This window comes from Thioclava sp. F28-4 (assembly GCF_002020045.1).
Taxonomy (GTDB): domain Bacteria; phylum Pseudomonadota; class Alphaproteobacteria; order Rhodobacterales; family Rhodobacteraceae; genus Thioclava; species Thioclava sediminum.
This window is the reverse complement of sequence record NZ_MPZQ01000001.1, coordinates 783014-898356: the sequence shown is the minus strand read 5'-3', so window position 1 is coordinate 898356 and position 115343 is coordinate 783014. Positions and strand designations below refer to the sequence as shown.

Here is a 115343-nt window from a genome sequence, read left to right as displayed (position 1 = left end):
ATCGGTTCGGCGGTGCCGCCCGCCTTGCGGATTTCCTCGGCCACGGACTTGGCCGCGTCTGCGTTCTGATCGGCAAGCAGGACCGAGGCCCCGCGCGCCGCCAATTCCTTGGCGATTGCCGCGCCGATCCCTGATCCCGCGCCCGTAACGATAGCTGATTTACCTTCGAAATCCCGTGTCATAGCAGTCCCGGCCTCCGTTTTGGATGCGCAGAGGGTAACGATCTCGGTGCTTTAGGACTTTGATGGGGATCAAGCGGGGCGGGCGCGGTTGCGGCGTACACGAACTCGTGATTGCGGCGCGTGGTTCGCGGCGTCTGGCGGCCCGCGAAACGGAAACCGCCCGCGGCTCTGCGCGAGCCGCGGGCGGTAATCTTTCAGCGAAGAGGGCGCGCTTACATTGCCCAGGGGCCGTGGAAGTCGCCGCCCTCGAGATCGGTGCGCTCGAACCCATGCGCGCCGAAGAAATCGCGCTGGCCCTGAATCATGTTCGCGGTGCCACGCGCGGTGCGCATTGTGTCGAAATAGCTCAGCGCCATCGACAGGGCCGGAACCGCAAGCCCGTGGGCTGCGGCGATGCTGACGACCTTGCGCAGCGCGCCGTGATGCGCCTTCAACAGATCCGCGAAATAGGGCGCATACATCAGGTTGCGATCGGGCGACTCGCTCAGCGCGCTCGCCATGTCGTCGAGCATCGCCGAGCGGATGATGCAGCCGTCGCGCCAGACCAGCGCGATGTCGGGCAGCGGCAGATCCCAGTCGAAGGGCGCATTGGCCGAGCGCAGCAGCTCGAAGCCTTGCGCGTAGCACAGGATTTTGCCCGCGATCAGCGCGTTCTCCAGATCCTCCGCGCTCAACGCGCCCTCGGGCAGCGCCTCGGGAGCCGCGCCGAACATATCCTCGCCCTGCTTGCGCGCATCGAGCCGCGACGACAGGTTGCGCGCCATCACTGCCGCTTCGATCACCGGGACGGGGGCGGCCAGATGCTGCGCCTCGATCACGGTCCAGCGGCCGGTGCCTTTCTGGCCCGCGCGGTCGAGGATGATGTCGAGCATCGGCTCGCCGCTCTCGGGATCGGTGGCGCGGGCGACCTTGCCGGAAATCTCGATCAGGTAGGATTTCAGCGCGCCTTCGTCCCATTTCGCGAAGATCTCGCCGCAGGCCTTCGAGTCCAGCCCCATGCCGTCGCGCATCACGCCATAGGTCTCGGCGATCATCTGCATGTCGGCATATTCGATGCCGTTATGCACGGCTTTGACGAAATGGCCCGAGCCACCCTTGCCCATGAAGCCGGCGCAGGGCGTGCCGTCGAACTTGGCCGCGATCGCGTTGAGGATCGGGGCCACGCGGTCCCAGTCCTGCTGCTCGCCGCCGCCCATGATCGCGGGCCCGTGGCGCGCGCCTTCTTCACCGCCGGAAACGCCGATGCCGAGGAAACGGGGCCCCGCCTTCGCCGCTTCTTCCGCACGGCGCTCGGTGTCGTGGAAATTCGCATTGCCCGCGTCGATGATCAGATCATCGGGGTCGAGATGGGCGCGCAGCGCCGCGATCTGCTGATCGACCGGCTCGCCTGCGGGAACCATTAGGATGATCGCGCGCGGTTTCGCGATCGAGGCCACCAGATCTTCGAGATTTTCGCAGGGCGTGATCTTCGACGCCAGCTCGCCCGCGTTTTCATGGAAGGTCTTGGTGACGCTGGTGGTGCGGTTGAACACCGAAATGTCGAACCCTTTTTCCGCGATGTTGAGGGCGAGCATGCCGCCCATGGTGCCAAGGCCGATCAGCCCGATTTGCGATTGTGCCAAGATACGGCCTCCGAAATTGTTGCATGCGGGCCACTTCAGGCGCCCGGATCGTGTCTCTTTCGCTGCGCCGGACCGCCTGATTGCGCGGCGCTGCGAGGGCGACCCGCACGAATTGCCCCAAGATGGCGGAAGTTGCAAATCGCCCGCAACGGCAGGGGCGAAGAAATGCGATAGCAAGAAACCGAGCAATTTACTCGGAAAAGGGGTTGCGCCCGCCGATCTGCGCCACTAACGAATACCCAATCAATTTACTCGGGAATCGACGGGGTGCCCACAGCATGTTGGCAACATTCATCATCGGCCTGCGCGAAGGGCTCGAGGCGGCGCTGATCGTCGGGATCATTGCGGCCTTCCTGCGCGCCCGGGGCGAACGTTTGACCGAGATGTGGCTTGGCGTCGCTGCCGCCGTGGCGCTGGCCGTCGGCGTTGGCGCGGGGCTCGCGCTGGTCGAGGCCGCTTTGCCGCATAGCGCGCAGGAAAAGCTCGAATGCGTGATCGCGGCCGTTGCGGTCGTCTTCGTGACGCTGATGGTGCTCTGGATGACGCGCCACGCCGCAGGTCTGAAGGGCCAGATCGAGCGCGACGCCGATGCGGCGCTGGGGCAGGGGAGCCGGGTCGCACTGGCGGCGATGGCCTTCCTCGCCGTGCTCCGCGAAGGCTTCGAGACCGCCGTCTTCCTGCTCGCCACGATCTCGGGCGCGCAGACCGGGCATTGGGCGGGCCTCGGCGCGGCGCTTGGCCTCGCGGCATCTGTCGCGCTTGGCTGGGCGATCGCGCAGGGCGGGATGCGGCTCAATCTGGGGCGCTTCTTCCGCTGGACCGGCGTATTCCTGATCCTCGTCGCGGCGGGGCTGGTGTTGCAGACGCTGCGCTCGGCCCATGAGGCGGGCTGGCTGCTCGCCGGACAACAACGCATCGCCGATCTGAGCTGGCTCGTAGCCCCCGGCACCGTGCGCTCGGCGCTGATCACCGGCGTGCTGGGCATTCCCGCCGATCCGCGCCTGATCGAGGTGCTGGGCTGGATCGCCTATCTGATCCCGGTCGCGGCGCTGACCTATTGGCCGCGTGCACTGCGTCCCGATTCCCGCACGGCGCAATGGCTGCGCGGTGGGCTGGCGGTCGCCTTCGCGGCATTGGCCGTCGGTATCGCGGCGCTTTGGCCTCAGCCGCAGGTGACGCTGCCCGATCATGCGCCGCGTGTGCTGGAAGGCGATGTCGACACCTCCGCCGGGCCCGATCTGCGCTTGCGGGGACAGGTGCTGGAGATGGGTGCGACCCGCGTCGATCTGACGGGCGCCGAGGCCACGCCGGAGCGGCATCTGGGCCTTCCGAGCTTGCATCGCCAAGTGCAGAGCCAGACCGAGATCCCGGGTGCGCCCGGCCAGATCGATCTCGCCACGCTTGCGCAGCTCGCGGGTGGGCGGCTGCCGGTGGGCGTCAGTCCCGCGCGCAACCCCGGGCCTTTCGTGGCCGAATGGACGCGGCTCGAACAGGTGACCGTCTGGACCGCGGGCGATGCGCTTCTCGATGCGCAGGGCCGTAGTGCCGTTACGCTGCGCCTCTCGGGCGGCGGGCTGACCACGGCACGCACATTGCGCGTCGACATGGCCCCTGGTGGCATGGCGACCGGCGCCTGGGTCATGGCCCCCGCCGCCGCGCAAGACGCCGCCGATGCGCTGCGCGCCGTGCGCCGCGCCCGTATCGAGCATCAGTTCTGGGCCCGCGAATTGCCCGTCATCCTCTTCCTCATCGCGCTCGCACTGGCGGCCTCCGCGCTCGCCCGTGCGCGCCCCGCACCGTTTTTCCCCGCCAGGTCCCTCTGACCAAGCCAAAACCGCAGAGCAAATACAGGAGCCTGACAATGAACATGTCGTCCCGCGCGCGCCGCCGCGCTGTCCCCCTTCTCGCCGCAACCGCGTTCTTCGCGCAGCCCGCACTGGCCGATGCGCCCACGAATAATGGGGCCGCGCAGGTCGCGATCACGCTGACCGGCGAGAATGGCGGCGCATGCGTGCTCGATCACGACAGCGCGGCGGCCGGGCCGATTACCTTCACGGTGACCAATGAATCCGCTCCCGCGATCTCCGAGTTGGAGCTGCTGTCGGACAGCCGCATCCTCGGCGAGAAAGAGAACCTCGCCCCCGGTCTGCCCGCGTCGAGCTTCACCGTCACGCTCGACGGTGGCGACTATCGCATCTATTGCCCGGGCGCGGCCGAAGACACCGTGGCCTTCACCGTGACCGGCGAGAGCAAGCAGCGCGCCCAAAGCGCGATCGGCGATCTGCTGGACGAAGGCACCGCAGGCTACGCCAATTACGTCGAAGGCATGGTCGGCGCGATGGTGACCGCAAGCGAACGCCTCGCCGCGAAAGTGGACGAAGGCGACGTGGAGGGCGCGAAGGCGGCCTATGCGCAGGCCCGTCCGTTCTACGAGCGGATCGAGCCCGACGTCGAAGGCTTCGTTCTGCCCGGCACCGACCCGACCGACAACTCTGGCAACCTCGATTACCTGATCGACATGCGCGCCTCGAACCTCGACCCGGCGGTCGGCTGGCACGGCTTCCACGCGGTGGAGCGCGACCTGTTCGAAAAAGGTGAAATCACCGACGAGACCGAGGCCTATGCGGCGGAGCTGGTGAAGAACGTCAAGATGCTCGCCGATCTGTCCGGCGGGATCGAATATCGCCCGGAAGACCTCGCCAACGGCGCGGCGGCCCTTCTGGAAGAAGTCCAAAGCGGCAAGATCAGCGGTGAGGAAGAGGCCTATAGCCATATCGACCTCGTGGACTTCGCGGCCAATATCGAAGGCGCGCATCAGGCCTTCGCTTTCCTCGAGCCGGGGCTGAAGCGGATCGATCCGGACGTGGCCGAAACCATCGCGCAGCGCTTCGCGGATGTGCAGACGATGCTCGAAGACTACCGCGATCCCGACGCTCTGGGCGGCTACAAGATCTACGATGCCGAGCTGCGCAAATCCGACGCGGTGAAGCTGAGCCGCGCGATCCAGATGCTGCAGGAGCCGCTGTCGCGGATCGCTGAAAAAGTCGCGACGGCAAGCTGAAGACGAAGGAGGCCATGATGCGCGGGCAAGACGATAAACCGGCAGGACTGTCACGGCGTGGGCTGTTTCTGGGCGCGGCAGCGCTTGGGGGCACTATCGCCACGGCGGGGCAGGCGGCGGAGACCGGCAAGGTCGCGCCCGACGCCATGCCCGATCCGGACCAGAGGCGCTATGCCTTTTACGGCACCGGGCCGCAGGCCGGGATCGCCACGCCGCCGCAGCAGCATCTGATGGCCATGGCCTTCGACCTGACCGGGACCGATCCGCGCGCATTGCAAGTGCTGCTCGCGCGCTGGTCGGCCTCGATCGGGCTGATGATGGAAGGGCAGCCGGTCGGTCCGGCAGAGCCCGACCGCGAGACAGCCACCGCGCTCGAGACCGGCGAGGCGCTCGGGCTTGGTCCGGCAGGGCTGACGGTGACCGTGGGCCTTGGCCCGCGCGTCTTCTCCAAGGAGATGGGGCTGGCAGCGAAAGCCCCGCCGCATCTGCGTCCGCTGGCCGATTTGCCCTCGGATGCGCTGCGCCCCGAGATCAGCGGCGGCGATCTATCGCTGCAGGCCTGCGCCGACGATCCGCAGGTCGCCTATCACGCGGTGCGCATCCTCGCACGGATCGCGAAACGCACCGGCGCCGCGACGGTGCGCTGGACCCAGCTCGGCTTCGGGCGCGCCTCGGCCGGGGCAGGGCAGGAGACGCCGCGCAACCTCTTTGGCTATCGCGACGGTACCCGCAACATCACCACGCCCGAGCAGCTCGCGCAGCATGTCTGGGCCAATGACGGTCCCGAATGGCAGCATGGCGGGACCTATCAGGTCATGCGCCGGATCGAGATGCATATCGAGAATTGGGACAACGCGCAGGTTAGTCACCAGAACGACGTGTTCGGGCGGCACAAGCTGACCGGCGCGCCGCTGACCGGCACGGACGAATTCGACACGCCCGATTTCAAGGCGAAGAACGCGCAAGGCGAGCCGGTGATCCCGACGCATGCGCATATTCGGCTGTCGGCGCATGAAACCAATGACGGCATCCGTATCCTGCGGCGCGGCTACAACTTCACCGGCGGGCTGAACGCGGTCGGACGGCTCGATGCGGGGCTGTTCTTCATCAGCTACCAGAACGATCCCGCGCATTTCGAGGCGCTGCAACGGCGGCTTGGCGCGTCGGATCTGCTGAATGAATACATCTCCCACACCGGGTCGGGACTGTTCTGGGTGCCGCCTGCCGCGCCGAAAGGGTCCTATATCGGAGCACCGCTTTTCGCGGCGGTCTAAGCCTCCGGGGCTGAGCCTGAGTTGAGGCCGTTGCGCGCCGTCGTCGCGGAGAGACCAAGAAGCATCAGAAACCTCAGGAAGTCTGAGCTGTGCCGGGGGCATAGGTGACGGGGGCTGGCGGTTTACAGCAGTTGACTCGGTCGGGGGAAAGGTCACTGTGTCGGGCCGGGCCATTTGGCTCCGCGCCCCGCTCATCCTCCCCCGCACATCGTCAGTACCGAGGTTTCCCCAGCATGTCGCTTCCCCCCATCGGCCTCGAGGACGCATTCGGCATTGCCGGGATCGGCCGCTGGGAATTCTCGGTCGAGGCGCGCCGCTTGGTAATCGACGAGCCGTGTCGTCTGCTCTTCGACATCTCCGAAGGAGAGATGGACTTGCAGGACGCAGTGCGGACCCGGGTGATCGAGGAAGATCGCGAGCGCGTTTTCGAGGCGCTCGACAGTGCCGTGAGCGAGGGCGACCTCTATGACGAGGTCTTCCGGATCACCCTTCCTTCCGGCGAGCAGCGCTGGATTCGTGGCGTCGGAAAATACCGCGCGCAGGCGGGCCAGCGCAAAGTCATCGGGGTCAGCTTCGACATCACCTCCGAGCAGGAGTTGCTGGCCGAGCGCGAGCTGCACCTCGCCGAGATGAACCACCGCATCAAGAACCTCTTTGCGCTCGTCTCCGCAATGATTTCCAGCGCGGCTCGCGCGAGCGAAACCAAGGAGGAGATGTTGGATGAGCTGCGCGGCCGCGTGACCGCCCTCGATCGCGCGCATTCCCTGATGCTGCGCACCGACAGCACGCAGCCGGTCGCGCTCGGTGGGCTGTTGGAGCGGGTGCTTGCGCCTGCGCGCGCCGAACAGACCATTCTGCTGTCGGGCCCAGAGGTCATGATCCCCGCGCGGGCGCTGACCTCGCTGGCCTTGATCTTGCATGAATGGGTAACGAACTCCGCCAAATACGGCGCGCTGCGCTCTGTGGACGGCCAGATCAATGTGACATGGGAGCCCTATGAGAACGGCGTCCACCTCACCTGGAAAGAGCAGGTCCCGGATTACGACGCGGCCGCCGAACAGGGCTTCGGCTCGCGCCTGATCCTCGCCTCGGCGATGCAACTGCGCGCCGAGAAAGAGCGCCGCTATGAGGATGGCTGGCTCATCATCGACATGAAGCTGCCGCTCGACGGGTACTGAAGCGCGCGACCCCCGGGGGGGAAATCGGGCAACAGCCGAGACTTTCTGCATGATCGGCTCCGCGATGCAGGAACAAGCGTCGCACCCATTGGTTCCCCTACACGATACGATTGAAGTCCCATTACCGAAACAGCCCGTTCATCGCCCGGAGCCCATGCGTTTCCGGGAAGGGAGGCACATGCGCATCGCTATCATTTCCCCAATTCGTCACCCCATTTCGGCGCCCTTCATGGGTGGGATGGAGGCCCATTCCTATGCGCTCGCAGGCGCCCTCGTCGCGCGAGGGCATGAGGTGACACTGTTTGCGTCGGGCGACAGTCAGCCGCCCGAAGGGGTGGAGCTGTATCCGGTCACGGAACAGCATGTCGACAGTGCCTATCCGTCGAAAGGCGGCCGCGAGTCCGATGTGCCCGATACCCATCTCGACAGCGCCTTCGCGGGCATCCTGCAAAAGTTGGAGACGGGGGGCTTCGACATCATTCACAACAATTCACTGCACCGCTATCCGCCGCGGCTGGCACGGCGAGAGCGGATCGCGATGCTGACGTCCCTGCATGTGCCGCCCCTCGAGACGCTGCGCGACGCCGTCCACGATGCCAGAGCGCCATGGTGTCGTTTCACCGTCTGCACGGGGGCGCAGCGCGAGCGTTGGGCCAAGCCCGACTGCGATCTGTCCTTCCATGTCGTGCCGAACGGGATCGATACCGGCGTCTGGGGCTTCTGCCCTCATGCCGATGGCTCGGCGGTCTGGTTCGGGCGCATCACTCCCAACAAGGGCACCGCCGAGGCCGTGAAGGCCGCGCGGATCGCAGAGGTGCCGCTGCGGATTTACGGGCCAATCGAGGATCGTGCGTATTTCGACGACACCATCGCGCCCTATCTCGGATCGCAGATCACCTATGGTGGCAATCTGACGGCGGAGGACCTGAGCGCCGAGGTCGCCAGGGCGTCGGTCTGCTTCTTCACGCCGGTCTGGGATGAACCCTTCGGGCTCGCCGCAGCCGAGGCGATGTCCTGCGGTGTGCCCGTCGCTGCCTTCGATTCCGGCGCGGTGCGCGAGGTCGTGGGCGAGGCGGGCGTGATCGTGCCGACAGGCGACGTGGCCGCGCTTGCGAGCGCTGCGCGCAAGGCGATGACCTGCGACCGACAATTCGTGCGCGACCGGGCGATCGCCCGTTTCGGGGTGGAGCGGATGGTCGACCGCTACGAAGAGCTCTATCGCATGTGCATGGCGGGGCTCTCGGAGCCCGCGCCCGAGGTCGATTTCGCGCCGGACGATCTGCCGCCGGCAGAGGTCGGTGTCAGGCTGGCGGTGGAATAGCGCGGGACTGAAAAAGGCGCGGACCGCTGAAGGTCCGCGCCCGAAAGCGTCTCGGAATTGGTACCTAGTGCAGCCGCTCTCTGGAGCGGTCGACCATCGCCTGCGTGATCAAATTGGTGTCACCGCTGCGGCGGAACCAGCGCATATTCGTGCGCCCGATCCCTTCCACGATCGTTCCGGCTGGCAGCGAGACATCGGGTGCCAGCAGCGTATCGGTCAGGTGGCAATCGCGCGAGACGGCCCCTTTTGCCGTCAACGCGGAGCGCCGACCGACCCCGATGACGCCCGGCTGCGCCTCGAGATGAAGGCAGCTCAGCGGCGGGCTTCCCCGTGTCGTGCCACCTTGCGGCGCCGCGAAATCCAGAAGGGCTGAGCGATAGTCGTCGAGCGTGTCGATATCGCGCCAATAGGCTTCGCGGCCGGTGTCGCTGCGCGGCAGACGGTAGGCTTGCAGGGCCTTCTCGCGCAGCGCGGCTTCCAGCAGGTCGGCCTCGATCGAAATATCGAACCGGCCCCGCGACAGCTCCGGGAGTTCCTTGCGAAGCCACGCTGTCTTGAAGAGGTAGATCCCCGTCGCGACCAAACTGCGCCCTGAGCTTTCGCCGATCTCGGCGGGCGCGCTCGGGCGATGGGTAAGTGCGCTGACATGCCCGTCCCGCGCGACTTCAAGCACCGAATGATGCTCCGCATCTGACGATGAGAGCGTTGCAGCGACCAGCGTCGCGGGCGCGTCACTCAGGCGATGGCGCTGGATGAACGGACGCAGATCGATGTCGCATATCTGATCGGCGGGCATCACCAGAACGTCGTTAACGCCTTCGCGCTCGAGCAGGTCGAGATTGGCGAGAAGCGCATGGGCCGTGCCACGATAGCCGCCGCGCGAGAGTCGCGTCGCGTCGCGAATCCCCAGCCCTTCAGGAAACGCATCCGCCCATTTGTCGCGCAGGTGCCGGATCAGCGGCGCGGGACGATATTGCGTCGCGATGATCGCCCGTGTGAACCCGGCAGCACGCAGCGAAGCAAGAGTGAAATCCACCAATCGCTGGCCGCCAGCGCCGAAGGGCAGGGCAGGTTTGCAACTCTCCTCGGTCAGCTCGTACAGACGCTTCCCGCGCCCGCCGGCCAAGACCATGGGAAGACAGCCGTTCAATAAATTGGGTCTTTTCTGAGTCAGCATCAGAGCTCCTCCACCGTGACGCCGCGACATGAATAAGCTTAACGCTTTTCAAAAATGAAAGCCATGAAACGGGTCCGCGGTTCCCGGATTTCCGCCGGTTCGCGGTAAGATTTCCGCGTGTGTTTTTTGACCATTTCGAGAGCTGATCGATAACCCTTTGAGTCTAGGGGACGGTCTCGGACGATGTGTCAAAAAGCAGGTCGCGCTGATCCGCCGATCAATTAGGCAGGCGGCGGAAATGCGAGGCGGGCGGCAGTATCCTCCGCTGCCGAATCGCGAATCTCGAAGAGCGCGCCATCGCTCAGATCGCGCAGGTCACGACGGAAGCGCAGGGTGATTTCGCGCCCGCCCGCGCGACGGGTGAGCGTAAAGATACCGTCACGCTCTGCCGCCTCGGCGGTGCCTGCGCGGAACACGTCCTCCGCCTGTCGTCGCAGCTTCAGAAGGCGCCGGGTGGCGTCTGATTTCGCCTGCTCGAAGGACGTCAGGGTTTCCGGCAAAGCGAAAGGGCGGCGATTGTCGGGATCGGTCAATTCGTAGAGGGCGCGCTCCCCGCGCTGGTAGATGTCGGGCATGCCGGGCAGCATCATCTTCAGTGCCAGTTGCAGCAGCGAAAGCCGCTGTCCCGTCGCGATCAGGGGCGCGAGTTCGGCTGGCGGCTGCGCCTCCCATGCCGCGCAAATCCGCCGCGCCGCGTCCAAGGCGGCCTCCTCGGCCTCGATATCGGGGAAGGACCAGCGCGTGATCTCCCCGCCCTCGCGCAGCGCTTTGCGAAGATGCTCGGTCAGGCGCTCGCACAGGTCCGGACCGGGCGCTGGATCGTCCCAGATGCCCAGAAGGCTTTGCGTAGCATACCAGACGAAACCGGCATCCGAGAGTGCGGCGTCTTGCATCGCGGTATCGAACAAAGCGGCAAAGGTCTCGGGATGGTGCGAGATCGCAGCGATCCGCATCCGTGTATCCTCGGCGCGTTTCGTGTCGTGGCTCGAGGTCAGCGTCAGCGCCGTGTCCCGCTGGCCCTGCGCACTGGAGAACCACGCGTTCAACCCCTGCGCATCCAGGAGTGGTGTGTCGGGTTCGGCGCCAACCTCATTTGCGGCGAGGTAACGGGTGTGGCGGAAGAAGGCGGTGTCCTCCTGCGCCTTGGCGACCACCGCGCCCGTCACCTGCTGAAACCGGATGCGGAACTTAAGGCTCAGCTTATTCTTCCCGTCGAGCAGCAGCCCGGCGAGCAGATCGAGCGCCTCGCGCTGCGGCAAGGTCTCTGCCGCAGCTTCCACCGTCTCTTCGATGATCGCGCGGTCTTCGGGTGTCGCGGGCGGCGTGGTGATATAGGTGCGATAGCGCGGGAAGAAAATCAGCAGCGCCAGCATCGCCTCGCGCAGCGTCTCGGCATCGGGCGGGTCGAGCCGATCCACCACGAGCGCCGCCTGCGCAAGGTCGATCAGCTGGTGCAACTCGGCCGCGAGGTCTTCGGGGATCACCTGCGCGCGCGCTTCACGGCTCATCGTCTCGTAATCGTCGCAGCCGCCGGTGCGCTCGCGCCAAAGTGCATCGAGCCGCGCGAAGCCTTCGGGTTCGGTGAGCAGGCGGCAAATCTGCCGTCCGGCCTCGTATCCGGTCGTGCCGTCGGTTTGCCACTCGGCGGGCATCGCCTCATCGTCGGTCAGAATTTTCTCGACCCAGATCGGGACTGCATCGCCGACAGTCTGGCGCAGCCGCTCCAGATAGGTGGCGGGATCGGCGAGCCCGTCGATATGATCGATCCGTAGCGCGTGGGCGAGCCCCTCGCGAACCAGCCGCGCGGGCAGCTCGGTCATCGCGGCGAATACCGCCGGATCCTCGATGCGCATCCCGATCAGTCCGGTGATGTTGAAGAAGCGCCGATGCGAGAGCGCGCCGCGTTCGCGCGTCCAGTCGCGCAGCTGCCAGTGCTGGTGCGTCAGGACCGCAGCGATGTCTTCCAGCGCCTCCGTGCCGGGCGCGAGCGGCAGCCAGCCACCTTCCCATTCCACCGCGCCACCGTGATCCTCAGTCAGTCGCAGCTCACCCTTCGCCAGCATGTCGTCGAGCGGCTCCGGCAGGAAAGGCAGGATCAGTTTTTGCGACCAGTCGATCGCGAAGTAATCGGCATAGGCGCTGTCGGGGCCATGGCGCATCGCATCGCGCATCCACGGATTATCGAGCGAGAGTGCGGTGTGGTTCGGCACGAGGTCGAGCACGATGCAGAGCCCCAGCGCCTGCGCCGCCTCCGACAGCGCACGAAACCCGTCCTCGCCGCCAAGCGCCGGGTCGATCTCCTGCGGATTGGCCACGTCGTAGCCGTGGGTCGAGCCCTCGGTCGCCGTGAAGATCGGCGACAGGTAGAGATGGCTCACGCCAAGATCGGCGAGATAGGGCAGAAAGGTTTTCGCAGCCGCGAAGTCGATGCCGTTTCGCAATTGCAGCCGGTAAGTCGCGATCATGGGGTGGGCAGTGGCAGCGGGCATATCGGACGGCATTACTCAATCCTCACGTCGATGGCGAAGGCGTCCCGGCGCGGGTCGCCCATCGAGAATAGCGCAGGCTCGCGGCGTGCAGCATTGGAGGCGGGTGCCCCGAGGCTGACGAGAATATCGAGCGTCCCCGCCGCGAAAGGCCAGCGCGCGTGGAAGGCCTTCGCCCCGTGGCGCGTGACCTCGCCGGGCCCGGTCTTGCCGCTGCGCAAAAGCGGCAGCACATGCGCCCGGCGCAGGCTCAGAAGCTGGCGCGTCAGCCGCAGCCACTCCTGCGCGCGCCGCCCGGTGTCACCGTAAGGGTAGCACAGGCGCGGCGTGTCGGGAGAGGCGGGGTCGATCATCGCCCCCGTGTCATAGCCGATGCCTTGCAGCTCTTTCGTCCGGCCTGCGCGCAGCGCGGCGACGGCGTCCGGCGGCGGATCGGCGAAGAAGGGGAAGGGCGCGGTCGAGCCGACCTCTTCGCCCATGAACAGCATCGGCGTGAAGGGCATCAGCAACAACAGCGCATGGATCACCGCACCCGCCTCGTCGCCGATAAGGCTCAGGAGGCGTTCGCCCTCGGGACGGTTGCCCGCTTGGTCATGGGTGAGGTTGGCGTTCACGAAAGCGGACCACGGTAGATGGGCGGCGGGCGCGCCGCGCGCTTTCGTCCCGTCGGCCCGTGTCTGGCCTTCCTCGATCTGACCCCGCGCCATCGCCCGCGCCAGATCGCCGAACGGATCGGCGCCATGGGCCGCGTAATAACCCTGCGTCTCGCCGGTCAGCGCAACATGCAGCGCGTTATGCCAATCGTCGTTCCACTGCGCGTCATACCCGGCGTCGCGTAGATCGGGGAAGTTGCGCTCGTCCTCGAGGATCAGGTGGATCGGACGGCCTCGGTCCTGCGCGCGGATCGTTTGCAAAAGCTCGATCAGGAAATGCGGCTCGGACGGATCGCGGATCGCATGGACCGCATCGAGCCGCAGCCCGTCGAGACGGTATTCGTCGATCCATCCCGTCGCTGCCTCGCGCAGCAGGGTGCGCACTTCGGGTCGCGTAAAGTCAATCGCATCGCCCCAAGGCGTGGCCTCCCCGCCGAAGGTCTGGGGCGCATAGGCGTGCAGGTAGTTCCCGAAGGGACCGAAATGGTTCAGCACCAGATCGAGGATCACCATGATCCCGTGGCCCTGCGCTGTGCGAATGAAAGCGCGCATCTCGTCGGGACTGCCGTAGGTCGGATGCGGCGCGCGCAGCAAAACCCCGTCATAGCCCCAGCCATGAGCGCCGTGGAACTGCGAGACGGGCATGATCTCGATGGCCGTGATGCCAAGCTCTGCCAGTTGGGGCAGGCGTTCCGCGGCAGCGGTGAACGTGCCCTCGGGGGTGAAGGTGCCGATGTGGATTTCGAGGATCACCGCCTCGTCCCATGGCCGCCCTTGCCATGGGTCGCCCCAATCGAAAGTGGCCGGGTCGTGGGTCAGGGAGGGGCCGTGAACATCGCCTTGCTGGCGGCGTGCGGCCGGATCGGGGTAGTTGGTGCCGTCGAGGCGGAATGCGTAGGGCAGTCCGTCGCGGGCCGCGACTGAGGCCTGCCTGCCGCCGTCTCCGACCGGTGTCATGTCATGTGCCGCTCCGTCCAGCACCAACTCTGCGCGCTTCGCGGCAGGGGCCCAGATGGCGAAGTCCCAGTTACCCTCCGCCCCCGGATGCGCGCCCCAGCGAAGGGGCTGCCGATCGCCTGCCGCCGTCACGCGTCGCCCTCGTCGCTCGCAGCTTCACCCTCACGACAGAACGCGTGCAGCGATTGCCACGGCAGCGACTGCACTCCGTCGACTGCCTCGTCGCAGCGCGGATCGTCCCGGGTCGTGTCGAGGATATGGTGCCAGCCGTCGCCGGGCAGGGTGAATTCGCATGCATCGCCCGCATTGGCAACGATCAGCAGCTCGGGGTAGCCCGCCAACCGGTGCCGCAATCCGACGCAGCACAGCCCCGCTTCCTGCCAGTCGCCATCCTTCATCTGCCGTCCCGACGCGTGCCACCAGTCGCTGACCGGGGTCGCGGCGTTGGGTGCGAAGGCGGGCGGGGCGAGGTGGTAGCGCCAGTCCTGCCGGAATGCGACCATCGCGCTGAGGCTGTCGCGCAGATCGGTCCGCGCGCCCTCCCAGTCGATCCATGTCGTCTCGTTGTCCTGACAATAGGCGTTGTTGTTGCCGTTCTGGCTCTGGCCCATCTCGTCGCCTGCGAGGATCATCGGCACGCCGTGGCTGACCAGTAGCGAGCCCAGCATCGCGCGCGCCCTACGCAGGCGGGCGGCGTTGATCTCGGCGTCGTCGGTCGGTCCTTCGACGCCCATATTGTCGGACAGGTTATGGTCGTGGCCGTCGCGATTGCCCTCGCCATTGGCCTCGTTGTGTTTGTGGTTGTAGCTCAGCGTATCCCAGAGCGTGAAGCCGTCATGGGCGGCGAGAAAATTGATCGAGGAGGTCGCAGGGCGGTGCGTGTGGTCGAACTGCACCGGCGAGCCCATCAGCCGCTGGGAAATCTTCGGCAAGAGCCCCGGATCGCGCCGCCAGAACGCGCGGGTGTCATCGCGGAACTTGTCGTTCCATTCGCGGAAGGGCCAGGGAAAGCCGCCCACCTGATAGCCGCCTTCGCCGATATCCCACGGCTCGGCGATCAGCTTCACGCCGGACAGCACCGGGTCCTGCCGGATTGCGTTGAAGAAAGCCCCCTCGCGTTCGAAGCCGGCGGGTTCGCGACCAAGTGTCGAGGCGAGGTCGAAGCGGAAGCCGTCGACATGCACCGCCTCCACCCAGTAGCGCAGGCTGTCCATCACGAGGCGCAGCACCATCGGATGGGCGACGTTGAGCGTGTTGCCGGTGCCGGTCGTGTCGAAGCCGTGGCGTTTGTTTTCCGGCGACAGCAGGTAGTAGCTGCGATTGTCGATGCCCTTGAAGCTGAGCGTCGGGCCGAGCTCGTTACCCTCGGCGGTGTGGTTGTAGACCACGTCGAGGATCACTTCGATCCCGGCCTCGTGGAACCGTTTCACCGCGGCGCGCACCTCGCGCACGTCCTCGCCGGCGAGATAGCTGCGATTGGGTGCGAAGAACCCGATGGAGTTATATCCCCAGTAGTTCGACAGGCCGTTCTCGACCAGGTGGCGATCCTGCACGATGGCATGGATCGGCAGCAGTTCGATCGTGGTCACGCCGAGCGTCAGCAGGTGGTCGATGATCTGCGGAGAGGCGAGCGCGCGGAAGGTCCCGCGATCGGCCTGTACGACGCCCGGATGGCGCATCGTCAGGCCCTTCACATGGGCCTCGTAGATCACCGTCTCGGACCACGGGCGGTGCAGAACCTGATCCTGATCCCAGTCGAACTGCGTGTCGACGACGATGGCTTTCGGCATGAACGGGGCGGAGTCGCGGGTGTCCTGTTTCAGATCGGAGCCGCCAATGGGATAGCCGAACAGCGCGTCATCCCATTTCAGATAGCCCCGCATCGCCATCGCATAGGGGTCGAGAAGCAGTTTGTTCGGGTTGAAGCGCAGACCTTCCTCGGGGGCGAACCGCCCGTGGACGCGGTAACCATAGGCGAGGCCTTCCTGCGCGCCGGGCAAATGGCCGAACCAGATCCCGCCCTCCTGCTGCGGCATCTCCAGCCGCGCGAGTTCCTCCTGGCCCTCATCGTCGAAAAGGCACAGCTCCACCTTCTCGGCCTCTTCGGAGAAAATCGCGAAATTCACACCGTCTCCGGTGACGCGCGCGCCAAGAGTGTCGGGTCGCCCCGCATACGGATCGAAACGCAGCGAACTGGGGGGCATAGGGGAGGCTCCATGTGCGGAAGAAACGGCGATGCGCCAACGGGATCAATGCGCTGCAGTGGAATCGGTTCCCAAGCGTAAGTCGCTGAGGGCCGGATCGGGACGGGCTGCACCCATTTCGACCAACATATCGGAGCCGTGAATTCAGTCGTGGAAACTTCAAGGAACTGCGCCACGCCCCCTGCGTTTCCGAACCGATATTTTCCAAAATTAGAGGTTCCGACATGACGCACGACAAGCGCGGACGCCCCGCCACCACAGACGGGGGAGCCCCCGTCCAAAGTCTCGAACATTCGCTCACGGTCGGTTCCGACGGCCCGATCGTTCTGAACGATCACTACCTCATCGAGCAGATGGCGAATTTCAACCGCGAGCGCATCCCGGAGCGCCAGCCCCACGCCAAGGGCTCGGGCGCGTTCGGCCATTTCACCGTGACGGGCGACGTCTCGAAATACACCAAGGCGAAGGTGTTCCAGCCGGGTGCGAAGACCGACATCGTGGCGCGGTTCTCGACCGTCGCAGGCGAGCGCGGCAGCCCCGACACTTGGCGCGACCCGCGCGGCTTCTCGGTGAAGATGTATACCGAGGAAGGCAACTTCGACATGGTGGGCAACAACACCCCCATCTTCTTCGTGCGCGACCCGCTGAAGTTCCAGAGCTTCATCCGCAGCCAGAAGCGCCGTGCCGATAACGGTCTGCGCGACCACGACATGCAGTGGGACTTCTGGACCCTCTCGCCCGAGAGCGCGCATCAGGTCACCTATCTGATGGGCGATCGCGGCATCCCGCGTACCTGGCGTGAGATGAACGGCTATTCGAGCCACACCTATTCGCTCGTCAACGAAGCGGGCGAGATGTTCTGGGTGAAGTTCCACTTCAAGACCGATCAGGGCGACGGCAACGCGCATTTCACGCAGGAAGAAGCGGACGAGATGGCAGGCGCCGATAGCGACTATCACCGCCGCGACCTGTTCAACGCGATATCCGAGGGCAACAACCCGAGCTGGACGCTCTACTTCCAGATCATGCCCTTCGAGGATGCCAAGACCTATCGCATCAACCCGTTCGACCTGACGAAGGTCTGGCCGCACAAGGACTACCCGCTGATCGAGGTCGGCAAGATGGTGCTCGACCGCAACCCGACCGATTTCCACACCGAAATCGAGCAGGCGGCCTTCGAGCCCAACAACATGGTCCCCGGCGTCGGCCTCTCGCCCGACAAGATGCTGTTGGCACGTGGCTTCTCCTATGCCGATGCGCACCGCGCGCGGCTCGGGGTGAACTACAAGCAGATCCCGGTGAACAAGCCGCAGGCCGAAACCAACGCCTACACCAAGGACGGCGCGCTGCGGGTCAACAAGTCCGAAGACCCGGTCTATTTCCCGAACTCCTATGGCGGCCCGGAAGCGCATCCGCAGAAATCCGAAGCCGGTCTGTGGTACTCCGATGGCGAGATGGTCCGGCAGGCCTACACGCTGCGTGAGGATGACGACGACTGGAGCCAGGCAGGTTCGCTCGTGCGGGACGTGATGGACGACGCGGCGCGCGAGCGTCTCGTGAACAACGTCACCGGTCACCTCTGCGACGGTGTGAGCGAGAAGATTTTGCAGCGTGCGTTTGAGTACTGGCGCAACATCGACGGCGATATCGGCGCGCGCATCGAGAAAGCGGTCCGCGACAAGCTGGGCGGTGAATCGAAAGCGCCGGGCATGGCCTCGGCGAAAAGCATCGGCCGCTAAGCTGAACGTAAGACAGACCAAAGGAAAAGGCGGGGCCGCGGCCCCGCCTTTTTGCTATCCGCTTAGCTTAGAAAGGCGTCACTCCTCGCCATCGACATAGAGTGCGACGACATCCTCCTCCAGCACGCCGCCGATCGCTTCGAAGGCTTCGCCTGCGTCGCGGAATTCGGTCAGCGTCAAATCGGGGAAGACGAAATACTTCCCCGCGACATTCTCCTTCTGCGCGCCGAAGACGATCCGCTTGATCCCGGAGAACCGCGCCGCCGAGAGGCACATCTCGCAGGGCTGCAGGGTCGTCAAAAGCACGCAGCCCTCGAGCGACGGGTCGTCCTGCGCCCGTGTCGCCTTCGCGATCGCCACGATCTCGGCATGGCGGGTTGGGTCGCAGTTCAGATGCACCTCGTTCTCCCCCTCGGCGATGATCTCACCGTCGCGCAGGATCGCGGCGGCGATCCCCGCCTTGCCCGGCTCCTGCGCGGCCTCTTTCGCCTTGGCGATCAAGCGGGCCATCGCCTCGCGTTCGGTCGGGGTGGGGGGCTCGGGCATGGATGCGATCCTTTCGGCGGTCTGAGGAAGAGGGGTGGGCGCGGCGGGCGCGCAGGGACGAACGTCCACGGCTGCGCGCTGTTCCCCGCTTGCGGTTGCGACCAATCCCACACGCGCGCCGATTTTTTCGGGAACCCATGTCGACATTCGGCGTTGGACGAGACTTACAGGTGACCGAAAGGCGCGCCGCGAAGCTGCTGCGTCTTCGTGGGGTCCAAGTCTCCACGGGGCGAATCGGGTGGTGGTTTCAGGTGCGGTGACGTGTCCGGAAGCCAAAAACCGGCCTCTCCCGCGTGTGAGGCTGTCCTCGCGCTTCCTCGCGCCCGCGTGACCTGCAAGGGCTGCGCGGGTTTCAAGAGGTAACATCCGGTCAGATGACCTTGAGGTGAGGGCGTCTGTCGGCAACTCCCTGCTAAGCTCTCGGCATTTGGCTGCCGGTTCCATCGATGGAACCCAGTGCGGCCCTTTTGTTCGTCCCCGAAATTTCGAATTTGCGCCCTTCGACACGCATTCGAAGGGACAACAATCATGGCAAAGGCAACAGGACTGCTCCGTCGCGAGTTTCTCCTGGGCGCGGCGGGCGCCCTCGCAACCCCCTACATCGTCACCCCGGCACAGGCAGGCCAGACGGACGAGCGCCGCCTGCGCTTCCACAATCCGCATACCAACGAGAATTTCGACGCGGTCTATTTCGCGAAGGGGCAGTATGACGACGACGCGATGCGCGAGTTCTACCGGATCGCCCGCGATTGGCGTCAGGAAAAAGAGGTGAAGATCGACAACCGCACGGTCAACATCGCCTACAACATGCAGAACATGCTCGAGCAGAGCACGCCGCTGATGCTGGTGTCGGGCTATCGCACGCCCAAGACGAACCGTCTCGTGCATGGCGCGACGCATAGCTACCACATGCGGGGCGAGGCGCTCGATCTGACGCATCCGCATGTCTCGACCAGCACGCTGCACAAAGTGGCTCTGCGCATCCGTGGCGGCGGTGTGGGCTACTATCCGAGCGAGCATTTCGTGCATGTCGATTGCGGCCCGGTCCGCACCTGGCGCGGCTGAGCGCAGGCCTGCCAAAGACCATCGGCGCGGCGCGCGGTTTCCCTGCCTTCACGGGATCGACACGAGGGCAGGACGCCCCGCCGCGCTGACGCGCCGGCACCCCCGGCGGTTCCATCTTCTCGCGAAGTTTTCACGAAAATTTAGTGCCTCGCGCCACTCGTGCCCTAGGTGGAGAGCGGCCAACCAGCGCCGCGCGAGCGCTCACCGATGAAACGGCGAGGAGGAATTCATGAAATTGAAAATCAACGGCAAGTCCGTCGACGTGCAGTCCGGCCCGGATACCCCGCTCCTTTGGGTGATCCGCGACGAGCTCGGCATGACCGGCACGAAATTCGGCTGCGGGATCGCACAATGCGGCGCCTGTTCGGTGCTGCTTGACGGCACGGTTCAGCGCAGCTGTGTCCTGCCCGTCAGCGCCGTCGGCGACAGCGAAGTCACCACCATCGAAGAGATCGAGAACGACCCCGTCGGCAAGCGTGTCGTCGAAGCCTGGGTCGACAAGGAAGTGCCGCAATGCGGCTATTGCCAGTCGGGTCAGGTGATGGCGGCGACCTCGCTGCTGAAGTCGAACGACAAGCCCACCGAAGATGACATCACGGCAGCTATGACCAACCTGTGCCGCTGCGGCACCTATAACGCGATCAACGACACGATCGCCTCGATTGCCGGCACCGATGCAGAGAAAGCGGGGGATGCGCAATGAACGACCACGATCCCAAAATCTCCGATCCCGGCTATCCGACCGGCGCGCCCGAGAACGTCTCGCGCCGCCGCTTCCTGCTGGCCTCGGCCGGTATCACCGCAGGCTCGCTCGTGCTGGGCTTCGGCCTTAGCGTCGCGCCGAACAAGGCAGCCGCCGCCGCTGCGAAGGACATGCCGCCCGGCTCGAACGTCCCGGCCTTCCTCGAGCTGCGCAAAGACGGCAAGGTCCGCCTGCTGAGCCCGTTCAACGAGGGCGGCCAAGGTGTCTTCACCGCGATGGCGCAGATCGTGGGCGAGGAAATGGACGTGGCCCCCGAGAGCTTCATCGTCGAGAACGCGCCCGCGGGCAGCGATTACCTCGTGGTCTACGGCAAGATGCGGATCACCGGCGGCTCGATGTCGGTGCGCACCAGCTACGACACCATGCGCAAGCTCGGTGCGGCGGCGCGTCAGATGATGCTGGAAGCGGCGGCGAAGAAGCTCGACGCGCCGGTGTCTGACCTGTCGACCGAGCCGGGCAAGGTGGTCCACAAGGCCTCCGGCAAGTCGCTGGGCTATGGCGAGCTGGCGGGCGACGCGCTCGACCAGGAGGTGCCGAGCCCCGACTCCGTGACTCTGAAAGACCCGAAAGACTTCAAGTGGATCGGCGAGCCCGTGAAGCGCGTCGACGTCTATGAGAAATCGACCGGCAAGGCGATGTATGCGATGGATGCCAAGGTCGACGGAATGCTGCACGCCGCCGTCCAGCACGCCCCGCGTCTGGGTCTCAAGCCCGGCGACATCAGCAATCTCGAAGAGGTGAAGGGCATGGCCGGAGTCATGTCGGTGCACAAGCTCGACGGGGCGGTGGCTGTCGTGGCCGAGCGCTTCTGGGATGCGAAAACGGCGGTCGAAGCCGCCAAGGTCGACTGGCAGGAGCCGAGCGAGGACGAGAAGTCCAAGATCCGCTACATGCCCGCCGATTTCTCGACCGAGGAGTTCGCAAAGCAACTGGCCAACACCAAAGGCGACGGCACCGAGGCCGAGAACGAGGGCGACATCACGTCGGGCTTCGACGGCGCGGCCAAGACGGTCGATGCGACCTATCAGAGCCAATACCTGCACCACGCCCAGATCGAGCCTGCCTCGACGCTGGCGCGGTTCAACGAGGATGGTTCGCTCGACATCTGGCTGCCCAATCAGGCGCCCGAGCAGTTCCAGGCCCAGATCGCGGATGCGGCTGGCATCAAGCCCGAGCAGGTGAAGGTCAACTCGCCGATGCTCGGTGGTTTCTTCGGCCGGCATTTCCTGTACCCCTCGGCCAACCCCTTCCCGCAGGCGGTTCAGCTTGCGAAAGAGGTCGGCAAGCCGATCAAGGTGATCTGGACGCGCGAGCAGGAATTCCTGCGCGACCCGATGCGCCCGATGGCGGCGGTGCGTTTCCGTGGCGCGCTGGACGAGAACGGCATGCCGGTGGCGCTCGAGGCGATCTCCGCCTGCGAAGGTCCGACCGAGGCGCTCAACGGCCACAACCCTGACAAGGTCGATGCGATGGCCGTCGAAGGGCTGACCGGCAAGAGCTACGCGATCCCGAACCGCCGCATTGCGCAGAACTTTGTCGAGAACCCGACCTCGCTCGCCTATTGGCGTTCGGTCGGCCATTCGATGAACGACTTCTTCTATGAAGCCTTCCTCGATGAGATGGCCGATGCGGGCGGTCAGGACCCCTATGAGCTGCGCATGAAGCTGCTCGAAGGGAATGAGCGTCTGACTAATCTGCTCAAAGCCGTGGGCGATCTCTCGGGCGGCTGGAAGCGTGGCCCCTTCGACGCCGAGGACGGCACCCGCCGCGCCCGCGGTGTCGCGATGGCGTCGCCCTTCGGCAGCGAGGCGGCGGCGATTGCCGAGGTCTCGATACAGGACGGCCAGATCGTCGTGCATGACATCTGGGACGTGCTCGACCCGGGCAGCATCGTGAACCCGTCGATCATCAAGGCGCAGATCATGGGGGCGGCCACGCTCGGCACCTCCGAGGCGCTGATCGAAGAGGTCGCCTACAAGAACGGCGAGCCGACCGCGCGCAACTTCGACTACTACCCGATCCTCGGTGGGGCGCGGGCGCCGCGCATCCATGCGAAGGTGATCGAGAGCGGCGCGAAGATGGGCGGCGTGGGCGAGCCGCCGCTGCCCGCCGTGCCGCCGGCGATCGCCAATGCGGTCTCGGCGCTGACCGGGCAGCGCGTGCGTTCGATGCCGATGGACAAGCTCGACCTGAAGAAGGGCTGAGCTCGTCCGGACGGAAAGAATTGGGGGAGGCGGCGCGATCCGCCTCCCTTTTTCAGTCCTGCGGGGCGACCGCCTTGCGGGCAAGCGCAATGAACTGCGCGGCCTCTTCCTCGCTCAACCCTTCCAGAATCTCCGCCTGCAGCCGCGTCACTACGGGCCGCGCACCCTCCAGTGCCGCGGTCCCTTCCGGCGTCAGATGCAGGCTGCGGGCGCGCCGATCCGTCTCGCTGACGGCCCGCGCCACCAGCCCCTTCTGCACCAGCCGCTTCACCACGTCGCCGATCGTCGCGCGGTCATAGGCGATGCGCGCGGCCAGCTGCGCCTGATCCATTCCCGGCTCACGCGACAGAGCGTCGAGCGCCGCGAATTGCACCGAGGTCAGTTCCACCGGGGCGTGCTTGATCCGCTTCTGAAACACCGCCGTCGAGCGCTGATTGAGACGTCGGATCAGGTGGCCGGGCAGGGTTTCGAGATCGCGTTTCATCGAGGGCGCTCCGGTTTGGGGTTCTATTCGGTATGTATACTTACCATATTGACGTGACGCCAGCCTTTCCGCTAATGATAAGTATGCATATCAATTGGGAGGGCGCGCTATGCAGTTTCATCTGAACGGGTTCACTACCGGCGATCCGGCCATCGCGCCGCGTCATCCGCAGGCGGGGGAGACGCTCGACAAGGTCGATGTGCTGATCGTCGGATGCGGCCCGGCGGGGCTGACCCTTGCGGCGCAGCTTGCAGCCTTCCCCGAGATTTCCGTGCGCATCACCGAGCGCAAATCCGGCCCGCTCGAAGTCGGGCAGGCGGACGGCATCGCCTGCCGCTCGGTCGAGATGTTCGAGGCTTTCGGCTTCGCCGAGAAGGTGATGAAGGAAGGCTATTGGGTGAATGAGGTCGCCTTCTGGCGGCCCGGCGTGCAAGGCGAGGGGCTGCAGCGGGCCGACCGGATTCAGGACGTGGCCGATGACCTCTCAGAGATGCCGCATGTCATCCTCAATCAGGCGCGGGTCCATGATTTCTACCTCGAGAAGATGCAAAACGGTGCACGCCGTCTGACCCCGGATTACGATCGCGCGCTGACCACGCTCACCCGCGCCGACGACCCCGATTATCCGCTCGTCGCGATATTCGACTGCCTCGATGCGCCGGGCGAGACTGAGACGATCCGCGCGCGCTATGTCGTCGGCTGCGACGGGGCGCGCAGCACGGTGCGCAAATCTATCGGGCACGAATTGCACGGCGAATCCGCGCGCCAGCTTTGGGGCGTGATGGATGTGCTGCCGGTCACCGACTTCCCCGATATCCGGCTCAAGGCGGCGATCCAGTCGGCAACCGAGGGCAGCATCCTGATCATCCCGCGCGAAGGCGGCTATCTGGTGCGGCTCTATATCGAGCTCGACGCGCTGCATGGCGACGAGCGCGCCGCGGATCGCAATGTCAGCGCCGAGATGCTGATCGAGAAAGCGCAGGCGATCCTCTCCCCCTACAGTCTCGATGTGAAGGAGGTCGCATGGTGGTCGGCCTATGAGATCGGCCAGCGTGTCTGCGACGGGTTCGACGACAGCGACGGGGGCGGCGACGGCGTGACCGAGCCGCGCATCTTCATCGCGGGCGACGCCTGCCACACCCATAGCCCGAAGGCGGGGCAGGGTATGAACGTCTCGATGGCCGACACGTTCAACCTCGGCTGGAAACTGGCTGCCGTGCTGCGCGGACAGGCGCGGCCAGAGCTGTTGCGGACCTATTCGGCGGAGCGGCAGGCCAAGGCGCAGGAACTGATCGACTTCGACCGCGACATGGCGCGGCTGTTCAGCGCGAAGCCGCAGACTAAGGAGGAAGAGGCGCAGTTTCAGGCCTATTTCCAGAAACACGGGCGCTATACCGCCGGGGTCGAGACGCAATACGCGCCGGGGCTCCTGATCGGCGACGCCGCGCATCAGGCGCTGGCCGCCGGGCAGGTCGTGGGCAAGCGCTTCCACTCCGCTCCGGTGGTGCGTTTGGCGGATGCGAAGCCGGTGCAGCTGGGCCATGCGTTCAAGGCGGACGGGCGCTGGCGGCTTCTGGCGTTTGCGCCGACGGGCGACACAGGCGAGACGGGTGGGGCGATCGCGCAGCTATGCGACCGGCTCGATGGGCCGGAGGGACTACTTCACCGCTTCACGCCCGAGGGCGCGGATATCGACAGCGTCGTCGACCTGCGCGCGGTCTTCCAGACGCCCCATCGCGAGATGCGCATCGAGGCGCTGCCCGCGCTCCTGCGTCCCAAGAAGGGGCGTTACGGGCTGGTCGATTACGAGAAAGCCTTCTGCCCCGCCGTCCCCGGTCCCGACATTTTCGATCTGCGCGGCATCGACCGGGCGCAGGGCGCCTTGCTGGTGCTGCGGCCCGATCAATATGTCGCGCAGGTATTGCCGCTCGATGCGGTGGACGCGGTCGCGGATTTCTTCGACCGCATCCTGATCCCGCAATCGGCAGGCTGAGGGCGCCTCAGTCGCGGTTCACCTGCACGACGCCGGTCATGTTCTCAGCGCCATGACCGGCCTCGCTTGCCCGCGCAAAGAGACGTTTTGCGGCCTCGGTCATCGGCATCCGCGCTTCGCCGCCCTCGGCGATGGCATAGCGGAAGTCTTTCGAGATCAGGTCGACCGGGAATTGCGGCGTGAAATCCGAGCGCTGCATCGTGCCGGTGATATAGGGCGCGTTCGGCGTCCAGATCGGGGTGGAAGACAGCGCCTCCAGCGCAAGATCGACATCCATGCCGCCGCGCTCCAGCATCGGAATGATCTCCGCCCAAGCGGCGACCTGAACGCCCAGCATCGCATTCGTGGCGAGTTTCATCCGCGCGCCCATGCCCCAAGTGCCGACATGGTGCTGCGCCTTGGCCAGCGGGTCCAGCACGTCATGCACACGGCCTGCTGTCTCGGCCTGGCCGCCGAGGAAATAGACCAGCACACCGTTCTCCGCCTGCGGCAGCGTGCCGGAGACCGGCGCTTCGAGAAAGCGTCGCTGCTGCGCGGTGGCGTAGCTGCCAAGCTCCGCGGCCCCCTCTGGCGTGATAGTCGAGCTTTCGATCGCGATGGCATCCTCGGGCAGCCCGGCGAAAGCGCCGGTTTCCGGGTCGCACCAGACCTCGCGCGAGACCTCGGTGTCGCGCAGCATCGAGATCGTGAACTCGGCCTGTGCTGCTGCGTCGCGGGGGGTGTCGGCCTGCGTGGCCCCGGCCTCGACGAGCGGCGCGCAGCGCTCGGGCGTCCGGTTCCAGACGATCAGATCGTGGCCCGCATCCAGAAGGGTCCGCGCCATCCGCGAGCCCATCGCGCCCATGCCTAGAAATGCGATTTTTGCCATGCTCTGCTCCTGTTCGTGAGGGTGTTGCTGGCCGAATGCGACGTGCCTTCGCGGGGTTCCGGGCGTGGCGTGCACATCCCGGTGACCGGGCCGATTTCAGACGCGGCCGCGTTCGTTTGCGAGAAAACGTGAGGGCTTATCGAACGCGCATCCCGCGGCCTTTGTTCCTTGACGATAACGTGCGGTAGCGGGCGGTTGCTGGCCCCGACTGCGGCCCTACCGTCAACCTACGCCACCCCGAATGCGTGAAAGCGTCACGATTATGACGAAGGCAGCCACGATCCGACCGCTCCATCCGCGCGATTGCGCGGGGATTGAGGGTCGCTGCGCATGGCTGTTGCTTACGCTCCGTTTTTAGCCCCGGGAGGAGGATGCCATGAGCCTCGACCGCAGACGTTTCCTGATCGCCTTGGCAGGCACCGTGCCACTTGCAAGTTTGACACCCGGTTTCGCCCGCGCCGCCGATAGCACCGCGCCCAGCGATGCCTTTCTTTCCGTGAGCCGCGCGATCTGCGGCAATGACAGCCTCTCGAAGGAAACCGCCGCGCGGATCGAAAAGCTGCTGAGCAAGGACGATGCAGGTTTTGCCAGCAAGCTGGACGGGCTCGCAAAAGCGTTCGACGGCAAGGACCGCGCCGCCGCGATCGACGGGCTGAGCGACGAGCAGACCACGCTCGCGCTGAGCATCGCGAAGCCGTGGTATCTCGGATTCACCGGCTCGCCCTCGGCGCGCATTTTGAAAGACGACGCCGAATTCGCGACCTTCCTCGAGGCGCAGGCGCTGACGAAGGTGAGTGACATCGTGCCCCTGCAGACTTACCCCTCCGGCGGGGCGGGCTGGTGGCAGGAGGTGCCCAAAGGTGTGGATGCCTCGGACCTGCCCGAGGAGGCCACGAGCTGGGAGTACCAGCCGAAATCCAGCTACGAGCTGCAAGATCCCGATGCGGCATGGCTGGCCTATGCCAAGGGCGAGGTCGACAGCGTCGACGCCGCCCGCAAAGCGCAAGGCGCGGACAGCGGAGGCGGCTCCGGCGCGAAGGCAGGCGCCAGTGGCTCGCCCAACCCCGCATCCAATTCCGACTCCCAGCAGGAGGCACAGTAATGGCTGATTTCGATGCTGACGTGATCGTGGTCGGGTCGGGCTCGCTCGGCGGTCTGGCCGCGCAGCAGATCGCACAGGCGGGCCATTCGGTGATCGTGCTGGAGGCAGGCCCCGACATTCCCGACTGGAAAGTCACCGAGAACTGGCGCAACTCGCCGCGCAAGAACAACTTCAACGACCCCTTCGGCGATGTGCCCTATGCGCCCAACAGCTTCACGCCCGGCTATGTCGATCCGCATCTGACCGGCGGGCTGGAGGTGTTTCCCGGCACGCTGCGGGTGTTGGGCGGTACGTCGCGGCACTGGACGGCGGCGACGTGGCGGCTCTTGCCCGAGGACATGGCGATGCACTCGACCTATGGCATCGCCGAGGACTGGCCGATCAGCTACGACGATCTGGAGCCGTTCTACACGCAGGCCGAATACGAGATCGGCGTGAACGGGCAGAAAGGCTTCGACGAGAGCGGTCTGGGCAAGGGCGAGACCTACCCGCCGCGCTCGAAACCCTATCCGCTGCCGCCCGAGGCGAAACCCTATGCGACCCAGAGGTTGCAGCAGCAGGTGGCGTCGATGGGCTTTCGTGTCGATATTGCGCCCTCGTCACGGCTGTCGCAGCCCTACGACAACCGGCCTGCCTGTATCGGCAACAATATCTGCAACTGGAACTGCCCGATCGGTGCGAAACATTCTGGCTATCACGTGGTCCAGAAGATCCGCGATCTTGGCGTCGAGATCCGCACGCAGGCCATCGTCGACAAGATCGAGACCGGCGACAAGGGCAAGATCACGGCGCTGTCCTATATCAACCCCGAAGGCGACCGCACGCGACTGACCGCGAAGATGTTCGTGATCGCCGCGCATGGCTACGAGACGCCGAAGCTCTTGTTGATGAACGATCTCGCGAACAGCTCCGACATGGTCGGGCGGCGGTTGATGATCCACCCGACGATCGACATGACATGGCTTTCGCCCGAGCCCTATTGGACGGGGCGCGGCCAGAATATTCACGGTGCGATCATGCAGCGCCGAGCTTTGCCCGACCGGGACAAGGTGCCATCGACGCGCTACGACCTGCTCAATGCGCCACCCGAGAAAGGCATCGCGCAGGGGCTGTTGAAGGATGGCACGCTCGGCCCCGAGCTCGACGCGAAAATTCGCGACCACTCGGCCCGCGTCTTCACCGCCGAGGCGCTGACCGAAGACCTTCCCGATCCCGCGAACCGGATCGAGGTGAATCCCTCGTGGAAAGACGCCGTGGGCCTGCCCGGCATCAAACTGACCTACAAGCTCTCGGATTACACCAAGGCGAACCTGCCGCGGCTGATGGAGGATTACGCGCGCTTTTTGCAGGCGACTGGCGGCACCCGTGTCTCCGCGCCCGAGAAGTTTATTTGCCAGCAGCACGTGATGGGCACGACAGTCATGGGCAGCAAGGCCGAAGAGGCGGTCTGCGACGCCGATCTGCGCTGTTTCGACCACGAGAACCTGTTCCTTGTGACGACCGGCGTGATGCCGACGGCGGGCGGGGTGAACCCGACGCTGACCGGCATGGCGCTTGCGATCCGTGCGGGCCAGACCATCGCGAAGGAGCTTTGAGATGCGTGTTCTGATCCTGGCCACCGCCGCCTTCGCCGCGATCTCCCCGCTTGCGGCGAATGCGCAATCGGGCTCCGATGCTTCGGCAGGCGAGCTCGTGAAGCGCGGCAAATACCTCGCCATCGCGGGGGATTGCTCCTCCTGTCACGCGGAGAATTTCTCGGGCGGCGAGAAGATCGAAAGCCCTATCGGCGCGATCTATGCGCCCAACATCACGCCCGACCAGAAGACCGGGATCGGCGACATGACCGAGACCGAATTCGAAGGCGCCCTGCGTCGCGGCAAGTCCGACACGTGGCTTTATCCCGCGATGCCTTACACCCATTACACCGGCCTGACCGATGCCGATGTGAAAGCGCTCTGGGCCTATTTCAAGCAGGTCAAACCCGTCGAGAACGAGGTGCCCGAGACCGATCTGGGCTTTCCCTTCGTGCGTCCGGCGATGATGGGCTGGAACACGCTGTTCCTCGACAAGGGCCATCCGCCCGGCGCGGTGGATGTCGCGGGCGATCAGCTTCAGCGCGGGCGCTATCTGGTGGAGACGCTGGAGCATTGCTCCTCCTGCCACAGCCCGCGCGGGACGCTGATGCAGGAGGATACCAGCAAACACCTCGCCGGGGGGATGCTGAACGGTTGGTATGCGCCGAACCTCACGCCGTCTGACAAAGGCGGTCTGGGCGACTGGAGCGAGGCCGATATCGTGGCCTATCTCAGCAAGGGCCGAAATGCGCACGCCGTCGCGGGCGGCGAGATGGGGCTCGTGGTCTCGCGCTCCACCTCGAAGTTGTCGAGCGACGACCTCACGGCGATTGCGAAATACCTGGAGGCTGTGAAGCCGGTCGACACGCAGCCCGAGGCCAGCGGACCCGACGGTCAGGCGACGCTCGACCTTGCCGCGCTCGAGGTGCCCAACGGCGATTGGCAATCCGTGGTCGGCCACGACACGACAGACGGGGCGACGCTCTATCAAGGTGCTTGTGCGACCTGCCACGGGATGAATGGGCAGGGGACCGCCGCGCCACCGCTGTCCGAGATCTCCGACGTGCGCGCGGCGAATGCGGCAAATGTCGTGCAGGTGATCGCGCATGGGATCAACATGCCGGGCGATGCGCGCCACGTCGCCATGCCGGGGTTCCAGCGCACGATGAGCGACGCGCAGATCGCTTCGGTCGCGAGCTATGTGCGCACCAATTTCGGAGGTGTCGACGGCGAGGTGACCAAGGGCAGCGTCGCCACTATCCTGAGCGGCAAGCAGCAGGTCAGCTGGATCATCGCGAACGCCGCGCAGTTGGCTTGGGCGGCGATCGCCGTGGCGGTGCTTCTGGTACTGGCGCTGATCGGTTGGGCTGTGATGCGGACGCGGCGCAGGGCCTGACGCCGCGCCTCACGCAGCAGGCAGATCGACCCGGGTATGATGCCCGTCCGGGCGCATCTCGAAGCTGAGCGTACCGCCCAGACGGGTGAGCGCGTCGTGCGCGATTGAAAGGCCGAGGCCCGAGCCATTCGCATCCGCGCCCTTGCCCTTGACGAATTTCTGCCCCGCCTGCTGCGCGATCTCGGGCGGCAGGCCCGGTCCGTGGTCGTGAATGTCGACGAGGAGCGTATTGCCGGAGGTGGTCACGCTGACCTTGATCGCCTCGCCGTCCGGGCTCGCCTGCACCGCGTTCTCGATCAGGTTGCGCAGGGCGAGCGATAGAAGCAGCGGGTCGCCTTCTACCGTCGGCGCGTCCGGCGCGCTATCGAGTTCCAGCGTCACGCCGCGCCGCGTGGCCAGCCCCGCCAGATCGCCAAGCACCTGCCGCAGAAGCCCGTTCAGCTCCACCGACGTGGCACGCGCCTCGCGACTGTCCACCTGCGCCAGATCGAGAAGTTGGCGCACCATCCGATCGGTCCGGTCCACCGAGGTCGAGATCGCGGCGAGCGCGTGTTCGCGCGTATCGGTATCGGGCGCGTGGCGCGCGATATGGGCCTGCGTTTTCAACCCGGCGAGCGGCGTTTTCATCTCATGCGCGGCATAGGCGATGAATTCCCGTTCGCGCCCGCGCGCGGCCGCCAGACGTGCCAGAAGGTCGTCGAGCGCACCGGCGAGCGGGCGGATCTCGCGGGGTTGTCGCGCGGTGCCTGGCAGGGCGCGCAGATCCTCGCTGGGCCGCGCGTCCAGATCGCGGGCGAAGCGGTCGAGCGGCGCCAGACCGCGCGAGATCGCAAACCAGATCAGCCCCCACATCACCGGCAGGATCACCAGCGCGGGCCAGAGGAACCCTTCTATCACATCGCGCACAAGCCGGTTGCGCATCGCGAGACTGTCGCCCACCGTGACCTGCCCGCCCAGATCGGGATCGATGATCGTGTAGACCCGCAGGTCCTTGCCGTCGCGTGTCACATCGCGGAAGCCGGTCGCATCGGCGGGCACCAGCTGCGCGCTCGGCGCCCCGTTCGAGCGCCCGACGAGCCCTTGGGTGAAAGACCAGATCTGGCAGAATTGCTGATGCTCGTAACTCTCGTCATGCGACAGCGTGATCTGTGCGGGACCGTCCCGATTCAGCGAGATCTGGTTCTTCGACACCAGCGACGAGACCATGCGCGCGGCCTCCACTAGACGTGCGTCGAGCACTCGCGTCACCTCGTCGCGGGTGGAATTCTCGATCCAGAACACGGCGGACAGCCAGACGGCCAGAGTCGCACCCGTGAGGATCAGGAAGAGGCGGAGGCGGAGCGAGATGGCGAGGTCTCCTCTGGGCGCAGCCGGTAGCCGATGCCACGCAGGGTTTCGATGAAATCGCGCCCGAGTTTGGCGCGCAGGTGGTGGATATGGACTTCGACGGCGTTGCTCTCGACCTCCTCGTCCCAGCCGTAGAGCCGGTCTTCGAGGTCCGATTTCGCGAGCACCCGTCCGGGGCGTTCGGCCAGCGCCTGCAACACCGCGAATTCGCGGCGCGAGAGTTTCAGCGGCTGGCCGTTGAAGGCCGCGCTGCGGGTGCCGGGGTCGAGCTCCAGCCCGGCATGGGAAATCTGCGCCGCGGCCCGCCCATCCGACCGGCGTGAAAGGGCGCGCAGCCGCGCGGCCAGCTCGTCCAGGTCGAAAGGCTTCCCGAGATAATCGTCCGCGCCTGCATCCAATCCTGCGACCCGGTCCTCGACCTGATCGCGCGCGGTCAGTAGCAGGACCGGCAGCCCGGCGCGGCCCGCGCGCAATTCGCGTAGCAGTTCGAGGCCGGAGCCATCGGGCAGCATCAAATCCAGCACGAGCGCGCGATACTCCGCCCCGGCCAGCGCGGCGCGGGCATCTTCGAGGCAGGACACGACATCGGCGGTGAACCCCTCCATGCCGAGCCCGACCCGCAGGCCGTCCGCCAATATGCTGTCATCTTCGACGACGAGTATGCGCATCTTTTCTCCTTCGCGGCGGATACACCGCACGAATCTTAAGACTGACTTAAGCTTCGCCCGCGATCCGGCCAACATGAACGCAAAGGCTCTTTCCCGTCTATCGCTGCGCGCCCTCTGGGGCGTGTTTCTGGTCTCATTGCTACTGCCCGGCCTCGCTGCGGCGCAAAGCTTCGATCTTCTGAAGCCCAAGGGGGGCAGCGGTCCGCTGTCACCGGAAGAGGCGTTTCAGGTCGAGACCGCGTGGCAGGATGACGGGACGCTTGCGGTCTCCTTCTACATCGCGCCGGGCTATTACCTCTATCGCGACCATCTGACGGTGAGCGCCGAGGGCGGCGACGCGCCGGTGATCGAGACGCAGCCGGGCGAGATGAAGGACGATCCGAATTTCGGCACGGTCGAGGTCTGGCACGATCACACCGAGGCCGTGGTGAGCGACATCACCGGCCCGTTCACGCTGCACTGGCAGGGCTGCGAGGAAAAGGGTCTCTGCTACCCGCCCCAAAGCCGCGAGATCGTGCCGCCGGGCGGGGCTGCGACTGCGTCTGCATCCGGCGCGGCGCAATCGAACCAAGCCACCGGAGTGCCGGATTATGCGCAGAGCGCCGCGCCGTCCGAGCCTACCGCGACTTCCGAGGCTGATACTCCCACGCCTCCCGTAGCCGCCTCCAAGGGCGACGGAAACCGCCTGAACCTCTCTTCCGATGACGGTCTCGTCGCGGGGATCGCGGCGAAGGGCGGTTGGGCTCTGGTCGTGGCGTCCTTCTTCGGCTTCGGTCTGCTTCTGGCTTTCACGCCTTGCGTGCTGCCGATGGTGCCGATCGTCGCCGGGATGCTTGGCGCGCAAGGCAAAGACCTGACGCCCGCGCGCGGATTGGCGCTGACCGGGACCTATGTGCTGGCGATGGCCGTGGCCTTCGGGCTTCTCGGCATCGTGGCGGCGTGGTCGGGGCAGAACCTGCAATTCCTGATGCAGGCGCCTGCAACGGTGATCGCGCTGGCCCTGCTGTTCGCCGTCCTCGCGCTGTCCTCCTTCGGCCTGTTCGAGCTGCGTCTGCCGCAGGCGCTGACCAACAAGGTGAGCTCCGTGCAGGGGCCGCGCGGCACGCTGGCGGGGGCGGCGATCCTCGGCTTCACTTCGACGCTGATCGTCGGGCCGTGTGTGACGGCCCCGTTGGCAGGGGCCTTCCTCTATATCGCGCAGACGGGCGATGCGGGGCTCGGAGCTTCGGCGCTGTTTGCGCTGGGGCTGGGGCAGGGCGTGTTGCTGATGGCCGTCGGTCTTTTCGGCTCGGCGATCCTGCCGCGCATGGGCGAATGGATGGTCGGCGTGAACCGCGCCTTCGGCTTCGTCTTCCTTGGCGTCGCGATCTGGCTCTTGAGCCGCGTCGTCGCGGGACCTGCGATCCTCGCGCTCTGGGCGCTGCTGCTGATCGGCGCGGGCGTGGCCTTGGGCGGTCGCGACCGGTTGGGACCGGAAAGCTCGGGCCTGCGCCGTGTGGGCGGCGCGCTTGGCGTTGCGGCGCTGCTGGCCGGTGCGATCGAGGGTGTCGGTGCGGCGAGCGGGGCTGCCGATCCGCTGCGACCCCTCGCGCCCTTCACGGCAGGCCAGACCGTCATGGCCTCCACGTCTGACGTGCTGACGGAGGATGACTTCACCCATGTCGAGACGCCTGAGGCGCTCGATGCCGCACTGAACGCAGCGAAAGGCGAGCCGGTGATGCTCATCACCACGGCCGAGTGGTGCACCGAATGCGCCACCATTGCGCGCGAGGTGATCCCCGACCCGCAGGTGCAGGCCGCGCTGCGCCACGTCACGCCCATCGCGGTCGATGTGACCAAAACCGGCGCACCGCAGCAGGCGCTTCTCAAGCAGTTGGGCGTGATCGGCCCGCCGACGCTGATCTTCCTCAGCCCCGACCATTCGGAGGCGCAGGGCACCCGGCTGATCGGGGATGTGACCGCGCCGAAACTCACGACCTCGCTTTCGGAGATCGCTCAATGACCCTCACCCGCTTCGCCCCTCTCGCGCTGATCGCCCTCGCGGCCTGCGCGCCCGAGCCGCCCAGCCCGGCCCCGCAACCCGCGCCGCAAGCGCCGCAGTTGAGCGCGCGCGTGAAGGCGATCTACAGCCAGATGGAGGATGACGGCCGCACGATCCCGGCGGTGGACCCGAAACTGCTGAGCGAAGAGAAAGCCCGTCAGGAGGTCGATTACTGGACCGACGAGCCGCCCGGCACCATCATCGTCGATCCCTGGGCGCGCAAGCTCTACCTCGTGCAGAAGAACAACCGCGCGCTGCGCTACACGGTCGCCGTGGGCGAGGACGGGCGCGGCTTTTCCGGCGAGGGGCGTATCCCCTACCAGCGCGACTGGCCAAGCTGGACGCCGACGCAAAGCATGATCAAGGAAGACCCCGAGCTTTACGGGCCGGTCAAGAATGGGCTCGACGGCGGGTTGGACAATCCCTTGGGTGCGCGGGCGCTCTACATTCACCGCGGGAACAAGGATACGTTCTACCGCATTCATGGAACGATGGATGACAGTTCAATCGGCAAGGCGACCTCGGCAGGCTGCATCCGGCTGTTCAATCAGGACATCATCGATCTGGCCGATCGCGTGCGTTCCGGCACCGATGTCGTGGTGCTGACCCGCGCGGAAAGCGGCAAGGGCACCGTGCCGCCGGGCCAGCCGCTGCCGCCCGTTCCCTACTCCCCCGAAGATTTCCCCCAAACCACAGGAGACGACACATGATCGATCGCCGGAATTTCCTCACCCTCGCAGGCGTCGCGGCGGGCTCCACGCTGATCCTGCCGACGGCGAGCCTCGCGCAGGCCGACATTTCGCCCGAAGCCGTGTTCCACGACCCCAAAGCGCCCGCGCTCGGTAACCCGGATGGCGACATCACGCTGGTCGAGTATTTCGACTACCAGTGTCCCTACTGCAAATCGAACCACCCGGTGGTCGAAAAGGTGACGAAGGAAGACGGCAATCTGCGCGTCGTGATGAAGGACTGGCCGATCTTCGGCGCGCCGTCCGTCTACGCCTCGCAACTCGTGCTGGGCGCGCAGAGCATGGGCAAATACGAAGCGGGTCTCGAGGCGCTGATGGCGACACAAGGAAAGCTCTCGAACGACCTGATCGAGAAGACGCTCTCCGAAGCCGGAGTCGACCCGGAGAAAGCGATGGCGGGCTACAAGGCCAACCGCAAGGAGATCGACGCGCTGCTGTCGCGCAATGATGCGCAGGCGGTGGCGATCGGGCTGCGTGGCACGCCCGCCTATATCGTCGGGCGCGACGTCTATCCCGGCGCGGTGGATGCCGACACGCTGCGCAAGGCGATCAGCGACGCGCGCCAGGCCTGAGCCGAGCCACTTCGCCGGACAGACAAAAGGCCCCGGGGGTGAAGCGAACCCCGGGGCCTTTCACATCGCGGGCCTCCCCCAGACGGGGAAGACGCCTGCGATCAGCTGTTGTCGCCGTCTTTCCAGATGCGCAGCGTGCTGACCTTCGCGCCGCCGTTCAGGCCCGAGCTGTCGAAGACATAGACGCGCGGTTTGCCGGTCTCGACATTCGCGGTCGCATTGGCATTGACGACGGTGATGCCCGCGCCCGCGCCGACATGCCATTCGCCGCCATTCTCGACTTCACTGACCGATTTCTTGGTCGGGAAGACGTAGATCTGGCTCGCCTGTTTGGCGCCGAGCTGAAGGCCGACCGAGGCCTTGCCGATGTCGTAATAGCCCTGAACCTTGCCATTCTCGATCAGCGCGCCGGAGCCGCCCGAACCGCCAATGCCGAGATCGACCGTGGTCACTTCGGGGAAGACCAGAACGGCTGCGGAATTGGTCGCGACCTGCTGGCAGGTCTCCTGGAGGCTCGCGCATTGCTGCAGTGCTGCAGCGACGTGCTTGTCGAGATCCGGACGCGGCTTGACGCCTTTCGCGTGGTCCATCGCATTGGCGGGCGAGCCTGCGAGCGCCATGGTGCCCATCAGGGTTGCGGCGATACCAGCGGTGAGGGTGCGGGTCTTGGATTTCATGAGATGCCTCCTTTTGAAATTACGAAAATGAAACGGCCTCGCACGCTCAACGTTCCTTTTCGGATCAATCACATAGGGCAAAAAATCGTGTCGGAACCGAAGGCGCGATCCGTGAATTCGCGCGCCCGGAGGTAAGAGGCGAAATCGCCCGATTTTCGGTGCAGCTCAGAGGCTGTCCAGCACCGACCCCATGATCGCCGCTGTGTCGCGCCAATCCGGCAGGGCGGTGCCCGCCACCGCCGAGGCCGCGCCCATTCGCTCCCGCAGATCTGCGTCTTGGAGAAGCTGTCGCAGCGCCTCGGCGAAGTCGAGATGCGCATCCACCGGCACGAGGATCCCGGCATCGGGCGGCACCGTGTCGGGCACCGCGCCCGTGCGGCAGGTTACGATAGGCAGCCCGTGCAGCATCGCCTCGCCGAAGACGATCCCGTAGCCCTCGTAGCGCGTGGCAAGCGCAAAGATAGAGGCTTCGCTATAGGCTGCATTCAGAGCGTCGCGCTCCATCCGTCCGGCAAGCTGCACGCGCTCGCTCAGCCCGAGCCGTGCAATCCGCGCCGCGAGCGCATCGGCAACCTCCGGGTCGTGGGCGCTGCCCACGATCTGCGCGCGCCAGTCCAGATCGGCGATCTCGGCCAAGGCGTCGATCAGCACGTCATGGCCCTTGCGCGGCGTCAATAGCCCGACCGCGAGGATCAGCGGCGGGGTCGGTTTCGCGCCCTCAACGACCGGCGGACGGTCGAAGCCCGGAAGCGCGATCGAAATCCGTTCAGGGGCGACGCCGAACTCCTTTTGCAAAATGGCGCTGGTATGCGGGCTCGGCACGACGACATGGGCAGCGCGGCGCAGGTTCTCTGCCTCACGTGTCAGCAAGTGCTGCGCGCGGTCCTCGGTCAGCCCGGTCTCGAGCCCCAGCGGATGGTGCAGCATCGCCACCACGGGCGCTGACATCGCGTCGAGCACCTCCGGGTCGATCGAGCCGAAGACCGACCCGTCGAGGATCACCGGCACATCCGCGGGAATGGCGGTCAGTTGACGTCGCGCGGTCTTGGTCTCCTCGGGCGTCGCATCGGGAAAGCCGGGCGGCAGTTCCAGATGCTCCACGCGGCGACCCTCGGCCCGCAGCGCCTCGAGCAGCTTGCGCTCGTAGATGAACCCGCCGGTCAGTTGCGTGATATCCCCCGGAATGGCGAAAACGGCTGGCGTCATGTCATGTCTCTCCCGATCTTATCTGGCGCGTTGCTCTGCCCCGTAGCGGCGCAGCACCACGCGCTCGACCCGCTCAATTCCGAGATAGGCCGCGACCGCCACGAGGGCGAGGAGAACGACCGAACTCCACAGCATTCCGTATTCCGAGGTCGCGGCGGTCAGCGCCTTCAGCCCGCTTAGTGCCCGCGCGTGGATCGACGTTGCATGACCTGGAAGCCGAGGTCGACGACCTTTTCCTGCGCCGCACTCCCCGATAGCGCATCTAGGATCAGTTGCACCGCGCCTTCGCCCATTTCGCGGCGGAAGGTGCGCACCGAGGAAATCGAGGGCTCCGCGGCAGCCATCATCTCCATGTCGTTGAACCCGCAGATGCCCAGATCGTCGGGAATGCGCAGGTTGCGGCGCTGCGCTTCGAACATCGCGCCAAGGGCGAGGTCGTCATTGATGCAGAAGATCGCGTCGGTCTCGGGGGCGAGATCCATCAATTGCGCGAGCAGATGACTGCCCAGCGTCACAGAGGAGGGGCGAGTGGTCGTCTGGATGCGCTTGCCTTCCTCGATGCCATGCGCGCGCAGTTCGTCGCGAAAGCCGTGCAGGCGGCGCTGCGTGCGCGGGTCCATCCGCGCGCCCAAGAAGCCGGGGCGGCGATAGCCCTGCGCGATCAGATGCGCGGTGGCGGCGCGGGCGGCGTCGTAATGCGAGAACCCGATCATCCGGTCATAGGGATTGCTGCCGGTCTCCATGATCTGCACCACCGGGCAGCCCGCCTCGCGCAACAGCGCCTGCGCGGCCTCGGTCTGATCGACCCCGGCCACGATCAGCCCGGCGGGGCGCTGGCGCAGGAAGACGCGGATCAGGTTCTCTTCCGACAGCGGCGCGTAGCGCGAATAACCAAGCTGCACCGAATGATGCGTGCCCTCGACCGCGGAATAGATCCCGTCCATCACATCGGCAAAGACGTTGTTCGACACCGAGGGCAGGATCACCCCGATAATGTCCGACCGTGTCGACGCGAGGGCGCGGGCCGCAGGGTCCGGCAGGTAGCCGAGCGATTCGATTGCGGCGGCGATTTTGTCCCGCACCGCCGGCGAGACGACCTCGGGATTGCGCAGGGTGCGCGAAACAGTGGCAACGCTTACACCGACATGATCGGCGACGTCGCGCATCGTAACTGATTTGTTTACATTGTTTTTATTCATTGCCCCTCCCCGTGGCCGCACCCCTTTTTTAAAAGGGAGATTGACGAATGTAACCGCTTACATTACGCCTCTGTGTCCAAGAAACACCTGCGAACCCGGTAAGGCAAGATGGTAAACAGCAGCAGCGCAAACGCGACACCGGTCCTTGTGATGGGCGTTTGCGGCACCGGCAAGACGACGGTGGCGCAGCGCGTGGCGCAAGCGGTGGACGGCGTGTTCCTTGATGCTGATGATTTTCACCCGCCCGAGAATGTCGCGCATATGGCTGCTGGTCTGCCGCTCAACGACGAGATGCGCTGGGACTGGCTCGACCTCGTGGCGAAGGGCGTGATCGAGGCGGGGCGCGACGGCAGGACGGTCGTTTTCGCCTGTTCGGCGCTCAAGCACTCGTACCGGGATCGCCTGCGCCAGAGCCTCGGCGTGATGCATCTCGCGCATCTCACCGGGCCGCGCGACCTGATCGCCGAGCGGATGGCTGCGCGCGAAAACCACTATATGCCGATCGCGCTGCTCGACAGTCAGCTGGCCGATCTGGAAATGCCGGGGCCCGACGAGGCCCCGCTGAGCTGCGATATCCGCGAAGCGCCCGAGGCGCTTTGTGCGCAGATATTGAACGCCTGGGGCCTCACGGCTCCTCAAGTTTGATTTCGTCTTTTAAGGGAGGACACCATGACGAAACCGATCCGTAAAATCGCCCTCGCGAGCGTCGCCGTCGTGGCGCTGGCCAGCGCCGCGAATGCCGAAACCCACAAGTACAAGTTCCAGAGCTCGGACCCGGCGGGTAACCCGAACTTCGAACTGCAGCAGAACTGGGCGAAGGACCTCGCGGAGCGCACCGACAACCAGATTCAGGTCGAGATGATGCCCGTGGGCTCCGTCGTCGAGCATAACGAGACGCTCGACGCCACCGGCGCCGGCATCATCGACGGCATCGTCACCGACATCTCCTATTTCGCGGGGAAAGACCCGGCCTTCTCGCTGCTGGGTAACCCGGTCGGCGCATGGTCGAGCACCGATCAGCTTCTCGACTTCATGAACAATGGCGGTGGACAGCAACTCGCGAACGACCTGTTCCAGCCCTATGGCCTGCACTACGTCGGCTCGACCACGACGGGCCTCGAGTCGCTCGTCTCGAAAGTGCCGCTCGACGGCGTGGCGGACCTGAAGGGTCTGAAGATGCGCGCGCCGGAAGGTCTCGTGCAGGACGTCTTCGCAGCGGCTGGCGCGGCTCCGGTGAACCTGCCGGGTTCGGAAGTCTACACCGCGCTCGACAAGGGCGTGATCGACGCGGCCGACTACACCGTGTTCTCGACCAACCAGGCGCAGGGCCTCAACGACATCGCGCCGAACCCGGTCTATCCGGGCTTCCACTCGATGCCGCTCGTGGGCGTTGCGATGAACAAGAAGGAATGGGAGTCGCTCTCGCCCGAGCTGCAGAAAGCCTTCGAAGAGTCGGTGAAGCAATTCGCGGACAAGGAAGTCAGCGACCTCGCAGCGGCCGACAAGAAGGCCGTGGCCAAGGCTGAAGAAGGCGGCAAGATCCACATCCACGACTGGTCGGATGAAGAGCGCGCCAAGTTCCGCCGCATCGCGATCACCCAGTGGGAAAAGGTTGCCAAGAAGTCGGACAAGGCGCTGCACGTCTATGACGTCCTGACCGACTACCTGAAGAAGAACAACCTTCTCTGATCTCCTATCGGTGCGGGGCTGCGATCGCGGCCCCGCATCTTTTCCAGTTTTCTGACAGCAGCGGTTTTTGCAATGTCACAACCCGAGAATAACGGGGTGGATCACCCCGCACATGATCCGCACACGCCGGAACCGGTGCAGACCGAGGACGAGGCGGCGACCATCCCCGAAGCGGGCATCCTCGGCCGCGCGATCAACGCGGTGGGCATCGTCTTCGCGCTCGGCATCATCGCCTCCGCGCTGATCCTCCTGAACGAGGTCGTGCTGCGCTACGGCTTCGACAGCCCGACGATCTGGGCGCATGAGACGACGATCTTCCTCTGCGCGATGGCCTTCGTCTATGGCGGGCTCTACTGCGTCGTGCGCAACAGCCATATCCGCGTGGTGCTGATCTACGACATGGTCACCGGCCGGGCGAAGCGCATCCTCGACGCGATCATCTCGTTGATCTGCCTGTTCGCGGCCGGCTTCTTCGCCTGGGCCGCCTACGGCATGGTGATGAAGGCGACCTTCCGCCCCGGTGGCGATGTCCATTTCGAGACCTCGGGCAGCGCCTGGGATCCGCCATTCCCGGCCTATCTCAAGATTTTCCTTCTCGTGGTGCTCTGCCTCATGGTTGTGCAATTCATCATCATGGCGGTGAACTACCTGCGCGGCGCCTTCGCATCGGAGGCGGGTAAATGATCGAACATCTTCTGAGTTTCGACCTCTCTGCGCTGGGTATCGGCTATGGGACGGTTCTACTGTTCGCGCTGTTGATCGGTCTTCTGCTGACCGGCATGCCGCTGGCCTTCGTGACGCTGCTCGTCGCGCTGATCTTCGCGCTTGGCTGGTTCGGGCCGATGGCGGTGCCGCTGATCACCAGCCGCGTCTATTCCTTCGTCTCGAGTTTCGTCTTCGTCTCGGTGCCGATGTTCGTGATGATGGCGGCGTTGCTGGACCGATCGGGCATCGCGCGCGATCTGTTCGAGGCGATGAAACTCGTTGGCGGCCGGATGCGCGGCGCGGTGGCGGTGCAGACGATCTTCGTCTCGGTCATCCTCGCGGCAATGTCGGGTATCATCGGCGGCGAAATCGTGCTGCTGGGTCTTCTGGCCCTGCCACAGATGATCCGTCAGGGTTATGACCGCAAGCTCGCCATCGGCGTGATCTGCGCGGGCGGCTCGCTGGGCACGATGGTGCCGCCGTCGATCGTTCTGATCATCTATGGCCTGACCGCAAACGTCTCCATCGGTGACCTGTTCACCTCGGCCTTCATACCGGGCTTCATGCTCGCGGCCTTCTACGTGATCTTCGTGATCATCCGGGTGAAGCTGAACCCCGATCTGGCCCCCATGCCGGAGCCCGACGACCGTCCGTGGTCCGAAAAGATCAAGCTGCTGAAAGGCCTGATCCTGCCTGTGCTGGTGATCGGTTTCGTGCTGGGCTCGATCTATGGCGGGATCGCCTCGGTGACTGAGGCCTCGGCGCTCGGTGTGGCGGGCGTGATGCTCTCGACGATCATCCGAGGCGAGCTGACGCTCTCGATGCTCAAAGGGGCGGCGCTGCAGACGCTCGCGACCTGCGGGATGATCGTCTGGATCGGCATCGGCGCCTCGGCTCTGGTCGGCGTGTTCAACCTGATGGGCGGGATCGATTTCGTGTCGTCGCTGCTGAAAGGCGTGTCGGACACCCCGATCATCGTGATCCTGACGATGATGGCGATCCTGTTCTTCCTCGGCATGTTCCTCGATTGGGTGGGGATCGCGCTTCTGACGATGCCGATCTTCGTGCCGATCGTGAAAGACCTCGGCTATGACCCGGTCTGGTTCGGCGTGGTCTTCGCGATGAATATGCAGGTGAGCTTCCTGTCGCCGCCCTTCGGGCCAGCCGCGTTCTACCTGAAATCGGTCGCCCCGAAGGACATCTCTCTGGGCGAGATCTTCCGCTCGCTGCTGCCCTTCATCGCGATCCAGATCTTCGCGGTGGGGCTGCTGGTGGCCTTCCCGGCGATCACCGGGCACTGAAGCGAAACGGATCGAAACGAAAAGAGGCGGGCTTTCGGGGCCGCCTCTTTGTATGTCTGAGTGTCGCGCCGTGCCTCAGGCCGCGGCGGGTTGCTCGCGAAATTCGCTCAGGACCTCGGCGGCGATCTTGAAGGACTTCTGACGCGCATCCGCGTCGTGGATCATCCCGGTCACCATCAGCTCGTCGGGCTCGTATTGCGCGATCAGGCGCGCCAGATCATCGCGCACCTTGTCCTTGGATCCCGTGGCCGAGCAGGACAGCGCGCGCTGCACCTGAACCATCATCTGCGGCGGTACTTCGGACAGATCGTCGGTCGGGTGCGGCAACTTGCCTGGCATACCCGAGCGCAGCCGCGCGAAGGCCAGCACCTGAGACGAGCGCAGATATTGCGCCTCCTCATCCGTGTCGGCGGCGAAGACCCCTGCGGCCATCATCGCGTAAGGCTTGTCGAGATGGACCGACGGGCGGAAGCTCCGGCGATAGATGTCGAGCGCGTCGCCCAGCATGTCGGGCGCGAAATGCGACGCGAAGGCGTAGGGCAGGCCGAGATAGGCGGCAAGCTGCGCGCCGTAGAGGCTCGAGCCGAGGATCCAGATCGGGACATGGGTGCCTGCGCCCGGAATGGCGCGCACCCGGAAAGTCTCGGCCTCGTCGCTGAAATAGGCGAGCAGCTCCTGTACGTCCGCAGGGAACGTGTCCTCGGGCGACATGTTGCGGCGCAGCGCGCGGGCGGTGCCGCCATCGGTGCCGGGCGCGCGGCCCAGACCGAGGTCGATCCGGTCGGGATAAAGCGTGGCCAGCGTGCCGAACTGCTCGGCGATCACTAGCGGCGCGTGGTTGGGCAGCATGATGCCGCCCGCACCGACGCGCATCGTCTTGGTCACCGAGGCGACATGGCCGATCAGCACCGAGGTCGCGGCGCTCGCGATGCCGGGCATGTTGTGATGCTCGGCCAGCCAGAAGCGGTGATAGCCCGCGTCTTCGGCCATCCGGGCCAGATCGGCCGTTCCCGCCAGCGCATCGGCTGCGGTCTTGCCTTCGGGCACGGGCGACAGATCGAGAAGTGAGAATTGCTGCATGGGGAACCTCCGTCGGGGCAGAGCTAGCGCGCCGCGCAGTGCTGTCCAACGCCGCGCGGCAGTTGATCCCTGACTTATGACCCCGCGTTCCGCTTTGCGAGGGGGCGGCGGGTCTGCATAGTGCGCAGACCTAAGCGAGGAGGATGGACATGGCCGACCCGGTGCAGATTTCGGTAAGCGCGCAAGGCGTGGCGGAGGTGACCCTCAACCGCCCCGAAAAGAAGAACGCCTGGACCTTGGAGATGTTCGACGCGCTGGCTGACGCGGCACAGAGCCTGTCGCAGCAAAAGGGTCTGCGCGCGGCGATCTTGAGCGGCGCGGGCGGCTGTTTCTCGGCCGGGCTCGACCTGACCGTGATGCAAAGCTTCGCCGCCGATCTGGCGGGGGTGAAGGCGCAGATGGCCGAACGCGATGCGCAGGGCGCGAACCGCTTTCAGCGCCCGGTGACACGATGGGCCGAGCTGCCCGTGCCGGTGATCGCCGCGATCGAGGGCGTGGCCTTCGGGGCGGGGATGCAGCTGGCTCTGGGCGCGGATTTCCGGATCGCTGCGCCCGATGCGCGGCTGTCGATCATGGAGGCGAAATGGGGGCTGATCCCCGATATGGGCATCTCGCAGAGCCTGCCGAAACTGACCCGCGCCGACGTCGCGAAAGAGCTGATGATGACGGGCCGGGTGCTGGAGGCCGAGGAGGCGCAAGCGCTGGGGCTGATCACACGCGTGGCCGAGAGCCCGCTGCAGGCGGCGCGCGACATGGCCGCCGAATTCGCTCTGCGCTCCCCGGAGGCGCTGGCGGCGAGCAAGGCGCTGGCGGAGACGGCATGGACGATGCCGCCCGGCGACGGGCTGGCGCTGGAAGCCGAGCTGCAGGCCGAGATCATCGGCGGTCCCGCGCAGATGGAAATGGTGATGGCGAACCTGCAAAAGCGCCCGCCGAATTTCTCTCAAGGATAGAATGTCAGCGAAATGTCTATAAGGTGAGGGCGTAAACGCACGAAAGGAGAGCGCCACTCATGCCCGCAGGAGAACGCCGCATCGTCTCATCCCGCCATCTGGCCGAAGGGCCGGGCTGGGAAGCCTCGGAATTCGAATACGGGATGATCATCGCCTACAACTCCTTCGCGCGATGGATGCAGCGCTGCATGGCGGCTTCGGGGATGGAGCTGTCGCCGCTCGAAATCCTCGTGCTGCACAACACGAACCACCGCGACCGCGAAAAGCGGCTCAACGACATCACTTTCCTTCTGAATATCGAAGACACGCATACGGTCAATTATGCGCTGCGCAAGCTGTTGAAGCTGGGTCTGCTGGATTCCGAAAAGCGCGGCAAGGAAGTGTTCTACCGCACCTCGGAAGGCGGGCGCGAGCTGTGCGAACGCTATCGCAAAGTGCGCGAGGAATGCCTGCTCGAGCCGATCCAGAAAGGCGGCATGGCGGGCGAGGATCTGCGTGAGATCGCCTCGGCCCTGCGGGTGCTCTCGGGCTATTACGATCAGGCGAGCCGCGCGGCCTCGTCGCTCTGAGGCCGCGCGTCGGTTCGGTCAGTTGCCCATCAGCGAGGGCAGGTAGGTTACGATCCCCGGCACCAGCGTGATCAGCAGGACAGCCAGCAACAGCAGCCCAAAGAAGGGCAGCGCCGCGCGGGCGACCTTGAGGATGTTGTAGCCTGTCAGGCCCTGTATCACGAAGAGGTTGAAGCCCACGGGCGGGGTGATCTGGCTCATCTCGACGACCAGCACGAGGTAGATGCCGAACCACAGCGGGTCGATCCCCGCGGCCTCCACCATCGGCAGGATGATCGAGGTGGTCAGCACCACGACCGAGATTCCGTCGAGGAAGCAGCCCAGCAGGATGAAGAACACCGTCAGCACTGCAAGCAGCGCGGTGGGCGACAGACCGAAGGTGCCGATCCACGCCGCGAGGTTGCGCGGGATGCCGGTGAACCCCATCGAGACCGACAGCACCGAGGCCGCCAGCAGGATGAAGGCGATCATCGCGCTGGTGCGGGTGGCCGAGAACAGCGCCTCTTTGAAGTCGCGCCAGCGGAAGCTGCCCGTCGCCATCGCAAGGATCACCGAGAAGACCACGCCCACGGCAGCCGCATCGGTGGGCGAGGCGACACCGGTATAGATCGAGCCGATCACGCCGCCGATCAGGATCACGATCGGGATCAGGCGACGCGAGGCCCGCAGCTTCTCGCGCAGGTTCAGGGTGATGTCCTCGCGCGGGATCGACGCAGGGTTCATCCAGGCGCGCAGCGCGACATAGCCGCCGAACAGGCTCACCAGCATCAGCCCCGGCAGGATGCCCGCGATGAAGAGGCGCGCGATGGATTGCTCGGTCGCGACGCCATAGACGATCAGGATCACCGAGGGTGGGATCAGGAAGCCAAGCGTAGCCGAGCCCGCCAGCGTGCCGAGGATCAGGCTTTCGGGATAGCCGCGGCGGGTGAGCTCGGGCACCGACATCCGCCCGATCGTGGCCGCCGTCGCCGCGGACGAGCCCGAAACGGCGGCGAAGATCGCACAGCCCAGCACGTTCACATGCAGCAAGCGGCCCGGCGCGCGGCCCAGCCACGGGGCGAGGCCGGAGAACATATCCTCGGACAGGCGCGAGCGGAGCAGGATTTCTCCCATCAGGATGAACAGGGGCAGAGCCGCCAGCGGCCAGCTATGGCTGTGGCCCCAAAGCGTGGTCGCCATCACCAACCCGGTCGGCGCGCCGGAGAAAAAGGCCAGCCCCGCCAGCGCCACGATCAGCAGCGACAGTGCCACCCAGACGCCGCCCGCAAGCAGCACCAGAAGTAGCCCCAGAAGAATTGCGAAGGTCATCGGATCGGACATGGTTTACTCCGAAACATCATCGACGAGCACGGGGCGCTTGGCGCGGAGGCTCTCGATCAGCGTGTCGAGGAAGGCGAGCGCCAAAAGGCCCAGCCCTACCACCATCGTGCATTGCGGGATCCAGATCGGGATCGCGACGATGCCGGTGGACATATCGCCGTAATGCAGGCTCTCGAGCATCAGCGAGGTCGCGAACCACACAGCATAGGCGCTGGCCGCGAAGCCAAGCGCGAGCGCCACGATCTCGGCGACCCATTGGCTGCGCGCGGGCAGGCGGGTCAGCACGAGATTGACGCGGATATGGCTGCCGTGGCGCAGCGTATGGGCCAGCGCCATGAAGCTTGCCGTCGCGAGGAAGTAGCCCGCGAAATCGGCATAGGAGGGGATCGTGTAGGAGAGGGCGGGGCCGCCCAGACGGGCGAGCACGTTCAGCCCGACCTGTGCCGTGACCAGCAGGCAGATCGCGAGGATCGAGACGGCCGCGATCCCTCCGGACAGAAGATAGACCTGATCGAGCAGGCGACGCATGGCGAAAGCTCCGAACGCTTGAAATGGGGATGAGCATCGAAAAAGGCCCTCCCGCGCGGGACGCGGAAGGGCCGGATCGGGCGGGCTCAGTTGCCCTGATAGGCCTTGAGCACCTCAAGCGCGTCGGGGCTGGCTTTCTCTTTCCAATTGGCCAGCATCTCGTCGCCGATCTTCTTCAGCCCTTCTTCCAGCTCGGGGCTCGGATCGACGATCGCCATACCGTTTTCCTTCATCACAGCGGTCTTCTCGGCGGCCTCTTTCTGCGACATTTCCCAACCGCGCGTCTGCGCGGTGGCGGCGGCATCCATCACGGCCTTCTGCTCGTCTTCGCTCAGACGGTCGAAGGCGCGCTTGTTCACCACGACGATGTTCTTGGGCAGCCAAGCGTCGATCTTGGTGTAGGTGTCGACGAAGTCCCACGCCTTGGAGTTCGCACCGGTCGAGGGCGAGGTGATCATCGCCTGCAGCTGACCGGTCGAGAAGGCCTGCGGAATGTCGACAGCTTCGACCTGCACGGGCGCGGCCTTCGCGAGCGTCGCAAACTCTTCGAGCGCCGGGTTGTAGGCGCGGAAGCGCAGCCCCGCGAGGTCGTCCACGGACTTGATCTCGCCATTGGTATAGAGGCCCTGCGCCGGCCACGGCACCGAGAACAGCGGCATCAGGCCCTGCTTGTCGAGCAGCTTGGTGATGACGGGCTTCTGCGCCTCCCACAGCTTTTCGGCCTGATCGTAGCTGGTGGCGAGGAAGGGCTGGCTGTCGACGCCGAAAGCCAGATCCTCGTTCGAGAGCGTCGAGAGGAAGAATTCCCCAAGCGGCACCTGACCCGAGCGCACGGCGTTCTTGATCTCGGAATGCGGGAAGAGCGAGCCCGCCGAATGCACCTTGATCTCCAGTTTGCCGTCGGTCGCTTTTGACACGTCCTCGGCGAAATCGCGGATGTTCACGGTGTGGAAGGTGGTGTCGCCATAAGGCGTCGGCATGTCCCAGGTCTGCGCCTGAACGGCCGTGCCCAGCCCCAGCGCAACCGCGAAGCTTGCAGCAAATCTGATCATATCTCTCTCCTGTCGGGTCGCGGCGGAATTCGTGTCCGCCTCCTTTTCATAACGTTGACAAATTGTCAGTAAAATGAAATCAAAGTCAACGATAAGTTTCAAAATCGCGGTCTGAGCCATTGGAGATGCCCTGACATGACGCTCGAAGAAGCATTGCGGCCCGGAACGGCCCAAGCGCATCGGCCGCAGATTTTGCCGGCGGGCGGGAACGGGCTGCTCGTGCGGTTCGCGCTGGTCGCAGAGCCGCGCGCGATCGCGGCGGCGCAGAGCTTTCATCAGCGCGTGACGGAGAGCGATCTGCCCGGCCTGCGCGAAATCGTCCCGAGCCTCGTGTCGGTTCTGCTGCGCTTCGATCCGGAGGCGGTAACGCGGGCCGAGATGGCCCAGCGGCTGGAGACCCTGCTGTCCGAGGCCGATTGGCTGAGTGCGGCGCCGCATCCCGCGCAGCGCGTCTGGCATTTGCCCGTGGCGTTCGGCGGCGACCACGGTCCCGATCTGGAAGAGGCGGCGAAGCTTGCGGGTCTTTCCCCTCAAACGGCCATCGACGAGATCACCGCGACCCCCCTGAGTATCCTCGCCATCGGCTTCGCGCCCGGTCAGCCCTATCTCGGCCTTCTGCCCGAGCATTGGAATCTCGCGCGCCGGTCCGAGCTGAACCCGCGCGTTCCGAAAGGCGCGCTCTGCGTGGCGGTGCGCCAACTGGTCCTGTTCGCGAATGCGTCGCCCACCGGCTGGCATCAGATCGCGCAGACGGCCTTCGACGTATTCCGCCCTGACCAATCCGACCCCGTGCCGCTGCATGCGGGCGACGAGGTTCGCCTCGCGCCGGTCTCCGGCACCGAAATGGACGCGCTTTTGAAAGCGGGCGATCCGATGGGCGGCGCGCACTGCGAGGTGCGGTCATGAGCGGCGGATCGGTGATCCTGCGCGCCCTGGGACCAAGCGTGAGCGTGCAAGATATGGGCCGCCCCGGCCGCATGGCGCAGGGCATCTCGCGCGGCGGCGCGGTCGATCCGCTGGCACTGGTCGAGGCGGCGGCGCTACTGGGATCGCGCAGCCCGCTTTCTGCGCTGGAGATGGCGGTGAGCGGCGGACGGTTCGAGGTCACCGCGCCGACGCGGATCGCGCTGACCGGGGCGCCGATGCAGGCGGAGCTTGACGGACGCCCCCTGCGCTGGGGCGCGAGCCACAGAATGGAACCGGGCGAGGTGCTGTCGATCGGTGCCGCGCGAGCAGGCATGTTCGGCTATCTCACCTTCGCGGGCGGGATCGAGACGCCCGAGGTTCTGGGCAGTCGCTCGGCCCATCTAGCCGCCGGGATCGGATCGGCGCTGGATTCGGGCGCGCGCCTGCCGCTGGGCGTCGACCCCGAGCCTGATGCGCCCGCGATGGTTCTCACGCAGGACGACCGTTTCTCGGGTGGCACGCTGCGGATCATCCCGGGGCCGCAGACGGGCCTGTTCGACGAGGATACCTTCGCGCGACTTTCCACGACCGAATTCACCCGCGCGCGGCAGGGCAACCGTCAGGGCGTGGCGCTCGAGAGCGATGCGCTTGCGCTGACTTCGGACAAGGCCAAGGGGCTCGCCTCGGACGTGATCTTCGAGGGCGATATCCAGATGACCGGGGCGGGCACGCCCTATGTGCTGCTCGCCGAATGCCAGACCATCGGCGGCTATCCTCGGATTGGCACCGTGCTGCCCTGCGATCTGCCGCGCGTAGCCCAGGCCGCGCCGGGGACGAAGCTGCGGTTCAAAGCCGTGACGTTGGACGAGGCCGACGCGCTGGCGCCGCGCTGGGAGACGCAACTGCAGGCGCAACGCGCCAAGCTGCGCCCGCTGATCCGCGATCCGCACGACATCCATGACCTGCTCGGCTACCAATTGATCAGTGGCGTGACGGTAGGGCGCGAGTTGGAGGAAGAGAATGGCTAAGATCGACCTGAACGCCGATATCGGCGAAAGCTTCGGCCCGTGGGTCATGGGCAACGACGCGGCGCTGATGGAGGTGATCTCCTCGGCCAATGTCGCCTGCGGGTTCCACGCGGGCGATCCGGATGTGATGGCGCAGACGATGCGCGCGGCGGTGGCCAATGACGTCGGCATCGGCGCGCATCCGGGCTTTGCCGATCTGCAGGGCTTTGGGCGTCGTCGCCTTAACCTCAGCGCCGAGGAACTGACCAATCTGGTGACCTATCAACTGGGCGCGGCGCAGGCGATGGCCCGCGCGGCGGGCGGCGCGGTGCGGCATTTCAAGCTGCACGGGGCGCTGTCGAACATGGCCTCGGAGAATGCCGAGATCGCCCGCGCCTGCTATGCAGCGGCGCTGAGGGTGCAGCCCGACATCATCCTCGTCGTGCTGCCGCAAACCGCGATGGAGCAGGTCGCGCGCGACTTGCAGGCCAATTGGGCGGGCGAGATTTTCGCCGACCGCGCCTATGAGGACGACGCCTCGCTGGTGTCGCGCTCAAAACCCGGTGCGGTGCTGCATGACGCCGAAGAGGTCGGCGCGCGGATCGAGACGATGCTGCGCAAGGGTGCAATCGTGACCGCGTCGGGCAAGGAAATCCCCTGCAAGATCGACACGGTCTGCCTGCATGGCGACGGGGCGGAGGCGCTGGCGATGGCGCGCGCGCTGCGCGGGCATCTGACCGGGGCCGGGTTCGAGATCGCGCGTTTCGGCTAAGGCCGGTCTGCGGTCAGATCATTCGCGCGCATCGCATCACGCGCGGCCCGTCATGTCCTGTGGGCACAGATCGTGGCGCTTCGCCCAATGCAGGAGCGTGTCGTCGAACTTCTCGGGCGGCACGCCTTCGAGCCCGGGAAATTCATGCAAGATGATCCGCAGCGCGCGGCGCTGATCCTCCGTGAGCCGGTCGTCGTGCCAGAGCCGATAGATGCCGCGCGGGAGGCGGCGTTCGGGTCTCGCGGTGCTGTAGAACAGCGCGAAGGGAATGGATTTCACCTGCGCCACGTAGCTTGATAATTGCGGCAGGAACTGCCCGGTGAACTCGTCGGAGCCGGGCGGGAAGACCTCGGCCAGCGCCATCACCGCACGGCCCTGCGCCGCCGCCTGCGTGGTGGAGAAAACGAAGCTCACCGCGAGCGTCAGCACCAGCATCCCTGTTACCCCTGTGATGACCGAGATCAGCGACCAGCCGGTGCCTGCGGGCGTCGCGTAGCCCCCACCCAGCGTCGAGAGCAGATGCCCCGCATAAGAGAGGCTGTCACCGAAGCTCGCCGCGGGGAGCCCCTTGGTCGTCTCCAAAGATCGGGTCGTGGCGAAGAAGATCAGGCTCCAGCCGAAGGCGACCATGATGATCCAGACGCCGCCGAGCCATGCCATCGTCACCGGGCCGCAGATACGATGCGCGATCCGCGTGTGCCCGAAGCTCCGGATGCGCTTGAAGCCGAACCGCGCGATGGCCAGCGAGATCGCCCCGGACTGCCCCGCACCGAGCGCGCAGAGCAGAATATCCCAAAGCGAGATCGCAACGATGGCGGCGCCGAGGAGGATCAGGAAAGTCGTCAAAACGGGCTCCGGAAGTTGGAAAAGAGTGTGCGGTCAGGCGGTCTCGGGCCTGACCAGCGGCAGGTAGTGGCGCCGGGTCATCATCATCAGAATGGCCAGCAGCGGGGTTGCCAGCGCAAGGCCGAGCAGGCCGAAGAGGCTCCCCATCAAAAGCTGGAAGGCGATAATCAGGGCCGGGGGCAGCGACATCGCCTTTTCCTGAATCTGCGGCGTGATCAGGTTGCTCTCGAGCGCCTGCACCGCGAGGTAGAGGACCGCGACCCAAAGCATCGTCATCGGGCTGACCGTCAGGCCCATCGCCAAGGCGGGGATCGCCGACAGGACCGGGCCGATATTCGGAATGAAGGTCAGAAGCCCTGCGAGGATCGCGAGGATCGCCGCCAGCGGTACGTTCAGTAGCCACAGCCCGACAAAGGTCAGCAGGCCGATCACCGTCATTGAGATCAGCTGCGCAAACAGCCAGCCCGACAGCGCAGCCCAGCCGGTCGCGAAGCTCGCGACGACCCAGTCACGCTTGGAGGCGGGGAAGAGTGCTGCAATCCCGCGCCGGTACAATTGCGGCTCCACCGCGCCATAGACGCCGATGAACAGGATCAGCATCGCGTTCCCGATCACGCCGATCGACATCATCACGGTCGTGGCGGCCCCCTTGCTCGACGGCGCGATCGAACCGAGGTCGATCGAACGCGTGATCGAATGCAGCCAGCCATGCGAGTCGATGAAATCCTGCACCTGTTTCATCGCCTTGGGCAGGGCGGTCGTAAGCTGGTCGAGCTGATCGGACAGGCCCTGCGCGGCATAGAGAAAGAAAAGAACCGCAAGGCAGACCAAGATGATCGAATAGAGCGCGAGCCCCCAGCCTTCGCGGATGTGCAGCCTGCGCGCGATGGCGTTGCCGCCCATCCGCAGGAAGACCGCGACCAGAAGTCCGGCGAAGACCAGCAGCAGGATGTCGGGCGCGATCAGCACCAGAAGTGCAAAGATCGCGATCGGCAGCCAGAAGGCGATCCGCTCACGCGAGGCCTTCGCGCGCAGTCCGGCCGGCTTGGGGTCCGCATGGTCGACGCGATGCGGTCCGGGGTCTGACATGGTGCTCTCCGTCGCGGCTTGTGTCGTGTGACAGGCCAACCTGTCGCGCGCGCCGTGGTTCCGTGCCCAAAGCGCGTCGCGGCGGAGAAATTGTTACCCGCCATGTGTCCGGCGCCGCATGCGCGCGAGCTGGGAGAGATGTCACAAAACATCGCGGAAGGGCTTGAAAATGTGTAAAAAAATGCATCCCGGTGAGCCGGTTGATTGTCTTATGTTAAAGATATGAACTTTTTTCGGCCGAGAGGCTGTTTTCGCCCTCAGAGAGAGGAACTGCCATGCGTAAGGAGGAGTTGCTCGGGCGAAACATCCCAACAGGGACAAATTCATTCAGCCGCCCAATTTCGGAGGTCTCTTTCGCCATGTCCGCCCGCCTCATCGTCGTCTCCAACCGTATCCCTTCCGAGGCCACGCCCTCGGGCGGGCTCGTGGTGGCGCTGCATGAGGCGCTGCGTGAGAAAGGCGGCATCTGGATCGGGGCGCATCCCGAGACGGGCCCCGAAGAGCCCACCCTTATCGATATGGGAGGCACCCAATATGACAAGCTCGCCTTCCGACTGACCGAGGAAGACCGCGCGGCCTATTACCTGGGATTCGCGAATTCCGTGCTCTGGCCGATCGCGCATCACCGCACCGATCTGGTCGAGATCAATCGCAGCTTCGACGAGGGCTACCTGCGCGTGAACCGTCGGATCGCCGAGCAGATGGCCGAGGTGATCTCGCCCGAGGACCACATCTGGATTCACGACTACCATTTCTTCCCGCTGGCGGAGGAACTGCGCAGGTTGGGTGTGACCAACCGCATCGGCTTCTTCCTGCATATTCCTTTCCCCAACATCACCGATCTCGATGTGTTGCCCGACCCGCCCGCCTTCGCGCGCTGGCTGGCGCATTACGATCTGGTCGGCCTGCAGACGCGGGCTGACGTGGCGCGATGCCTCGAGATGTTCCGCGCCGATCCGAGGGCAGAAATGCTGCCCAACGGCGCGATCAAATTCGGCGCGCAGGAGGTGTCCGTCCGGTCTTTCCCGATTGGCATTTCAGCTGAGAGCTTCGCCCGGGCGGCGCAGGACTGCGCGCCGCCGCCCGCGCACGAATTGTTTGGCGACGCCTATGTCATCGGCGTCGACCGGCTCGACTACTCCAAGGGCTTGCCGCAGCGCTTCCGCGCGTTCGAGCGCTATCTGGAGACCTACGACACGGGGCCGCGCGCCTCGCTGGTGCAGATTGCGCCACCCTCGCGCGAAAGCGTGCGGGCCTATCAGGAGATCACCGCCGATCTGCAGCAGATCGCGGGGCAGGTGAACGGGCGCTTCGGCGAGGTCCATTGGGCGCCGATCCGCTTCCTGCACCGCCCGGTGCCGCGCGACGAGATCGCGGGGCTGCTGCGTGGCGCACGGGCGGCACTTGTGACCCCGCTCGCCGACGGGATGAACCTCGTGGCGAAGGAATATGTCGCAGCGCAGGACCCGGACGATCCGGGCGTATTGGTGCTGTCGCGCTTCGCGGGCGCCGCCGAGGACATGACCGAGGCGCTGCTGGTCAATCCGCATGACGTCGACGAGACCGCCACGGCGATCCGTCGTGCTCTGACGATGCCGCTGAAGGAACGTCAGGCGCGCCACGCCGCCTGCCTGAAGGTGGTGGAGGCGACCGATACCGGCGCCTGGGCGCGCAGCTTCCTCGATCAGCTCGCCGCCTGCACACCCGCTTTGCGCATTACCGGACGCGCCGCCGAATGGCTGCGCGGCGAAGAGGGCCGGGAATTCGACCCCGCCGCGCATCGCTCTATCTCTAAGGAGGAGGTCTGATATGACTATGATGTCACGAAATATGGAGATGACCGCGTCGGAGGAGGGCGCGCTCGTCTTGATGCTGCACCCCGGAAATTGCGATCTCGATTGCCATGGAGCGTTCATCGAGGCTCTCAAGGGCGATCGCGCGCATATCGTTTGCCTGTCTCAGGAAGGCGGCGGGCGTGGCGAGCTGATCGCCCGGCTTGGTGCCTGTGGCGCAACGCCGATCTGTGCGTCGTTCCTGACCTATGAAGATGGGGCGCTGTCCGATCCCGAGGAGCATGGTTCGATCGCGCATGTGCTGTCCTACATCATGCAGGCGCACAATCTCACGCGGATTTTCGTGCCCAAGCACAATGGCGATCATGCGTGTCACGCCGCAATCGAGGCGATCGCGCAGAACCTGTCGCGGATGACCGATGCGCCGGTCATTCATGAAGATAACCTGCCGCGCCAGAGCGAGGCCGTGCCGGGCAGCGGCGATCCGAGCGGAAGCGACTCCCTTCTGAGCGCCCACGCCTGACCGGGTCCGATCCGCGCCCTCGCGGCCCGCCTGAAAAAGAAACCGCCCGCACATCCGAAGCTGCGCGGACGGTCCGAGGTCGATCTGCCGTGAGGGGGACCTTCCGACAGACCTCCCCGTCACTTGGGCGTTTCACATAAGCCCATCACTCGGGCATGATCACCTTGTCGATCACATGGATCACGCCGTTGCTGGCTTCGATATCGGCCTGCGTGACGCTGGCTTCATCGACCATCACGGCGGGGTCGGTTTTCACCGTAATTTCCGAGCCCTGCACGGTCTCTGCCATCATCCCGTCGCTCAGATCGCCAGACATCACTTTGCCGGGCACGACGTGATAGGTGAGGATCGACGTCAGCGTGTCCTTGTTCTCGGGTTTGAGCAGATCGTCGACCGTGCCTTCGGGCAGGGCTGCAAAAGCCTCGTCGGTGGGTGCGAAGACGGTGAAGGGGCCTTCTCCCTTGAGCGTTTCAACGAGACCAGCGGCCTGCACGGCGGCCACGAGCGTCTCGAAGCTGCCAGCGTTCACGGCGGTGTCGACGATATCCATTCCGCCATGATTGTCGGCATGGGCGGGGGCGGAAACGAGCGCGGTCCCGGCGAGGACTGCGGCCATGAAGGTTCTTCTCAGCATTCTCTTTCTCCCTGTGTTGGATCGTGGGCAGATCCGGTGGTGGATCATGCAGGAGATACGGGAGATGGGGCGATATGGATCACGCGGCGCTCGCGAATTCGCACCGAAGCGTGAGGTGGCGTGGACCGGGGCGCTCAGCGCATGCCGCCGTCGAGAAGGTGAAGCAGTTGCGCCTCGGCCTTGCGCAGCCCGTCCACCGCAGGGGCGGTCTGCGCGAGGGCGGAAAGTGCCTCCGGCTCTGCCTCGCTCAGCGCGATCACCTGCGGGTGGATGTAGGAATTTCGCGCGATCGTGGGGGTGTTGTGCAGCCGCTCAGAGGCGGCGTCGGCCATCGCCTTGATCGTCACCCGTCCATCGGCCGCCTGACGCAGCGCGGCCTCCAAGGCTGCCGCCGATCCGTTCCACGTGCGGAAGGTCTTTGCGGTGAGCCCCTCGGCGCCGGTGCGGTCGGCGAGGAACGCGTTCACCTCTTCCGAGCGCACCGAATGCGGGTCGCCATCCTCGTCGACCCAGGTGATCAGCTCCGCGCCCGGCAGGTCGTCGAGCTTCGTCAGCGCGCGCTCCAATGTCCGGTCGCGCAGCTCGCTTTCGATCTTCGTGCCGCCCTTACCGGTAAAGGCCAGTCGCAGCGTGCCGCCGTCGAGCGTCATATGCGCCCCGCGCAGCGTGGTCGCCCCGAAGCTGCGGTTCTCGCGCGCATAATCGGCATTGCCGACCCGGATCGCGGCGCGGTCCAACAGGGCGAGGACTGCGGCCAGCGCGAAGGCCCGATCCCCGGGGTCATGGCCGCGCAAATCGCTCAGGATCGCCCGGCGCAGACGCGGCAGGACGGTGCCGAATTCCGCGAGCCGGTTGAACTTCCTCTGCGACCGAAACTCGGTCCAGTCCGGGTGATAGCGATATTGCTTGCGCGCCCGCGCGTCGCGGCCCGTCGCCTGCAGATGGCCGTTCTGCCGCGGGCAAATCCAGACATCTTCATAGGCGGGCGGCACGGCCAGTGCCTCGATCCGTTTGCGCTCGGTGCCGCGCGCGATGGTCGTCCCGTCAGGGGCCATATAGGAAAACCCGCGCCCGCAACGCCTGCGCGTGATGCCGGGTCGGTCATCGGGATAATAGACGAGATCGGGCAGGTCTTTCATGGAGCAAAAACGCCGGGCGTATCGGCGCAGTTCCCGTTCCGCAGGCCTATTGTGGGGCGTTGCGAAGATCTTCAGGCCGGTCGATATCGCGGAGCGTGCCGGGCGGTAGCGCAACGCGTCGCAGATCAGGGGCGCGGCGCAACAACGCCCCGGCGCCCCGGTCGCCCGTCAGCCGCAAAGCCGCACCGAACAGCCTGCGCGGGATCAGCGCCGGGGGCGCGAGGCGACCGCCCGAAGTGGCCATCGCCGGATGGGGGCCGGGTGTCTTGAGAAGCTGGCGCAGATGCGCGCGCGAGACTTCGGGCATATCGCCGAGGACGATTAGCAGATGGCTCGCGCCACTGGCTTGAGCGGCGTGGATCGCGCGGTGCAGGCTCGCGCTCTGGGCGCGCCTCGCTCCGATGCAGAGAAGGTCGAGCCTCGCGCCGCGTAGCTCTTTCGGCAATCGCGGACTGCGCGTGATCGCAGCGCGTCGGTGAAGACCAAGACCTTGGAGCTTTTTCGCTGCGCGCAGCACAAGCGCGGCCTCTCCGCCCGCGCGCGCGGCCAGCTTATCCCGCGCGCCGAAGCGCCGCGACGCGCCCGCCGCCAGGACCACGCCCATGATCTTGCGCGTCAAGTCTCAGACCCGCGCCAGTTGCAGCACTTCGGCCAGCACCGAGACCGCCAACAGCCGCGGCTCGCGCGCCTGTTCGATCAGGCCGACCGGTCCGCGCAGCCGCGAAATCGCGGCCTCCGAGAGGCCCTTGCGACGTAGCGCCACTGCGCGCTGACGCGCCGTGCGACGGCTGCCCTGCGCGCCGATGAAGAAGGCGTCGCTTTCCAGAAGCTGCGCGAGGATCGGGATTTCCCGGTCGTGATCGTGGAAGAACAGCAGCGCCGCCATGCGCGGGTCGGGTGTGATGTCGCCAAGCGGATCGCTGCGCCGGAATTCGTGGCTCGTCACGCCGGGCAGGCTCACGGGATCGGGCATGATGAGATCGGCCTGATAGCCTGCGCCCGCGGCGAGCTGCGCAAAGGTCTCGGCCTCCACCCCGGTGCCGAAGATCACGAAACGCGGCTCGGGCACGAGATGCAGGCTCAGATCGGTTTCGGGTTGCGGCTCGAGCATCAGGGTGCCCTGCGTGCCCGAGAGGTGCAGCGACAAAGGCATCCGTGCGTCGATCGCTTCGGCCATGCGCTCCTGATCGACGACGGGCGGGGCAGGGATCACCGTGATGTCGAGCGCCCCGCCACAAGGCAGAACGAGGTCGATGAAAGGCGAGCCCTCGCCGTAGCGCAGATGCCGGGTGCAGCCGTCCTGCGCGACCTTGTTCAGGTGGTGTTCGATATCGGCATCGATGCAGCCCGCCGAGAGATGGCCGCGAATGCCGCCCCGATCATCGAGGCTCATCGCAGCACCGAGGGGGCGATAGCCCGCCCCCTCGATCCGTGTCAGAATGGCCAGCGCGGCGAGCCGTCCCGGCGCGGGCAACGGCATTTCCGCCATGCCCAACCGAGTTTCAGCGCGCGCACGCTGACGAAGCGGACTACCGTCCATTGGCAAACCCCTTGAGAACTTTGTCGGGCGTGGCCGGATAGTCGTATAGCCGTACGCCCGTCGCATTGTGGATCGCGTTGATCACCGCGGCCCCTGCGCCCGAGATGCCAAGCTCCCCCACGCCTTTGGACTGGATCGGGTTCGCCTCGTCATCGCGCTCGGGCAGGAACACCACTTCCATCTCGCGCGGAATATCCGCGTGCGACGGGACGTGGTAATTCGCCAGATCGCGGGTGACGATATGGCCGGTGCGCGGATCGTGGCCAAGCTCCTCGTGCAGAGCCGAACCGACGCCCCAGACCATGCCGCCGACGGCTTGACTGCGCGCGGTCTTCTCGTTGAGCACGCGACCGATGCCGAGCACGCCGAGCATCCGACGCACGCGCACCTCGCCCGAGACCTCGTTTACCGCGACTTCGGCGAAATGCGCGCCGAAGCCCGCAGAGAAGTGGCTCTTGGCGGTCTTGCCGCCTTTGATCTTGCCCTCGGCGCTGATCGGATCGCTCAGCAGATCGACCAGTTTCGCGGTCTTGCCGCCGCCCGAAACCTCGCCATTGCCAAGGCTCAACTCTTCGAACTTGCAGCCGAGCTTGTCCGCAAGCTGCTCGCGGATTTTGCGTGCGGCGAGGAACACCGAGGAGCCCGACGACGACGCCCCGAAGGAGCCACCGGACCCGGAGGCCCCCGGCAGGTCGCTATCGGCCAGATGGACCGAAACCTTGTCGATCGGCAGGCCCAGCATCTCGCCCGCGATCTGGCCGAGGATCGCGTAGCTGCCGGTGCCGATATCGGTCATGTCGGTCTCGACCAGAGCGCCATCCGCGCTCAGCGTGACGCGCGCCGCCGACGGCACGAGGAAGTTTGCCCGCCCCGCAGCCGCGACGCCCATGCCGATCAGCCATTCGCCTTCGCGACGCGTTCCGGTCTCGGGGCGCTGATCCCAGCCGAAGCGCTTCGCGCCTTCGCGCAGGCTGTCTTCCAGTGCGCGCGCCGAGTACGCCTGACCGGTGTCGGGGTGCTTTTCGGGGATGTTGCGCAGGCGCAGTTCCACCGGGCAGAGACCCAGCTTCTCGGCCAGCTCATCCATCGCGGTTTCCAGCGCGAAGGTGCCAACCGCCTCGCCCGGCGCGCGGACCGAACCCGTAGGCGTGCGGTGATTGCGCGAGATATGCTGACGCATGACCCGGTTGGGCGCGCCATACATGAAGCGGCTCGCGGCGTTGACCGGTTCGGAGAAGGTTTCCTCTTCGAGATTGGAGACACGATCCTCGTGCCCAATCCCGGTCAGCTTGCCGCTCGCGTCCGCCGAAAGGCGCAGGCGCTGCCATGTCTCGGTCCGGCGCAGCACGGCATCGAAGACGGTCTGACGGCTCAGCACGATACGCACCGGACGGTCGAGTTCGCGCGCGGCAAGCGCCGCCGCGACATGCTCGGAGGAAATGCCCAGCTTGGAGCCGAACCCGCCGCCCACATAGGGCGCGAGGATGTGGACCTTGTCGGACTCGATGCCAACCGCATCGGCCAACTCCTCCTTGTTGAAACGGACCATTTGCAGTGAGCCATGTAGAACGAGGCGACCGTCCTTCCACTCGGCGATACCCGCATGGGGTTCCATCGCCGCAGCGACGTGACCGGCGGTGGTGTATTCGAGATCGACCGATTGCGCGGCCTTCTCCATCGCGGCGTCGAGATCGCCTTGGATGCTTTCGCGATCTTCGTTCAACTCAAGCTCCACGCCTGCCGGATCGACTGGCGCGCCTGGGTTCTGCTCGTAGCTGATCTTGATCCGGGCGGCGGCGTCGCGCGCGGTCTCGAAGCTGTCGGCCACGACGAGCCCGATCGGTTGGCCGTGATAATCGACGCGGTCGCCGGGCTGCACCGGCGCGGCGCCTGCCATGCCCTGCGCCGGATTACGCACGAATTCCGGGCCATGGAACAGACCCAGATAGCCGGGGAGCTTCTTCGCCTCCGTCTCATCAAAGCCGGTGACCTTGCCGCGCGTGATCGTGGCGCGCAGCATCACGCCATGCACCATGCCTTCAGGCTTGAATTCGGCCGCATAGGTCGCGGTGCCGGTCACTTTCAGCTTGCCCTCGGGGCGGTCGAGCGGAGCGCCCACCAGCCCCTGTTTGGTTTCGTCGAGCAGCCGCGGCTGCGCTTCATCCATCGTGAACGTGTCGCTCATGCCAGCGCCTCCACCTTGACCGTTCCGGTCGAGGCCGGGGCCATGCCCGTCGCCTCGCGCATCACCGCGATCAGCGCGCGGCGGGTCATTTCGCGTTTGAAATCGTTGCCCTCGTCGGTGACCGCTTCGGCCAGAAGAGTATCGGCGGCCTTGCCGAACAGCTCCTCCGACGGGGTCTCGCCTTCGAGCATCGCATTGACTTGCGCATCCGCCCAGGGGCGCGCGCCGATGCCGCCGAACGCAAGCGAGGCCTGCTTGATCGTGTCACCGTCCATTTCAACCACGGCGGCGACCGAGACGAGCGCGAAGGCGTAAGACGCCCGGTCGCGGATCTTGCGATAGCTCTGCGTGGCGTTCGGCTGCGGGGCAGGGAGGATCACCGCGGTGATGATCTCGCCCGGCTTCAGACACGTCTCGATCTCGGGCGTCTCGCCGGGCAGCTGATAGAGTTCGTCCATCGCCACGGTGCGGGTTGCTCCATCGGTGCCACAGATTTCCACCTGCGCATCGAGCGCGCGCATCGCCACCGCCATATCGGAGGGGTGCGCGGCACTGCAGGCGGCCGAGGTGCCCAGGATTGCGAGCATCCGGCTCACACCGCCCTTGGCGGCGCAGCCCGCACCGGGGTCGCGCTTGTTACAGGCCATTGCCGGGTCGTAGAAATAGGGGCAACGCGTGCGTTGCAGCAGGTTGCCGCCCGTGGTCGCCTTGTTGCGGATCTGGCCCGATGCGCCCGCCAGCAGGGCGCGCGACAGCACCGGATAAGCGCGGCGCACTTGAGCATCGGCGGCGAGGTCGGCATTGCGCACCAGCGCCCCGATCTTCAGCCCGCCCTCATGCGGCTCGATCTTGTCCAGCCCGTCGATAGTGTTGATGTCGATGACCGTCTCGGGGGTCATCACCTGCAGTTTCATCAGGTCCAGCAGGTTGGTCCCGCCCGCGATGAACTGCGCGCCGTCACACGCCTTGGAGGCCGCGTCATCGAGTGCGCTTGCGCGAAGATAGTCGAAAGGTCTCATTACTTCTCCTCCGCTTCGGCCACGCGCGAGATGGCCTCGCGGATGAAGGGATAGGCCGAACAGCGGCAGAGATTGCCGCTCATCCGCTCGGCAATCTCGGCGTCGCTCAACTCGGCCTTTCCGGTGAGGCTGTCGCTGACATGGCTGGGCGCGCCTTCGGCGGCTTCGGCCAGCATCCCGGTTGCCGACATGATCTGCCCCGGCGTGCAATAGCCGCATTGGTAGCCGTCGCAGGAGACGAATTCCTGCTGAAGCGGGTTGAGGTTGTCGGGCGTGCCGAGCCCCTCGATGGTGGTGATCTCGGAGCCTTCATGCATCACCGCGAGGCTGAGGCAGGAATTCACCCGCCGCCCGTCGACAAGCACCGTGCAGGCGCCGCATTGGCCATGATCGCAGCCCTTTTTCGAGCCGGTGAGTTCGAGATGGTCGCGCAGTGCGTCGAGCAGCGTCACCCGCGGGTCGAGGTCAAGCGCGCGGGCCTCGCCATTGACGTGAAATGAAACCTTCATGGGGTCCCCCTTGTCCGGAATTCAGGTTTGGCGCAGCCGTCTGGGGAGGCGGGCGTTCAAACCAGCTTAATGGGGAACACCGCGCACGCGGAACGGTTCCTGCGAGAAAACCCTCACGTTGCGGTGAGGGCTTCGCGGACGCGGTGCGCGTCAGGGGCGGGGGCGTGGTTGATGCCACGCCGCCCGCGATGTGTGTTCGCGCCGCGATCAGTTCTCCGGCAGCGCGTAGACGGCCACCATATCGCCCACGGTGGGCTTCAGGATCGAGTTGCCGCCCGAGATGAAGGCCACGTATTCGCGCCCTTTGTACTCGTAGATCGCCGGGTTCGCGACGACCGGGGCTTCAAGCTGCGAGGACCACAGCTCTTTACCGGTCTGGATGTCATAGGCGCGCGCCTTGGCATCCATCGTCGCGCCGATGAAGATCAGCCCCGACTTGGTCACCGCCGGACCGCCGATCGTGGGCGAGCCCATGCTCTCGGGCATGAAGAACCCGTATTTCTGCGAGCTGCCGAGCGGCTTGCGCCATTTCACGTCGCCGGTATGCATGTCGATCGCGACCAGTTCGCCAAACGGCGGTTTCCAGCACGGCATCCCGAGCGAGTTCAGCGCATTGCCGAGGCTCATGCCGTAGGGCGCGCCTTTCTGCGGGTAGAAGCCGTTCTCGTTGCCCGAACCACCGGCGTTTTGCTCGTAGTCCTGACGCTCCCAGAGCTTGATGTATTGCACGATGTGGCTCGTGTTCACGACCGCGATCTGCGCGTCGGGATCGAAGGCCACGCCGCCCCATTGCACGCCGCCCGCACTGTCGGGATAGGCCAGCGTGCCTTCGCCCTTGGTGGTGGGCGGTGTATACATCCCCTCATAGGTGAGGTTGTCGAACAGTTTCGAGCAGGCCCCACCCGAGACGAGATCGGCAATACCCCAGACCTCGGGCTTCTTCGACTGGTCAAGAAGCGGCGCGGGTTTGGTCGGGAAGGGCTGGGTCTTGGCATAGACCTCGCCTTTCACGCTGCCGTCGCCTTGCGGGACGGGACGTTCCTCGATCGGCCAGACATCCTCGCCGGTCTCGCGGTTCACGACGAACAGGAATCCCATCTTCGTGCCCTGCATCAGCGCCGGGATTTCCTTGCCGTCGACGGTGATGTCCATCAGCGTCGGCGCGGAGTTGATGTCATAGTCCCAGATGTCGTGATGCACCCATTGGCGCGACCAGACGACCTTGCCCGTGTCGAGATCGAGCGCGGTGGTCGAGGTGGCATAGGGGATCTGCTCGGTCCGGTTGCCGCCCCAATAGTTCGGCGAGGGCGAGGCCACCGGCAGATAGACCATGTTCAGGCCCGGATCGACGGACATCGCGGTCCAGACGTTCGCGGTACCGGTCTTGCGGCGGATGTTCTCGGGCAGGGTCTCGAAGGACCATTGCAGCTCCCCGGTCTGCGCATCGACCGAGAAGACCGCGCCCGGAGGAGCCTCGGCCGACTCCCAGTCCTGACCGGCCCAGCCGAGGATCAGGTGATTGCCCGCAACCGTCGGCGGCTGCAGCACGGAAAGCGGGAAGCTGTCATTGACCGTGTTCCACTTGTCCACGTTCAGCACGCCATTATCGCCGAAATCGGTGCAGGGCTTGCCGGTATCGGCGTCGAGCGCGAAGAGCTGCGCATCCATCGTGCCGATATAGACGATCTTCTGGCACACCTTGCCTGCGACCGGGTTCTCGGCCTGCCAATAGGCGACGCCGCGGTTCTTCAGCGCAGGCTGGGTCAGCGCCTCGAGTTTGGATTTCGTGTCGAAGGCCCATTTCTGCTCGCCCGTGGCCGGGTCGAGCGCCAGCACGCGGTAGAAGGGCGTGCCGATATAGAGCGTGTCATTGGCGAAGATCGGCGTGGCTGACCAGACCGTCGCGGGCTTGTCGCCCGAACCGTCCGAGACGTCGCCGGTATGGACCTGCCAGACCTTCTCCAGATCGCCCACATTGTCCGGGTTGATTTGGGTCAGCGGCGAATATTTCTGGGCGGAAAGCTGGCCGTGAAAACTGTTCCAGACGGGCTGCTCGGGCACCAGCGGGGTGCCGTTACGCTCGCGCGAGCCGCTGGCGATCATCGGCTGAGCCACGCTATCCGCAACCGGCTTGGCCTGTTCGGCGCTGGCGTCGGGACCGGGAGGGGTGTCCTCGTTGGCCGCGGGATCGTTGGTTTGTTGATCAGTGCTGCTCTGACTGTCCGACTGGGTGGCAGTGTCCGCCGTGGTGCCGGTATCGGTGCTCGTGCTGGCGTCCGTACCCGTGCCGGAGGTGTCCGATTGCGTGCTGGTATCCGTCGTTGCCGAAGTACCGCTGTCAGTCGAGTTCGCGGTGCCGCTATCGGCTGCGGGTTGAGACGTGTTGTCGGTTGCGGTGCTGTCGGTCGCGGTCGTGTCCTGCGCATACCCGGCGGCAGCAAAGAAGGCGAGGGCGAAGGCGAGCGAGACGGTCTTGCGGTTCATGCGTAGGCTCCTTTCGAACGCGCGCCCCGGCTCGAGGCGATGTCGTAGATGAGGCCGATCAGCACGACGCCCATCGCCGCGATCAGCCACCATTCGTGGAGGAAATAGGCGGCCGCTGCGGTTCCCAGCAGGCCGAGCGCGACGAGGACGCGCAGGATCGTGCGGATCGCTCCGGGTTCGGTCATCTGGATGACGATCCCTGCGAGGGCGATCAAAATGGAGGAGGCGATCACCAGCCCCGCGCCGAATGTGCCGGTCACGCCGGTCAGGGGGGTGACGAAATTCCAGATCGCGATGGCGGCGCCGATCAACGCCCCCAGAACAATCAGGATGCTGCGTGGCCGAGATGCTGAGCGGGAATGTGCCAAAGGAACTCTCCTTGGTAAGTGCTTTCCCGCTCAACGCGCTCTGTGTCTTTTGAGGTCCATGAAAAAGTGAACCGATTTGAGGCCGCGACGTAAGCGCGCACCGATTGCGGCTCCGGTCGCAGACATGAAAAGGCGCGCCAAGGCAGGGTTGGCCAGGCCAACACCCGCCCGGGCGCGCCGATCGGTTCGCTGCGTGTTCAGCGCTGGCGGTAGCCGCCCTGACGCTCCAGCATCCAGCCCGGATATTCGGCGGGCAAGGCGCTGACCTTGTCGAGGGTTTCCAGCTCTTCCGCGTCGAGGGTGATCTCGGTCGCGGCGATGTTGTCGGTCAGCTGGTCCTTGCGCTTCGCACCGACGATGACGCTGGTGACGACCTCCTGATGCAGAAGCCATGCCAGCGCGATCTGCGCGACACTCGCGTCACGCTTCTCGGCCATCGGTCGCATGGCGTCGATCACGTCATGGGCGCGGTCCTTCTCGACGGGCGGGAAGTCGAAATTGGCGCGACGCCCGTCGGAGCCCTTGCCGTCACGGTCGTATTTGCCCGACAGCAGACCGCCTGCCAGCGGGCTCCAGACCATCAGGCCCATGTCGGTGTCGCGCAGCATCGGCACCACTTCGCGCTCCAGATCGCGCCCGGCGATCGTGTAATAGGCCTGCAGCGAGAGGATCGGGGCGAGCTTGCGCGCCTCGGCGATACCCACCGCTTTCATCACCTGCCACGCGGCCCAGTTCGACAGGCCGATATAGCGGACATGGCCGTGCTGCACGAGCGTGGTCAGCGCCTCCAGCGTCTCCGAGATCGGCGTCATCGGGTCGAAGCCGTGGATCTGGTAGAGGTCGATATGGTCGAGCTGCAGCCGCTCGAGGCTCTGCTTGCACTGCTCCATGATGTGATAGCGCGAGGCGCCGCGCTGGTTGATGCCCTCGCCCATCGGGCCGAGCACCTTGGTCGCGATCACCACCTCGTCGCGCGCGATGCCGAGATTGCGCAGGCTCTGGCCGAGGATGCGCTCGCTCTCGCCGCCCGCATAGACATTCGCGGTGTCGATGAAGTTGATGCCTGCATCAACGGCGGTTTTCACGAGGCCGTCGGCATCGTCCTGACGCAGCTGGCCGATCTGGCCCCACATGCCCTCCGAGCCGCCGAAGGTCATCGTACCGAGGCAAAGTTCCGAGACGAGAAGGCCGCTGGGGCCAAGAGGTCTGTAACGCATGGATCGCTCCTTTCGCATCTGTCGGGGGCCAGGTTCGGACGGCCCCTCTGGTCTGGGTAGATGGGGCGCGCGGCGCTCGGGGCGAGTGTCGCGTGACAGTTGAGGCGCACGATCGTGTCATCGTGCGAGACAGCGATGGGAGCGGCGCGGGGCGCGCTGTCCGCTCAGTCTTTGGCACGCTCGATCTTCATCGGCGTGAACCACGGTGTGAGGATCACCACGCTCGCGATGACCATTGCGTAGCCGATCGCGGACATCATCGCGCTGCGATAGGCCTCGTGATCGCCCGGCTCCGCGCCGCCCAGCATACCGAAAAAGATCCCGCCCATGATTGCGATGCCGAAGGAGATGCCGACCTGCCGGATCGCCTGCACCGCGCCCGAGGCCGAGCCGCTGTCGTTGCTATCCGCTGCCGAGAGCGAGACCTGAAACAGCGGCGAGACGGTGTTGCCCAGGCCGAAGCCGCCAAAGAAGAACCAAGGTGCCATTCGCCACCAGCTGATCGTGTCGCCCATCGTCCAGATCGCCCAGAGCTGCCCTGCGAAGCCCGTCGCGATCAGGATGCCGCCGCCCATCACGCGCCAGCGGACCCAGCGCGACCCGAACCAGCCGGTCGTGGCCGAGGCCAGCAGTACGCCCAGCGGGAAGGGCGTCGTCGTCAGGCCCGATTGCAAAGGCGTGAGCCCGTAGCCCGCCTGAAGATAGAGCGCCATGGTGAAGAAATAGCTCGGCACCGCGGTGAACAGCGCCGCGTTCAGAAGGCTGCCCGACAGGAACGAGCCCGAGCGCAGCAGCCGCATCGGCAGAAGCTGGGGCGCGTTGCGTTCTTCCTGATGCCGCTGCCAGCGGATGAAGACCCAGCCGAGGATCGGCGCGGCGATCACCATCGGATACATCCAGCCCTGCCAGCCGATCGACGGGGCTTCGACTAGCGGGAACAGAAGCGCCAACGTCGCCACGGCGGCGATCGCGATGCCCACCTTGTCGATGCCTAGCTTGCGATTGCCCTCGCCCTTTGGCACCAGCATCAGCGCCGCGATGAAGGCCGCGATGCCCAGCGGAATGTTCACGAGGAAGATCGGACGCCAGCCTAGCCCGTAGATATCGGCGGTCAGCAGCAGCCCGCCCACGATCGGCCCCGCGACCGAGGCCAGCCCCGCCGTCAGTGCGAACAGGCCGAAGGCCGCGCCGCGTTGCTCTGGCGGGAACAGGCGCGGCACCAGCGCCAGCGTCTGCGGCGTCATGATCGCAGCGCCCACGCCCTGCACGATGCGCGCGGTCACCAGCGTCCCGATCCCCGGCGCGATGCCGCAGACCAGCGAGGCGGCGGTGAACAGCGCGATGCCCGACACGAACAGCTTGCGCCGGCCCAGCAGGTCGCCCATCCGTCCCGCCGGCAGCAGCAGGATCGCGAAAGAGAAGGTGTAGCCCGCGACGATCCACTCGATCAGGTTCGGCGGGGCCGCCAGCTCGTTCTTCATCGAGGGCAGGGCGACATTGACGATCGTGATGTCGATCAGGTTCATGAAATTCGCCAGCAGCAGCACGGCTGCAGCCGCCCAGCGGCGTGCGGGCGAAAGTGGGGTCTTCTGGTCGGTCTCGGCCATTCGGGGTCCGTTCTGTCGGGGCTGTAACGCCAAGGGTAGCTAGCAGGGGGGCGAGGCTGGTCAATAGCACACCCGAAGGCGAGCCCGCGCGGAACAACCTGCAGATGTGTCAAAATACATAGAAAGTAAGGCGCGCAAGCGGATGTGTCGCGGGCGCAGAGATTCGGTCGCGGAGGGCCGGGAGAGAGCCTTGGCGTCCGCGACGGAGCTTGGCGTTCGTTGCAAATTTCAAGGGCGCCACGCAAGTTTCAGAAAGATTTCGCCGAGGTCCGAGAAATGCGCTCTCACATGGGTGTGAGCACCGTGACGTCAGACTTGCGCCGCGCCCCGATCCTGCCCTTGATGCCCCATCAACGAAAAATCGGGGCCCCGCGCTCACCCCTGCGTTGCGCGCGACCGGACCCCGGAAAACTGGAGGTATCCCTTGAAGTCGATTGCCGCGATTTCCGCTTTTGCCCTGATGCTGGGCAGCGCCGCACCCGTTCTCGCTCAGTCGAGCAAAGTGCCCGAAGGCACCAAGCTCGCCGCTGACCAGACCTTCACCTACTGGCTGCAGGACGATCTCAAGACGCTCGATCCCGATCTGAGCACCTCGAAGGACGGCAACGACGTTCTTCAGCAGATGTTCGAAGGTCTCTACCAGCAGGACGATCACGGTAAACTCGTGCCCGCGCTCGCGACGAGCTACGAGGTGTCCGACGACAAGAAGACCTACACCTTCCACCTGCGTAACGAGAAGTGGTCGAACGGCGATCCCGTCACCGCGCAGGACTTCGTCTACGCATGGCAGCGCCTCGCCGATCCGGCGACCGCCTCGCAATACTCGTGGTATATCGAGCTGATGCAGGTGAAGAACGCCCATGAGGTGATCGCGGGCGACAAGAAGCCGAGCGAACTGGGCGTGAAGGCGCTCGACGACCACACGCTGCAGGTGACGCTCGACAGCGCGATCCCCTATTTCCGCCAGATGCTGGTGCTGTCCTCGACCTTCCCGGTGCCGCAGAAGGTCGTCGAGGAATACGGTTCCGACTGGACCAAGCCCGAGCACATGGTCGTCAACGGTCCCTACAAGCTGAAAAGCTGGAAAATCGGCAACTCGATCGAGCTGACGAAGAACGACGCCTATTACGACGCCGCGAACGTCACGCTGACCGATCTGAAGTTCATCCCGATGCAGGATAACGACCAGGCGCTGACGCGCTACGAGGCGGGCGAACTGGACTTCGTGCAGACCCCGGCCGGTCAATATCCGCGCCTGAAGAAGGAATACCCGGATGCGGCCCACGCTCCGCCGCGCTCCTGTGTCTATGCCTACCGCTTCAACGTCGGCCCGAACGGCCCCGAGGCGCTCAAGGACGTGAAGGTCCGCAAGGCGCTGTCCTATGCGATCAACCGCGACATCATCGTCGACAAGATCCTCAAGGGCGGCCAGAAACCGGCCTACACTTGGACCCACTGGGCGACCGCGAACTTCAAGGCGCCGGACGTCGCTTATGCCGACATGACGCAGCAGGAGCGGATGGACAAAGCCAAGGAGCTTCTGAAGGAAGCCGGCTACGGTCCCGATCATCCGCTGAACCTGCGGATCATGTACAACACCTCGGCCGACCACAAGAAAATCGCGATCGCGGTGCAGCAGTTCTGGAAGCAGCTCGGCGTGCAGTCGACCCTCGAGAACTACGAGTGGAAGGTCTATCTCGACAAGCTCAACGGTCAGCATGACTTCGACGTGGCCCGTACCGCATGGTGTGCCGACTACAACGAAGCCTCGACCTATCTCGACGTGAACACCTCGTGGTCGGATCAGAACTCGGGTCAGTGGAAGAACGCCGATTACGACAAGCTGATGAAGGACTCGAAGACGGCGGCCGATCCGCAGGAGGACTACACCAAGGCGGAGAAGATCCTCGCCGAGGACATGCCGCTGGCACCGATCTACGCCTACTCGCTGCCGATGCTGCTGAACCCGCAGATCAAGGGCTACCCGTTCGATAACGTCCAGCTGAACTGGTACGCGAAGAACATGTACAAGGTCGCAAAGTAAGCCGGCTGAAACGATAACGGGCGGGCCGCGCAATCGGCCCGCCCGACCTATTTCGGGACATTCTTATGATCGTCTACATTCTCAAGCGTCTCGCTATCGCGATTCCGACGCTTCTGGTGCTCATCATCGCGAGCTTCTTGCTGATGCACACGGCGCCCGGCGGGCCGTTCACCTCCGAACGTGCCGTGCCGCCCGAGGTGCTCGCCAATCTCAACGCGAAATACGGGCTCGACCAGCCGCTATGGAAGCAGATCGCGACCTATCTATGGAACGTGGTCGCCCATTTCGATTTCGGGCCTTCGTTCTCGTATAAAGACCGCTCGGTGAACGACATCATCGCGCAGGGCTTCCCGGTCACGCTGACCTATGGCTTCCTCAGCTTCATCGCCGCCGTTCTGGTCGGTGTCACCCTTGGCGTGACCGCCGCGATCAAGCGCAACTCCTGGCTCGACTATCTCGCCGTGGGTATTTCCATCGGCGCGCAGGTGCTGCCGAACTTCGTGATGGCGCCGATCCTCGTGCTGATTTTCACGCTGAGCCTGCACTGGCTGCCCGGCGGTGGCTGGAGCTTCGACGATCCGCGCTTCTGGATCATGCCGGTGATCGCGCTCTCGACCTCTTACATGGCTTCGATCGCGCGGATCACGCGCTCGTCGATGCTGGAGACGCTGAGCTCGAACCACATCCGCACGGCCCGCGCCAAGGGCCTGCCGAAGCGCAAGATCATCATGCGCCACGCGCTGAAGCCTGCTCTGCTGCCGGTGATCTCCTATCTCGGTCCGGCGTTTGTCTCGATGATCACCGGCTCGGTGATCGTGGACGTGTATTTCACCACCGGTGGGATCGGCAAAAGCTTCGTGGATAGCGCGCTTAACCGCGACTACGCGGTGATGATGGGGATCACGATCCTGCTGGGCACGCTGACCATCCTGTTCAACCTTGTCGTCGATATCGTCTACGGATGGATCGACCCGAAAATCCGGTACTGACATGGTCATAGATGAATCCAAGATGACCTCGCTCGCCGAGGCAACGAGCCGCGAAGACGTGGCGGGCCGCTCGCTCTGGGCGGACGCCCGCAGGCGGTTCTTCAACAACAAGGCCGCGATCTTCGGGCTGGGGCTGCTGGCCTTCGTCGTGGCCTTCGCGCTGTTCGGCAACCTGATCGCGGCGTGGAACAATTCCGACATCGATTACAACGTGATGGGCGATGCGGCGGCCTCGGCGCCGTCGCTCGCCAACGGGCATTATTTCGGCGCCGACGATCTGGGCCGCGACCTGTTCGCGCGCACCGTGCAGGGCACGCAGATCTCGTTGCTGGTGGGTGTGATCGGCACGCTGATCGCGGTCTCCGTGGGCACGGTCTACGGCGCGATCTCGGGCTATTTCGGGGGCCGTGTCGATGGCTTCATGATGCGCCTCGTCGATATCCTTCTGGCGATCCCTTACATGTTCGTGCTGATCCTGCTGCTGGTGATGTATGGCCGCTCGATCGGGATGCTGTTCGTAGGCGTTGGGTTGATATCCTGGCTCGAGATGGCGCGGATCGTGCGGGGGCAGACATTGACCCTGAAGAACCGCGACTATGTCGAGGCCGCGCGCGCCATCGGCGTGCCCGCACCGACAATCATCCGTCGTCACATCCTGCCCAATCTCGTGGGCGTGGTCGTGGTCTTCGCGACGCTGCTGGTGCCGCTGATGATCCTGACGGAGAGCTTCATCTCCTTCCTCGGGCTTGGCGTGCAAGAGCCGCAGACCTCGCTGGGGGCGCTGATCTCGGAAGGGGCGGGGACGATGAGCTACGGCACGCTGTGGCAGCTGGCTTTCCCGCTGTTCTTCTTCGTCACCACCCTGTTCGGTTTCTATTTCGTAGGGGACGGGCTGCGTGACGCGCTCGACCCGAAGGAGCGCTGATATGCCATTGTTGGAAGTCAACGACCTCAACGTCCGGTTCGCAACGCAGGAGGGCGAGGTTCACGCCGTCAATGGCGTCAGCTTCGCCTTGGAGCGCGGCGAGGCGCTGGGCATCGTGGGCGAGTCCGGTTCGGGCAAATCGCAGCTCAGCTTTTCGATCCTCGGGCTGCTGGCCGCGAATGGTAAGGCCTCGGGCTCGGTGAAATTCGAGGGGCGGGAGATTTTGAACCTGCCCGAACCCGAGCTGAACAAGCTGCGCGCCGACCGGATATCGATGGTCTTTCAGGACCCGATGACCGCGCTCAACCCCTATATGCGCATCTCGGACCAGATGGCCGAAGTGCTGATGCTGCATAAGGGGCTGAGCAAGCGCGCCGCCGTGGCCGAAGCTGCGCAAATGCTCGAACTGGTGAAGATCCCGGACGCGAAGAACCGCGTGCGCCTCTTCCCGCATGAATTCTCGGGCGGGATGCGCCAACGCGTGATGATCGCGATGGCGCTTCTGTGCAAACCAGATGTGCTGATCGCGGACGAGCCGACCACCGCGCTCGACGTGACCGTGCAGGCGCAGATCATGGACCTGCTGGGCGAGCTGCGCCGCGAGCTGGGCATGGCGACCGTGCTGATCACCCACGACCTCGGCGTGGTCGCGGGCTTCTGCGAGCGCGCGATCGTTATGTATGGCGGTCAGGTGATGGAGCAATCGCCCGTCGATCCCCTGTTTGCCAACCCGACCCATCCCTACACCAAGGGTTTGCTGGCCGCGCTGCCCCGTCTGGATGCGGATCGCGCGATGACCCCGATCCGGGGCAATCCGCCGAACATGACCGGCGCGCCGAAGGGCTGCCCGTTCTGCCCGCGCTGCGATTTCGTCGAAGAAAAATGCGCCGACGTGATGCCGCCGCTGGCGGAGTTTGCGCCGGGCCGCGCCCGCGCCTGTCACCGTTCCATTGAAACGATCGAGGAGGCCGCCGCATGACGACCCCGCTGATCGAGGCTCGCGACGTTCGGGTCACCTTCGACATCCGCCGCGCCTCGGACCTGCCTTGGACCGAGCCGCCGAAACTGCGCGCGGTCAATGGCGTGAGCTTCAAGCTGGAGCAGGGCAAGACGCTCGGCATCGTTGGCGAGTCCGGCTGTGGCAAGTCCACGCTGGCCCGCGCCCTGATCCAGATGCTGCCCGCCGAGGGCGAGATCATCTGGCAGGGCAAGACGGACCTTCTGCCGCTCTCGCCGCGCCAGATGCTGAAATACCGCTCCGACATCCAGATGATCTTTCAGGATCCGCTGGCCTCGCTCGACCCGCGTATGGCCGTGGGCGAGATCATCGCCGAGCCACTGCGCACCCATCGCCCGAAGATGGGCCGCAAGGAGCGCAAGGAGAAGGTCCGCGAGGTGATGGAGAAGGTCGGCCTGCTGCCGAACCAGATCAACCGCTACCCGCACGAGTTCTCGGGCGGTCAGTGTCAGCGTATCGGTATCGCCCGCGCGCTGGTGGTGGAGCCGAAGCTCCTGATCTGCGACGAGCCAGTCTCCGCGCTCGACGTCTCGATTCAGGCGCAGGTGATCGCGCTGCTCGAAGACCTGCGCCGCGATCTGGGGCTCACGATCATCTTCATCGCCCATGACCTGAGCGTCGTGCGCCATGTCTGCGACGAGGTGATGGTGCTCTATCTGGGCCAGATGATGGAGGCGGGCGCGACCGAGAAGCTCTTTGCCGAGCCGCAGCACCCTTATACGCAGGCGCTTCTGTCGGCGGTGCCGATCCCCGACCCGGAGATCGAGCGCAACAAGGTGCTGATCGCGCTGGAAGGCGACCTGCCGAGCCCGCTCAACCCGCCATCGGGCTGCCCGCTGCGCACCCGCTGCCCGCGTGCGAGCGAGATCTGCGCCACAACCCCGCCCACCGAAGAGGTCGCCGGACGGCAGGTCTTCTGCCACCACCCCGGCCCTGCTGCGGAAGTGCAGGCGGTGCTCTCGGAGAGCTGAATTCTTGTGCGGCGGGCGGGGTTTTCCCGCCCGCTCACACCAATTTGTGCGAGCTTACGTCGGGATACTTATCCGGACGGTCAAAGCACTGTTACGATCCTCGGATAGAGCGCTCCGGCAAGGAGCCAATTGTCTCGGAGGATCCCCCTTATGTCGCTTATTTCGCGTCGCCAATTCCTGATCACCACCACCGCTGCGGGCGGTCTCACGCTGGTCCACCCGTTCACGGCGCGCGCCGCCGAAGGGCAGGCCCACCTGCGCCTTCTGTGTACCACCGATATTCACTGCCACATCCGGCCCTATGACTATTATGCCGACAAGCCCGTCGACACGGTCGGCCTGTCGCGCACCGCGACGTTGATCGAAGGCGTGCGCGCGGAGGCCGCCAACACGATGATGTTCGACAATGGCGACTACATGCAGGGCAACCCGATGGCCGATTACATCGCCTATTCCAAGGGGATGAAAGAGGGCGACACCCACCCAGTCATCGCGGGGATGAACCTGCTGGGCTACGATTGCGGCACGCTGGGCAATCACGAATTCAACTACGGGATGGATTTCCTCAAGAAGGTGAATGACCGCGCGAATTTCCCGATGGTCTGCGCGAACTTCGCCCATAAGCTCGGGGCCTCTCCGCGCGAGGATGACCTCTACCTGTCGCCCTACCTGATCCTCGATCGCGACCTGACCGACGGTGCGGGGAACAAGATGCCGATCCGCATTGGCGTGATCGGCTTCGTCCCGCCGCAGATCATGCAATGGGACCGCGCGCATCTCGAGGGCAATTACCAGACCCGCGACATCGTGGAGGCGGCGAACGCCTGGGTGCCGCAGATCAAGGAAGAGGGCGCCGATCTCATCGTGGCGCTCGCCCATACGGGCATCGACAACGGCCCGCAAAGCGACGGGATGGAGAACGCGGCCTTCTACCTCGCGGGTGTGGACGGGATCGACGCGGTGATCACCGGGCACCAGCACCTGAACTTCCCCGGCAAGGATTTCTCCGGCCCCGGCATCGACAACGACAAGGGCACGCTGCAGGGCAAGCCGGCGGTGCAGGCAGGCTTCTGGGGCAACCATATGGGCCTGATCGACCTGATGCTGAGCCGTGACGGCGGCAAGTGGAAGATCGACACCCATACCTCCGAGATCCGTCCGATCTTCGCACGCGGCGAGGATCGCTCGATCACGCCGCTCACCACGGATTACAAGCCGATCCTCGCCGCCACCGATCAGGTGCATGAAGAGACGCTGAAATATGTCCGCGCCAAGGTGGGCGAGACCGAAGCGCCTCTTTACTCCTACTTCGCGCTGGTGGCTGACGATCCGTCGGTGCAGATCGTCTCGAATGCGCAACTTTGGTATGTGAAGAAGCTGCTGGAGGGCACGCCCGAAGGCAAGCTGCCGCTTCTCTCGGCGGCGGCGCCGTTCAAGGCGGGCGGGCGCGGCGGCCCGGATTACTTCACCGATGTTCCCAAAGGCCCGGTGGCGATCAAGAACGTCTCCGACCTCTACCTCTATCCGAACACGTTGCAGGCGGTGAAGGTCACCGGCGCGCAGGTGAAGGACTGGCTGGAGCGCTCGGCGGGCATGTTCAACCAAGTTGAGCCCGGCGCGAAGGATGCGACGCTACTGAACCCCGATTTCCCGTCCTACAATTTCGACGTGATCGACGGGGTGACCTATCAGATCGACATCACCCAGCCTGCCAAGTTCGACAAGGACGGTGCGGTGGTGAACGCCGATACGAACCGTATCGTCGATCTGAAATATGACGGCAAGCCGATCGACCCGAAGGCCGAGTTCGTGATCGCAACGAACAACTACCGCGCGTCGGGTGGCGGCAGCTTCCCCGGTGCGGATGGCTCGACGGTGATCTACCGCGCGCCCGACACCAATCGCGACGTGATCGTGCGCTACATCCACGACAAGGGCACGATCAATCCGAAGGCCGACGCCAACTGGTCCTTCGCGCCTGCGGGGGGCGCCACGGTGTTGTTCGAGACCGGGCCGAAAGCGCAGGACTATCTCGAAGACGTCAAATCGCGCGGTCTGGATATCGAACCGGCCGGCGACGGCGAGGGGGGCTTCGCGCTCTACCGCATCACGCTGTGAACGGCTTCGGACAGGGATCGAGAGGGGCGCCACTGGCGCCCCTTTTTTATGCGCTTCGGTCGTGAGGCGGTTTGTGGCTCTCATCTCGCGAATACGTGAACTCCGCGAGGGGCGCGATCTGACGCTGGAATTGGGGCGCGGATATCTCGAGTGGCTGCGTTCAGGCGGAAATTTTATTTTTAAAACAATGGGTAAGCTGGGTCCCCATTTCCTTGGCTCTAAGGCTCGCGGCATTTGTTTCCGCATTTCCGGCCGCGTGCGAGTGGCGACAGAATAGCGCGGGCCTATCGTAGAAATGGAACAACGCCGGGAAAACCGGGCTGCGGACAGGAGTTTCAGTATGAGCATTGGTCGGATGGCGCGTCGCGCCGCGTTTGGGATGCTGCTTGCCGGCGGGTTCGCTGCGCAGGCGTTGGCGCAAGGAATGCCGGGTGGCACTCAAGGCCCGACCGAGGTCGGCGTGACGCAGGTCGAGACGCAATCGGTGCCTTACACAGTCACCCTGCCGGGCCGCGCCGTGGCCTATGAGCAGACCGATATCCGCCCGCGCGTCGCGGGCACCATTGCCTCCATCGACTACGAGGCGGGCCACAAGGTCGCGACGGGCGACGCGCTGTTTCACATTGACGACGACACTTATCAGGCCGAACTGACCGCAGCCGAGGCCGAGAAGGCGAGCGCCGACGCCAATGTGCAGGCCGCGCAGTCGCAGGTGGACCGCTACACCAAGCTGGAGAAGACCTCGATCTCGGTGAGCGATCTGGAGACGGCGAGGGTCGCGCTCGCACAGGCAAAAGCCTCCGCGCTGAGCGCCGAGGCCGATCTGCAGACCGCACAGCTCAATCTCGACCGCACGGTGATCCGCTCGCCCATCGACGGCTACCCGGATGTGGCGAGCGTCTCGGTGGGCTCGCTGGTCACGGCGAACCAGTCCGATGCGCTGACCACGGTGACGCGGCTCGATCCGATCTATGTCGATGTCTCGGAAAGTGCCGCGCGGATCATGCGGGTGCGCCAGCGGATCGATCAGGGCACGCTGCAGCGAGGGGACCAACTGAAGGTTTCGCTGCTGCTGGAGACGGGTGAGGAATATGACGGCACCGGCACGCTGGTCAGCCCTGGTGCGACTGTCTCCTCGACAACGGGTACGGTGGATTTCCGGTTCAAGTTCGACAATCCCGACCGAATGATCCTGCCGGGTCAGTTTCTGCGCGCGAAGATCACGCTGGGCACGACGCAGGCGATCCTCGTGCCGCAGCGCGCGACCACGCGGGAAGGGGATGGCTCCCTCTCGGCCTTCATCGCGGCCGATGGCGCGGCGAAGAAGGTGACGCTGACGACGGCGGGCACCTATCAGAACGCGTGGATCGTGACCGACGGCATCGAGAGTGGCGATCAGGTGATCCTCGACGGGCTGAAGAACCTGCGCGACGGGGCCGAGATCAAGACGGTGCCGGTAACGATCAACGCGCAGGGCGTTGTGAAGGATGCCACGGATAGCTCCGACAATACCGCCGACGCTGCCAACGACACGGCGAAGGCGGAGTGAACCCGACATGATCCGTTTCTTTATCCATCGCCCCGTCTTCGCGATCGTGCTTGCGTTGGTGACGATGCTCGCCGGCGGCTACGCGATCACCCAGCTGCCCGTGTCGCAATACCCGGAAGTCGCGCCGACCACGATCCGCATTTCCGCCAGCTATTCCGGGGCTACCGCGCAGGCGGTCGAGAACTCGGTGACGACGCCTATCGAAGACTCGCTGACCGGGCTCGACGGGCTCCTTTACATGGAGAGCTCGTCCAATCAGGGGTCGGCGCGGCTGACGCTGACCTTTGACGGCTCGGTCGATCCGATCGACGCCGAGAACGAGGTGCAGACAAAGATCCGCAAGGTCGAGAATTCGCTGCCCGATGCGGTGCAGACCTCCGGGGTGAGCGTGTCGCGCTCCTCCTCGGATATCCTGATGGTCGGCGCGCTGGTCTCGACCGATGGGAAATATTCGACCGTCGAGCTGGGCAACATTCTGGACACCGAAGTGAAAGGCGCGATCGAGCGCACCTCGGGCGTGGGCGGGATCAATGTCTTCGGCTCTGGCTACGCGATGCGGGTCTGGCTCGATCCCTACAAGCTCGAGCAATATCAACTGACGCCGACCGACGTGACCTCGGCGGTGCAGGCGCAGAACACCACAGTTTCGGTCGGTTCGCTCGGCGATCTGCCCACCACTGAGGGCCAGCAATTCACCGCGACCATCACCGCGCAGAGCCAGCTGACCTCGGTCGAGCAGTTCGAGAAGATCCTTCTAAAGACCGAGCCCGACGGCTCGGCGGTCTATCTGGGCGACGTGGCGCGGATCGAGATCGGGCAGGAGGATTACGGCAGCAACTCCAGGTTCAACGGGATGAATGCGGCGGGGTTCGGTGTGAACCTCGCGAACGGCGCGAATGCGGTGGATACGGCCTCTGCGGTGCGCGCGACGCTGGACCGGATGTCCTCGTCGCTGCCCGAAGGCGTCGAATTCCAGATCGCCTACGACACCTCGCCCTTCGTGCAGCTCTCCATCGAGAAGGTCTATCATACTCTGGCCGAGGCGATCGTGCTGGTGCTGCTGGTGATCCTCGTCTTCTTGCAGAAATGGCGCGCGACGCTGATCCCGATCGTCGCGGTTCCTGTGGTGCTGCTGGGCACATTCGCGGTGCTGCTGGTCGCGGGCTATTCGATCAACACGCTGACGATGTTCGCGATGGTGCTGGCGATTGGCCTCTTGGTCGATGACGCGATCGTCGTGGTGGAGAACGTGGAGCGTGTGATGGAAGAGGAGGGGCTCAGCCCCCTCAAGGCCACCGAGAAAAGCATGTCGCAGATCACCGGCGCACTGATCGGGGTGGCGCTGGTGCTCTCGGCGGTGTTCCTGCCGATGGCCTTCTTCCCGGGCTCGACGGGGGTGATCTACCGGCAGTTCTCGGTGACGATCATCACGGCGATGGTGCTCTCCGCCGTGGTTGCGCTGATCCTGACGCCTGCGCTGGCGGCAAAGCTGCTGCGGCCTTCGAGGGGTCGCGCGATTGCGCCTGCGCGCGCCTTCAACACGGGCTTCGCGAAAATGCAGGGCGGTTACGCCAGCGCGGTGGCCCGTATCGTGCGCAAACCTTTCCTGATGGCGCTGGTTCTCGTGCTGGTCTTCGCGGGGGCGTGGGGCGTGATGACACGGCTGCCCTCGTCCTTCCTGCCGCAGGAAGATCAGGGCGTGCTGATGGCGATGGTGAACCTGTCCGAGGGGTCGACCACGGCGCAGACCTCGGATGTGGTCGATCAGATCACGCAATACCTGCTGACGCAGGAGAAATCGGATGTGTCGTCGGTCTTCGCAACGCTCGGGTTTTCCTTTGGCGGCGGCGGGCAGAACACCGCGATGGTCTTCGCCAAGCTGAAGGATTTCGACGAACGCACCGGCGCGGATCAGACCGCTGCCGCCATCTCGGGCCGGGCCAATGCGCATTTCGCGGGGCTGCGCGCGGGGCAGGTCTTCTTCCTGCAACCGCCCGCGATCCGCGGCATCGGCAACTCCTCGGGCTTCCAGATGTATCTGGTGGATCAGGGCAATAATGGTACGACGGCGCTGAAGGAGGCGGGCGAGCAGCTCGTGGCCGCGGCGAAATCCGACAGCCGCCTGACCAATGTCCGCGTCAGCGGCGACGAGAACAAAGCGGCGCTGCAGCTCGATATCGACCAGCAGAAGGCCGAAAGCTTCGGGCTGACGCTGAGCAATCTCAATTCGATGCTCTCGGTGATCTTCAGCGGCAGATCGGTGAACGACTTCGATCTCAACGGCAACCTGCGCCCGGTGATCGTGCAGGCCGATGCGCCTTACCGGATGCAGCCGGAGGATATCGACACTTGGTATGCGCGCAACGCCTCCGGTGAAATGGTGCCGTTCTCGTCTTTCGCGACGACGAAATGGGTCTCGGTCGCGCCAAAACTGTCGCGCTATGACGCCGCCAATGCGATCGAAATCTCGGGCCAGGCGTCGGACAGCGCAAGCTCCGGCGCGGCGATGGATGCGATGGAGCAGCTGGTGAGTGACCTGCCCGGCGGCTACGCGGTCGCATGGACGGGGCTGAGCTATCAGGAACGCCAGTCGGGCGATCAGGCGCCCTATCTCTATGCGCTCTCGGTGCTGGTCGTCTTCCTCTGCCTCGCCGCGCTATACGAGAGTTGGTCGATCCCGCTCTCGGTGATGCTCGCCGTACCGGTGGGGGTTCTGGGGGCGCTGGTCTCGGCCTGGGTCTTCGGGCAGTCGAATGACGTCTATTTCAAGGTGGGCATCCTCACGACGATCGGTCTGGCGGCGAAGAACGCGATCCTGATCGTGGAATTCGCCAAGAACCTGGAGGCCGAGGGCAAGGAGCTGATCCCCGCGACCATCGAGGCGGCCCGGCTGCGCCTGCGCCCGATCCTGATGACCTCGCTCGCCTTCATGCTGGGCGTGGTGCCGCTGGCGATCGCGACCGGGGCAGGGGCCGCGGCGCAGAACGCGATCGGCATCGGCGTGCTGGGCGGCATGGCGGCGGCGACCTTCATCGGCGTCTTCATGGTGCCCGCCTTCTACGTCCTGATCCGCAAGCTCACGCCGGGGCGCTGAGCCGAAGGCGCGATCCCAATGCCAAGGCGGCCGCTGTACGCGCGCGACCGCCTTGGCGATCAATCACTTCCGCTTGAAACGGGGAAAGCAGGGAACAAAGCGCTGAAGGCGCAAGTTTCCCTGCCAAGGAACGCCGGTAAGTGCCGGAAAAAACCGATAAAGGAGTGAAGTTATGCTGAGCATGATCGGGGGCCTCGTCGTCCTCATCCTCGATATCTGGGCCATCGTGTCGATCCTTGGCTCGGGCGAATCCACCGGCAAGAAAGTGCTGTGGATCCTGTTGATCGTCATCCTGCCGATTATCGGCTTCATCATCTGGCTGCTCGTCGGGCCGAAAGGCGCCAAGGCGACAGTGTAAGTCATGCAGAGCCGGGAGGGACGATATGAACAGCATCATCCGCAACATCGTCCCTCTCGGCTCGCTCTTGATGTCTGTGCTGGCGCTCGCGCCGGCCGTCTGGATCAGCCCCTGGTGGCTGATCCTTTTGCTTGTGACGGTGCCGCTTCTGGCGCTCGGCCTCTACGACTACTTTCAGAAGGACTGGACGATCACGCGCAACTATCCGGGCGCGGCGCGCATCCGCTGGCTCGCCTACGATCTGCGGCCTTTCCTGCGCGCCTATATCGTCGAGGGCGATCTGGAGGGCAAACCCTACCCCTACGAGGCGCGCAACCTCGTTCATGCGCGGGCGCGGGGCCAGACCGATACCCATCCCTTCGGCACTGAGCGCGACGTGGCAGGCGCCGAATATCAATGGGTGAACCATTCCATCGCGCCCGCTGAGCATCCCGACAAAAGCCCCCGCGTGACGGTCGGCAACGAGCAATGCGCCAAGCCCTATTCGGCGTCGGTGCTCAATATCTCGGCCATGTCCTTCGGCGCGCTGTCTGCCAATGCGGTCGAGGCTCTGAACCTTGGCGCGAAACAGGGCGGGTTCTACCACGACACGGGCGAGGGCGGCTTCTCGCCCTATCACCAGAGCCATGGCGGCGACATCGTCTGGGAACTGGGCTCGGGCTATTTCGGGGCGCGCGACGATGCGGGGAATTTCGACCCGGAGCTGTTCGCCGAGCAGGCCAGCCGTGATCAGGTCAAGATGACCGAAATCAAGCTGAGCCAAGGCGCGAAGCCCGGCCATGGCGGCCTGCTACCTGCGGCGAAAGTCACCGAGGAGATTGCCGAGACCCGCAAGGTGCCCGCGCATCAGGATTGCCTCTCGCCGCGCGGCCACAAGGCGTTTTCGACGCCCGCGCAGATGATGGAATTCGCCGCCCGGATGCGGGATCTCTCGGGCGGCAAGCCGGTGGGCATCAAGCTGTGCATCGGCCAGCCGCACGAGGCCTTCGCGGTCGTGAAGGCGATGCAGAAGACCGGCATCTATCCCGATTTCGTCGTCGTCGACGGGGCCGAGGGCGGCACCGGGGCCGCGCCGCTGGAGCTGTCGGATCATGTCGGCATGCCGCTGATCGACGGGCTCGTTCTGATGCGCAACGCGCTGGTCGGGGCGGGCGTGAAGGACAAGGTGCGGCTTGCGGCGTCCGGCAAGGTCTATTCCGGCTATGGGCTGGCAAAGAACCTCGCGATCGGGGCGGATTGGTGCAATGCCGCGCGGGCCTTCATGTTCTCGATCGGCTGCATTCAGGCGCAGCGGTGCCACCTGGGCACCTGCCCGACGGGCGTGACCGCGCAGGACAAGGCGCGCCAGCGCGGATTGGTCCCCGAGGTGCAGGGCCCCCGCGCGGGGCGCTTTCACGCCAAGACGCTGGAGGCGCTCGCCGACATCGTCGCCGCCGCCGGGCTGGAGCATCCGAGCGAGCTGCAGCCCCATCACATCGTGCACCGCCCCGCCGTGCGCGAGGCCCGCACCATCGACAAGATTTATCCCTTTTTGCCCGCGAATATCCTCAACGACGATCCGGGCAGCACCGATTACGCGGACTGGTGGGAAGCGGCCGATGCCGACAGCTTCAAGCCGCGCATCGACCTCGATGCCAAGCGCACCAGCCTGCATCACAAAGCCGATTTGAAAGAGGCCTGACATGAGCAAGAGCGTATCTGACATCATCGCCGAAACCCTCGTCTCGGCGGGGGCGCAGCGCGTCTACGGGATCGTGGGCGACACGATCAATCATTTCACCGATGCGGTGCGCCGGTCGGATCTGAGTTGGGTCCATGTGCGCCATGAAGAGGTCGGCGCGCTGGCCGCGGGTGGCGAGAGCTACATGACCGGGGAGCTGTCGGTCTGCGCGGGAACCACCGGGCCGGGAAGCCTGCATTTCGTGAACGGCATCTTCGAGAGCCACCGCAACGGCGCGCCCGTGGTGCTGATCGCCTCGAATATCGAGCGCGCGGAGGAGGGTTTGGGCTTCCCGCAGGAGGTCGATCAAAAGAAGGTCTATGAACAGACTTCGGTGTTCTGCGAGCGGATCAGCCATCCCGATCAGGCGCGCCGGATCACCGCGCAGGCGGCGCAGGCGGCGCTGACCAAGGGCGGCGTTGCGGTGGTCATCGTCAATGGCGACATGTTCCGCGAAACGGCGAAGGACGATCTGCAATGGGCCGTGCATCGCCCGCAGCCGGTGATGCGCCCGTCGGAGGCGGAACTGGACGCGCTGGCCAGCATGATCGCCGAGGCCGAGCGGATCACGATCTACGCAGGCATCGGCGCGCGCGGAGCCGCCGCGCAGATCCGGGCGCTGTCGGAGCGCCTCGCCGCACCGGTCGCGCATACGACGCGGGCGAAGGAATTCATCGAGCCGGACATGCCCAACAATGTCGGCATGACCGGGATCCTGGGCAATCGCGCGGGCATGGAGGCGATGGGCGATTGCGACCTGCTCCTCTGTCTGGGCAGCGATTTCGCCTATACGCAGTTCTATCCCGGCAAGGCCAAGATCGTGCAACTCGACATTGATCCCACCCGGCTGGGACGGCGCGCGCCGATCCATCTGGGACTAGCGGGCGATGTCGGCGACACGATCGACGCGGTGCTGCCGCGCCTTGCCCCGCGCGAGCCCGGCAAGCATCTGGATCGGGCGCTGAAAGCCTATGCCGAGGACCTCAAGGGCTACCTCGATAGCGCGGAAGAACCCGACCCGAACCTGATCCACCCGCAGCACCTGACCGAGCTGCTCGACCGGTTCGCGGCGAAGGATGCGATCTTCACCGCCGATGGCGGCTCGCCCATGGTCTGGCTGCTGCGTCACCTCAGTGCCAATGGCGAGCGGCGCTTCCTGACCTCGCTGCTGCACGGCACGATGGCCAATGCCTATCCGCAGGCGCTGGGCATTCAGGAGGCCTACCCCGAGCGGCAGGTGATCGCGATGTGCGGCGATGGCGGAATGAGCATGCTGATGGGCGATCTGCTTACGCTGGTGCAGGAGAAGCTGCCGGTGAAGCTCTTGGTCTATAACAACGCCTCGCTCGGCTTCGTGGAGATGGAGCAGCGGGTGGAGGGGATGCTCGACGCCTTCACCGAGCTGCACAATCCCGATTTCGGCGCGATGGCGCGGGCGATCGGCATGGAAGGGATGCGGGTCGAGAGCGCGACCGACCTCGACGGCGCGGTGCGCGACTGGCTCGCCGCTCCGGGGCCTGCGCTGCTCGACGTGAAGGTGAACCGGATGGAGCTGGTGATGCCGCCGAAGATCAAACCGGCGCAGGTGGGGTCAACCGCGCTCTTCGGCGTGAAGGCGGTGCTCAACGGGCGTTCCGATGAGGTGGTCTCGCTGATGCGCGACAACTTCCTGCGCTGACCGGGGCCGGGGCTAAACGCAGCCGCCGCAAGGGGTTCGCGGCGGCTGCTACCCGACGGAGACGAGTGTGGGGATATCTCCGTCAGGGTCTCGTGTTGCCCCCCGAGGGACAGAAACGGACAAATCCTCCGGCCCGAGCGCGCTGCACGCATTGTCTCGGCACGAAGGCGTCCAAAATGTCTATGCTGCACGAAGGACTGACCCGCCATGGGGAGGCTGATCGACGGCAACATTGGGCATTTGCACCGGATGGAACCCGTCACGCAACCGTAATCCTGTCGTACAGAGCGGATATTCGCCTGTGGTGCCGCAAGAAAAGGCAAACGACCGAAAACAGGAGGGCGACATGGACGAAACGGCGCGGATATTGGCAGAGGCCGCGCGCCTCCTGGAAATCACGCCGCGACGGGCCGAGCCGTTGGCGGGCGGCGATCTGAGCCCGGTGCTGGCGCTGGACCTGCCGACGGGGGAACGCGTGATCGTCAAGGGCGGGCCTTCCCCCGAAACCGAGGCGGCGATGCTGCGTGCGTTGGCCGAGGCGGGCGCGCGAGTGCCGAAGGTGATCGCGGTCTCTCGGGTCTGCCTCGTGATAGAGGCTTTGCCGCAGAGCGGTGGGCTGCGGGGCGCGGGGTGGCTGGAACTGGGCGAGATGCTTCGGCGCCAACACCGCGCGCCGGGGGCGCTGGATGAGGCGCCCTACGGCTGGCCCGACGAGTATGCTTTCGGTCCGGTGCCGATCCCCAACGCAGCGCGCCCGACATGGCCTGAGTTCTGGGCCGAGGCACGGCTGCGCCCGTCGCTGCCTGCCTTGCCCGCGCCGCTCGCGCGTCGGGTCGAGACGCTCGCCGCGCAGGTCGACGAGCATCTGCCGCCGCGCCCGTTCCCGTCCCTGCTGCACGGCGATCTCTGGGCGGGCAATGTCTTGGCCGATCAGGGACATCTGAGCGGGTTGATCGACCCGGCCTGCTATTACGGCGACGGCGAGGTCGATCTCGCGATGCTCCATCTCTTCGGCGCGCCCGGGCCGGAATTCGCCGCTGGCTACGGCGCGCTTGAACCCGGCTGGGAAGGGCGCCGGGCGATCTATCAACTCTGGCCCGCGCTGGTGCATCTGCGCCTGTTCGGTTCGGGCTATCACGGAATGGTGGCGGGGCTTCTGGACCGGATCGGCGTCTAGCGGGGAACCAGCGCGTCGGTAAGGCGCTTTGCCTGCATCGAAAGGTGTTACGCGGTGTCTCTGTCCGAACTTTCAATCTCGCAGCTTTCCAAGCTGAACTGGTCGCGCGGCTTGCCTGCGGCGCTTGCGCTGAGCGGTTTGGTCGCGATCGTGCTGTCACTCGATCTGCCGCGCGGGCAGGAACTCGCGGCGCTTGGCGCGGGCTTCGCCACCTCGACAGGGCAGGGGAAATCGATCCGCAACCGGCGCTGGCCGGTCACGTTCCTCGACATTGCGGGTAAGCTGGTCGGCATATTCGCCGGGATGATCGCGGCGAAAGTCATGATCGGGGGCGTCGCGCTGAGTGTGCCGGGGATGTTGCTTGGCGCGTTCGCCGTGGGCCTTCTGTCGCGCCGGGATATGAGCCTGTGGTGGCTGTTTCTGCAAAGCTGGCTGTTCTTCTCGCTCTCGACCTTTCTCGTGCAGTTCATCCCGTCGCCCGGGCCGGTGCTGCTTGCTGTCGGCGGCGCGATGGTCTGGGTCCTGGCGGTGGAAGAGGCGGTGCGGGTGATCTGGAAACACATCGCGCCAAAGACGGGGCCGAAGCTCGATGGGCAGGTGCCGCCGGACGGTGTCGCGCCGCTCAACTCGCTGATCGGTCAGGGGCTGCAGGCGATGGGAGCGGTGGGCTTGTCCTACGGCGTCGCGGTCGCCTTCTCGATCAACCATCCCTACTGGGCGCCGCTCTCGGCTCTGTTGATGCTGCGCCCGCGTCCCGGCATGACATGGGACCGGGTGCTGGTGCGCAGCCTAGCGACCCTCGCAGGCGGGCTGGGGGCGAGCCTGCTTGTGCTGTGGCTCGGGCCAGACAGTGTCGTGATGCCGGGGCTCTATGTGATCTTCGGCGTGACTGCGATCCTGTTTGCGCCGCCCGCGCATTACCCGACCTTTGTGGCCTTCCTGACCGCGCTGATCGTGGTGATGGTCTCGATGGGCAATGATGCGCCTTTGTCGAATGCTTGGGGCCGGGTCGCGGGGACGGTGCTGGGCGGGGTCTCGGCCTTGGCGATGAGCTACCTCGCCCATGCGATCCGCAAGCGGCTCGGTTGGGAAGAAAGCCTGCCCGAAAGCGATGCCGCCTGAATGAAAACGGCCGCCCCGAGAGGCGGCCGTTCCAATTCGCGTTAGGGTGCGATCACTCGGGCAGGATGCGCACGCCACCCTTCGCCGCCGAGCTGGCCAGCAGCGCATAGGCCTTGAGCGCGGTCGAGACAGCGCGCTTGCGCGGCTCTGCCGGTTTCCATGGCAGCGGCCCCATCGCCTCACGCCGCGCGGCCAGAACATTGTCGGCCACGGCAAGGTTGATCGTGCGGTTCGGGATGTCGATCTCGATGATATCGCCGGTCTCGACGAGGCCGATCGTGCCGCCTTCTTCCGCTTCCGGGCTGACATGACCGATCGAGAGGCCCGAGGTGCCGCCCGAGAAACGCCCGTCGGTCAGCAGCGCGCATTTCGCGCCGAGGCCCTTCGATTTGAGGTAGGAGGTCGGGTAGAGCATTTCCTGCATTCCCGGACCGCCGCGCGGGCCCTCGTAGCGGATGATGACCACTTCGCCCTCGACGACCTTGCCGGTCAGGATGCCCGACACCGCGTCGTCCTGGCTCTCGAACACTTTCGCGGGGCCCGAGAATTTCAGGATCGAGTCGTCGACGCCCGCGGTTTTCACGATGCAGCCCTGCTCGGCGATATTGCCGTAGAGAACAGCCAGACCGCCATCCTGCGAGAACGCATGTTCCGCGGTGCGGATCACGCCGTTTTCGCGGTCGCGGTCGAGCTCTTTGTAGCGGTTCTCGGTCGAGAAGGCCTGCGTGGTGCGCACGCCGCCCGGCGCCGCGCGGTAGAACTGATCGGTGGCGTCGTCATTGGCGACCATCACGTCCCATTTCGAGAGCGCCTCGGCCATCGTTTCCGAATGCACGGTGCGCACATCCTGATGGATCAGACCGGCGCGGTTCATCTCACCAAGGATGCCCATGATGCCGCCCGCGCGATGAACGTCTTCCATGTGGACGTCCTGCTTGGCAGGCGCCACCTTGCAGAACACCGGAACCTTGCGCGAGAGGCGGTCGATGTCTTCCATCGTGAAGTCGACCTTGCCCTCATGTGCGATCGCCAGCAGGTGCAGCACGGTGTTGGTGGACCCGCCCATCGCGATATCGAGGCTCATCGCGTTCTCGAAGGCTTCAAACGTCGCAATCTCCCGCGGCAGCAGGCCCTTGTCTTCCAGCTCGTAATGGCGGCGCGTGATCTCGACGATCTTGCGGCCGGCTTCAAGGAACAGCTCCTTGCGGTCGGCATGCGTCGCCAGCATCGAGCCATTGCCCGGCAGCGCCAGACCCAGCGCCTCGGCCAGACAGTTCATCGAGTTCGCGGTGAACATGCCCGAGCACGACCCGCAGGTCGGGCAGGCGGCTTTCTCGATCGCGAGCACATCCTCGTCGGAATATTTGTCGTCGGCAGCCGCCACCATCGCATCGACCAGATCGAGGTCGTGACCGATGATCTCCGCGCCTTCCTTGCCGGCCTCCATCGGGCCGCCGGAAACGAAGATCACCGGGATGTTCAGGCGCATCGCGGCCATCATCATGCCGGGGGTGATCTTGTCGCAGTTCGAGATACAGACCATCGCATCGGCGCAATGCGCGTTGACCATGTATTCCACGGAGTCCGCGATCACTTCGCGCGAGGGCAGCGAATAGAGCATCCCGTCATGGCCCATCGCGATCCCGTCATCGACGGCGATGGTGTTGAATTCCTTCGCGACACCGCCCGCGCTCTCGATCTCGCGCGCGACCATCTGGCCGAGGTCCTTGAGGTGGACGTGGCCGGGCACGAATTGCGTGAAGGAGTTCACGACCGCGATGATCGGCTTGCCGAAGTCGTCATCGGTCATGCCGGTGGCGCGCCACAGACCGCGCGCACCCGCCATGTTGCGGCCATGGGTGGATCTACGGGAACGATAAAAGGCCATAAGATTTCCGTTTCTGTCGCGCCCGAGGGGACTCGGGCAATTTCCTGTCGCGGGCCTGAATATAACATGGATCGCCCAATGAACAGTGGCGAGATGGCGCGGATGGGGTGTGCGATGGTGCGAGATGTTGGGGAGAGCCGCGTCGCGACGCAAAGGCTGATTGCTTTAAAGAAGGGGCGGGCGCGGCCCGGGCTAGCCGCCCGCGCCAAGAGCTGTCGCAAAGCTTGCGCATCCGCTCCTCACGCCTACCTTTCACGCGATGCCCGACACCGCCGCCACGCCCCTCCTGCCGCAACGCTTCGCCGACTGGTTCGCCAGCCGGGGCTGGCAGCCGCACAGGCATCAGCTCGACGTGCTGTCGGCGCGCGAAGATACGCTGCTGATCGCGCCGACCGGGGGCGGCAAGACGCTGGCGGGGTTTCTGCCGTCGCTCGTCGATCTGGCCGAGGGATATGAGGGGCTGCACACGCTCTATGTCTCGCCCCTGAAGGCGCTGTCCAAGGACATCGCCCGCAACCTGCGCGCGCCGGTGGACGAGATCGGGCTGGACCTGCGGATCGAGGATCGCACCGGCGACACATCGGCCACGCAGCGCCGCCGTCAGCGGGTCGATCCACCGCAGATCCTGCTGACGACGCCGGAGAGCCTCGCGCTGATGCTGTCCTACCCGGAAGCGCCGAAGATCTTCGCAGGGGTCAAGCGGGTAGTGCTCGACGAGATCCACGCGCTGGCTGAAAGCAAACGCGGCGATCAATTGATGCTGGGCGTCGCACGGCTGCGCAGCCTGTCGCCGGACCTGACCGTAACCGGGCTCTCGGCCACGGTCGAGGCTCCGCAGGCGCTGGCCGATTTCATGGGCGGCGCGCGGGTGATCATGGCCGATCCCGGCCCGGCGCCTGATATTGAGATGCTGCCGACCGCACGTCCTGCACCTTGGGCAGGGGGCGGCGGGCGGCACGCCGCTCGCGATGTGATGGCGGCGATCGAGGACGCGCGGCTCAGTCTCGTTTTCCTGAATACCCGCGCGCAGGCCGAGCTGTTCTTTCAAGCGCTTTGGGAGGTGAACGACAACGCCCTGCCGATCGGGCTGCATCACGGCTCGCTGTCGCGCGAGGCGCGCCACAAGGTCGAGGAGGCGATGGCGAGCGGCGAGTTGCGCGCGGTGGTCTGCACCGGCTCGCTCGATCTGGGGCTCGACTGGGGGGATGTCGATCTCGTCCTGCAGGTCGGCGCGCCGAAGAACGTCAAACGCCTCGTGCAGCGGATCGGGCGCGCCAATCATCGCTATGACGAACCCTCGCGCGCGCGGATCGTGCCCGCCAATCGCTTCGAGATCGTCGAATGCGCCGCTGCCTTGGAGGCCGTGCGCGAGAACGATCTGGACGGCGGCGGGCGGCGCTGGCGCGGTCCGCTCGACGTGCTGTGCCAGCATATCCTGCTGACCGCCTGCGCCGGGCCGTTCGAGGCGGATGCGCTTTATGCCGAGGTGCTGCGGGCAGGGCCCTACGCCCAACTGCCGCGCGCCGATTTCGATGCCTGTCTGGAGTTCTGCGCGACGGGCGGCTACGCGCTGCGCGCCTATGACCGCTGGCAGCGCCTGTTGCAGCGCGACGGCAAATGGCAGCTCCGCGATCCCCGCGCGACCCGCGATCTGCGGATGAATATCGGCACAATCACCGAAACCGAGAAGCTGAAAGTCCGCCGCAAATCCCGACGCGGCGGCACGCCCTTGGGCGAGGTGGAGGAAGGCTTCGCCGCGTCGCTCACCCCCGGCGACACGTTCCTGATCGGCGGGCAGGTTGTCCGCTACGAAGGTCTGCGCGAGATGGTCGTGGAGGTGACGAACGCCGCCACGCGCGAGCCGAAGATCGCCGTCTTCTCGGGGCTGAAAATGGCGACCTCGCTGGAGCTGTCGCAAAGGGTGCAGCGCCTGATCGCCACGCCCGAGGACTGGGATCAGCTGCCGCCTGACACCCGCGACTGGCTGGCGCTGCAGCGTGAGATTTCCACGCTGCCAGCCCCCGGCACGCTGACCTGCGAGTCCTTTCTGCGCGGCGGGCGGGCGTTCTTCTGCCTCTACGGTTTCGCCGGGCGCAACGCGCATCAGACCCTCGCGCTGCTGCTGACTCACCGGATGGAGCAGGCGGGGCTCGGGCCGCTTGGTTTTGTCGCCACCGATTACGCGCTGCTGATCTGGTCGATCGATCCGGTCGAAGACCCCGCGCCGCTGCTATCTGCCGAAGGGTTACGCGACGGCCTGCGCGACTGGCTCGCGAGCAACGCCGTGATGAAGCGCGCCTTCCGCTCCATTGCCACGATCGCGGGCCTCATCCAGCGCAACCTGCCGGGGCAGCGCAAATCGGGCAAACAGGCGACGTTTTCCTCGGACATCCTTTACGACACGCTGCGCCGTTACGACCCCGATCACCTCTTGTTGCGCATCACGCGCGAGGAGGCGAGCCGCGGCCTCGTCGATTTCGAACGGATCGAAGAGATGCTGGCCCAGGGTAAGAGAATCGTGCATATCCGCGCCCCGCATGTGACGCCTCTGGCCGCGCCCCTGTTGCTCGAACACGGGCAAGTCGGCATTCGCGGCGGCACGGGCGAGGCACGGCTGATGGAAGAAGAGGCGCAGGCGATGATGCGCGAGGCGGGGCTGGAATGAGAGAGATCACCTTCGCGGGGCAACGGTTCATCGCGCAACCGTCGGGCGCGCTCTATTGGCCCGAGGAAGAGGCGCTGATCGTGGCCGATCTGCACCTGGGCAAGTCCGAGCGGATGGCGCGGCGCGGTGGTGCGCTGTTGCCGCCCTTCGAGAGCCTCGACACGGTGATCCGGCTGGAGGCCGAGGCTCTGCGGCTGCGGCCCTCGCGCCTGATCAGTCTGGGCGATGCGTTCGACGATGATGCGGCGGCGGAAGAGATCGCGCCCGAGATCGCCGGGCGTCTGACCCGGATCGCGGCGCAGACGAAGCTGCTATGGATCGCGGGAAACCATGATCCGATCGGCTTGGGCCGGACCGTGGAAGAGACGCAAATCGGCCCGCTCACGCTGCGCCATATTGCAGGGCAGGGGCCGGACCTGTCGGGCCATTACCACCCCAAAGCGCAGATCGCGCGGCGGTCGTATCGAGCGTTTCTGGTGGGGCGCGATCACCTGATCCTGCCCGCTTTCGGCACCTATACCGGGGGCTTGGATTGCGACGGGCCGGAGCTGTCGTCGCTGGTCGGGGCAGGCATCGCCGTGCTGACCGGGCCGGGGATGCCGGTGCGCCCGATCGGTCAGAGCGCCGCGCGCCAGTCGCGATAGCCCGCGCGGACCAACGCTTCGCGGGCGGCGATGAAGCCGGGGCGGTCGGGCTCTGGATCGGGGATTGGCGTGACATGCACCAGATCGTCCAGGCCCAGCCCATGTTCGCGCCGCCCCGCCCGGATCAGCGCGAGATACCACTCGAACGGCGCGATCCCGTTCTGGCGCTGGAGCGCGCGATAGGTGAAGGCGCGCTGGCCATCTTCGAGCGTGAGCGCGATCTTCTCGTAATGAAGCCCCGCGCCTTCGGCAGCATCGAGCGCGGGGATGTCGCTCTCCGTGATCTCGAACAGCACCCCTTGGGTGCGCGCGTCGCCTTCGGTGATCGTGGCCTTCGCGCTCCCGTCGCGCCCGCGTTTCGAGAAATCGAGCGCATGTCCGGGGACCTCCGCCAACCCGAGCACGCGGGCCGAAGGGCAGCGCGCGGCAAGCCGCGAGGTCAGCAGGTTGGAGCCATAGGCGAGGTAGGGGATCATCCGCTCACCGCCAAGGTCATCGCGAATGTCTCCTGCGCGCCGGGCGGCAGCATCATGCTATCGGGTCGCGCGGCCAGTTCCGGCCCGGCGCCTTCCGCCGCAGGCAGCCCGTGCCACGGCTCAACGCAGATATAGGGCGCACCGGGCTTCTGCCACAGCGCGAGATTGGGCAGGTTGGAGAAGCGGAAATCGAGCACCGGCGCCCCGTCGGCGTGGTAGCGCAGCCCGTCGCCCGCGCCTTCGGGGAAGATCATCGCATCGTCCTCATACTGCGCCGGATCGAGGGTCAGCGCGCCCGCCGTGAAGGGCGAGGGCATCCGCGCGCGCCCCAGCATCCCTTCCGCGAGCCGCGCCAAGGCAGGCTCCGCCCCGTTGCGCAGCTCGATCCGATGCGGGCCGGTCGCGCCGGGCAGCGGCCAGCGAAATGCCGGGTGAAAGCCGAAGGAAAACGGCATCTCCCGGTCGCCCGCATTGCTGACCGTGGCGGTGATGCTCAGCTCCGCCCCCACGACCTCGTGGACGATCTCGAGACGGAATTCGAACGGATAGGCCGCGGTCTCCTGCGAGGGTTCGAGCAGGTGGCAGCAGCGGTTTTGCGTCAGCTCGGTCACGCGGAAGGGCAGATCGCGGGTGAAGCCGTGCTTGGGGATTGCGTGGGGCGTGCCGTCGATCGTCACCCCGTCGGGCGCGGGAAGGCCGACGATGGGGAACAGGATCGGGGCCTGCCCGCTCCACCAGGCCGGGTCGCCCTCCCAGAGCAGCTCCTGCCCCTGATAGCACAGCCCCTGCATCTCGGCGCCCAGATCGGCAATGGTGACGCTGAGGCTTTGGGACGAAATCTGAGGCATGTGTCGGGATCCGGAGCTTTTGACGTATCGCGCCTTGGTATCGCGCCGCCGGAGATGATCCAAGCCCGTGTCCGTTTCGTGCCACGCGAGGAGGGGTGAGCCGGGACTAGCGGCCTTCCAGTGGAAGGACGCCCCGGCGAACGCCCGGAGCGCGAGCGGAGGGCCGGACGGGCGCGTGTGGCGAGAGACGAGGGCAGCGCCCGACCCTTGGGGTGAGCCGCGTCTCGGAAGGCTTCCAGTGGAAGCCTTCAGCGGCGAACGCGCCGCGTGTCGCGGCGCAGGGGGCGCTGTGCTGTCGTCTGATTTGGGAGGTTTATCTTGCAAGCCCGGAGGACGGGGAGGCTGTGAACTGCATCGCCAATGCGCCCTCCCGGGGGAGGGGCGGGCGCTGCCCGGGCTGGTCGCCCGGGCATGAGTTCAACTGTCAATGCAGGTCAAACATCCAGCTCCTCCACGAACTGCGCGTTCTCCTGAATATACTGGAACCGCAGTTCGGGTTTCTTGCCCATCAACCTTTCCACCAGATCGCCGGTCTCGTTCGGCTCGTCGTCGTGGATCGTCACCCGGATCAGCTTGCGCGTGTCGGGGTGCATCGTGGTTTCTTTCAGGTCCTTCGCGTCCATCTCGCCCAGACCCTTGAAGCGCTGCACGTCGATCTTGCCTTTGCCGCCCAGACCTTTCTCCAGCATCGCGTCCTTCTCGGCGTCGTCGGCTACGTAGACACGCTTGGCGCCCTGGGTCAGGCGGTAGAGCGGCGGGCAGGCCAGATAGAGGTGGCCCTGGTCGATCATCGGGCGCATCTGGGTGAAGAAGAAGGTCATCAGAAGCGAGGCGATGTGGGCTCCGTCCACGTCCGCGTCGGTCATGATGATGATCTTGTCGTAGCGCAGATCGTCGACGTTGAACTTGGTGCCGAGGCCCACGCCGAGCGCCTGCGTCAGATCGTTGATCTCCTGGTTTGAACCGAGCTTGGAGCTTGCCGCGCCCAGCACGTTGAGGATCTTGCCGCGCAGCGGCAGCAGTGCCTGGTTCTTGCGGTCGCGCGCCATCTTGGCCGAGCCGCCCGCCGAGTCGCCCTCGACGATGAACAGCTCCGTGCCCGAACGGTTCGTGGCCGAGCAATCGACCAGCTTGCCGGGCAGGCGCAGCCGCTTGGTGGCCGATTTGCGCTGAGTCTCTTTCTCTTGCCGGCGCTTGAGGCGTTCCTCGGCGCGCAGCACGAGGAAATCGAGGATCGCGCCTGCGGATTTCGTGTCCGAGGCCAGCCAGTTGTCGAAGTGGTCGCGCACGGCGCCTTCGACCAGACGCTGCGCCTCGACGGTGGCCAGACGGTCCTTGGTCTGACCCACGAATTCCGGCTCGCGGATGAAGCACGAGACCAGCGCGCAGCCGCCGGTGATCAGGTCGTCGCGGGTGATCTGCGCGGCCTTCTTGTTGTTCACCAGCTCGCCATAGGCGCGGATGCCCTTGAGGATCGCCGACCAGAAGCCCGCCTCGTGGGTGCCGCCCTCGGGCGTCGGCACGGTGTTACAATAGGACTGGATGAAGCCGTCGCGCGACGGCGTCCAGTTGATCGCCCATTCGACCGAGCCCGGCACGTTGAACTTTTCGCGGAACTCAACTTTGCCCGAGAAGGGGCGGTCGGCATAGGTGCTCGCGCCGCTCAGCGTCTCGGTCAGGTAATCTGCGAGGCCGCCGGGGAAGTGGAAAGTCGCTTCGGTCGGGGTCTCGCCATCGTCGACCTCGGACTTCCAGCGAATCTCCACGCCCGAGAAGAGATACGCTTTCGAGCGCACCATCTTCAGCAGGCGCGCGGGCTTGAACCGGTGATGGCCGAAGATCTGCTCGTCGGCATGGAAGGTGACGGTGGTGCCGCGACGGTTCGGCGCCGCGCCGATCTTCTCCACCGGACCTTCGGGAATGCCGCGCGAGAAGCGCTGTTCATACAGTTCCTTGTTCTTGGCGACCTGAACGACCATCAGGTCCGACAGCGCGTTGACCACCGAGGCACCCACCCCGTGCAGACCGCCCGAGGTCTCGTAGGCGTCGCCCGAGAATTTGCCGCCCGCATGCAGCGTGCAAAGGATGACTTCCAGCGCGGATTTGCCGGAGAATTTCGGGTGCGGGTCGATCGGGATGCCGCGCCCGTTGTCGCGGATGACGACGGAATGATCGGCGAGCAGCTCGACCTCGATGCGGTTGGCGTGACCGGCCACCGCTTCGTCCATCGAGTTGTCGAGGACCTCGGCCACCATGTGATGAAGCGCGCGCTCGTCCGTGCCGCCGATATACATGCCGGGGCGTTTTCGCACGGGTTCGAGACCTTCGAGCACCTCGATCGAGGAGGCGTCATAGGAATCGGTCTGGGGCGTCAGAAGATCGTCGGCCATGCTGCTCGCTTTCTCTTGTAGTTTTCTAAACAAGAGATACCGCAGGTTGGGGCGGAGGAGCAAGAAGACCCCACCGCCCCGATCCGCTTCGAAAGCCCCACACCCCCGAAAACGTCCGGCCCTTACGCGACGCGCGCCATGAGCAGCATCGACCCCACCGCCATCGCGATACCGAAGACTTCCCGCAAGGCGAGTTTTTCACCGAACAGGACGACTCCCATCGTCACCAGAGCCATCAATGTGAAAAGCGCCGGGGCCACGCCCGTTTGTGCCAGCGACACATGCCGCATAGCCAGAAACCAACCTGCTGCCGAAGCGGCGTAAAGCACGCAACCTAGGAAGACAGACGGCGAATGCAGCGCGTGGCCCTTCTCACCGGCAGATTTCAGAACGAAATCACCCGCGATCACGATCAGCGTCGCACCCAAACACAGGCTGTATCCAAGCAAAGCAGACATGGTTACCTCGAACCCTCTTCACCCCGACAAAATGACGTAAGGGAAGCTGCATTGCTAAGAGGAATTCACCCCGCTGCGGAAAACCCGACCACTTGGTCAGGGAGACCTGACTGAAAGGCGAAGTTGGGTTGAGCGCCTGCCCATCGCTTGAGCAGAGCGCGTATCCGCGCCGTCTTCGCATACACCTTTCGAATTAGGCGCGACGCGAGGTTCGCCGAATCAAACCGCCTCGGCCTCGCGCTTCTCCCACATCGCGCGGAAGGCTTTGCGGCTCTGGCACAGCTTGATCCAGCTTTGCAGGCGCGGGTAGGGGGCGAGGAACTCCGGGTGGTCCTGCCCGTAGCGCAGAACCTCGGCCAGATTGAGATCCGTCACGGTGAACCGGCCGCCCACGATATGGCTATGCGTCTCGAGATGGGTCTCGAGCGTGGTCAGCGGCCGGGCGAGCTTCGAGCAGAGAGACGCGATCTCGGCCTTGCCTTCCGGCGTGTCCTGCTCCTTGCGGCGATAGACGAAGCTGAGGGCGAGCGCATCGGTCTCGATCCAGGTGGCGGCGAAGAGCGCCCATTGCTCCATTTGCGAGAGCTCGCGCTCGTGCGCAGGGGCGAGCGGCCCTCCCGCCTTGCGTGCGAGATGCAGGTTGATCGCGAGCGACTCCGTCAAGATCAGCCCGTCTTCCTCCAGCACCGGGATCGCGCCCATCGGCGAGAGCTTGCGAAATTCGGGCGAGCGGGTGTTGAGCGGAACCTCCGGCGCGAGCGGATCCTTGAAACGGTTCGCCTGCACGACTCGGCGCAGACGGAACGGCAGGCCCAACTCCTCGAGCAACCACAGCGCCCGGCTCGCCCGCGAATGATAGTTGCCGTAGATCGTGATCATGTCCGTTCCTTCGTTTCGCTCGATTTTGTGGCGTTTTTGCCGCCGGAGGCCCAGCAGACACGGGTTTTTGATGCGTATCAAGGCACATCACGCGGGATTGCGCGATGCTCCGCAAGGTTCAGCCAACGGAGGGATACGCATGAAAGATCAGCTCATGAGCGACGCGACGAAACCGGCCAAGGCCGCAGCCGGGAAGGCAGAGGCTGTCGTCAAGCCGATTGATCCCGCCGAGGCGCATCCCGCGATCACTCCGCCAGAGCCGAAGGCGACCGGCCCGAAGAGCTTCCCGCGCGTCGATCCCAGTGCGGTGCGGCTGGCTTTCGAGACCGGGAAATACCCCTACAAGCGCAAGATGGCGCGCGCCGCCTATGAGAAAGAAAAGGCGGAGCTTCAGGCCGAGTTGCTGAAGGTCCAGAAATGGGCGCAGGAGAGCGGCGAGAAATTCGTGATCCTCTTCGAGGGCCGCGACGCGGCGGGCAAGGGCGGTACGATCAAGCGCTTCACCGAACATCTCAACCCGCGCTTTGCCCGGGTCGTCGCGCTCAACAAGCCCTCGGAAGAGGAACTCGGTCAGTGGTATTTCCAGCGCTATGTCGAGCATCTGCCGACCGCGGGCGAGATGACCTTCTACGACCGCAGCTGGTATAACCGCGCGGGCGTGGAGCGCGTGATGGGGTTCTGTAAGCCCAACGATTACCTCGAATTCATGCGCCAGACCCCGGAGCTGGAGCGTATGTTCGTGCGCTCGGGCATCCGGCTTTACAAATACTGGTTCTCGGTCACCCGCGAAGAGCAGCGCCGTCGCTTCCAATCGCGCGAAACCGATCCGCTCAAGCGCTGGAAGCTGTCGCCGATCGATCTGGCGAGCCTCGATCGCTGGGACGATTACACCGAGGCGAAAGAGGCGATGTTCTTCTACACCGACACCGCCGATGCGCCGTGGACCATCGTGAAGTCGAACGACAAGAAGCGCGCGCGGCTGAACTGCATGAAGCATTTCCTGTCGACGCTGGACTATCCCGACAAGGATCCCACGATCGCAACGCCGCCCGATCCGCTGATCGTGGGTCATGCGAGCCATGTCGTGCATTCGTCCGAGCATATTCTTGGCGCATCTCTTCATCCCGATCAGCGCCGCGTGACCAAATCCTGAGCATGTGATCGCCGGTGGCGATTTCGGTGACCGGTGGGGCTTGTCCCTCCGCCGGTTGCATTCCATGTGAAAGGTAACAACCGGAGGAGAGCATGGGCTGGAACGAAAGATTCGCCGGAGAAGAATTTCTCTATGGCACGACCCCGGCGGATTTCGTGGCGCGTCAGGCATGGCGTCTCGCTCCGGGGGCGCGGCTTCTGAGCATCGCTGACGGCGAAGGGCGCAACGGCACCTATCTCGCCAGCCTCGGAGTGCAGGTCACAGCCCTCGAACCGTCGGAAAACGCGCGCCGCAAGGCCGCTGAACTGGCGCAGGAGCGGGGCGTGTCGATGCAGACGATCGACGCCGATCTTCGCGGCTATGACTGGCCACGCGGCGAATATGACGCCGTTCTCGCCTGTTTCATCCAATTCGCCGATACCGCCTTTCGGGCGGAGATTTTCGACGGCATCGCGACCGCGCTCAAACCGGGCGGGCTCGCATTGATCCACGGCTTCGCGCGACGCCAGCCGCGCTACGGGACCGGCGGGCCGGGGGTCGTGGAGCAGCTCTACGATCTCGATCTCCTGCGCGACGCCTTCCCGCGCTGGGAGGTGCTGCATCAGGCCGATTACGATGCCGATCTCGACGAGGGCGCGGGCCATTCCGGCCGCGCCGCCCTGATCGATTTCGTCGCCCGCAAACCCGAGCGCTGATTCCGCAGATTTCGGCATAAAGTCAGGGTTTCGCGCGGCTTATACGCGGGGTGCCTGACGTTCCGTCGCAACTTAAGTGCGATTTCTAGGCGATTTGCGCGTTCGATCGGCAATAGGCCGGAACCTGCCTAAGACCCGGTGCCTCCCTATCGTCCCGGTAGGGGAAATGTGTGCCTGCGCACATAGGAGTGTCTTCGGATTGACACGAATGCGTGTAACCTCAAACCTGTACGTTTCTTGCCATCGCAGATTGGAGTTCCACATGCGTAAGCCTCTCCTCGCCCTGACCTTCACCCTCGCCGCCAGCGCCGCTTTCGCGCAGTCGCCCAAAGACGCTGTCGAAGCGCGCCAAGGTTTCTTCGATTTGCTCGGCGCCCAGATGGCCGTGCTCGCGCCGATGGCGCAGGGCAAGATGGACTTCGATGCCGCCAAGGCACAGACCGCCGCCAACAACATCGCGGCGCTCGCGAAGGTCGACATCTCGCCGCTCTTCGTCGAAGGCACTTCGGTCGACGACATGATGGAGACCCACGCGAAGTCGGAAATCTGGTCGAACATGGACCTGTTCATGGAAAAGGCGGATGCCCTCCATCAAGCCGCGGCGGAAATGCCCGATGCGGCAGGCAGCCTCGAGACGCTGCAGCCGGCGGTCGGTAAGCTCGGCGGCACCTGCAAGAGCTGCCACGACGAGTTCCGTTCGAAGTAACGCAGAATGAAGGACACCGCCGCCTCCCCCGCGAAGAAAACCGTCACGGTCTGGGACCCTGTCGTGCGTCTGTTCCACTGGCTTCTGGTGGCGGCTTTTGCCGCCGCCTGGGGTCTCGGGGAATGGGGGCCGAACCAGATGACGTGGCATTTCTATGCCGGCTACGCGATCGCGGGGCTGCTGGCGGTGCGTCTGATCTGGGGGTTCGTGGGATCGCGCACGGCGCGGTTCTCGCAGTTCCTTTATGGACCCAAGGCGGTGGCGGATTATCTTCGCCACCTGCCATCCAAGGAAAGCTCCGGCCATCTCGGGCATAATCCGCTGGGCGGCTGGTCGGTTCTCGTCATGCTCGGGCTGCTGATCGTGCAGGTCGTGACCGGGCTGACCTCCGATCCGCAGGATTACATCAACGTCGGTCCCCTGGCGGGCTCCGTGCCGGAAAGCATCAGCACGAGCTGGGCGCCGAAAATCCATGAATTCGTGGCGACCCTGCTGCTGATCGTCGTCGGTATCCATATCGCGGCCATCGTCTATTACCGGACGTGGAAGGGTGTGAACCTCGTGAAGCCGATGATCACGGGTAAGAAAGAAGTGGGCGAGTAACCGCTCTCTTGACCGCCGCGTCGGGCGGGGCTAGCGCTCGCCCATGACGAGCACCGACCCCCATCAGAGCGCGCCACCGCCTCAGTCGCAAAAGCAAGCGATGCCACTCGCCCGCCATGTGCGGGCGATCTTCACTTTGGGTCTACCGCTGATCGGCTCCAACCTCGCGCAGATGCTGCTCAACGTGACCGATACGGTGATGGTGGGCTGGTATGGCGTCGAGGCGCTGGCGGCGCTGGTGCTGGGTACCTCCTATTTCTTCTCGATCTTCATGCTGGGCAACGGGATCGCGCTGGCGGTGATGGGGCGCGTCTCGGCGAGCCTGGGCGCGGATGACGAGGTGCAGGCGCGGCGCGACACACGAATGGGGATCTGGCTGTCGATCCTGTTCGGCCTCGCGATGCTGCCGGTCTTCTGGAATTCCGGCGCGGTGCTGGAGATGCTGGGTCAGAAGCCCGAGATCGCGGCGCTCGCACAGGAGTACCTGCGCATCCTCGGCTTCGCGCTCGCACCCGGCCTCGCAATGATGGTGATCCGTTCGTACCTGTCCGCGCAGGAGCGCACGGCGGTGCTGCTCTGGATCACGCTGGGGGCTGTCCTGTTGAACGCGGGCGTCAACTGGATCCTGATCTTCGGCAATTGGGGCGCGCCGGAACTGGGCGTGCGGGGTGCGGCCATCGCCTCGCTGAGTGCAATGGTGCTGAACCTTGTCGCGCAGGCGATCTATGCCGCGCGTGCCCCGGGCCTGACCCATATCCGGCTGTTCCAGCGGTTCTGGCGGCCCGATTGGGAGGCGTTCTGGATCGTCGCGAAAATGGGCCTGCCGGTGGGGCTGACGTCGGTGGCGGAAGGCTCGATGTTTCAGGCCTCGGCGCTGATGATGGGCTGGATCGGCACGATCGAACTCGCCGCGCACGGGATCGCGCTGCAGGTCTCCTCGATCACCTTCATGGTGCATGTCGGCCTGTCGAACGCGGCCACCGTGCGGGCGGGGCGGGCGCATGGGAAACGTGACCCGCGCCTTCTGCGTGACGGGGCGCGGGTGGTGACAGGGCTCTCCGTGGGCTTCGGTCTGCTGACGGTGGCGGTCTTCGTCTTCGCCGGTCCCTGGCTCACGCGGCTCTTTCTCGATGCCGACAATCCGGCCACGCCCGAGATCGTCCTTTACGGTGTGCGCTTCCTGATGGTCGCGGCGATTTTCCAGCTCTTCGACCTGATGCAGGTGATGGCGCTGGGCCTGTTGCGCGGTGTGCAGGATACGCGCGTGCCGATGTGGATGGCGGTGGCGAGCTATTGGCTGATCGGTATCCCGGCCAGTTACTTTCTCGCCTTCACGCTGGATTTCGGCGGCGTCGGGCTTTGGCTCGGCCTCGTGCTCGGCCTTGCCTCGGCGGGGGCGATGATGATGCGGCGGTTCTGGCGCGGGCCGTGGTTGCAGCCGCGCCAGTCAGTCGCTTAACGCACGCCAAGCCCCGCCTTCATCAGCGTCTTGCGCACCGGCCCGAGCGAATAGAGCGCGCCAAGAACGCCTGCGCGCAGGTCGCGCAGCGGTTGGGCTTCGACCATCGAGGCGCGGTTGAGCAGATCGATCCCGACTTCGCGCGCCTTCACCTCCGGCCAGCGGCGACGGTGATAGGCGTCGAGCATCTTCGCCTCGCCCAGATGCACCGGGTCTTCCTCGGCCAGTTTCAGAAGGCAGGCGAGATCGGCGAGGCTCATATTCAGCCCCTGCGCGCCGATCGGCGGAATGACATGGGCGGCCTCGGCGATCAGGGCCACGCGCTGGCCCGAGAACCGATCCGCGATCTGCGTCATCATCGGCCAGACGGCGCGGCGGGTCTCCAGCTTCAGCGGCCCGAGAAGCCCGGTCGAGCGTTCCATGATCGCCGCTTCGAACTCTTCCGGGGGCAGCGTGGCGAGGCGTTCGGCTTCGGCGGCGCGCTCCATCCAGACGATCGCGGAAGAGGGCTTGCCGTCACGATCAGGTAGCGGCACCAGCGTGAACGGCCCGCCCGAACGGTGGATCTCGGTCGAGACATTGTCATGCGGGATCGGGTGGGTGACCGCGAAGGCCAGCGCCTTCTGCCCGTAGCGGATCGTCTTCACGCCAAGCCCTGCCGCTTCGCGCACGAAGGAATTGCGGCCATCGGCCCCGATGACGAGACGGGCGCGCACATGGGTGCCGTCGGACAGCGTCACCTCGGCGCCGCTTTCGCGGGTCACGAGGCCGGTCGTCGCGACGCCGGGGCGGAAATCGACGAGCGGGTTGTCGGCCAGCGCGGCCACCAGCTCGCGGCGCAGCAGCCAGTTCGGGAAATTCCAGCCGAAGGGTTCGTCGGACAGGTCCGCCGCGTCGAAATCGCGGGTCAGGCGCGCGGTCGGGCTTTCGCCGCCCGCATCCACGATCCGCATGATCTGCAGCGGCGCGGCATAGGGCAGGAGCCGATCCCAGATCCCCGCAGCCTGCAGCACCTCACGCGACGGGCGCAGGAACGCGGTCGAGCGCATATCCGCGCCCTCTGCCGCCTCTTCCGTGACCGGCGGTGTGGGATCGACGCAGATCGTGGTGAAGCCCGCCTGCCCGAAGGCTGCGGCTGCCGTCAGACCGGCGACGCCGCCGCCGGAGATCAGGATATCGGTGTCGATGGGTGTGCGGGTCTCGGCCATGGGGCGCCTCCGTCAATGTCAGTGCCACTTTGCCCTCCGGCGCGGGCAGGTGCAATGATCCGCCGCCGGGATGCGACGCGGCGACACAGCGAAACGCAAGCCGGGGGCGTGGAGGTCCCCGCAACGCGGGGCGCAAAAAGAAACAGCCCGGATCGCGCGGATCCGGGCCGTGTTCGCCGAGGGCGAGAATTCTTCTAATGCGACGTCAGCCGCCTGCAGTCATCACCACGATGAGGGCGAGCATGATCCAGGTGGCGCCCACGGCCCAGAGGATCAGGCCGCCAAGGCCCATGATCGCGACCATGCCCGCGGCCAGAGCCACGACGACAAGCGCGAGGGTGAACATGAAAGCCGGCGAAATCTGCTTGTGCTCGGTTTCGGAATGATCGGCCACATAGGCCGAAACGCCGGAATCGGCGGTCGTCATGGTCATAATCGAATCTCCCGTTTGCTGTCTCCCTGACAGGCCACCGTGATTTAAAGATGCATCTCGTTTCGATAAAGATGCGAAGCCGTGCCATATTGTCGCAGCGCCGTCACTTTCCCTTCATGCGCGCGTGATTTTGCGCAGGAACCCGGCGAGATCGGCCGTGTGATAGTGGATGTGATCCTCCGGCGCGGGAGCGGGGGCGACATGCACGGTCTTCATCCCGATTGCATGGGGATGGCGCAGGTTGCGGGCGTCATCCTCGAACATCGCGCCGCGCTCGGGCGCGATCCCGGCCTGCGCGAAAACACGGTCGAAAGCTTCGGCGCGCGGCTTGGGATGAAACTCGGCGTGCTCGACGCCATAGATCCCGTCGAACAGCCCGGTCAGCCCGCGCGCCGCGATCACCCGCGTCGCATAGGGGGCCGAGCCGTTCGTGTAGACGATCTTGCGGCCCGGCAGGGCTTCGATACCTTCGCGCAGCGCCTCATCCACCATCAGATGGTCGAGCGAGATCTCGTGCACCTCGTGCAGATAGGGGGCCGGGTCCACGTCGTGCTCGTGCATCAGACCCGCCAGCGTGGTGCCGTAAAGCTGCCAGTAGTGGTTGCGCAGATGGTCGGCCCGCGCGCGATCGACGCCCAGCGAGCGCATCACGAAATCGGTCATCTTCACTTCGATCTGGTCGAAGAGCCGCGCCTCTGGCGGGTAGAGCGTGTTGTCGAGATCGAACACCCAGGCGTCGACATGCGCGAACTCGGCGGCGAGATCGCGGTCGGCAGGGGTGGCGGAGGCGGGGGCAGGCGCGGAGCTGTCTGTCATGGGCTGCAAGCTAGGTCGCGGGGCGCGCAGGTGCAATCTGCTTGTCACCGGGGGCGGCCCGCGCCTAATCTCTGGCAGAACGCGAAAGCAGGTTGCATGCAAAAAGACGCCTACACTCTCATACTCGACGCCATCGACGAAGGCGTTTACCGCCCCGGGGACCGTCTGGTCGAATCCGAATTGGCGGAGCGGTTCGGAGTGTCACGCACCCCGGTGCGCGAGGCGCTGCAGCGGCTCGAAACCCAGCAAATGCTGGCCCGCGACGGGCGGTCGCTGATCGTGGCCTCGCTCGATCACAACCAGCTGGCGGAGCTCTATATCGTGCGCGCCGAGCTGGAGGCTTTGGCCGCGCAGCTGGCGGCGAAACATGCGGCCCCCGAAGAGGTCCGCGTGCTGCAGAACATGATCGACGAGGATCGCGGGCAACTGGACGATCCCGAGGCGCTGAGCCGGGCCAATCGCCGGTTCCACCACCAAATTCACCTCGCCTCGCATAATCGTTACCTCGTCCAGCAGCTCGACCTCGTGCACCGCTCGATGGCGCTTCTCGCGACGACCTCGCTTGCGGTGAAGGGCAGGGGCGAGGCCGCGCTCGATGAGCATCAGGCGATTGTCGATGCGATCCGCGAGGGCAATGGCGATGCGGCGGCCTCGGCGCTGCGCGCCCATATCTCGCGTGCTTTCGAGACGCGCCTCACGCTCGACGCAGCGCATCACGGGACGGCGGGCCATTGGGCTGAGGCGCTCTGATCAGCCGATAAGCGGCGCACGCGCCAGACGCTGCGGTTCCGGGTCCGCCTTGGCCTGTGTGGCTGCGATCTCATCAAGAAGCCTGTGCTGCGCGCTGTCCGGCGCTGTGCTGCTATGGGCATCGAAAATGCCGTGGCTCGTCTTGTCCCAGTAGAAGGGTCGCGCGACCAACTCATACAGCGCCTTCCAGCTCGCTAGCGCGCCCAGCGGATAGTAGAAATGCAGCGTCGGCACCCATTTGATCAAATGGCGATGTTCCGCACCGCGGCAGGCCCAGGCCGAGGTCGTGATCGCGATCAGCTCCGACAGGAGGAAGGTGGCCATGACAAGCGCGAAGGCCGGGTCGGGCAGGGCACTCGCAATCGGATGCCAGACCCCGAACAGCGCTAGCCAGAAACTCCACAGCACCGGGGCCAGAACATATTGCGAGAGCGATCCGAGGATCAGGATCTGCACCCCGATGAAGCGTTTCGTTCCGAGATCGCGCCAGAGCTGCACGGGATCGCGCATATGGACCGCCCAGGTCATCGCATAGCCCTTGAGCCAGCGCGAGCGTTGTTTGACCCAAGGCAGGGCGCGGCAGTTCGCCTCCTCATAAGTGGCGGCCGGGATCAGTTCGGTGCGGTAGCCATGCCGCGCCAGACGCACGCCGAGATCGGCATCTTCGGTCACGTTATGCGCGTCCCAGCCGCCCAGTTTCTCCAGCGCGTCGCGACGGAAGAACAGGGTCGTGCCGCCCAAAGGCACGACGAAACCGAGCCGCGCGAGCCCCGGCAGGAACATCCGGAACCAAGTCGCATATTCCACGGTGAAGCAGCGTGCGAGCCAGTTGGTGCGCGGATTGTAATAGTCGAGGATGCCTTGCAGACAGGCGGTCTCGGGCGGAGCCTCGAGAAAGCGTTGGGCGGCGATCTGCAGCTGGTCCGGTTCGGGCGCGTCCTCTGCATCCCAGATCCCGATCACCGATCCGCGGCAGAAGTTCAGCGCGTAGTTGAGCGCGCGCGGCTTGGTCTTGATCGGCCCGTCCGGCACCGTGACCACCCGCATCCAGCGCGGCAGATCGGCGCCGGAAAGGGCTGCCAGAGTCATTGCGTCGGTCTGCTCGACGACGAGGATCACGTCGAGCAATTCGCGCGGATAGCGCAGCTTGCCGAGCCGTTCGACCAGTCGTGCGGCGATGTCCGTTTCGCGAAAAAGCGGGACCATCATCGAGATGATCGGGAGTCGGCCCCTTGGCGCGCTACGGTCGCACGGGTCAGGGGCGGGACGGCGGCGGGCGGTGAGTTCGCTCGCGAAAGCGGCCAGTTTGAGCGCTATGGAGCCTACGAGCGTGAGCATCACCCATGCGAAGAGGATGCCGATCAGGAGAGAAGGTGCGAGCCACAGGCCGAGACCCGTTACCACGAGAAACCCCGCCGCAATCCGGCTTGCACGCTGTTCGTTATGGTCACGGCAACTCTCGGTCGGGTCGACCTTGATCTCGGCGCGGCGGATCAGGGCGGTTTGGCGGCGGGCCAACAAGCTGTCATGGATGCAGGGTTCCGGGGCGAGCACCAACCGATAGGGCGCGTGGCGCGCGGGCAGGGCGTCGCGCAGCGCTTCGAAATCTTCGGGCCGAGCGGTCGCGATCAGGGTGATACCGCCCACGCGCCGCCATGGCACCATCGCATGTCTCAGGCACAGTTCCGCCCCGACAGCGTCGATCAGGCGTGGATCGGGGGGGGAGGCCTGAAGATCTACGACCGAAGCGTGCCATTGCTCGGCCAAGGCCGCTAGCAGATCGGCCTCACGCACCCAGCCATTCGCAAGGAGAATGTCGCCCAGCCGCACATCCTCGCGTTGCCTCAATGCTGCGGCCTTGAGCAGATCGCCCGGGTCGATCGCACCTCGGTCCAGCAGAATTTGCCCCAAGGGCGGTCGGTCGGCACGGCTGGGTTTGCGGTCGGGCTTGCCCAGCGGATCACGCTTGGATCGCACCAGCGCGCCAGACAAATTCGCCGGTGAAGCGCGCTGCGCGCGTTCCGCTGGTTCTGCTATCGCCGCCGGTATTTCGAGAAGCTGTCGCCGCGCGCCGCCCATGCCAATCCTCGCATCTGTCCCGCAGGGCAGAATGCGAACGCTTGGTTAACATGGTGTTAACGCCCGCCGGAGCCGGTTAGGCATCACGGCGAGCGATTGGTCGGAGTGCAGCTTACGCCTTGCGCGCGCGCATCGCGGTCGCGAAGCGCTCGAACAGGTAATAGCTGTCCTGCGGGCCCGGGCTCGCCTCGGGGTGATACTGCACCGAGAAGACCGGGCGATCGGATATGGCGATCCCGCAGTTCGAGCCGTCGAAGAGCGACACGTGGGTCTCGGAGACACCCTTGGGCAGGGTCTGGCTGTCGACCGCGAAGCCGTGGTTCATCGAGGTGATCTCGACCTTGCCGGTGGTCAGGTCTTTCACCGGGTGGTTCGCCCCGTGGTGGCCGTGGTTCATCTTGATCGTCTTCGCGCCGAGCGCGAGCGCCAGCATCTGGTGGCCGAGGCAGATGCCGAAGACCGGCAGCTCGGTTTCCAGAATGCCCTTGATCATCGGCACGGCATATTCCCCGGTGGCCGCCGGATCGCCCGGACCATTCGACAGGAAGACCCCATCGGGCTCGAGCGCGAGCACGTCTTCGGTGGTCGCAGTCGCGGGCAGCACCGTCACGTCGCAGCCAGCCGAAGCGAGGCAGCGCAGGATGTTGCGCTTCGCGCCGTAGTCGATGGCGACCACTTTCAGATCGTTGCCTTCGGCCTTCTTGTAGCCCTCGGGCCAGGCCCAACGCATCTCGTCCCAGCGGTAGCTTTGCGAGCAGGTCACGTCCTTCGCGAGGTCGAGCCCTTCGAGCCCGGACCATTCACGCGCCTTGCGCACCAGCGCCTCGATGTCGAAGACGCCATCGGGGTTGTAGGCGAGCGCGACATGCGGCGCACCCTGCTGGCGGATCGCGCGGGTGAGGCGGCGGGTGTCGATGCCGCCGATGCCGATCCGGCCGCGCTTTTCGAGCCACTCGACCAGCGTCTCGGCCGCGCGCCAGTTCGACGGCTCGGTCGGGTCCCATTTCACCACCATGCCAGCGGCGACGGGGTCGTTCGTCTCGTCATCTTCCGGGTTCACGCCGGTGTTGCCGATATGGGGGAAGGTGAAGGTCACGACCTGCCCCGCATAGGAGGGATCGGTCATGATTTCCTGATAGCCGGTCATCGAGGTGTTGAAGACCAGTTCGGCCACTGTCTCGCCCGGGCGGCCGAAACCCTTCCCGTAAAACAGCGATCCATCAGCAAGCGCGATCAACGCAGTGGGCTTTTCCGATGCGGACTGGCTTGCAGGCATGGCGCGACTCCCCGATGTCAAAATTCGCCGGAACCTAGACGCGCTGAACGCGGGGGTCAAGAGGCCATGAGATAATTGCGAATTGCTTATTTATCAATGACTTGCGGATGTTGTGCGTGTTTCGCAATGCCGCTATTCTGACGCCTTCACTGAAGTAGGGACACGATGTGATGCAAATGCGCGATAAGATCGCCGCCGCGTTGAAAGCGGCGATGAAGGAAAAGGATCAGGAGCGGCTCTCGACGCTGCGGCTGGTCAACGCCGCCATCAAGGACCGCGAGATCGCGATGCGCGCCGAAGGCGAGGGCGAGGGCACTGTCGGCGACGCCGAAGTGCTTGCGATCATGGGAAAGATGGTGAAGCAGCGTCAGGAAAGCGCACGCGCCTATGAAGAGGGCGGTCGGCTGGAGCTGGCCGAGAAGGAGCAGGCCGAGATCCGCGTGATCGAGGACTTCCTGCCGCGTCAGCTGAGCGAAGATGAGGTCAATGCCGCCATCGAAGCCGCCATCTCGAAACTCGGCGCGGAGTCGATTCGCGACATGGGGCGCGTGATGGGCGAGCTGAAGGGCCAATATACCGGACAGATGGATTTCTCGAAGGCTGGCCCGATGGTGAAAGATCGCCTCGCCTCCTGATCTGACTTGGGTTTCTCGAGACTGGGAACAGCGCCCCCTTGTGGGGCGTTTTCTTTTGCAGATGTTTCAAGGAGGCCTGCGATGAAGGCGCAATCGAAAGCACAGCAGAAAGCCGCGGGTGCCGCCTTGGCCGCGAAGCGCGGCGAGGCGAAGGTCGGCGATCTTCAGGGTGCGTCGAAGGAGATGTATGACACCATGTCCGAGAGCGAGCTCGACGAGATGGCGAGTACCAAGCGCGAAGACCTGCCTGACAGCAAGGACGACTGAACGCCGCGGCCAGCCAAGGCAGCGTTCGATAGTGCGAAACGGATGATGTGTTTGGAGGGTTTGATGGGGCGTCTTCCGGGGGTGGCGGTGATTGGGACGGCTGTCGGGCTGGCGGGATGTGTCCCGCAGCCGGGCTTGCAGGATCTGAAGCGAAGCTATCCCGACCGCACCCTCTATCATTTCAATTCCGCTGCCTTGGGAGGCGAGGTGAGCTATCTCTGCGCGCCGGGCAACACGCCGAGGGCCACCAAGGCCCGCGCGCTCAAGGCCCATGCCGCCTATGAGGCCGAAATACAGAGCTATGGCGACAGGTTCGCCGAGACGCTGGTCTCCGCTCTGGAAGCCGGAACTGGGGCGAGTTCCGCCGCGCAAGAGGTCAACCGAGACACCGATGCCTGGGCGCGTGAAGCCGCGTTGAGGATCGAAGGTCAGTATGTGTGCCTGCCCGTGGCCGCGCCGGGGGTCGGTATCTCGAAGTGAATTTCACGGTGGTCAGGGCGCGACAGGCGCACGTGCGGCAGCAAGGCGGATCACCAGTTCGCGGTGCAGCTGGCGGCGCTCTTCCGGGGTGAGGAATGCGCCGATCTCCACCTCGCGCGGGCCGCCGCGCAGCGTCAGATAGGCTTCGACCGGCCCGCCCTTCCCATGCAGATCGGCCTGCACCCAATGCGGATTGGCTGCCCAGTCGCGCGAGGGTTTGCCCGGTTCGTGGCGGATCAGATGCAGGTCCGGCCCGTTGAAGGTCAGAACCTCGAGCACCTCCCCTGTGCGATAGCTATGCGAGATTGCCCACCACACGCCTGCGATTGCGAGCGCGATGAAGGGCAGCAGCCCCCACAGCTCCACATGGCCCAGCAGCGACAGCAGCGGCAGGCTGACCATGACCACCGTGGCCCCGATGAAGAAGACAAAGCCTTTGCGCGGCAGGGAGCGGTAGGGCCACAGGTGCAGCTGATCGGGCAGGGGCGCAGCCTCGGAGCGGGGCGCCTCCATGGTTTGGCCTTCGGTATCTGTCCAGCGATAGGGCATGATCCGCCCGGTCCTTCCTGCAACGCCTCGCCCTTTTGCAAACGGCCCCGGATCGCTCCGGGGCCGTTCTCGTTATCAGGAGATCTAGATCACTAGTGCGCGTGGGCGTGATCCCAATCCTCGCGCTTCGGGAGCTCCTCGAAAGTGTGCTCCGGCGGCGGGGAGGGAAGAGTCCACTCCAGCGTGTCGGCATACTCGTTCCAGTAGTTGTTCTCGGTGACGCGCTTACCCTTGAAGAGGGTGTAGAACACGATGCCGATGAAGAACACGAAGCTGGCGAACGAGATGAACGCACCGATCGAGCTGATGTAGTTCCAGGTGGCGAAGGCCTCCGGATAGTCGATGTAACGGCGCGGCATGCCCTGACGGCCCAGGAAGTGCTGCGGGAAGAAGATCATGTTCGACCCGATGAACATCATCCAGAAGTGCAGCTTACCGGCCCATTCGGGATACTGACGGCCCGACATCTTGCCGATCCAGAAGTAGACGCCCGCGAAGATGGCGAAGACCGCCCCAAGCGACATCACATAGTGGAAGTGTGCCACGACGTAATAGGTGTCGTGATAGACCCGGTCGAGCGGGGCCTGCGACAGCACCACGCCGGTCACGCCGCCGATGGTGAACAGGAACAGGAAACCGATCGCCCAGAGCATCGGCGTCTTGAACTCGATCGAGCCGCCCCACATCGTCGCGATCCAGCTGAACACCTTCACGCCCGTTGGCACCGCGATCACCATCGTCGCCACCATGAAGTAGCTCTGCTGGGTCAGCGACAGGCCCACCGTGTACATGTGGTGCGCCCAGACGACGAAGCCCAGCACGCCGATCGCCACCATCGCATAGACCATCGGCAGGTAGCCGAAGACCGGCTTCTTGGAGAAGGTCGCGATGACGTGGCTGATGATGCCGAAGCCCGGCAGGATGATGATGTAGACCTCGGGGTGACCGAAGAACCACAGGATGTGCTGGTAGAGGATCGGATCGCCGCCACCCGACGGATCGAAGAAGGTGGTGCCGAAGTTACGGTCCATCAGCAGCATCGTGATCGCACCCGCCAGAACCGGCAGCGACAGCAGGATCAGCCAGGAGGTCACGAAGATCGACCAGGCAAACAGCGGCACCTTGTGCAGCGTCATGCCCGGCGTCCGCATGTTGAGGAAGGTCGTGATCATGTTGATCGCGCCGAGGATCGAGCTGGCGCCCGAGACGTGCACGGCGAAGATCGCGAGATCCATCGAATAGCCGCCCTCGTTCACGGACAACGGCGGGTAGAGCACCCAGCCCACGCCCGAGCCTGCGCCGCCACCACCACCGGGGGCGAGCAGCGAAGCGATCCCGAGCGAGGTGCCCGCGACATAGAGCCAGTAGCTGAGGTTGTTCATCCGCGGGAAGGCCATGTCCGGCGCGCCTATCTGGAGCGGCATGAAGTAGTTGCCGAAGCCCCCGAACAGCGCCGGAATGACGACGAAGAACATCATCAGAACGCCGTGATAGGTGATCATCACGTTCCAGAGGTGCCCGTCGGGGGTGCATTCCTCGGCCGAAGCGATGAAGCGCGCGCCCTCGGCGCACATGTATTGCACGCCCGGCTCCATCAGCTCGAGGCGCATGTAAACTGTGAACAGGACCGAGATCAGCCCCACCGCGCCTGCGGTGAAGAGATACAAGATCCCGATATCCTTGTGATTGGTCGACATGAACCAACGGGTAAAGAACCCGCGCGTGTCATGTGCGCCCTCGCCGTGAACGGCTGCGTCCGCCATAGTGATCTCCCATTTCTCCCGTCAGACCCGGGTCTCCCGTCCCTTTGGGCCTGAATGAACGGAGGTTATGAATATTTCGATGGCAGGGCAAGAATTCTGCACACGCATCCGTGAAAAAATGTCGCAGCGCTGTCAGGCGTGAGTGATGTGTGATCTCACGCCCTTTGCGGGCTGTGCGAGCGTCGGGGTGGCGCCGTGCGGGCGTTGCGAATCCGCGACGCTGGCACAAAAAAAGCGGACCCTCGAAAGGGTCCGCCAGCGAACGCGTGATGCGTTTATGTCGTAATCAGGACGCGGGCGCGTCGGGCGACACTTCTGCCGAACCGAGGTAAGCGGCGATGTCTGCCTGGTCCTTGCGCTGTTTGTAGGCCATCCCCGATTTCGCCTTGGGATCGCCGGTCTGCTCCTCGAGGAACTTCGACGGATCGGTGATGTATTCGGCGAGCAGCTCTTCGGTCCAGACGGCGCCGGTATCGGCGTATTCCTTGATCCCGTCCTTGTATTTATAGCCATCCACGGATGCGACCTTGCGACCGATCACGTTGTAGAGGTTCGGGCCGACCTTGCCGCCTTTGTAGATCGCAGTGCCATCGGGGGCGACGATCGAGTGACAGGCCTTGCACCGCTTGAATTCGTTTTTGCCTTTCTCGACGTCCTGCGCAAGCGCGGGGCTCGCAACGGTGACGGCGGTGATCATGGCAATAAGGCTGAGTTTCATCGCGTCTTCCTTGTTCATTTTGAGACGAAGCTCGGGCCCTCCCGACCCGGCTTTCACAGGGCAGTCACGCTGCCTTGAAGGGCGTTCTAACATGCATGATTACCTATGTGTCCACTAAACTTCTAAGGTCGCATTTAGTTTACTCACAAAAATGCGACAGAATGTCGCACGTAGCGCCAGGTCGAGATCCGCCATTTCGACCGGCAGGCCGAGATCGACGAGGCTGGTCACCCCGTGATCGCGAATCCCGCATGGCACGATTCCCTCGAAATGCGACAGGTCCGGCTCCACGTTGATCGAGATGCCGTGGAAGCTGACCCATTTGCGCAGCTTCACCCCGATCGCGGCGATCTTGTCCTCGCGCAGGCTGCCATCCGCCGCCTTCGGCTTGTCGGGACGCTGAACCCAGACGCCGACGCGACCGTCGCGAATCTCGCCCTTCACGTTGAATTCGTCGAGCGCAGCGATCACCCAATCCTCGAGCTGGCGCACGAAGCAGCGCACGTCGCGTCCGCGCTTGTTCAGGTCGAGCATGACATAGGCGACGCGCTGGCCGGGACCGTGATAGGTGTATTGGCCGCCGCGCCCCGCCTCGAAGACGGGAAAACGGTCGGGATCGACGAGATCTTCGCGCTTGGCCGAGGTTCCCGCCGTGTAGAGCGGCGGGTGCTCGAGAAGCCAGATCATCTCCTCGGCCTCGCCCGAGGCGATCTTGGCCACGCGGTCCTCCATGAAGGCCAGCGCCTCATGATAGGGGACCGGGCTGTCACTTACGCGCCATTCGACCATTTCTTAACCTCACCCGCCGGAATTCCTCACCCGGCGTCAATATTCCTTGCCACATCACCGATTCGGAGCGCAAACTTGACCTATTGGTAAGGTCGCGCACCCCCCGCGCCGGTCACATTCCGACCGGTCCTGTCGTGCAGAAACATCGAATTTGCGGGGCAACAGGCAAGACCGGAAGTTATTTGATTGGAGGGTTCAGGGATGAAACACAAGTTCGTTCTGGCGGGTCTTGCGCTCGCTGTCGCTACGGGCGGACCGGCAGGGTCGGCGCTCGCGGGCGGCTCGGATATCGTAGGCGGGGTGATCGGAGGGATCATCGGCGGCGCGATCGTGAACGAGGCCAACCGCCAGCCGCGCACGGTCACGAAGCGAACCTATTACAAGAAGCCGACCATGTCGTCGGCGCAGCGCGAGGCCAATCGCGAAGTGCAGGTCTCGCTCAACCACTTCGGATGGAATGTCGGCACGCCGGATGGGGTGCTGGGGCGCAACTCGCGCGCGGGCATCTCGCAATATCAGGCCTTCATGGATTTCCCGATCACGGGCAAGCTGACCGATCTGGAGCGAACGATCCTGACCACGTCGTATCAGAAGGCGAGCCTGGGCGGCGCTGCGGTCACGCAGACGATCTCGACCCATCCGCAGGGGATGCGCGGGCTTCTCTTGCAGACGCGCGAGCAGATGCTGGGCACGGGGAAATCGACCTACGCTGGCAATTCGATCGGGGGCTTGCCGCCTCAGATTTCCGAGGCCGTGTTCGAGATCGCGCGCAGCTCCAACGTGGAGCCGCAGCAGCTGATGGCGCGGTCTGGTTTCGTGCAGCTGGCCGATCTGAACAACGACGGGCGCACCGATTATCTGCTCGATACGTCGGTTCTGGGGCCGGGCTTCTGGTGCAACGACAAGAGCTGCGCGGTGCGGGTCTTCGCCTCGACGCCGAGCGGCTTCTCGCGCAACGACTTCCAAGCCTATAACGCGACGCCTGCGATGTTCACCTGTCAGGCGGGTACGTGCCAGAAGACCGGCGCGAGCGCCCAGAGCAACGCGCCGGTAACGGCTGCCGCGCCCGCGCCTGCGCCTGCTCCAGCCGCGCCGTCCTTCGCGACGCAGATGGCCTCGCAGCCGGCGCCCGCGATGCCGTCCTTTGTTGCACCCGCGCCGGTTACGGAACCCGTGCCGGTGTCGCTTGCGTCTTTCTGCGCGAAGACCAGTCTCGTCACCTCGTCCAATGGCGGCTTCGCGACCGAGGCTTCGCTCACCGATCCGGGGCAGGCCTTGGGCGAGCAGTTCTGCCTCGCGCGCGGATATGCGCTGGACGAAGGCGCGGAGCTGGAGGCCAATATCGGCGGCTTCACGCCCGAGCAGATTGCCGCGCAGTGCCGCGATTTCGGCGCGCTTCTCTCCGAGCAGGTGGCTGCCGTCGGCACCACCCCGCGCGAGGCGACGCTTGCCAAGGTGAAGAGCTTCATCGACGGCTCGGGGATGAGCCCGGCGCAGCTCTCGGGCACCGCGAAGGTCTGCCTGTCGGTCGGCTACCGCACCGACGACATGGATGTGGCGCTGGGCTCGGCGCTGGTTCTGGGTGGTCTGGGCGAGGGCGCCTATGACGAATTGGTCGGCCATCACCTGATGCAGGGAATCGGTACGGCTGAGCGCGCCGATCTCGCGATGGGCTGGTATGAGAACGCGCTTTCGGCGCAGCCGGTCTTCGCGCCCGCGCAGCCTGAGCGCAGCGGTCTGATCCGCAAGGCGGCTCTGATGATGAACGGTCGCGCCGACGCCGCCACCGCGCCGAAGCCTGCGATGGCGCTGCCGAGCTTTGCGGCGAAGGCAGCGGAGCTCGTGGAAACCGCAGCGCCGCAATAAACTGCACCCTGCACAGGCCGGGACCGCCCGGCCTGTCGCAACGGCAAGAGCGCGAATGCGAAAAATTCTCGCCAATCCCGAAATACCCCCTTTTCATCCCCCAAGCCTTTGGCTAATACGCGCCACACCAAGCCTAGACAGTGCGGTCGTGGCGGAATTGGTAGACGCGCAGCGTTGAGGTCGCTGTGGGGTAACTCCCGTGGAAGTTCGAGTCTTCTCGACCGCACCATTTCTCTCCCTGAGAGAAATCTGACAGACCCGAGGCGGGTATTCCCTAGATCGAAATATTACGTCGCGCCGTAGATGCGCGCGCATTTTTTCACATCTCCAGCTTTGGCGGTTTCCATTTGTTTTCAAGGTCCTGATGGCCTCGGGCGGGCGCCGTGCGCTCGGTTCAAGGCTCGGTAGGGCCTCTTGCTGATCCTATCCCTCGACAGCGGCTTACCCTGAGCGAGGATCGCATGACCTGCCACATCACCGGAATCGTCACATCCCCAGACGGGACGATTAGCGCCAATTGCACCGTCAGCTTCGAGCGGCTGGGCGGAATCGTCTCGACCGTCGAGCAAGGCGGCGTCACGGTGCGCGTGCCGCGGATCGTCTCTGCCCAGACCGACGCGGAAGGCGCGCTCGCGATCGATCTGCCTGCGGGCGACTATCACGGCACCTGTTTCGGTGACGCGTGGGAATTGCATTGGGAGTTTCTGGCTTGGGTGCCCAATGCGCCAAGTGAGAGTTTCGCCAATTGTATCGCGACTGCCCCAGAGCAAGCGCCCGCAGATACGCCGCCCTCGGAGGCGAGCGCGGTCTATGTCGCGCTGGCGCAGGCTTGGGCGGAGGGCGCGGCCCCGGGGGGGCCGGGCACGCAAAGCGCGCAGGCCTGGGCGGAGGAGGCGCAGGCCGGGGCACAAGCGGCGGGCACAGAGGCGACGGTGGCGGCGGGG

99 protein-coding genes and 1 tRNA gene (2 of these 100 running past the window's edge) are annotated in these 115343 nt (G+C 65.2%); 54 read left to right on the top strand and 46 right to left on the bottom strand.

What is annotated here, in order from left to right; all coding sequences use genetic code 11:
- Window positions 1-182: the 5' end (the start) of an SDR family NAD(P)-dependent oxidoreductase gene (locus BMI87_RS04065; protein WP_078519855.1), read on the bottom strand. The gene continues 571 nt to the left of window position 1, outside the view; the window shows 182 of its 753 coding nt (coding positions 1-182); its start codon is at window positions 180-182; its stop codon lies beyond the left edge, outside the window.
- 212 nt (window positions 183-394) lie between these two features.
- On the bottom strand, window positions 395-1804 hold the full coding sequence (gene gndA / locus BMI87_RS04060) for an NADP-dependent phosphogluconate dehydrogenase (protein ID WP_078519854.1): 1410 nt from the start codon (window positions 1802-1804) through the stop codon (window positions 395-397).
- 278 nt (window positions 1805-2082) lie between these two features.
- Between gndA and efeU the strand changes: the two genes are divergently transcribed.
- The 5 genes from efeU to BMI87_RS04035 all read left to right on the top strand — a co-directional run bounded on the left by efeU (window position 2083) and on the right by BMI87_RS04035 (window position 8638).
- Window positions 2083-3627 (top strand): iron uptake transporter permease EfeU, encoded by a 1545-nt coding sequence (gene efeU, locus BMI87_RS04055; RefSeq protein ID WP_168175155.1) that lies wholly within the window; start codon window positions 2083-2085, stop codon window positions 3625-3627.
- A gap of 38 nt (window positions 3628-3665) precedes the next feature.
- Window positions 3666-4865, top strand: coding sequence for an iron uptake system protein EfeO (gene efeO, locus BMI87_RS04050; RefSeq protein WP_210402449.1), 1200 nt, complete (start codon window positions 3666-3668; stop codon window positions 4863-4865).
- A gap of 17 nt (window positions 4866-4882) precedes the next feature.
- The gene (locus BMI87_RS04045; RefSeq protein ID WP_078519852.1) at window positions 4883-6139 is read left to right on the top strand and encodes a Dyp-type peroxidase; all 1257 of its coding nucleotides are present in this window, start codon (window positions 4883-4885) and stop codon (window positions 6137-6139) included.
- Window positions 6140-6372: 233 nt separating this feature from the next.
- A complete protein-coding gene (locus tag BMI87_RS04040; protein ID WP_078519851.1) occupies window positions 6373-7317 on the top strand; it encodes a sensor histidine kinase in 945 nt (314 codons plus the stop codon).
- 178 nt (window positions 7318-7495) lie between these two features.
- Entirely contained in the window at window positions 7496-8638 is a 1143-nt protein-coding gene (locus BMI87_RS04035) for a glycosyltransferase (protein ID WP_168175154.1), read from the top strand.
- Window positions 8639-8702: 64 nt separating this feature from the next.
- On the opposite strand, the gene BMI87_RS04030 is transcribed toward BMI87_RS04035, so the two are convergent.
- The 4 genes from BMI87_RS04030 to glgX form a co-directional block, all read right to left on the bottom strand.
- A complete protein-coding gene (locus tag BMI87_RS04030) occupies window positions 8703-9770 on the bottom strand; it encodes a sugar phosphate nucleotidyltransferase (RefSeq protein ID WP_168175153.1) in 1068 nt (355 codons plus the stop codon).
- A gap of 266 nt (window positions 9771-10036) precedes the next feature.
- Window positions 10037-12316, bottom strand: a complete 2280-nt coding sequence (gene treY, locus BMI87_RS04025; protein ID WP_246832639.1) for a malto-oligosyltrehalose synthase — start codon at window positions 12314-12316, stop codon at window positions 10037-10039.
- Window positions 12316-14043, bottom strand: coding sequence for a malto-oligosyltrehalose trehalohydrolase (gene treZ, locus BMI87_RS04020; RefSeq protein ID WP_078519848.1), 1728 nt, complete (start codon window positions 14041-14043; stop codon window positions 12316-12318). Before treZ ends, treY begins: the two co-directional genes overlap by 1 nt.
- Window positions 14040-16115: a glycogen debranching protein GlgX gene (gene glgX / locus BMI87_RS04015; RefSeq protein WP_078519847.1), complete on the bottom strand. Its 2076-nt coding sequence runs from the start codon at window positions 16113-16115 to the stop codon at window positions 14040-14042. The genes treZ and glgX overlap by 4 nt, the downstream gene beginning before the upstream one ends.
- Before the next feature lie 224 nt (window positions 16116-16339).
- Between glgX and BMI87_RS04010 the strand changes: the two genes are divergently transcribed.
- Window positions 16340-17854, top strand: a complete 1515-nt coding sequence (locus BMI87_RS04010) for a catalase (protein ID WP_078519846.1) — start codon at window positions 16340-16342, stop codon at window positions 17852-17854.
- 78 nt (window positions 17855-17932) lie between these two features.
- Here the strand turns inward: BMI87_RS04010 and BMI87_RS22460 are convergent, their stop codons facing one another.
- Window positions 17933-18400 carry a nucleoside deaminase gene (locus BMI87_RS22460; protein ID WP_168175152.1) on the bottom strand — a complete coding sequence of 156 codons (468 nt, stop codon included), beginning with the start codon at window positions 18398-18400 and terminating at the stop codon, window positions 17933-17935.
- Between the two features lie 528 nt (window positions 18401-18928).
- Between BMI87_RS22460 and BMI87_RS04000 the strand changes: the two genes are divergently transcribed.
- The 3 genes from BMI87_RS04000 (at window position 18929) to BMI87_RS03990 (ending at window position 22432) form a co-directional block, all read left to right on the top strand.
- Window positions 18929-19465: a DUF882 domain-containing protein gene (locus BMI87_RS04000; RefSeq protein ID WP_078519844.1), complete on the top strand. Its 537-nt coding sequence runs from the start codon at window positions 18929-18931 to the stop codon at window positions 19463-19465.
- 229 nt (window positions 19466-19694) lie between these two features.
- Window positions 19695-20168 (top strand): (2Fe-2S)-binding protein, encoded by a 474-nt coding sequence (locus tag BMI87_RS03995; protein WP_078519843.1) that lies wholly within the window; start codon window positions 19695-19697, stop codon window positions 20166-20168.
- Window positions 20165-22432: a molybdopterin cofactor-binding domain-containing protein gene (locus BMI87_RS03990; protein WP_078519842.1), complete on the top strand. Its 2268-nt coding sequence runs from the start codon at window positions 20165-20167 to the stop codon at window positions 22430-22432. The genes BMI87_RS03995 and BMI87_RS03990 overlap by 4 nt, the downstream gene beginning before the upstream one ends.
- A gap of 52 nt (window positions 22433-22484) precedes the next feature.
- Here BMI87_RS03990 and BMI87_RS03985 read toward each other — a convergent pair whose 3' ends face one another.
- Complete coding sequence (locus BMI87_RS03985; protein ID WP_078519841.1) at window positions 22485-22916, bottom strand: MarR family winged helix-turn-helix transcriptional regulator; 432 nt, start codon at window positions 22914-22916, stop codon at window positions 22485-22487.
- A 109-nt stretch (window positions 22917-23025) separates the two neighbouring features.
- On the opposite strand from BMI87_RS03985, the gene BMI87_RS03980 reads away from it, so the two are divergent.
- The gene (locus BMI87_RS03980) at window positions 23026-24909 is read left to right on the top strand and encodes an FAD-dependent monooxygenase (protein WP_078519840.1); all 1884 of its coding nucleotides are present in this window, start codon (window positions 23026-23028) and stop codon (window positions 24907-24909) included.
- Between the two features lie 7 nt (window positions 24910-24916).
- On the opposite strand, the gene BMI87_RS03975 is transcribed toward BMI87_RS03980, so the two are convergent.
- Window positions 24917-25777 (bottom strand): NAD(P)-dependent oxidoreductase, encoded by an 861-nt coding sequence (locus BMI87_RS03975; RefSeq protein WP_078519839.1) that lies wholly within the window; start codon window positions 25775-25777, stop codon window positions 24917-24919.
- Window positions 25778-26153: 376 nt separating this feature from the next.
- Here BMI87_RS03975 and BMI87_RS03970 point away from each other — a divergent pair, with 376 nt between their 5' ends.
- Genes BMI87_RS03970 through BMI87_RS03960 form a run of 3 tightly spaced genes read left to right on the top strand, consistent with a single transcriptional unit; the run spans window position 26154 to window position 29849 of the window.
- On the top strand, window positions 26154-26879 hold the full coding sequence (locus BMI87_RS03970) for a sugar dehydrogenase complex small subunit (RefSeq protein WP_078519838.1): 726 nt from the start codon (window positions 26154-26156) through the stop codon (window positions 26877-26879).
- Window positions 26879-28474 carry a GMC family oxidoreductase gene (locus BMI87_RS03965; protein WP_078519837.1) on the top strand — a complete coding sequence of 532 codons (1596 nt, stop codon included), beginning with the start codon at window positions 26879-26881 and terminating at the stop codon, window positions 28472-28474. The genes BMI87_RS03970 and BMI87_RS03965 overlap by 1 nt, the downstream gene beginning before the upstream one ends.
- A 1-nt stretch (window position 28475) precedes the next feature.
- On the top strand, window positions 28476-29849 hold the full coding sequence (locus BMI87_RS03960) for a cytochrome c (protein ID WP_078519836.1): 1374 nt from the start codon (window positions 28476-28478) through the stop codon (window positions 29847-29849).
- Between the two features lie 9 nt (window positions 29850-29858).
- Here the strand turns inward: BMI87_RS03960 and BMI87_RS03955 are convergent, their stop codons facing one another.
- Window positions 29859-31151: an ATP-binding protein gene (locus BMI87_RS03955; RefSeq protein ID WP_371326875.1), complete on the bottom strand. Its 1293-nt coding sequence runs from the start codon at window positions 31149-31151 to the stop codon at window positions 29859-29861.
- Window positions 31152-31168: 17 nt separating this feature from the next.
- Window positions 31169-31864 carry a response regulator transcription factor gene (locus BMI87_RS03950; protein WP_078519834.1) on the bottom strand — a complete coding sequence of 232 codons (696 nt, stop codon included), beginning with the start codon at window positions 31862-31864 and terminating at the stop codon, window positions 31169-31171.
- Between the two features lie 73 nt (window positions 31865-31937).
- On the opposite strand from BMI87_RS03950, the gene dsbD reads away from it, so the two are divergent.
- The 3 genes from dsbD to BMI87_RS03935 are packed head-to-tail and all read left to right on the top strand — an operon-like array spanning window position 31938 to window position 35226.
- A complete protein-coding gene (gene dsbD / locus BMI87_RS03945) occupies window positions 31938-33866 on the top strand; it encodes a protein-disulfide reductase DsbD (RefSeq protein ID WP_078519833.1) in 1929 nt (642 codons plus the stop codon).
- Window positions 33863-34615 (top strand): L,D-transpeptidase, encoded by a 753-nt coding sequence (locus BMI87_RS03940; RefSeq protein WP_078519832.1) that lies wholly within the window; start codon window positions 33863-33865, stop codon window positions 34613-34615. Before dsbD ends, BMI87_RS03940 begins: the two co-directional genes overlap by 4 nt.
- Entirely contained in the window at window positions 34612-35226 is a 615-nt protein-coding gene (locus BMI87_RS03935; protein WP_078519831.1) for a DsbA family protein, read from the top strand. The genes BMI87_RS03940 and BMI87_RS03935 overlap by 4 nt, the downstream gene beginning before the upstream one ends.
- 101 nt (window positions 35227-35327) lie before the next feature.
- On the opposite strand, the gene BMI87_RS03930 is transcribed toward BMI87_RS03935, so the two are convergent.
- From BMI87_RS03930 to BMI87_RS03920, 3 genes are all read right to left on the bottom strand, one after another.
- The gene (locus BMI87_RS03930; protein ID WP_078519830.1) at window positions 35328-35903 is read right to left on the bottom strand and encodes a YSC84-related protein; all 576 of its coding nucleotides are present in this window, start codon (window positions 35901-35903) and stop codon (window positions 35328-35330) included.
- A 165-nt stretch (window positions 35904-36068) separates the two neighbouring features.
- Window positions 36069-37109 (bottom strand): glycosyltransferase family 4 protein, encoded by a 1041-nt coding sequence (locus BMI87_RS03925; RefSeq protein ID WP_078519829.1) that lies wholly within the window; start codon window positions 37107-37109, stop codon window positions 36069-36071.
- Between the two features lie 176 nt (window positions 37110-37285).
- The gene (locus BMI87_RS03920; RefSeq protein ID WP_078519828.1) at window positions 37286-38308 is read right to left on the bottom strand and encodes a LacI family DNA-binding transcriptional regulator; all 1023 of its coding nucleotides are present in this window, start codon (window positions 38306-38308) and stop codon (window positions 37286-37288) included.
- 108 nt (window positions 38309-38416) lie between these two features.
- Here BMI87_RS03920 and BMI87_RS03915 point away from each other — a divergent pair, with 108 nt between their 5' ends.
- The 4 genes from BMI87_RS03915 to BMI87_RS03900 all read left to right on the top strand — a co-directional run bounded on the left by BMI87_RS03915 (window position 38417) and on the right by BMI87_RS03900 (window position 42003).
- Complete coding sequence (locus BMI87_RS03915) at window positions 38417-38953, top strand: gluconokinase (protein WP_210402126.1); 537 nt, start codon at window positions 38417-38419, stop codon at window positions 38951-38953.
- Between the two features lie 24 nt (window positions 38954-38977).
- Window positions 38978-39997, top strand: coding sequence for a TRAP transporter substrate-binding protein (locus BMI87_RS03910; RefSeq protein WP_078519827.1), 1020 nt, complete (start codon window positions 38978-38980; stop codon window positions 39995-39997).
- Window positions 39998-40069: 72 nt separating this feature from the next.
- Window positions 40070-40681 (top strand): TRAP transporter small permease subunit, encoded by a 612-nt coding sequence (locus BMI87_RS03905; RefSeq protein ID WP_078519826.1) that lies wholly within the window; start codon window positions 40070-40072, stop codon window positions 40679-40681.
- On the top strand, window positions 40678-42003 hold the full coding sequence (locus BMI87_RS03900; RefSeq protein ID WP_078519825.1) for a TRAP transporter large permease subunit: 1326 nt from the start codon (window positions 40678-40680) through the stop codon (window positions 42001-42003). Before BMI87_RS03905 ends, BMI87_RS03900 begins: the two co-directional genes overlap by 4 nt.
- A gap of 75 nt (window positions 42004-42078) precedes the next feature.
- Here BMI87_RS03900 and BMI87_RS03895 read toward each other — a convergent pair whose 3' ends face one another.
- A complete protein-coding gene (locus BMI87_RS03895) occupies window positions 42079-43083 on the bottom strand; it encodes an LLM class flavin-dependent oxidoreductase (protein WP_078519824.1) in 1005 nt (334 codons plus the stop codon).
- 149 nt (window positions 43084-43232) lie between these two features.
- Between BMI87_RS03895 and BMI87_RS03890 the strand changes: the two genes are divergently transcribed.
- On the top strand, window positions 43233-44036 hold the full coding sequence (locus tag BMI87_RS03890; RefSeq protein ID WP_078519823.1) for a crotonase/enoyl-CoA hydratase family protein: 804 nt from the start codon (window positions 43233-43235) through the stop codon (window positions 44034-44036).
- 59 nt (window positions 44037-44095) lie between these two features.
- Window positions 44096-44605 carry a winged helix DNA-binding protein gene (locus BMI87_RS03885; protein WP_078519822.1) on the top strand — a complete coding sequence of 170 codons (510 nt, stop codon included), beginning with the start codon at window positions 44096-44098 and terminating at the stop codon, window positions 44603-44605.
- Window positions 44606-44623: 18 nt separating this feature from the next.
- On the opposite strand, the gene BMI87_RS03880 is transcribed toward BMI87_RS03885, so the two are convergent.
- The 3 genes from BMI87_RS03880 to BMI87_RS03870 form a co-directional block, all read right to left on the bottom strand.
- On the bottom strand, window positions 44624-45925 hold the full coding sequence (locus BMI87_RS03880; protein ID WP_078519821.1) for a TRAP transporter large permease: 1302 nt from the start codon (window positions 45923-45925) through the stop codon (window positions 44624-44626).
- A gap of 3 nt (window positions 45926-45928) precedes the next feature.
- Complete coding sequence (locus BMI87_RS03875; protein WP_078519820.1) at window positions 45929-46453, bottom strand: TRAP transporter small permease; 525 nt, start codon at window positions 46451-46453, stop codon at window positions 45929-45931.
- Window positions 46454-46539: 86 nt separating this feature from the next.
- Complete coding sequence (locus tag BMI87_RS03870) at window positions 46540-47505, bottom strand: TRAP transporter substrate-binding protein (protein WP_078519819.1); 966 nt, start codon at window positions 47503-47505, stop codon at window positions 46540-46542.
- A gap of 135 nt (window positions 47506-47640) precedes the next feature.
- On the opposite strand from BMI87_RS03870, the gene BMI87_RS03865 reads away from it, so the two are divergent.
- Genes BMI87_RS03865 through BMI87_RS03855 form a run of 3 tightly spaced genes read left to right on the top strand, consistent with a single transcriptional unit; the run spans window position 47641 to window position 50190 of the window.
- Window positions 47641-48411: an allophanate hydrolase subunit 1 gene (locus tag BMI87_RS03865; RefSeq protein WP_078519818.1), complete on the top strand. Its 771-nt coding sequence runs from the start codon at window positions 47641-47643 to the stop codon at window positions 48409-48411.
- The gene (locus BMI87_RS03860) at window positions 48408-49439 is read left to right on the top strand and encodes a biotin-dependent carboxyltransferase family protein (RefSeq protein ID WP_078519817.1); all 1032 of its coding nucleotides are present in this window, start codon (window positions 48408-48410) and stop codon (window positions 49437-49439) included. Before BMI87_RS03865 ends, BMI87_RS03860 begins: the two co-directional genes overlap by 4 nt.
- Complete coding sequence (locus BMI87_RS03855; protein ID WP_078519816.1) at window positions 49432-50190, top strand: LamB/YcsF family protein; 759 nt, start codon at window positions 49432-49434, stop codon at window positions 50188-50190. The genes BMI87_RS03860 and BMI87_RS03855 overlap by 8 nt, the downstream gene beginning before the upstream one ends.
- A gap of 36 nt (window positions 50191-50226) precedes the next feature.
- On the opposite strand, the gene BMI87_RS03850 is transcribed toward BMI87_RS03855, so the two are convergent.
- Window positions 50227-51036 (bottom strand): hypothetical protein, encoded by an 810-nt coding sequence (locus tag BMI87_RS03850; protein WP_078519815.1) that lies wholly within the window; start codon window positions 51034-51036, stop codon window positions 50227-50229.
- 33 nt (window positions 51037-51069) lie between these two features.
- The gene (locus tag BMI87_RS03845) at window positions 51070-52125 is read right to left on the bottom strand and encodes an AI-2E family transporter (RefSeq protein WP_078519814.1); all 1056 of its coding nucleotides are present in this window, start codon (window positions 52123-52125) and stop codon (window positions 51070-51072) included.
- A gap of 359 nt (window positions 52126-52484) precedes the next feature.
- Here BMI87_RS03845 and BMI87_RS03840 point away from each other — a divergent pair, with 359 nt between their 5' ends.
- Both BMI87_RS03840 and BMI87_RS03835 read left to right on the top strand, forming a co-directional pair.
- A complete protein-coding gene (locus tag BMI87_RS03840; RefSeq protein WP_078519813.1) occupies window positions 52485-53933 on the top strand; it encodes a trehalose-6-phosphate synthase in 1449 nt (482 codons plus the stop codon).
- Window position 53934: 1 nt separating this feature from the next.
- A complete protein-coding gene (locus BMI87_RS03835) occupies window positions 53935-54441 on the top strand; it encodes a hypothetical protein (protein WP_146681494.1) in 507 nt (168 codons plus the stop codon).
- A 145-nt stretch (window positions 54442-54586) separates the two neighbouring features.
- Here BMI87_RS03835 and BMI87_RS03830 read toward each other — a convergent pair whose 3' ends face one another.
- From BMI87_RS03830 to BMI87_RS03780, 11 genes are all read right to left on the bottom strand, one after another.
- The gene (locus tag BMI87_RS03830) at window positions 54587-55075 is read right to left on the bottom strand and encodes a fasciclin domain-containing protein (RefSeq protein WP_078519811.1); all 489 of its coding nucleotides are present in this window, start codon (window positions 55073-55075) and stop codon (window positions 54587-54589) included.
- A gap of 134 nt (window positions 55076-55209) precedes the next feature.
- Window positions 55210-56214, bottom strand: a complete 1005-nt coding sequence (locus BMI87_RS03825; protein WP_078519810.1) for a DNA topoisomerase IB — start codon at window positions 56212-56214, stop codon at window positions 55210-55212.
- Between the two features lie 46 nt (window positions 56215-56260).
- Complete coding sequence (locus BMI87_RS03820) at window positions 56261-56833, bottom strand: NTP transferase domain-containing protein (protein ID WP_078519809.1); 573 nt, start codon at window positions 56831-56833, stop codon at window positions 56261-56263.
- A 3-nt stretch (window positions 56834-56836) separates the two neighbouring features.
- Window positions 56837-57754 (bottom strand): XdhC family protein, encoded by a 918-nt coding sequence (locus tag BMI87_RS03815; RefSeq protein WP_168175151.1) that lies wholly within the window; start codon window positions 57752-57754, stop codon window positions 56837-56839.
- Window positions 57744-59939: a xanthine dehydrogenase family protein molybdopterin-binding subunit gene (locus tag BMI87_RS03810; protein WP_078519807.1), complete on the bottom strand. Its 2196-nt coding sequence runs from the start codon at window positions 59937-59939 to the stop codon at window positions 57744-57746. The genes BMI87_RS03815 and BMI87_RS03810 overlap by 11 nt, the downstream gene beginning before the upstream one ends.
- Window positions 59936-60958: a xanthine dehydrogenase family protein subunit M gene (locus tag BMI87_RS03805; protein ID WP_078519806.1), complete on the bottom strand. Its 1023-nt coding sequence runs from the start codon at window positions 60956-60958 to the stop codon at window positions 59936-59938. The genes BMI87_RS03810 and BMI87_RS03805 overlap by 4 nt, the downstream gene beginning before the upstream one ends.
- A complete protein-coding gene (locus BMI87_RS03800; RefSeq protein ID WP_078519805.1) occupies window positions 60958-61467 on the bottom strand; it encodes a 2Fe-2S iron-sulfur cluster-binding protein in 510 nt (169 codons plus the stop codon). Before BMI87_RS03800 ends, BMI87_RS03805 begins: the two co-directional genes overlap by 1 nt.
- 207 nt (window positions 61468-61674) lie before the next feature.
- The gene (locus BMI87_RS03795; RefSeq protein ID WP_078519804.1) at window positions 61675-63951 is read right to left on the bottom strand and encodes a pyrroloquinoline quinone-dependent dehydrogenase; all 2277 of its coding nucleotides are present in this window, start codon (window positions 63949-63951) and stop codon (window positions 61675-61677) included.
- Entirely contained in the window at window positions 63948-64319 is a 372-nt protein-coding gene (locus BMI87_RS03790; protein WP_146681493.1) for a hypothetical protein, read from the bottom strand. Before BMI87_RS03790 ends, BMI87_RS03795 begins: the two co-directional genes overlap by 4 nt.
- Window positions 64320-64516: 197 nt before the next feature.
- Window positions 64517-65536, bottom strand: a complete 1020-nt coding sequence (locus BMI87_RS03785) for an aldo/keto reductase (protein WP_078519802.1) — start codon at window positions 65534-65536, stop codon at window positions 64517-64519.
- Window positions 65537-65700: 164 nt separating this feature from the next.
- Complete coding sequence (locus tag BMI87_RS03780; RefSeq protein ID WP_078519801.1) at window positions 65701-67143, bottom strand: MFS transporter; 1443 nt, start codon at window positions 67141-67143, stop codon at window positions 65701-65703.
- Window positions 67144-67603: 460 nt separating this feature from the next.
- Between BMI87_RS03780 and BMI87_RS03775 the strand changes: the two genes are divergently transcribed.
- The 13 genes from BMI87_RS03775 (at window position 67604) to BMI87_RS03715 (ending at window position 85906) form a co-directional block, all read left to right on the top strand.
- The gene (locus BMI87_RS03775) at window positions 67604-69187 is read left to right on the top strand and encodes a peptide ABC transporter substrate-binding protein (RefSeq protein WP_078520034.1); all 1584 of its coding nucleotides are present in this window, start codon (window positions 67604-67606) and stop codon (window positions 69185-69187) included.
- A gap of 65 nt (window positions 69188-69252) precedes the next feature.
- A complete protein-coding gene (gene oppB, locus BMI87_RS03770) occupies window positions 69253-70176 on the top strand; it encodes an oligopeptide ABC transporter permease OppB (RefSeq protein WP_078519800.1) in 924 nt (307 codons plus the stop codon).
- A gap of 1 nt (window position 70177) precedes the next feature.
- The gene (locus BMI87_RS03765) at window positions 70178-71101 is read left to right on the top strand and encodes an ABC transporter permease (RefSeq protein ID WP_078519799.1); all 924 of its coding nucleotides are present in this window, start codon (window positions 70178-70180) and stop codon (window positions 71099-71101) included.
- A 1-nt stretch (window position 71102) separates the two neighbouring features.
- Entirely contained in the window at window positions 71103-72080 is a 978-nt protein-coding gene (locus BMI87_RS03760; RefSeq protein ID WP_078519798.1) for an oligopeptide/dipeptide ABC transporter ATP-binding protein, read from the top strand.
- Window positions 72077-73090, top strand: a complete 1014-nt coding sequence (locus tag BMI87_RS03755) for an oligopeptide/dipeptide ABC transporter ATP-binding protein (RefSeq protein ID WP_078519797.1) — start codon at window positions 72077-72079, stop codon at window positions 73088-73090. The genes BMI87_RS03760 and BMI87_RS03755 overlap by 4 nt, the downstream gene beginning before the upstream one ends.
- Window positions 73091-73240: 150 nt before the next feature.
- Entirely contained in the window at window positions 73241-75208 is a 1968-nt protein-coding gene (locus tag BMI87_RS03750; RefSeq protein WP_146681492.1) for a bifunctional 2',3'-cyclic-nucleotide 2'-phosphodiesterase/3'-nucleotidase, read from the top strand.
- Window positions 75209-75548: 340 nt separating this feature from the next.
- Window positions 75549-76757 (top strand): efflux RND transporter periplasmic adaptor subunit, encoded by a 1209-nt coding sequence (locus tag BMI87_RS03745; RefSeq protein WP_078519796.1) that lies wholly within the window; start codon window positions 75549-75551, stop codon window positions 76755-76757.
- 7 nt (window positions 76758-76764) lie between these two features.
- A complete protein-coding gene (locus tag BMI87_RS03740) occupies window positions 76765-79851 on the top strand; it encodes an efflux RND transporter permease subunit (RefSeq protein ID WP_078519795.1) in 3087 nt (1028 codons plus the stop codon).
- 172 nt (window positions 79852-80023) lie between these two features.
- A complete protein-coding gene (locus BMI87_RS03735) occupies window positions 80024-80209 on the top strand; it encodes a PLDc N-terminal domain-containing protein (RefSeq protein WP_078519794.1) in 186 nt (61 codons plus the stop codon).
- A 25-nt stretch (window positions 80210-80234) separates the two neighbouring features.
- Window positions 80235-81890, top strand: a complete 1656-nt coding sequence (locus BMI87_RS03730) for an FMN-binding glutamate synthase family protein (protein WP_078519793.1) — start codon at window positions 80235-80237, stop codon at window positions 81888-81890.
- Window position 81891: 1 nt separating this feature from the next.
- Complete coding sequence (locus BMI87_RS03725) at window positions 81892-83607, top strand: thiamine pyrophosphate-dependent enzyme (protein ID WP_078519792.1); 1716 nt, start codon at window positions 81892-81894, stop codon at window positions 83605-83607.
- A gap of 346 nt (window positions 83608-83953) precedes the next feature.
- Window positions 83954-84784: a fructosamine kinase family protein gene (locus tag BMI87_RS03720; RefSeq protein ID WP_078519791.1), complete on the top strand. Its 831-nt coding sequence runs from the start codon at window positions 83954-83956 to the stop codon at window positions 84782-84784.
- 54 nt (window positions 84785-84838) lie between these two features.
- Window positions 84839-85906 carry an FUSC family protein gene (locus tag BMI87_RS03715; RefSeq protein WP_078519790.1) on the top strand — a complete coding sequence of 356 codons (1068 nt, stop codon included), beginning with the start codon at window positions 84839-84841 and terminating at the stop codon, window positions 85904-85906.
- A gap of 52 nt (window positions 85907-85958) precedes the next feature.
- Here the strand turns inward: BMI87_RS03715 and ilvD are convergent, their stop codons facing one another.
- A complete protein-coding gene (gene ilvD / locus BMI87_RS03710) occupies window positions 85959-87794 on the bottom strand; it encodes a dihydroxy-acid dehydratase (protein ID WP_078519789.1) in 1836 nt (611 codons plus the stop codon).
- A 259-nt stretch (window positions 87795-88053) separates the two neighbouring features.
- On the opposite strand from ilvD, the gene BMI87_RS03705 reads away from it, so the two are divergent.
- Both BMI87_RS03705 and pdeM read left to right on the top strand, forming a co-directional pair.
- Window positions 88054-90459 (top strand): ligase-associated DNA damage response DEXH box helicase, encoded by a 2406-nt coding sequence (locus BMI87_RS03705; RefSeq protein ID WP_078519788.1) that lies wholly within the window; start codon window positions 88054-88056, stop codon window positions 90457-90459.
- Window positions 90456-91103 (top strand): ligase-associated DNA damage response endonuclease PdeM, encoded by a 648-nt coding sequence (pdeM, locus tag BMI87_RS03700; RefSeq protein WP_078519787.1) that lies wholly within the window; start codon window positions 90456-90458, stop codon window positions 91101-91103. The genes BMI87_RS03705 and pdeM overlap by 4 nt, the downstream gene beginning before the upstream one ends.
- Here the strand turns inward: pdeM and BMI87_RS03695 are convergent.
- From BMI87_RS03695 to BMI87_RS03675, 5 genes are all read right to left on the bottom strand, one after another.
- A complete protein-coding gene (locus BMI87_RS03695) occupies window positions 91076-91579 on the bottom strand; it encodes a gamma-glutamylcyclotransferase family protein (RefSeq protein ID WP_078519786.1) in 504 nt (167 codons plus the stop codon). The genes pdeM and BMI87_RS03695 overlap by 28 nt on opposite strands.
- Entirely contained in the window at window positions 91576-92427 is an 852-nt protein-coding gene (locus BMI87_RS03690) for an aldose 1-epimerase family protein (protein WP_078519785.1), read from the bottom strand. Before BMI87_RS03690 ends, BMI87_RS03695 begins: the two co-directional genes overlap by 4 nt.
- Window positions 92428-92861: 434 nt before the next feature.
- Window positions 92862-94817, bottom strand: a complete 1956-nt coding sequence (gene parE, locus BMI87_RS03685; protein WP_078519784.1) for a DNA topoisomerase IV subunit B — start codon at window positions 94815-94817, stop codon at window positions 92862-92864.
- 122 nt (window positions 94818-94939) lie between these two features.
- A complete protein-coding gene (locus BMI87_RS03680; protein ID WP_141536225.1) occupies window positions 94940-95275 on the bottom strand; it encodes a hypothetical protein in 336 nt (111 codons plus the stop codon).
- A 219-nt stretch (window positions 95276-95494) separates the two neighbouring features.
- Complete coding sequence (locus BMI87_RS03675; RefSeq protein WP_078519782.1) at window positions 95495-96154, bottom strand: glutathione S-transferase family protein; 660 nt, start codon at window positions 96152-96154, stop codon at window positions 95495-95497.
- Window positions 96155-96293: 139 nt separating this feature from the next.
- Here BMI87_RS03675 and ppk2 point away from each other — a divergent pair, with 139 nt between their 5' ends.
- The 5 genes from ppk2 to BMI87_RS03650 all read left to right on the top strand — a co-directional run bounded on the left by ppk2 (window position 96294) and on the right by BMI87_RS03650 (window position 100770).
- Window positions 96294-97307 (top strand): polyphosphate kinase 2, encoded by a 1014-nt coding sequence (ppk2, locus tag BMI87_RS03670; protein ID WP_078519781.1) that lies wholly within the window; start codon window positions 96294-96296, stop codon window positions 97305-97307.
- A gap of 92 nt (window positions 97308-97399) precedes the next feature.
- Complete coding sequence (locus BMI87_RS03665) at window positions 97400-98002, top strand: cyclopropane-fatty-acyl-phospholipid synthase family protein (RefSeq protein WP_078519780.1); 603 nt, start codon at window positions 97400-97402, stop codon at window positions 98000-98002.
- Window positions 98003-98264: 262 nt separating this feature from the next.
- Entirely contained in the window at window positions 98265-98708 is a 444-nt protein-coding gene (locus BMI87_RS03660; RefSeq protein WP_078519779.1) for a cytochrome c, read from the top strand.
- Between the two features lie 6 nt (window positions 98709-98714).
- The gene (locus tag BMI87_RS03655; protein ID WP_078519778.1) at window positions 98715-99311 is read left to right on the top strand and encodes a cytochrome b/b6 domain-containing protein; all 597 of its coding nucleotides are present in this window, start codon (window positions 98715-98717) and stop codon (window positions 99309-99311) included.
- Window positions 99312-99411: 100 nt separating this feature from the next.
- Window positions 99412-100770, top strand: coding sequence for an MATE family efflux transporter (locus BMI87_RS03650; protein ID WP_078519777.1), 1359 nt, complete (start codon window positions 99412-99414; stop codon window positions 100768-100770).
- On the opposite strand, the gene BMI87_RS03645 is transcribed toward BMI87_RS03650, so the two are convergent.
- From BMI87_RS03645 to BMI87_RS03635, 3 genes are all read right to left on the bottom strand, one after another.
- Entirely contained in the window at window positions 100767-101978 is a 1212-nt protein-coding gene (locus tag BMI87_RS03645; RefSeq protein ID WP_078519776.1) for a UbiH/UbiF family hydroxylase, read from the bottom strand. The two genes, BMI87_RS03650 and BMI87_RS03645, sit on opposite strands and share 4 nt — an antisense overlap.
- Window positions 101979-102183: 205 nt before the next feature.
- Window positions 102184-102411, bottom strand: coding sequence for a hypothetical protein (locus BMI87_RS03640; protein WP_078519775.1), 228 nt, complete (start codon window positions 102409-102411; stop codon window positions 102184-102186).
- 114 nt (window positions 102412-102525) lie between these two features.
- Complete coding sequence (locus tag BMI87_RS03635) at window positions 102526-103227, bottom strand: pyrimidine 5'-nucleotidase (RefSeq protein WP_078519774.1); 702 nt, start codon at window positions 103225-103227, stop codon at window positions 102526-102528.
- A gap of 96 nt (window positions 103228-103323) precedes the next feature.
- On the opposite strand from BMI87_RS03635, the gene BMI87_RS03630 reads away from it, so the two are divergent.
- A complete protein-coding gene (locus tag BMI87_RS03630; protein WP_078519773.1) occupies window positions 103324-103977 on the top strand; it encodes a GntR family transcriptional regulator in 654 nt (217 codons plus the stop codon).
- Here the strand turns inward: BMI87_RS03630 and BMI87_RS03625 are convergent, their stop codons facing one another.
- Both BMI87_RS03625 and carA read right to left on the bottom strand, forming a co-directional pair.
- A complete protein-coding gene (locus BMI87_RS03625) occupies window positions 103978-105954 on the bottom strand; it encodes a glycosyltransferase family 2 protein (RefSeq protein WP_246832638.1) in 1977 nt (658 codons plus the stop codon).
- Window positions 105955-106168: 214 nt separating this feature from the next.
- Window positions 106169-107332 carry a glutamine-hydrolyzing carbamoyl-phosphate synthase small subunit gene (gene carA / locus BMI87_RS03620; RefSeq protein WP_078519771.1) on the bottom strand — a complete coding sequence of 388 codons (1164 nt, stop codon included), beginning with the start codon at window positions 107330-107332 and terminating at the stop codon, window positions 106169-106171.
- Window positions 107333-107502: 170 nt separating this feature from the next.
- Here carA and BMI87_RS03615 point away from each other — a divergent pair, with 170 nt between their 5' ends.
- From BMI87_RS03615 to BMI87_RS03605, 3 genes are all read left to right on the top strand, one after another.
- The gene (locus BMI87_RS03615; protein WP_078519770.1) at window positions 107503-107967 is read left to right on the top strand and encodes a GatB/YqeY domain-containing protein; all 465 of its coding nucleotides are present in this window, start codon (window positions 107503-107505) and stop codon (window positions 107965-107967) included.
- Between the two features lie 81 nt (window positions 107968-108048).
- A complete protein-coding gene (locus tag BMI87_RS03610) occupies window positions 108049-108234 on the top strand; it encodes a DUF3008 family protein (RefSeq protein WP_078519769.1) in 186 nt (61 codons plus the stop codon).
- Window positions 108235-108297: 63 nt separating this feature from the next.
- A complete protein-coding gene (locus BMI87_RS03605) occupies window positions 108298-108714 on the top strand; it encodes a hypothetical protein (RefSeq protein WP_078519768.1) in 417 nt (138 codons plus the stop codon).
- 12 nt (window positions 108715-108726) lie between these two features.
- Here BMI87_RS03605 and BMI87_RS03600 read toward each other — a convergent pair whose 3' ends face one another.
- From BMI87_RS03600 to lipB, 4 genes are all read right to left on the bottom strand, one after another.
- Window positions 108727-109263 carry a DUF2244 domain-containing protein gene (locus BMI87_RS03600; RefSeq protein ID WP_078519767.1) on the bottom strand — a complete coding sequence of 179 codons (537 nt, stop codon included), beginning with the start codon at window positions 109261-109263 and terminating at the stop codon, window positions 108727-108729.
- 92 nt (window positions 109264-109355) lie between these two features.
- Window positions 109356-111026 carry a cytochrome c oxidase subunit I gene (gene ctaD, locus BMI87_RS03595; protein WP_078519766.1) on the bottom strand — a complete coding sequence of 557 codons (1671 nt, stop codon included), beginning with the start codon at window positions 111024-111026 and terminating at the stop codon, window positions 109356-109358.
- Window positions 111027-111312: 286 nt separating this feature from the next.
- On the bottom strand, window positions 111313-111744 hold the full coding sequence (locus BMI87_RS03590; RefSeq protein ID WP_078520032.1) for a cytochrome c family protein: 432 nt from the start codon (window positions 111742-111744) through the stop codon (window positions 111313-111315).
- 114 nt (window positions 111745-111858) lie between these two features.
- Window positions 111859-112533: a lipoyl(octanoyl) transferase LipB gene (gene lipB, locus BMI87_RS03585; protein WP_078519765.1), complete on the bottom strand. Its 675-nt coding sequence runs from the start codon at window positions 112531-112533 to the stop codon at window positions 111859-111861.
- A gap of 201 nt (window positions 112534-112734) precedes the next feature.
- Between lipB and BMI87_RS03580 the strand changes: the two genes are divergently transcribed.
- From BMI87_RS03580 to BMI87_RS03570, 3 genes are all read left to right on the top strand, one after another.
- Complete coding sequence (locus BMI87_RS03580; RefSeq protein ID WP_078519764.1) at window positions 112735-114399, top strand: peptidoglycan-binding domain-containing protein; 1665 nt, start codon at window positions 112735-112737, stop codon at window positions 114397-114399.
- A 142-nt stretch (window positions 114400-114541) separates the two neighbouring features.
- A tRNA-Leu gene (locus BMI87_RS03575) sits at window positions 114542-114628 on the top strand.
- A 232-nt stretch (window positions 114629-114860) separates the two neighbouring features.
- Window positions 114861-115343: the 5' end (the start) of a hypothetical protein gene (locus BMI87_RS03570; RefSeq protein ID WP_168175150.1), read on the top strand. Its footprint extends 2082 nt past the window's final position; 483 of the gene's 2565 nt are visible here — the first part of the coding sequence; the start codon lies at window positions 114861-114863; its stop codon lies beyond the right edge, outside the window.

Coding starts and splice junctions, on each gene's coding strand:
- efeU (WP_168175155.1), top strand. CDS start 2,083: ATGTTGGCAACATTCATCATCGGCCTGCGCGAAGGGCTCGAGGCGGCG.
- efeO (WP_210402449.1), top strand. CDS start 3,666: ATGAACATGTCGTCCCGCGCGCGCCGCCGCGCTGTCCCCCTTCTCGCC.
- BMI87_RS04045 (WP_078519852.1), top strand. CDS start 4,883: ATGCGCGGGCAAGACGATAAACCGGCAGGACTGTCACGGCGTGGGCTG.
- BMI87_RS04040 (WP_078519851.1), top strand. CDS start 6,373: ATGTCGCTTCCCCCCATCGGCCTCGAGGACGCATTCGGCATTGCCGGG.
- BMI87_RS04035 (WP_168175154.1), top strand. CDS start 7,496: ATGCGCATCGCTATCATTTCCCCAATTCGTCACCCCATTTCGGCGCCC.
- BMI87_RS04030 (WP_168175153.1), bottom strand. CDS start 9,770: ATGGTCTTGGCCGGCGGGCGCGGGAAGCGTCTGTACGAGCTGACCGAG.
- treY (WP_246832639.1), bottom strand. CDS start 12,316: ATGCCGTCCGATATGCCCGCTGCCACTGCCCACCCCATGATCGCGACT.
- glgX (WP_078519847.1), bottom strand. CDS start 16,115: ATGCCCCCCAGTTCGCTGCGTTTCGATCCGTATGCGGGGCGACCCGAC.
- BMI87_RS04010 (WP_078519846.1), top strand. CDS start 16,340: ATGACGCACGACAAGCGCGGACGCCCCGCCACCACAGACGGGGGAGCC.
- BMI87_RS22460 (WP_168175152.1), bottom strand. CDS start 18,400: ATGCCCGAGCCCCCCACCCCGACCGAACGCGAGGCGATGGCCCGCTTG.
- BMI87_RS04000 (WP_078519844.1), top strand. CDS start 18,929: ATGGCAAAGGCAACAGGACTGCTCCGTCGCGAGTTTCTCCTGGGCGCG.
- BMI87_RS03995 (WP_078519843.1), top strand. CDS start 19,695: ATGAAATTGAAAATCAACGGCAAGTCCGTCGACGTGCAGTCCGGCCCG.
- BMI87_RS03990 (WP_078519842.1), top strand. CDS start 20,165: ATGAACGACCACGATCCCAAAATCTCCGATCCCGGCTATCCGACCGGC.
- BMI87_RS03985 (WP_078519841.1), bottom strand. CDS start 22,916: ATGAAACGCGATCTCGAAACCCTGCCCGGCCACCTGATCCGACGTCTC.
- BMI87_RS03980 (WP_078519840.1), top strand. CDS start 23,026: ATGCAGTTTCATCTGAACGGGTTCACTACCGGCGATCCGGCCATCGCG.
- BMI87_RS03975 (WP_078519839.1), bottom strand. CDS start 25,777: ATGGCAAAAATCGCATTTCTAGGCATGGGCGCGATGGGCTCGCGGATG.
- BMI87_RS03970 (WP_078519838.1), top strand. CDS start 26,154: ATGAGCCTCGACCGCAGACGTTTCCTGATCGCCTTGGCAGGCACCGTG.
- BMI87_RS03965 (WP_078519837.1), top strand. CDS start 26,879: ATGGCTGATTTCGATGCTGACGTGATCGTGGTCGGGTCGGGCTCGCTC.
- BMI87_RS03960 (WP_078519836.1), top strand. CDS start 28,476: ATGCGTGTTCTGATCCTGGCCACCGCCGCCTTCGCCGCGATCTCCCCG.
- BMI87_RS03950 (WP_078519834.1), bottom strand. CDS start 31,864: ATGCGCATACTCGTCGTCGAAGATGACAGCATATTGGCGGACGGCCTG.
- dsbD (WP_078519833.1), top strand. CDS start 31,938: ATGAACGCAAAGGCTCTTTCCCGTCTATCGCTGCGCGCCCTCTGGGGC.
- BMI87_RS03940 (WP_078519832.1), top strand. CDS start 33,863: ATGACCCTCACCCGCTTCGCCCCTCTCGCGCTGATCGCCCTCGCGGCC.
- BMI87_RS03935 (WP_078519831.1), top strand. CDS start 34,612: ATGATCGATCGCCGGAATTTCCTCACCCTCGCAGGCGTCGCGGCGGGC.
- BMI87_RS03930 (WP_078519830.1), bottom strand. CDS start 35,903: ATGAAATCCAAGACCCGCACCCTCACCGCTGGTATCGCCGCAACCCTG.
- BMI87_RS03925 (WP_078519829.1), bottom strand. CDS start 37,109: ATGACGCCAGCCGTTTTCGCCATTCCGGGGGATATCACGCAACTGACC.
- BMI87_RS03920 (WP_078519828.1), bottom strand. CDS start 38,308: ATGAATAAAAACAATGTAAACAAATCAGTTACGATGCGCGACGTCGCC.
- BMI87_RS03915 (WP_210402126.1), top strand. CDS start 38,417: ATGGTAAACAGCAGCAGCGCAAACGCGACACCGGTCCTTGTGATGGGC.
- BMI87_RS03910 (WP_078519827.1), top strand. CDS start 38,978: ATGACGAAACCGATCCGTAAAATCGCCCTCGCGAGCGTCGCCGTCGTG.
- BMI87_RS03905 (WP_078519826.1), top strand. CDS start 40,070: ATGTCACAACCCGAGAATAACGGGGTGGATCACCCCGCACATGATCCG.
- BMI87_RS03900 (WP_078519825.1), top strand. CDS start 40,678: ATGATCGAACATCTTCTGAGTTTCGACCTCTCTGCGCTGGGTATCGGC.
- BMI87_RS03895 (WP_078519824.1), bottom strand. CDS start 43,083: ATGCAGCAATTCTCACTTCTCGATCTGTCGCCCGTGCCCGAAGGCAAG.
- BMI87_RS03890 (WP_078519823.1), top strand. CDS start 43,233: ATGGCCGACCCGGTGCAGATTTCGGTAAGCGCGCAAGGCGTGGCGGAG.
- BMI87_RS03885 (WP_078519822.1), top strand. CDS start 44,096: ATGCCCGCAGGAGAACGCCGCATCGTCTCATCCCGCCATCTGGCCGAA.
- BMI87_RS03880 (WP_078519821.1), bottom strand. CDS start 45,925: ATGTCCGATCCGATGACCTTCGCAATTCTTCTGGGGCTACTTCTGGTG.
- BMI87_RS03875 (WP_078519820.1), bottom strand. CDS start 46,453: ATGCGTCGCCTGCTCGATCAGGTCTATCTTCTGTCCGGAGGGATCGCG.
- BMI87_RS03870 (WP_078519819.1), bottom strand. CDS start 47,505: ATGATCAGATTTGCTGCAAGCTTCGCGGTTGCGCTGGGGCTGGGCACG.
- BMI87_RS03865 (WP_078519818.1), top strand. CDS start 47,641: ATGACGCTCGAAGAAGCATTGCGGCCCGGAACGGCCCAAGCGCATCGG.
- BMI87_RS03860 (WP_078519817.1), top strand. CDS start 48,408: ATGAGCGGCGGATCGGTGATCCTGCGCGCCCTGGGACCAAGCGTGAGC.
- BMI87_RS03855 (WP_078519816.1), top strand. CDS start 49,432: ATGGCTAAGATCGACCTGAACGCCGATATCGGCGAAAGCTTCGGCCCG.
- BMI87_RS03845 (WP_078519814.1), bottom strand. CDS start 52,125: ATGTCAGACCCCGGACCGCATCGCGTCGACCATGCGGACCCCAAGCCG.
- BMI87_RS03840 (WP_078519813.1), top strand. CDS start 52,485: ATGTCCGCCCGCCTCATCGTCGTCTCCAACCGTATCCCTTCCGAGGCC.
- BMI87_RS03835 (WP_146681494.1), top strand. CDS start 53,935: ATGACTATGATGTCACGAAATATGGAGATGACCGCGTCGGAGGAGGGC.
- BMI87_RS03830 (WP_078519811.1), bottom strand. CDS start 55,075: ATGCTGAGAAGAACCTTCATGGCCGCAGTCCTCGCCGGGACCGCGCTC.
- BMI87_RS03825 (WP_078519810.1), bottom strand. CDS start 56,214: ATGAAAGACCTGCCCGATCTCGTCTATTATCCCGATGACCGACCCGGC.
- BMI87_RS03815 (WP_168175151.1), bottom strand. CDS start 57,754: ATGGACGGTAGTCCGCTTCGTCAGCGTGCGCGCGCTGAAACTCGGTTG.
- BMI87_RS03810 (WP_078519807.1), bottom strand. CDS start 59,939: ATGAGCGACACGTTCACGATGGATGAAGCGCAGCCGCGGCTGCTCGAC.
- BMI87_RS03805 (WP_078519806.1), bottom strand. CDS start 60,958: ATGAGACCTTTCGACTATCTTCGCGCAAGCGCACTCGATGACGCGGCC.
- BMI87_RS03800 (WP_078519805.1), bottom strand. CDS start 61,467: ATGAAGGTTTCATTTCACGTCAATGGCGAGGCCCGCGCGCTTGACCTC.
- BMI87_RS03795 (WP_078519804.1), bottom strand. CDS start 63,951: ATGAACCGCAAGACCGTCTCGCTCGCCTTCGCCCTCGCCTTCTTTGCT.
- BMI87_RS03785 (WP_078519802.1), bottom strand. CDS start 65,536: ATGCGTTACAGACCTCTTGGCCCCAGCGGCCTTCTCGTCTCGGAACTT.
- BMI87_RS03780 (WP_078519801.1), bottom strand. CDS start 67,143: ATGGCCGAGACCGACCAGAAGACCCCACTTTCGCCCGCACGCCGCTGG.
- BMI87_RS03775 (WP_078520034.1), top strand. CDS start 67,604: ATGCTGGGCAGCGCCGCACCCGTTCTCGCTCAGTCGAGCAAAGTGCCC.
- oppB (WP_078519800.1), top strand. CDS start 69,253: ATGATCGTCTACATTCTCAAGCGTCTCGCTATCGCGATTCCGACGCTT.
- BMI87_RS03765 (WP_078519799.1), top strand. CDS start 70,178: ATGGTCATAGATGAATCCAAGATGACCTCGCTCGCCGAGGCAACGAGC.
- BMI87_RS03760 (WP_078519798.1), top strand. CDS start 71,103: ATGCCATTGTTGGAAGTCAACGACCTCAACGTCCGGTTCGCAACGCAG.
- BMI87_RS03755 (WP_078519797.1), top strand. CDS start 72,077: ATGACGACCCCGCTGATCGAGGCTCGCGACGTTCGGGTCACCTTCGAC.
- BMI87_RS03750 (WP_146681492.1), top strand. CDS start 73,241: ATGTCGCTTATTTCGCGTCGCCAATTCCTGATCACCACCACCGCTGCG.
- BMI87_RS03745 (WP_078519796.1), top strand. CDS start 75,549: ATGAGCATTGGTCGGATGGCGCGTCGCGCCGCGTTTGGGATGCTGCTT.
- BMI87_RS03740 (WP_078519795.1), top strand. CDS start 76,765: ATGATCCGTTTCTTTATCCATCGCCCCGTCTTCGCGATCGTGCTTGCG.
- BMI87_RS03735 (WP_078519794.1), top strand. CDS start 80,024: ATGCTGAGCATGATCGGGGGCCTCGTCGTCCTCATCCTCGATATCTGG.
- BMI87_RS03730 (WP_078519793.1), top strand. CDS start 80,235: ATGAACAGCATCATCCGCAACATCGTCCCTCTCGGCTCGCTCTTGATG.
- BMI87_RS03725 (WP_078519792.1), top strand. CDS start 81,892: ATGAGCAAGAGCGTATCTGACATCATCGCCGAAACCCTCGTCTCGGCG.
- BMI87_RS03720 (WP_078519791.1), top strand. CDS start 83,954: ATGGACGAAACGGCGCGGATATTGGCAGAGGCCGCGCGCCTCCTGGAA.
- ilvD (WP_078519789.1), bottom strand. CDS start 87,794: ATGGCCTTTTATCGTTCCCGTAGATCCACCCATGGCCGCAACATGGCG.
- BMI87_RS03705 (WP_078519788.1), top strand. CDS start 88,054: ATGCCCGACACCGCCGCCACGCCCCTCCTGCCGCAACGCTTCGCCGAC.
- pdeM (WP_078519787.1), top strand. CDS start 90,456: ATGAGAGAGATCACCTTCGCGGGGCAACGGTTCATCGCGCAACCGTCG.
- BMI87_RS03695 (WP_078519786.1), bottom strand. CDS start 91,579: ATGATCCCCTACCTCGCCTATGGCTCCAACCTGCTGACCTCGCGGCTT.
- BMI87_RS03690 (WP_078519785.1), bottom strand. CDS start 92,427: ATGCCTCAGATTTCGTCCCAAAGCCTCAGCGTCACCATTGCCGATCTG.
- parE (WP_078519784.1), bottom strand. CDS start 94,817: ATGGCCGACGATCTTCTGACGCCCCAGACCGATTCCTATGACGCCTCC.
- BMI87_RS03680 (WP_141536225.1), bottom strand. CDS start 95,275: ATGTCTGCTTTGCTTGGATACAGCCTGTGTTTGGGTGCGACGCTGATC.
- BMI87_RS03675 (WP_078519782.1), bottom strand. CDS start 96,154: ATGATCACGATCTACGGCAACTATCATTCGCGGGCGAGCCGGGCGCTG.
- ppk2 (WP_078519781.1), top strand. CDS start 96,294: ATGAAAGATCAGCTCATGAGCGACGCGACGAAACCGGCCAAGGCCGCA.
- BMI87_RS03665 (WP_078519780.1), top strand. CDS start 97,400: ATGGGCTGGAACGAAAGATTCGCCGGAGAAGAATTTCTCTATGGCACG.
- BMI87_RS03660 (WP_078519779.1), top strand. CDS start 98,265: ATGCGTAAGCCTCTCCTCGCCCTGACCTTCACCCTCGCCGCCAGCGCC.
- BMI87_RS03655 (WP_078519778.1), top strand. CDS start 98,715: ATGAAGGACACCGCCGCCTCCCCCGCGAAGAAAACCGTCACGGTCTGG.
- BMI87_RS03650 (WP_078519777.1), top strand. CDS start 99,412: ATGCCACTCGCCCGCCATGTGCGGGCGATCTTCACTTTGGGTCTACCG.
- BMI87_RS03645 (WP_078519776.1), bottom strand. CDS start 101,978: ATGGCCGAGACCCGCACACCCATCGACACCGATATCCTGATCTCCGGC.
- BMI87_RS03640 (WP_078519775.1), bottom strand. CDS start 102,411: ATGACCATGACGACCGCCGATTCCGGCGTTTCGGCCTATGTGGCCGAT.
- BMI87_RS03635 (WP_078519774.1), bottom strand. CDS start 103,227: ATGACAGACAGCTCCGCGCCTGCCCCCGCCTCCGCCACCCCTGCCGAC.
- BMI87_RS03630 (WP_078519773.1), top strand. CDS start 103,324: ATGCAAAAAGACGCCTACACTCTCATACTCGACGCCATCGACGAAGGC.
- carA (WP_078519771.1), bottom strand. CDS start 107,332: ATGCCTGCAAGCCAGTCCGCATCGGAAAAGCCCACTGCGTTGATCGCG.
- BMI87_RS03615 (WP_078519770.1), top strand. CDS start 107,503: ATGCAAATGCGCGATAAGATCGCCGCCGCGTTGAAAGCGGCGATGAAG.
- BMI87_RS03610 (WP_078519769.1), top strand. CDS start 108,049: ATGAAGGCGCAATCGAAAGCACAGCAGAAAGCCGCGGGTGCCGCCTTG.
- BMI87_RS03605 (WP_078519768.1), top strand. CDS start 108,298: ATGGGGCGTCTTCCGGGGGTGGCGGTGATTGGGACGGCTGTCGGGCTG.
- BMI87_RS03600 (WP_078519767.1), bottom strand. CDS start 109,263: ATGCCCTATCGCTGGACAGATACCGAAGGCCAAACCATGGAGGCGCCC.
- ctaD (WP_078519766.1), bottom strand. CDS start 111,026: ATGGCGGACGCAGCCGTTCACGGCGAGGGCGCACATGACACGCGCGGG.
- BMI87_RS03590 (WP_078520032.1), bottom strand. CDS start 111,744: ATGAAACTCAGCCTTATTGCCATGATCACCGCCGTCACCGTTGCGAGC.
- lipB (WP_078519765.1), bottom strand. CDS start 112,533: ATGGTCGAATGGCGCGTAAGTGACAGCCCGGTCCCCTATCATGAGGCG.
- BMI87_RS03580 (WP_078519764.1), top strand. CDS start 112,735: ATGAAACACAAGTTCGTTCTGGCGGGTCTTGCGCTCGCTGTCGCTACG.